This window comes from Nitrosomonas sp. Nm58, from assembly GCF_900107335.1.
GTDB lineage: Bacteria > Pseudomonadota > Gammaproteobacteria > Burkholderiales > Nitrosomonadaceae > Nitrosomonas.
Window position 1 is genome coordinate 1 of the sequence record NZ_FNPQ01000001.1, and the last position, 115,343, is coordinate 115,343.

The 115,343-nt window shown below is 50.1% G+C and carries 91 protein-coding genes and 2 pseudogenes (1 of these 93 running past the window's edge); 56 read left to right on the top strand and 37 right to left on the bottom strand.

Annotated features, from left to right (window positions below):
• Window positions 1-904 precede the first annotated feature (904 nt).
• The 6 genes from BLW34_RS00005 to BLW34_RS00030 form a co-directional block, all read right to left on the bottom strand.
• Window positions 905-1,507 carry a hypothetical protein gene (locus BLW34_RS00005; RefSeq protein ID WP_256203504.1) on the bottom strand — a complete coding sequence of 201 codons (603 nt, stop codon included), beginning with the start codon at window positions 1,505-1,507 and terminating at the stop codon, window positions 905-907.
• Window positions 1,508-1,774: 267 nt separating this feature from the next.
• A complete protein-coding gene (locus tag BLW34_RS00010; protein ID WP_090574133.1) occupies window positions 1,775-3,733 on the bottom strand; it encodes a Clp1/GlmU family protein in 1,959 nt (652 codons plus the stop codon).
• 371 nt (window positions 3,734-4,104) lie between these two features.
• Window positions 4,105-4,467, bottom strand: a complete 363-nt coding sequence (locus BLW34_RS15385; RefSeq protein WP_143037832.1) for a hypothetical protein — start codon at window positions 4,465-4,467, stop codon at window positions 4,105-4,107.
• Between the two features lie 58 nt (window positions 4,468-4,525).
• The gene (locus tag BLW34_RS00020) at window positions 4,526-4,651 is read right to left on the bottom strand and encodes a DUF3096 domain-containing protein (RefSeq protein WP_090574137.1); all 126 of its coding nucleotides are present in this window, start codon (window positions 4,649-4,651) and stop codon (window positions 4,526-4,528) included.
• A 160-nt stretch (window positions 4,652-4,811) separates the two neighbouring features.
• The gene (locus BLW34_RS00025) at window positions 4,812-5,060 is read right to left on the bottom strand and encodes a GlsB/YeaQ/YmgE family stress response membrane protein (RefSeq protein ID WP_090574139.1); all 249 of its coding nucleotides are present in this window, start codon (window positions 5,058-5,060) and stop codon (window positions 4,812-4,814) included.
• 427 nt (window positions 5,061-5,487) lie between these two features.
• The gene (locus tag BLW34_RS00030) at window positions 5,488-5,958 is read right to left on the bottom strand and encodes a BON domain-containing protein (protein WP_090574141.1); all 471 of its coding nucleotides are present in this window, start codon (window positions 5,956-5,958) and stop codon (window positions 5,488-5,490) included.
• Window positions 5,959-6,631: 673 nt separating this feature from the next.
• Between BLW34_RS00030 and BLW34_RS00035 the strand changes: the two genes are divergently transcribed.
• The 3 genes from BLW34_RS00035 to BLW34_RS00045 all read left to right on the top strand — a co-directional run bounded on the left by BLW34_RS00035 (window position 6,632) and on the right by BLW34_RS00045 (window position 8,564).
• Window positions 6,632-7,402 (top strand): alpha/beta hydrolase, encoded by a 771-nt coding sequence (locus BLW34_RS00035; protein WP_177165902.1) that lies wholly within the window; start codon window positions 6,632-6,634, stop codon window positions 7,400-7,402.
• A 114-nt stretch (window positions 7,403-7,516) separates the two neighbouring features.
• Entirely contained in the window at window positions 7,517-8,017 is a 501-nt protein-coding gene (locus BLW34_RS00040) for a macro domain-containing protein (RefSeq protein ID WP_218138694.1), read from the top strand.
• A 49-nt stretch (window positions 8,018-8,066) separates the two neighbouring features.
• Window positions 8,067-8,564: an NUDIX hydrolase gene (locus tag BLW34_RS00045; RefSeq protein WP_090574147.1), complete on the top strand. Its 498-nt coding sequence runs from the start codon at window positions 8,067-8,069 to the stop codon at window positions 8,562-8,564.
• Between the two features lie 396 nt (window positions 8,565-8,960).
• On the opposite strand, the gene BLW34_RS00050 is transcribed toward BLW34_RS00045, so the two are convergent.
• Window positions 8,961-10,733, bottom strand: coding sequence for a hypothetical protein (locus BLW34_RS00050; RefSeq protein WP_090574149.1), 1,773 nt, complete (start codon window positions 10,731-10,733; stop codon window positions 8,961-8,963).
• A 231-nt stretch (window positions 10,734-10,964) separates the two neighbouring features.
• On the opposite strand from BLW34_RS00050, the gene BLW34_RS00055 reads away from it, so the two are divergent.
• The 8 genes from BLW34_RS00055 (at window position 10,965) to BLW34_RS00090 (ending at window position 19,758) form a co-directional block, all read left to right on the top strand.
• Entirely contained in the window at window positions 10,965-11,165 is a 201-nt protein-coding gene (locus BLW34_RS00055; RefSeq protein ID WP_090574151.1) for a BglII/BstYI family type II restriction endonuclease, read from the top strand.
• Window position 11,166: 1 nt separating this feature from the next.
• The gene (locus tag BLW34_RS00060) at window positions 11,167-11,817 is read left to right on the top strand and encodes an MT-A70 family methyltransferase (protein WP_090574153.1); all 651 of its coding nucleotides are present in this window, start codon (window positions 11,167-11,169) and stop codon (window positions 11,815-11,817) included.
• 421 nt (window positions 11,818-12,238) lie between these two features.
• The gene (locus BLW34_RS00065) at window positions 12,239-12,691 is read left to right on the top strand and encodes a c-type cytochrome (protein WP_090539025.1); all 453 of its coding nucleotides are present in this window, start codon (window positions 12,239-12,241) and stop codon (window positions 12,689-12,691) included.
• Window positions 12,692-12,723: 32 nt separating this feature from the next.
• Window positions 12,724-14,070: a cbb3-type cytochrome c oxidase subunit I gene (locus tag BLW34_RS00070; protein ID WP_090574155.1), complete on the top strand. Its 1,347-nt coding sequence runs from the start codon at window positions 12,724-12,726 to the stop codon at window positions 14,068-14,070.
• 12 nt (window positions 14,071-14,082) lie between these two features.
• Window positions 14,083-14,907 (top strand): CbbQ/NirQ/NorQ/GpvN family protein, encoded by an 825-nt coding sequence (locus tag BLW34_RS00075; protein WP_090574157.1) that lies wholly within the window; start codon window positions 14,083-14,085, stop codon window positions 14,905-14,907.
• Window positions 14,908-14,910: 3 nt separating this feature from the next.
• Window positions 14,911-16,848, top strand: coding sequence for a nitric oxide reductase activation protein NorD (locus tag BLW34_RS00080; RefSeq protein WP_090574159.1), 1,938 nt, complete (start codon window positions 14,911-14,913; stop codon window positions 16,846-16,848).
• Window positions 16,849-17,038: 190 nt separating this feature from the next.
• Window positions 17,039-18,832 (top strand): DUF262 domain-containing protein, encoded by a 1,794-nt coding sequence (locus BLW34_RS00085; RefSeq protein WP_090574161.1) that lies wholly within the window; start codon window positions 17,039-17,041, stop codon window positions 18,830-18,832.
• A 425-nt stretch (window positions 18,833-19,257) separates the two neighbouring features.
• Entirely contained in the window at window positions 19,258-19,758 is a 501-nt protein-coding gene (locus BLW34_RS00090) for a VOC family protein (RefSeq protein WP_090574163.1), read from the top strand.
• 207 nt (window positions 19,759-19,965) lie between these two features.
• Here the strand turns inward: BLW34_RS00090 and BLW34_RS00095 are convergent, their stop codons facing one another.
• On the bottom strand, window positions 19,966-21,237 hold the full coding sequence (locus tag BLW34_RS00095; RefSeq protein WP_090574694.1) for a glycerate kinase type-2 family protein: 1,272 nt from the start codon (window positions 21,235-21,237) through the stop codon (window positions 19,966-19,968).
• A gap of 4 nt (window positions 21,238-21,241) precedes the next feature.
• Window positions 21,242-24,073 carry an excinuclease ABC subunit UvrA gene (gene uvrA / locus BLW34_RS00100; RefSeq protein ID WP_090574164.1) on the bottom strand — a complete coding sequence of 944 codons (2,832 nt, stop codon included), beginning with the start codon at window positions 24,071-24,073 and terminating at the stop codon, window positions 21,242-21,244.
• Between the two features lie 93 nt (window positions 24,074-24,166).
• On the opposite strand from uvrA, the gene BLW34_RS00105 reads away from it, so the two are divergent.
• From BLW34_RS00105 to BLW34_RS00140, 8 genes and pseudogenes are all read left to right on the top strand, one after another.
• Complete coding sequence (locus tag BLW34_RS00105; protein ID WP_090539217.1) at window positions 24,167-25,525, top strand: MFS transporter; 1,359 nt, start codon at window positions 24,167-24,169, stop codon at window positions 25,523-25,525.
• Complete coding sequence (gene ssb, locus BLW34_RS00110; protein ID WP_090574165.1) at window positions 25,526-25,990, top strand: single-stranded DNA-binding protein; 465 nt, start codon at window positions 25,526-25,528, stop codon at window positions 25,988-25,990.
• Between the two features lie 148 nt (window positions 25,991-26,138).
• On the top strand, window positions 26,139-29,243 hold the full coding sequence (locus BLW34_RS00115; protein ID WP_090574167.1) for a type I restriction endonuclease subunit R: 3,105 nt from the start codon (window positions 26,139-26,141) through the stop codon (window positions 29,241-29,243).
• The gene (locus tag BLW34_RS00120; RefSeq protein ID WP_090574169.1) at window positions 29,237-30,874 is read left to right on the top strand and encodes an HsdM family class I SAM-dependent methyltransferase; all 1,638 of its coding nucleotides are present in this window, start codon (window positions 29,237-29,239) and stop codon (window positions 30,872-30,874) included. The genes BLW34_RS00115 and BLW34_RS00120 overlap by 7 nt, the downstream gene beginning before the upstream one ends.
• On the top strand, window positions 30,867-32,069 hold the full coding sequence (locus BLW34_RS00125) for a restriction endonuclease subunit S (protein ID WP_090574171.1): 1,203 nt from the start codon (window positions 30,867-30,869) through the stop codon (window positions 32,067-32,069). The genes BLW34_RS00120 and BLW34_RS00125 overlap by 8 nt, the downstream gene beginning before the upstream one ends.
• Before the next feature lie 311 nt (window positions 32,070-32,380).
• Window positions 32,381-33,664, top strand: a complete 1,284-nt coding sequence (locus BLW34_RS00130; protein ID WP_090574173.1) for a DUF445 domain-containing protein — start codon at window positions 32,381-32,383, stop codon at window positions 33,662-33,664.
• 154 nt (window positions 33,665-33,818) lie between these two features.
• Window positions 33,819-34,457: pseudogene (locus BLW34_RS16685) on the top strand (DUF4433 domain-containing protein).
• 12 nt (window positions 34,458-34,469) lie between these two features.
• Window positions 34,470-35,516, top strand: a complete 1,047-nt coding sequence (locus tag BLW34_RS00140) for a type II toxin-antitoxin system antitoxin DNA ADP-ribosyl glycohydrolase DarG (protein ID WP_090574175.1) — start codon at window positions 34,470-34,472, stop codon at window positions 35,514-35,516.
• A 572-nt stretch (window positions 35,517-36,088) separates the two neighbouring features.
• On the opposite strand, the gene BLW34_RS00150 is transcribed toward BLW34_RS00140, so the two are convergent.
• On the bottom strand, window positions 36,089-37,339 hold the full coding sequence (locus BLW34_RS00150) for a PEP-CTERM sorting domain-containing protein (protein ID WP_090574177.1): 1,251 nt from the start codon (window positions 37,337-37,339) through the stop codon (window positions 36,089-36,091).
• Between the two features lie 183 nt (window positions 37,340-37,522).
• Here BLW34_RS00150 and BLW34_RS00155 point away from each other — a divergent pair, with 183 nt between their 5' ends.
• Together BLW34_RS00155 and BLW34_RS00160 are read left to right on the top strand one after the other, a co-directional pair.
• The gene (locus BLW34_RS00155) at window positions 37,523-38,362 is read left to right on the top strand and encodes a c-type cytochrome (RefSeq protein WP_090574179.1); all 840 of its coding nucleotides are present in this window, start codon (window positions 37,523-37,525) and stop codon (window positions 38,360-38,362) included.
• A gap of 54 nt (window positions 38,363-38,416) precedes the next feature.
• Entirely contained in the window at window positions 38,417-38,749 is a 333-nt protein-coding gene (locus tag BLW34_RS00160; protein WP_090574181.1) for a YnfA family protein, read from the top strand.
• 61 nt (window positions 38,750-38,810) lie between these two features.
• On the opposite strand, the gene BLW34_RS00165 is transcribed toward BLW34_RS00160, so the two are convergent.
• The 8 genes from BLW34_RS00165 to BLW34_RS00200 form a co-directional block, all read right to left on the bottom strand.
• Window positions 38,811-39,185 carry a hypothetical protein gene (locus BLW34_RS00165; RefSeq protein WP_090574183.1) on the bottom strand — a complete coding sequence of 125 codons (375 nt, stop codon included), beginning with the start codon at window positions 39,183-39,185 and terminating at the stop codon, window positions 38,811-38,813.
• 193 nt (window positions 39,186-39,378) lie between these two features.
• Window positions 39,379-39,732 (bottom strand): hypothetical protein, encoded by a 354-nt coding sequence (locus tag BLW34_RS00170; protein ID WP_090574185.1) that lies wholly within the window; start codon window positions 39,730-39,732, stop codon window positions 39,379-39,381.
• Between the two features lie 140 nt (window positions 39,733-39,872).
• Window positions 39,873-40,571 carry a Crp/Fnr family transcriptional regulator gene (locus tag BLW34_RS00175; protein ID WP_090574187.1) on the bottom strand — a complete coding sequence of 233 codons (699 nt, stop codon included), beginning with the start codon at window positions 40,569-40,571 and terminating at the stop codon, window positions 39,873-39,875.
• Window positions 40,572-40,599: 28 nt separating this feature from the next.
• On the bottom strand, window positions 40,600-41,262 hold the full coding sequence (gene msrA, locus BLW34_RS00180; RefSeq protein WP_256203505.1) for a peptide-methionine (S)-S-oxide reductase MsrA: 663 nt from the start codon (window positions 41,260-41,262) through the stop codon (window positions 40,600-40,602).
• 25 nt (window positions 41,263-41,287) lie between these two features.
• Entirely contained in the window at window positions 41,288-41,830 is a 543-nt protein-coding gene (gene msrB / locus BLW34_RS00185; protein WP_090574191.1) for a peptide-methionine (R)-S-oxide reductase MsrB, read from the bottom strand.
• 248 nt (window positions 41,831-42,078) lie between these two features.
• Window positions 42,079-42,594, bottom strand: a complete 516-nt coding sequence (locus BLW34_RS00190; protein WP_090574193.1) for a hypothetical protein — start codon at window positions 42,592-42,594, stop codon at window positions 42,079-42,081.
• A gap of 228 nt (window positions 42,595-42,822) precedes the next feature.
• On the bottom strand, window positions 42,823-43,371 hold the full coding sequence (locus BLW34_RS00195) for a YMGG-like glycine zipper-containing protein (protein WP_090574195.1): 549 nt from the start codon (window positions 43,369-43,371) through the stop codon (window positions 42,823-42,825).
• 25 nt (window positions 43,372-43,396) lie between these two features.
• Window positions 43,397-44,785: a mucin-associated surface protein gene (locus tag BLW34_RS00200; protein WP_090574197.1), complete on the bottom strand. Its 1,389-nt coding sequence runs from the start codon at window positions 44,783-44,785 to the stop codon at window positions 43,397-43,399.
• A gap of 532 nt (window positions 44,786-45,317) precedes the next feature.
• Here BLW34_RS00200 and BLW34_RS00205 point away from each other — a divergent pair.
• The 12 genes from BLW34_RS00205 to BLW34_RS00265 all read left to right on the top strand — a co-directional run bounded on the left by BLW34_RS00205 (window position 45,318) and on the right by BLW34_RS00265 (window position 65,409).
• A complete protein-coding gene (locus BLW34_RS00205; protein WP_090574198.1) occupies window positions 45,318-46,829 on the top strand; it encodes an efflux transporter outer membrane subunit in 1,512 nt (503 codons plus the stop codon).
• On the top strand, window positions 46,826-47,887 hold the full coding sequence (locus BLW34_RS00210; protein ID WP_090574200.1) for an HlyD family secretion protein: 1,062 nt from the start codon (window positions 46,826-46,828) through the stop codon (window positions 47,885-47,887). The genes BLW34_RS00205 and BLW34_RS00210 overlap by 4 nt, the downstream gene beginning before the upstream one ends.
• A gap of 17 nt (window positions 47,888-47,904) precedes the next feature.
• Window positions 47,905-50,652: a ribosome-associated ATPase/putative transporter RbbA gene (rbbA, locus tag BLW34_RS00215; protein WP_256203506.1), complete on the top strand. Its 2,748-nt coding sequence runs from the start codon at window positions 47,905-47,907 to the stop codon at window positions 50,650-50,652.
• Window positions 50,653-50,654: 2 nt separating this feature from the next.
• Entirely contained in the window at window positions 50,655-51,779 is a 1,125-nt protein-coding gene (locus BLW34_RS00220) for an ABC transporter permease (RefSeq protein ID WP_090574203.1), read from the top strand.
• A 130-nt stretch (window positions 51,780-51,909) separates the two neighbouring features.
• Entirely contained in the window at window positions 51,910-54,096 is a 2,187-nt protein-coding gene (locus tag BLW34_RS00225; protein ID WP_090574697.1) for a copper-transporting P-type ATPase, read from the top strand.
• A gap of 83 nt (window positions 54,097-54,179) precedes the next feature.
• Complete coding sequence (gene glgP / locus BLW34_RS00230) at window positions 54,180-56,750, top strand: alpha-glucan family phosphorylase (RefSeq protein ID WP_090574204.1); 2,571 nt, start codon at window positions 54,180-54,182, stop codon at window positions 56,748-56,750.
• Window positions 56,751-56,881: 131 nt separating this feature from the next.
• Window positions 56,882-57,985 (top strand): transaldolase, encoded by a 1,104-nt coding sequence (gene tal / locus BLW34_RS00235; RefSeq protein ID WP_090574205.1) that lies wholly within the window; start codon window positions 56,882-56,884, stop codon window positions 57,983-57,985.
• Window positions 57,986-58,142: 157 nt separating this feature from the next.
• Complete coding sequence (locus tag BLW34_RS00245) at window positions 58,143-59,531, top strand: hypothetical protein (protein WP_143037834.1); 1,389 nt, start codon at window positions 58,143-58,145, stop codon at window positions 59,529-59,531.
• An 85-nt stretch (window positions 59,532-59,616) separates the two neighbouring features.
• Window positions 59,617-60,138 (top strand): DUF3617 domain-containing protein, encoded by a 522-nt coding sequence (locus BLW34_RS00250; protein WP_090574208.1) that lies wholly within the window; start codon window positions 59,617-59,619, stop codon window positions 60,136-60,138.
• A 27-nt stretch (window positions 60,139-60,165) separates the two neighbouring features.
• Complete coding sequence (locus tag BLW34_RS00255; RefSeq protein WP_090574210.1) at window positions 60,166-63,672, top strand: DEAD/DEAH box helicase; 3,507 nt, start codon at window positions 60,166-60,168, stop codon at window positions 63,670-63,672.
• A 323-nt stretch (window positions 63,673-63,995) separates the two neighbouring features.
• Window positions 63,996-64,703 carry a hypothetical protein gene (locus BLW34_RS00260; RefSeq protein WP_090574212.1) on the top strand — a complete coding sequence of 236 codons (708 nt, stop codon included), beginning with the start codon at window positions 63,996-63,998 and terminating at the stop codon, window positions 64,701-64,703.
• Window positions 64,704-64,776: 73 nt separating this feature from the next.
• Complete coding sequence (locus BLW34_RS00265) at window positions 64,777-65,409, top strand: hypothetical protein (protein WP_090574214.1); 633 nt, start codon at window positions 64,777-64,779, stop codon at window positions 65,407-65,409.
• Between the two features lie 125 nt (window positions 65,410-65,534).
• Here BLW34_RS00265 and BLW34_RS17280 read toward each other — a convergent pair.
• Window positions 65,535-65,639: pseudogene (locus tag BLW34_RS17280) on the bottom strand (transcriptional regulator); the annotation flags it as partial.
• A 444-nt stretch (window positions 65,640-66,083) separates the two neighbouring features.
• Here BLW34_RS17280 and BLW34_RS00275 point away from each other — a divergent pair.
• The 4 genes from BLW34_RS00275 to BLW34_RS00290 all read left to right on the top strand — a co-directional run bounded on the left by BLW34_RS00275 (window position 66,084) and on the right by BLW34_RS00290 (window position 68,687).
• The gene (locus tag BLW34_RS00275; protein ID WP_218138699.1) at window positions 66,084-66,575 is read left to right on the top strand and encodes a Uma2 family endonuclease; all 492 of its coding nucleotides are present in this window, start codon (window positions 66,084-66,086) and stop codon (window positions 66,573-66,575) included.
• A 172-nt stretch (window positions 66,576-66,747) separates the two neighbouring features.
• Complete coding sequence (locus tag BLW34_RS00280; RefSeq protein ID WP_090574216.1) at window positions 66,748-67,335, top strand: uracil-DNA glycosylase family protein; 588 nt, start codon at window positions 66,748-66,750, stop codon at window positions 67,333-67,335.
• Window positions 67,328-67,597 carry a hypothetical protein gene (locus BLW34_RS00285; protein WP_090574218.1) on the top strand — a complete coding sequence of 90 codons (270 nt, stop codon included), beginning with the start codon at window positions 67,328-67,330 and terminating at the stop codon, window positions 67,595-67,597. The genes BLW34_RS00280 and BLW34_RS00285 overlap by 8 nt, the downstream gene beginning before the upstream one ends.
• Window positions 67,598-67,802: 205 nt before the next feature.
• Entirely contained in the window at window positions 67,803-68,687 is an 885-nt protein-coding gene (locus tag BLW34_RS00290) for an endo alpha-1,4 polygalactosaminidase (RefSeq protein ID WP_090574220.1), read from the top strand.
• Window positions 68,688-68,804: 117 nt separating this feature from the next.
• Here the strand turns inward: BLW34_RS00290 and BLW34_RS00295 are convergent, their stop codons facing one another.
• The 3 genes from BLW34_RS00295 to BLW34_RS00305 are packed head-to-tail and all read right to left on the bottom strand — an operon-like array spanning window position 68,805 to window position 71,338.
• Window positions 68,805-69,986, bottom strand: coding sequence for a L,D-transpeptidase family protein (locus BLW34_RS00295; protein WP_090574222.1), 1,182 nt, complete (start codon window positions 69,984-69,986; stop codon window positions 68,805-68,807).
• 11 nt (window positions 69,987-69,997) lie between these two features.
• On the bottom strand, window positions 69,998-71,107 hold the full coding sequence (locus BLW34_RS00300; protein ID WP_090574223.1) for a tellurite resistance/C4-dicarboxylate transporter family protein: 1,110 nt from the start codon (window positions 71,105-71,107) through the stop codon (window positions 69,998-70,000).
• A gap of 51 nt (window positions 71,108-71,158) precedes the next feature.
• A complete protein-coding gene (locus tag BLW34_RS00305; RefSeq protein ID WP_090574225.1) occupies window positions 71,159-71,338 on the bottom strand; it encodes a hypothetical protein in 180 nt (59 codons plus the stop codon).
• A gap of 329 nt (window positions 71,339-71,667) precedes the next feature.
• On the opposite strand from BLW34_RS00305, the gene BLW34_RS00310 reads away from it, so the two are divergent.
• From BLW34_RS00310 to BLW34_RS00320, 3 genes are all read left to right on the top strand, one after another.
• Entirely contained in the window at window positions 71,668-72,666 is a 999-nt protein-coding gene (locus BLW34_RS00310; protein ID WP_090574227.1) for an isoaspartyl peptidase/L-asparaginase family protein, read from the top strand.
• A 516-nt stretch (window positions 72,667-73,182) separates the two neighbouring features.
• Entirely contained in the window at window positions 73,183-73,452 is a 270-nt protein-coding gene (locus tag BLW34_RS00315) for a hypothetical protein (protein WP_177165903.1), read from the top strand.
• A gap of 34 nt (window positions 73,453-73,486) precedes the next feature.
• Window positions 73,487-74,266: a pentapeptide repeat-containing protein gene (locus BLW34_RS00320; RefSeq protein ID WP_218138701.1), complete on the top strand. Its 780-nt coding sequence runs from the start codon at window positions 73,487-73,489 to the stop codon at window positions 74,264-74,266.
• A gap of 382 nt (window positions 74,267-74,648) precedes the next feature.
• Here BLW34_RS00320 and BLW34_RS00325 read toward each other — a convergent pair whose 3' ends face one another.
• The 3 genes from BLW34_RS00325 to BLW34_RS00335 form a co-directional block, all read right to left on the bottom strand.
• Window positions 74,649-76,409: a tetratricopeptide repeat protein gene (locus BLW34_RS00325; protein ID WP_090574231.1), complete on the bottom strand. Its 1,761-nt coding sequence runs from the start codon at window positions 76,407-76,409 to the stop codon at window positions 74,649-74,651.
• Between the two features lie 65 nt (window positions 76,410-76,474).
• Entirely contained in the window at window positions 76,475-76,750 is a 276-nt protein-coding gene (locus BLW34_RS00330) for a DUF4242 domain-containing protein (protein WP_090574233.1), read from the bottom strand.
• Window positions 76,751-76,842: 92 nt separating this feature from the next.
• On the bottom strand, window positions 76,843-77,541 hold the full coding sequence (locus BLW34_RS00335) for a TetR/AcrR family transcriptional regulator (protein WP_256203507.1): 699 nt from the start codon (window positions 77,539-77,541) through the stop codon (window positions 76,843-76,845).
• Window positions 77,542-78,605: 1,064 nt separating this feature from the next.
• Between BLW34_RS00335 and BLW34_RS00345 the strand changes: the two genes are divergently transcribed.
• On the top strand, window positions 78,606-79,427 hold the full coding sequence (locus BLW34_RS00345) for a methane monooxygenase/ammonia monooxygenase subunit C (RefSeq protein WP_090574237.1): 822 nt from the start codon (window positions 78,606-78,608) through the stop codon (window positions 79,425-79,427).
• A gap of 185 nt (window positions 79,428-79,612) precedes the next feature.
• Here BLW34_RS00345 and BLW34_RS00350 read toward each other — a convergent pair whose 3' ends face one another.
• On the bottom strand, window positions 79,613-79,867 hold the full coding sequence (locus BLW34_RS00350; RefSeq protein WP_090574239.1) for a site-specific integrase: 255 nt from the start codon (window positions 79,865-79,867) through the stop codon (window positions 79,613-79,615).
• 142 nt (window positions 79,868-80,009) lie between these two features.
• Here BLW34_RS00350 and BLW34_RS00355 point away from each other — a divergent pair, with 142 nt between their 5' ends.
• Entirely contained in the window at window positions 80,010-80,564 is a 555-nt protein-coding gene (locus BLW34_RS00355; RefSeq protein ID WP_090574241.1) for a hypothetical protein, read from the top strand.
• A gap of 166 nt (window positions 80,565-80,730) precedes the next feature.
• Here the strand turns inward: BLW34_RS00355 and BLW34_RS00360 are convergent, their stop codons facing one another.
• Genes BLW34_RS00360 through treS form a run of 4 tightly spaced genes read right to left on the bottom strand, consistent with a single transcriptional unit; the run spans window position 80,731 to window position 92,223 of the window.
• A complete protein-coding gene (locus BLW34_RS00360) occupies window positions 80,731-85,851 on the bottom strand; it encodes a malto-oligosyltrehalose synthase (protein WP_090574243.1) in 5,121 nt (1,706 codons plus the stop codon).
• Entirely contained in the window at window positions 85,844-87,673 is a 1,830-nt protein-coding gene (treZ, locus tag BLW34_RS00365) for a malto-oligosyltrehalose trehalohydrolase (RefSeq protein WP_090574244.1), read from the bottom strand. Before treZ ends, BLW34_RS00360 begins: the two co-directional genes overlap by 8 nt.
• A 10-nt stretch (window positions 87,674-87,683) precedes the next feature.
• On the bottom strand, window positions 87,684-88,913 hold the full coding sequence (locus BLW34_RS00370) for a glucose-1-phosphate adenylyltransferase (RefSeq protein ID WP_090574246.1): 1,230 nt from the start codon (window positions 88,911-88,913) through the stop codon (window positions 87,684-87,686).
• Window positions 88,906-92,223, bottom strand: a complete 3,318-nt coding sequence (gene treS, locus BLW34_RS00375) for a maltose alpha-D-glucosyltransferase (RefSeq protein WP_090574248.1) — start codon at window positions 92,221-92,223, stop codon at window positions 88,906-88,908. Before treS ends, BLW34_RS00370 begins: the two co-directional genes overlap by 8 nt.
• 956 nt (window positions 92,224-93,179) lie before the next feature.
• Between treS and BLW34_RS00380 the strand changes: the two genes are divergently transcribed.
• The 5 genes from BLW34_RS00380 to BLW34_RS00395 all read left to right on the top strand — a co-directional run bounded on the left by BLW34_RS00380 (window position 93,180) and on the right by BLW34_RS00395 (window position 98,488).
• Window positions 93,180-94,379: an alginate export family protein gene (locus tag BLW34_RS00380; RefSeq protein ID WP_256203508.1), complete on the top strand. Its 1,200-nt coding sequence runs from the start codon at window positions 93,180-93,182 to the stop codon at window positions 94,377-94,379.
• 13 nt (window positions 94,380-94,392) lie between these two features.
• On the top strand, window positions 94,393-94,662 hold the full coding sequence (locus tag BLW34_RS16690) for an alginate export family protein (protein ID WP_256203523.1): 270 nt from the start codon (window positions 94,393-94,395) through the stop codon (window positions 94,660-94,662).
• A 1,023-nt stretch (window positions 94,663-95,685) separates the two neighbouring features.
• Window positions 95,686-95,988, top strand: coding sequence for a DUF4389 domain-containing protein (locus tag BLW34_RS00385; RefSeq protein WP_090538924.1), 303 nt, complete (start codon window positions 95,686-95,688; stop codon window positions 95,986-95,988).
• An 803-nt stretch (window positions 95,989-96,791) separates the two neighbouring features.
• Window positions 96,792-97,676 carry a lytic transglycosylase domain-containing protein gene (locus BLW34_RS17235; RefSeq protein ID WP_305728573.1) on the top strand — a complete coding sequence of 295 codons (885 nt, stop codon included), beginning with the start codon at window positions 96,792-96,794 and terminating at the stop codon, window positions 97,674-97,676.
• Between the two features lie 41 nt (window positions 97,677-97,717).
• A complete protein-coding gene (locus BLW34_RS00395) occupies window positions 97,718-98,488 on the top strand; it encodes a DUF3750 domain-containing protein (protein WP_090574250.1) in 771 nt (256 codons plus the stop codon).
• A gap of 80 nt (window positions 98,489-98,568) precedes the next feature.
• Here the strand turns inward: BLW34_RS00395 and clsB are convergent, their stop codons facing one another.
• The 3 genes from clsB to nadA all read right to left on the bottom strand — a co-directional run bounded on the left by clsB (window position 98,569) and on the right by nadA (window position 101,676).
• On the bottom strand, window positions 98,569-99,738 hold the full coding sequence (clsB, locus tag BLW34_RS00400; protein WP_090574252.1) for a cardiolipin synthase ClsB: 1,170 nt from the start codon (window positions 99,736-99,738) through the stop codon (window positions 98,569-98,571).
• Window positions 99,735-100,487 carry an endonuclease/exonuclease/phosphatase family protein gene (locus BLW34_RS00405; protein WP_090574254.1) on the bottom strand — a complete coding sequence of 251 codons (753 nt, stop codon included), beginning with the start codon at window positions 100,485-100,487 and terminating at the stop codon, window positions 99,735-99,737. Before BLW34_RS00405 ends, clsB begins: the two co-directional genes overlap by 4 nt.
• A gap of 88 nt (window positions 100,488-100,575) precedes the next feature.
• Window positions 100,576-101,676, bottom strand: coding sequence for a quinolinate synthase NadA (gene nadA / locus BLW34_RS00410; RefSeq protein ID WP_090538916.1), 1,101 nt, complete (start codon window positions 101,674-101,676; stop codon window positions 100,576-100,578).
• 347 nt (window positions 101,677-102,023) lie between these two features.
• Here nadA and lptC point away from each other — a divergent pair, with 347 nt between their 5' ends.
• From lptC to BLW34_RS00430, 4 genes are read left to right on the top strand one after another with little or no spacing between them, the layout of a single operon-like run.
• Entirely contained in the window at window positions 102,024-102,617 is a 594-nt protein-coding gene (lptC, locus tag BLW34_RS00415) for an LPS export ABC transporter periplasmic protein LptC (RefSeq protein ID WP_090574256.1), read from the top strand.
• A gap of 26 nt (window positions 102,618-102,643) precedes the next feature.
• The gene (gene lptA, locus BLW34_RS00420) at window positions 102,644-103,198 is read left to right on the top strand and encodes a lipopolysaccharide transport periplasmic protein LptA (protein ID WP_090574258.1); all 555 of its coding nucleotides are present in this window, start codon (window positions 102,644-102,646) and stop codon (window positions 103,196-103,198) included.
• 39 nt (window positions 103,199-103,237) lie between these two features.
• Window positions 103,238-103,960, top strand: a complete 723-nt coding sequence (gene lptB / locus BLW34_RS00425; protein WP_090574260.1) for an LPS export ABC transporter ATP-binding protein — start codon at window positions 103,238-103,240, stop codon at window positions 103,958-103,960.
• A gap of 54 nt (window positions 103,961-104,014) precedes the next feature.
• Window positions 104,015-105,478 (top strand): RNA polymerase factor sigma-54, encoded by a 1,464-nt coding sequence (locus BLW34_RS00430; RefSeq protein WP_090574261.1) that lies wholly within the window; start codon window positions 104,015-104,017, stop codon window positions 105,476-105,478.
• Window positions 105,479-105,764: 286 nt separating this feature from the next.
• Here the strand turns inward: BLW34_RS00430 and BLW34_RS15940 are convergent, their stop codons facing one another.
• Window positions 105,765-105,968: a hypothetical protein gene (locus BLW34_RS15940; RefSeq protein ID WP_090574262.1), complete on the bottom strand. Its 204-nt coding sequence runs from the start codon at window positions 105,966-105,968 to the stop codon at window positions 105,765-105,767.
• Between the two features lie 180 nt (window positions 105,969-106,148).
• Between BLW34_RS15940 and BLW34_RS00440 the strand changes: the two genes are divergently transcribed.
• The 3 genes from BLW34_RS00440 (at window position 106,149) to BLW34_RS00450 (ending at window position 109,327) form a co-directional block, all read left to right on the top strand.
• On the top strand, window positions 106,149-106,427 hold the full coding sequence (locus BLW34_RS00440; protein WP_090574264.1) for a hypothetical protein: 279 nt from the start codon (window positions 106,149-106,151) through the stop codon (window positions 106,425-106,427).
• 252 nt (window positions 106,428-106,679) lie between these two features.
• The gene (locus BLW34_RS00445; protein WP_090574267.1) at window positions 106,680-107,702 is read left to right on the top strand and encodes a ketopantoate reductase family protein; all 1,023 of its coding nucleotides are present in this window, start codon (window positions 106,680-106,682) and stop codon (window positions 107,700-107,702) included.
• A gap of 545 nt (window positions 107,703-108,247) precedes the next feature.
• Window positions 108,248-109,327 carry an AI-2E family transporter gene (locus tag BLW34_RS00450; RefSeq protein ID WP_090538899.1) on the top strand — a complete coding sequence of 360 codons (1,080 nt, stop codon included), beginning with the start codon at window positions 108,248-108,250 and terminating at the stop codon, window positions 109,325-109,327.
• Window positions 109,328-109,385: 58 nt separating this feature from the next.
• Here BLW34_RS00450 and BLW34_RS00455 read toward each other — a convergent pair whose 3' ends face one another.
• The 3 genes from BLW34_RS00455 to BLW34_RS00465 all read right to left on the bottom strand — a co-directional run bounded on the left by BLW34_RS00455 (window position 109,386) and on the right by BLW34_RS00465 (window position 111,709).
• Complete coding sequence (locus tag BLW34_RS00455) at window positions 109,386-110,081, bottom strand: hypothetical protein (RefSeq protein ID WP_090538897.1); 696 nt, start codon at window positions 110,079-110,081, stop codon at window positions 109,386-109,388.
• A 270-nt stretch (window positions 110,082-110,351) separates the two neighbouring features.
• The gene (locus BLW34_RS00460; RefSeq protein WP_218138702.1) at window positions 110,352-111,068 is read right to left on the bottom strand and encodes a carbonic anhydrase; all 717 of its coding nucleotides are present in this window, start codon (window positions 111,066-111,068) and stop codon (window positions 110,352-110,354) included.
• 209 nt (window positions 111,069-111,277) lie between these two features.
• Window positions 111,278-111,709 carry a hypothetical protein gene (locus BLW34_RS00465; protein ID WP_090574269.1) on the bottom strand — a complete coding sequence of 144 codons (432 nt, stop codon included), beginning with the start codon at window positions 111,707-111,709 and terminating at the stop codon, window positions 111,278-111,280.
• Between the two features lie 722 nt (window positions 111,710-112,431).
• Between BLW34_RS00465 and BLW34_RS00470 the strand changes: the two genes are divergently transcribed.
• Together BLW34_RS00470 and BLW34_RS00475 are read left to right on the top strand one after the other, a co-directional pair.
• Complete coding sequence (locus BLW34_RS00470; protein WP_090574271.1) at window positions 112,432-114,828, top strand: phosphoketolase family protein; 2,397 nt, start codon at window positions 112,432-112,434, stop codon at window positions 114,826-114,828.
• Between the two features lie 12 nt (window positions 114,829-114,840).
• Window positions 114,841-115,343 carry the 5' portion of an LOG family protein gene (locus BLW34_RS00475; RefSeq protein WP_090574273.1) on the top strand. 244 nt of this gene lie beyond the right edge of the window, so 503 of the gene's 747 nt are visible here — the first part of the coding sequence; the start codon lies at window positions 114,841-114,843; the stop codon falls past the right edge of the window.

A 115,343-nucleotide genomic window follows, 5' to 3' on the forward strand; every position in this document is an offset into this window, starting at 1 on the left:
CGCGGGTTGCAAAAAATTCAAGCAATATGTGCAGTCATGCGAAAATTATTGCACGCCATTTATGGCATGTTACACAACAGACAACCCTTTGACGGTAGCAAGTTCTTCGACATGGAGGCGGCATGATTTTTCCAAAAATGGTTGCGAAATAAGAGAGTATCTTCTCCCAGCGGGAGAAGGTATAGCTGCCGAATTTTGAAGTGTGATGAGTATATTCCAAAGGCCATCAATCCATTCACGTTGTTGCATGGCTACGGCCCCAGGTCAACAATCTTTTTTGGCTTTCGTGAGTAATATAACGTGAGTTCGACATAAAGATCACATCAGCGCGACTGGAAGAGCTTGTGAGGGTCTGATATTAAGTGAGGGTTTCTTCTCCCGGAATATGTAAGCCACCAGTCTGGCTATCAGATTAACAAAAAAATTAAATGGGCGGCGACGACGGGAAGGTTCGATTTGGGATTGCTGTGGTCCTTTGTTTTGCGACAGTAATACCCGGAGATTGCTCTTTCGATTACTGCAACGGATATCGCCGCTTATGATTCAACAAGCGCGCAAAGCGTGTCATCCATTCAGCAGTGTGAAGAATTTATCGGCTGAATGGCTGCCGATTGATATACATGAATAGATTGAGTATTGTATTAACCCGAATATTTCATAAATTGGCACGTGCCCTCACTTGTCTTTTGATTAATAAGAAAGATTTTGCTCAGTCGGGTGTATGAATCACTACACCCATCTTTCTCAAAACTTCCCTATTAATCAAAATCCTGCGTGATCATCACGCGAATTTATGAAATATTCGGGTTAATTGCTTGGAATCAATGTTCTCCCGACGCTTTCCATACTTGTCGGTAAAAATTAGGTTTTGTCTGGCCTTGCTGCAATGGGGTACGAGATGCTCCTATCTGTGAAGAAGCGGAGGAGAAACCAGATCAGTCCTTTTAAAAGTGAACAGGAATAACACCGTGTATGCATTATAAAAAGTGTCTGCAAGGAACGGAGAAGAAGATCCAACAAATCGGCCGGATGGCAACTCAAAAATATCGAAATGGTAACTTGCGTAGCCAGTCTGGTATTCTGCTTTATAGAAGGCTAATTCAGGCAATGAAATGGGTATCAAAGAACCTTGGATGGGTGGAATTCCAAAGAAAGTATTTCCCAGTTCAGTTCCCAGAGAATTTACCACTACATTGATACGGTAGGTAGCATTTTCCGTACCTTCCTGAGCCGTATAGCCTTGCTGCCCCAACCATCCGGCAATAATTCCCCGCAAAATATCCTTATCCGCACTTATTCCGGAAACATCAAGTTTTACAGTTGCACCCTGCGGAATAGGCAAAGACAACGCGGGCTGTTTAGGAAGACTACGCATTGCCGCTTCACTGATCAGCAGTTGTTCAGTTGCGGTTCTAAGCGAATTTGTTATTTTCTGGGTGGTTGAGCAAGCTGATAGCAATCCAACTAATGCCACGCCTAAGCAAAGCGCTTTAACTATTTTCTTCATTATAAATTTTCGCTCCTTGTCGTTATTTATTGGTTTTTTTCTGCTGAGGAATCAATGAACCGATTCATTGGAGCAGCTTCGATTGCTCTAGGCAGGCTAAAGGATAGCTCCGCGTATGTTCCTAGCTTGTTTTATAGAAAGATATCGAGAAATAGGCGGTAAATAAATACGTGGAAACACGTAGAAGAGCAAAGAAAACACAAGGTTAAATTTTATGCTCCAAAAAAGGCGTCAGAGTGGGCAGGATACTGGGAAAGGTATACTCGCTTAACTTGCCATGGATGGCGGCATGGCCACGCGCGAACAGGCGGCATGAATCTCGTCATAAGCCTCTTGTAGTTTGTCAGCGTAGCGCTGTGAAAAATGGAAGGGTATCAGTCGGCTAACTTTAGCCGCCATGGCGATTTCACCGCACGCGCGCGTGGTTAAATGGCCAGTCTGAGCTGCTTGCCCGGCATTGGCTTCCATAAAACGTGCTTCGCAGAGAAAGGTGTGGGCGTATTGGGCTAAAGCCTGTAGATGCTGGCGATTGTCCGGAGTGTCGGCAAGATCGGTCGCATAAACCAGTTTCTTGCCTGGTTTGATCAGGGTCAGGTCCGCTGCGACATCGGCGACACGCGCTACCGTTCCGTCAGGCAGGGTGATGATGGCTGTATCATTTTCGGCCAGCAGGTGGTTTTTCAATGTAGCCAGCCAGGGCCCTGGCTTTAAGCCACGTGCTTGTAAATAATCCTTGCGGATATTGATCTCCATGGTCGGTTCGAATGCATAGGCGAGCACCGGCGTGTGATGATCCAGTCGCTGTGCGCGAATACGGAAACCTGCATCTTGCAGGATCACGCCCGCTTTCAACTTGACCTCACCGAGCGGCACAGGCGCTCCCCGGCCTGCCTGCAGGCGAAAACGCAGCAGATGATCCGCATGTAATTCCCCTACCTCAAAGCAAGGCGCGCGCTCCGCTACTCGGTCCCACAGAATGCCTTGCAGGAATCCTTCGATGTGCTGGGCCAATCCTGGCGGTCCATACAAGCGGCAGAGCGGAAACGGGCCAATCCGCGAGCGCAGTAACATCATGAATCCGCCAATATGATCGATATGAGCATGACTGATAAAGACATCCGTTACCTGATGGGCAATGCGTGCCGGCAGGCGCACGCCCTCTCCCAGATCAAACAGCAGACTGCGCTTTTGTTGCAGCAAGCGCACGTGCAGCAGCGGATCACCCAGAATTCCATTGACCAGGCAGAAGTCGACTGGGCCGATCCGGCCCATGACACGCAATCCGCCATCTTGCACGGTTGATCCGGCGGTATCGGAGGGAGACTGGTATTCAAGCGGTTCCGCTGCAAACGGGACAGCTGTTTCCATCAAGCCGTTGATTGAACGTTGCGCATCCCGGAGCAATAAACCATCAAAAACTTGCGGTAGGTAGGGTAGCCTGACGGTTAATTGATTTCCTTGCAAACGTCTCACTTCGGCCATGACTTGTGTCTGATTGCGATATAACAGCGCAATCTGCCGGCCTGCCCAAGCGCTGACCTCGCCCAATGGCGGCGGCATGCCGATGATATTCAGTTGATTGAGATCGAGTGTATGTTCGATACCGTTCTTAAGAGAGTTATCCCAAAGCTGAGTACGCTGGCGGGCGCGGCTGCGTTTACCCGGGCGCTTGGCCGCCGTGCTGGCGTGGACGACATAGAGCTGGGTTGTCAAGGTACGCAATTCATCAAGCAGCGACGGGGCGCGATCAGCCACAGTCAAGGCAAGCACAGTATCCGCGGCCACCGCCTCGAATAAGCCCTGCAACAATTCGCTGCCGGCAACACCCCGTACTACGCCGGGAGTATCGATTAACAGCACCTCGTTATCCAACGAGGATGATTGCATGAGGCGCCGTACTGCTAAAACCAGCGGAAGGCGGAAACGGCCTGCATCGAGACTACAGGTAGCCTCATAACTGCCCATCTGCCAGCCATCCGCTTGCCACCTGCCGAGAGAAACGGCGCCTGGCAGGCCAAAGGCGGGCGAGCCAGGGTCGGCGCAGAGGCAGTAACAGCTTTGGCCAGTCTTATAAAGCTCATGCGCCAGTTGTGCTGCCAAGGTCGATTTGCCGACGCCGGGCGGACCATGCAGTAGCACCCGCCGGTTTTGCTTTAACACGGTATTGGTGATATCAACCGCGCAACAGGCTAAAACGGGCAAACTGGGTTTAGTATCGCCATGCATGCATTTTTGCTCCTCGTGCGCAAAATGTTTGATGATATTACACCTGATTTTTCGTCGTATTCTAATTCCAAGCGTTTATAAGCAGGGCAGTCTATTGGGCCTGGCCAGTAGATTTGCATGACTTCCCACGGTTAACCCGAATATTTCATAAATTCGCGTAATGATCACGCAGGATTTTGATTAATAGGGAAGTTTTGAGAAGGAGTGGCGTAGTGATTCATACACCCGACTGAGCAAAATCTTTCTTATTAATCAAAAGGCAAGTGAGGGCACGTGCCAATTTATGAAATATTCGGGTTAATACACAATGCCGGAAATAGCTTTACTTGTGTGATCTTCAATGCAAAATCCTTGCTCAGCGACTGACGGAGTCACGATACGTTATTCAGATGATGGATGTGCGGCAGGGGTAAAATCATGCCGGCGCAGCAGGTGGCTGAGGCAGTGGGGTTGCCGGTACAGTTTGTCAGCGCACCAAACCGCAGTATAAATTGTTGGTAGGCGGTGATGGCGTCCTCGTGGGTGAATTTCTGACCAGTCCCGTAGCGCATTGGGTTGGATCTTAGGCTTCTCCTATGGGCAACCTTTTTGATGGATTTGTATTTAAACCTGCAACCATGAGCGAGAGAATGTGTGAGCAGACTCTCCCGTTGCTTGGTGGTTATGAAGCAAGCCAATGACATCACAGCAAAAATTACATTCAAAGCACTACTCCCGCTTGTGATGCGGCTCATTGATCATCAGTGTTCTCTGCTTTGCTCTCCGGGATCGTTCCTTTAACGCAAGGTGATGTTAAATTAATCCCAAGATATCTACGACAATCAAATACACGGCCACTAAATAATTTAAAAATCTTGGTATCAGCAAAATTAATATACCGATCACGAGTGCTAATACAGGTTCGATAGCGATATTCATGAAGATTCCTTCCTCACCTCAAAAATATAGAAGCACTTTAGAGGTACGGTCGAACGTTGTCTGTACGGTATCGCACATAATGCTGTTGGGAGTGATTAAGCCAGATTGCCAACATACGTTGCGTCGATCAGGGACCCGATGCCCAGATTTGTTTATGAGCTCAGGATTGATTCTTAGACTTCATGAAAACGCCAGCTAAAAGTAGCAGTACTGCGGCGCCTGCTATAGCGGTCACTATTGAACCGATGAGCCCTAATAGACTGAACAAAAGACCGCCCACAGCGGCGCCGGCAATGCCAAAAATGATGTTGCCCAGTAGACCAGCGCCTCTTCCTTTCATAAATATTCCAGCCAGCCAACCAGCTACTGCGCCGATTATGAGAAAAATGAATAACCCAACAAAGTCCATTGGTTTCTCCTCTTGTTAATCCGACCACTGTTTAAATTTTAATGACAAAATTAAACACTGTTTATGTGGTACCGTACATAATGGAAGATATAGTCCACTCTCAACCTTTCTAAGGAGTTTGCACGGCAATAGGCGCGTTGCTTGTGGGCTTCTCTATGAAGAAATGAACTGCAAAGTATGTTTCCTCACGTATCCGCACGCGCCTAACGGCGATAAGTAAAATAGTTGGCGATTAGTAGATCATTTCAACAAAACATTCACTGTTCTCGGTGAGCTTGTCTAGCTGACAAGCAATTGATTAAAATATGAATTTTACAAGATTAGGTCAAGCGATGTATTTGCATATATTTTACTGAAGCGATCCACTAGCTTGCGAAGTTTCAAGCAATTCTGATTAAATTACCGCCTGTTTTCAGCAGACGATAGTTTAATTACCGGCTGTATTTACAGTCAGGTCGCTTTGTACTGATTTCACACCATCCTGGCTTTGGGCCATCTCTATTGCCTTGTCGATACTTTGCTGGGAATCAACCGTTCCGCTCAGCTGCACTACGCCATCAGCGGTCGTTACTTTGATTTGGGATACCTTCAGAGAGGGTTCGTTTAAAATTGCTGTCTTAATTTTTAGGGTAATAACCGAGTCATCGATGTACTGGCCACTTGCTTCAGTTTTCTCGATTATCGACTCTTTGACGTCGTCAAGTTTGCTTTCTGCTTTTTCTGTTCCTTGCTCAATCTTTTGTTCAGCATTCTCAACCGAGCGATCTAACTTTTCCCCCGTCTTTTCTGCTGGACCTTTCTGTTGACAGCTCGCTAGTCCGAGAACAGCAAATAAACTAATAATCATAGAAAGTCTTTTTGCTGAAATACCTAGCCTACGCTCATTTGTCGCTTTCATTTAGTTTCTCCTTAAATTGTTAATTGATTTCCGAAAGTGCGCATAACTTACGTAATGACCACTCAAGTGAGCGAAAAAGTGTCAGAGAAAGAAAATATCACTGCTTAAATTCACGGCACACTTTAAACCCTGCTCAAATTCTAGCAAACACATCAAGTGCAGTCTGTACGCTACCGCACAGACTGCAATGGGTTCCGTGGTTAAAATTTTTTTAGGGTTTTATGCGGCTCCGGCTTCAGCTCGAGGCGTGATGCTTGACCGACAAGGTATGCCTGTCTGTAGCCGTTGATAGTTCTTAGCCTATAAAGGAGTATGGATCATGCTCGTTATTAGCAATCGTAATTTAACCCGAATATTTCATAAATTGGCACGCGTCCTCACTTGCCTTTTGATTAATAGGAAAGATTTTGCTCAGTCGGGTGTATGAATCACTGCACCACTCCTTCTCAAAACTTCCCTATTAATCAAAATCCTGCGTGATCATCACGCGAATTTATGAAATATTCGGGTTAAAGCCGGAATTTGATAAAAATGGTTTTAGTAACGAAAATGCTTTTGGTGAACAGCTTAACAGCAAAGACCCAATGAAATTCGGCTGGCAAACCCTTATAAGGAAGGAGGGCAATGGAAGCTGGAACTGGTTCAAGAGCCTAGAACGCCTCGTCCCGATAATTTGCCCAGTAAAACACAGTTTGAAGCCGTTCTGAACCGATGCAAGCAGAACAAAAAGAATTGCTTGTTCTTTGTGCATGGATACAATAAACCATTCGCGGAAACCATCGAGCAAGGATGGCTTTTGCAGGAGCGCTACCAAATTGAAGTTGTTCTTTTTTCCTGGCCGTCCAATACCGGCGGCATCATAATAAAAGAATATAAGACAGTAAAACGGGTTGCCCAAGTGTCTACGGGCGCGTTGGATAATGCATTTGAAAAGTTGGCGTCATACTTGGCGATACCCTTTAATAAGGAGGCGCAGCTCGAATGTGATGTTTCTCTCAATTTCATGACATACAGCATGGGGAATTTCCTGTTTCAGAATTACGTGCAAAGTACGATATACGATGGCGAAACGCGGATGTTTACGAATGCCGTTCTTTGCCAGGAGGCAGATTGTGGCAATGAAGGGCACAGAAAGTGGGTGGAGAATATCCAGGTTGGGAAAAGGACTTATATTACCATCAATGAAAACGACAAAATTCTCGGCTGGTCGGACGCAAATTTACAAAAGGATCGGCTTGGCAGGACGGTAAGAGCACTCGACGCAACCAATGCGATATATGTTGATTTTACAGAAGGCGATAAGGTCGGCAAGATTCATCAATTGTGGGGTGAAGACACCAATGACACGGTAAGGAAGTTCTTTGACCATGTTCTGAATGGCCGGCGTGGCGAAGATGTCGAGGGACTTAGCTACGACTCGCGTGTCAATGCCTTCCGAATATAAAACATAAAACGCGTCATTCAATCGGGGTTTTGCGATGAGGCTAAGGCAATTTCCTGCGAGAGGAGGCGGCAATTTATGACAAAGCGTGAATTCTTCGGCGTCACCATTGAATGTGTGCAGGGGAACATTGCAGTTCAACCCGATATGGAGGCGATTGTCAACGCAGCCAATGCGATGCTGCAGACCGGGGGCGGCGTGGCAGGCGCAATCCATCGGGGGGCGGGCCCTGGTCTCGAGGAAGAATGCCGCAAGCTCGCACCTATCCAGCCCGGCCAGGCGGTCATCACTGGAGCGCATCATCTGCCGAACCGCCATGTTATCCACTGTCTTGGGCCGGTCTATGGTGTAGACGAGCCTTCTGATCAGTTGCTGTCCTTATGTTATCGTAATGCATTGCAACTAGCCGAGGACCATGGCATCAGATCCATCGCTTTTCCTGCAATCTCGACGGGCGCATTCGGCTACCCTCTGGAACCGGCTGTGCGGATCGCTCTCAAGGTAATCTTCGATAGGCTTCCCAATTTTCTGACCGTTAAGCATATTCGCTTTGTTTTGTTTAGCAATGCGGATCAACAGCTATACGAGCAAGTTCTCGGCGAGTTCGCAGAAGCATGATTCAGGGGTTGCAAAAGGCCGGAAATGAACAGTGTTGCAATGGTGACTTATGAGCGTTCATAGTGCAGGCATCATCCTGTACCGCTTTATTGAAAGCGAACTGCAAGTCATGCTGGTTCATCCTGGCGGGCCTTTCTGGGCAAAGAAGGACGATGGCGCGTGGTCAATACCTAAAGGCATCTACCAGGAAGATGAAGAACCGCTCGATGCGGCCAAGCGAGAGTTTCGAGAAGAGACAGGGGATGAGGTTGATGGAGCGTTTATCGACCTTGGGGAAGTCAAGCAGCCCAGTCGGAAAATTGTGCATGCATGGGCCTTAGCGCACGATTTCGACATTTCCAAGATCGTCAGTAACACGTTTAATCTTGAATGGCCACCCAAGAGCGGTGTAATTCAGCAGTTTCCCGAAGTCGATAAAGGGCAGTGGTTTGAGATTCATGAGGCCAGGAAAAAGATCCTGGCAGGGCAGCAAGCGTTTCTCGGAAAATTAATGGAACGGCTTGGTTACCCGCCAAAAAATGCAGGAGCGCCGCATGATTCTGAGTAACAAAGCACCCTGTTTTATTTGATCAGGTCAGTAACGAGATCTCAGTTATTTTATGATTAACTGGACGGCAAGAAGTGAGATCGTTTAAGGAATTGACGGTGATGTATGGAAATATTTGAACTCACCCAATTCGTATGTACATGTCGATTGATCGACTTCCGGATTATGTCCGTAGACTACCGACGCAATGGCATCGTAAAGTAATTTTGGGATGTCATATATTACTGGATTGGATGATTCAACCAATCTTGCCAATTTGAATTCATAAGCGTTGTTGTCCACAAATTCTTTAGCCCATTTTCTCGAGACGGATACCCGTTAGTCGCTATCGTAACGTGCAGCCGTTTCAACCTGCGCAATCGAGCTGCGCAGGTTGAAAACAGCTTGGGATTGCTTCTATGGTTTACTGGACACGATAGGGCGAGCGTTGAGGAAGCCCCAGATGAAGTCTGTTTGCATTACCAGCATGTTTGGCCGGTTGTTGTTATCGTTGTAGAACCAGAACGGATCAGGAATGCCATGATGACTGCGCGCGTAGCCAAAGTCGGTCAGATTGCGTTCGAACACCGAGAGCGCGAGGAAATTAGCTGAGCCATCGCTCTTCAGTGCCGCCCCCGCTCTTGCGTGACAGCTAATGCAGCTCGAACCATCCATAAAGCCTGCCTCGGTCACCGAATTACCCAATAGCGTCGATTGACCCATTGAGTTGACAAACTCCACTTGCGAGCCTTTGAGGCGGAAGTTACGCCAGGCGATATCCTCTGGGTCAGGTTCAACCTGACTGGTACTGCTACCGCTGCCGATATTTAATTGAGCGAGCAGTTTATCCCATTCCGGACGGATCATTTCCAACGGATAACCTTTGTCTGGATTGAACACGATACTGGGCGAGTTCAACTGATCGCTATGTTGATTGGGTTTGGCATAATTGTCTGCGGTACCAGCCGGGCGATTCTTGTCGCCGCTTGCATAGCCATAAGCATCATTGCAGCCGGTGACATCGCAGCGACCGGGCAGGCTAGTATGCTCGAAGGTAGTCCATACCCAATTGGGAATATCTTTAGAGGAAATATGGAACGCCACCAGGTGATGAATGCCTTCCAGATTGCAAGTTAGCGGTGATTTGCTGATACCCAGCGCCTGCAGATCGATCTGTGTCTGCAGCAATTTGCTGATGTACTGCTTGGGATCATCTGGCAACCCCAGAGCAACAGCAAGATCATGGTGCAGCCAGTTGCTCTTGATCATGATGGCATCCGGCGGCAAATCCACGCGGGACAACGCGCCCGGTTTTCCATCCAGGGAAGATTGATTGGCACGACGGTAGGGCGCTTCTGTTTGTAGATTTTTCTGATTGACCTTGAATATATCGATCACACCGTTGGCATTATATAAATTATTGGTGAACAAGTAATCATGGAATACCTTGTTGCGGATGGTGAGTTCGGCATTGGTCTGACGAATGACGCGGCCAGTACTTTCTGCATCGGCTGGATTAAATTTCTTGATGATGTCTGCTACCAGATCTTCGGTCTTACCCTCAACCGGCACCGCAGAACAGGAAGGTACCGGTGTGTCGGCAGTCTTCTTTATAGACTGGAGTTTGGCCATGCGACTCAGGGGATTAAGCGTGTCATGGAATGGCAGGCGGGTGTCACGCTGCAAGGCAGGATCACGCGCTAGCTTTTGCGCTTCTTCTGCCAAAGCATCTGTCAAACTTTTGAGTTTGGTGGCGTGCTGAGCCCCCGGATAAACTGGGCAATGATCAGAGTCGTTGTTCGCTGACCCAGGTTGGCAACAAGCATCTTTACCAGGTGCTTGGCCAGGCTGGCAAAGCGCATAAGGCTGCGCTGGCCAGTTGTCATTCTCGTCAGCCCAGTTTGACCAGAATTTAGCCTGAATCACATCGGCAAAAAGCTTCCAGGAAAACATATCCGGGCAGGTCATGGCAGCGTTGCTCAGTACCTTGCCGGTACTGCTATTGATGGCAACCAACTCACCGTTTTTAACGGTCATCGAACAGTATTCAGCATCCTTGATAGCAGCCTGAAAATACAAAATAGAATCGATGCCAGTGGGTTCGTAACTATCCGCATGAACAACAGGTAGCAGGCTGCTTAAGGCAATACCCATCAGAATATTAAGCAATAAACGAGAGCGTAGGATCATAGTGTTTCTTCCAATTAAGATAAAGGGATAAAAGCTTACTAGCGGATCGTAAAAGAAAACCTACACTGATCTCTCTTCGAGAATAGCGCTTTAAACAGACTTAATCTCAGCCACTCTCATCGAAGAATGTGTTAAGACGTATACGTTAAATAGATGGCTGCGCCAAAACGAAATTTTGCTAAAACTTACTGACTCGTCGTATCGAAACGCGCAAGCTCATTTTTTCAGGTTATGCGCTCTGTGCGATTGCTTTCGGAACCGCATTGTGACGATCTTCAAGATATTTTCAATGAACTTGGCAGAGGGGCATCCTATGGCGCTTCAACAACCCATCTGGGTAAGCTTCTTCCACGAATTGAAGGGGGCGGTGGAGGTGGATGTCCTGTGCTGGTTTTGGGTATTTCAAGATTATGCTATGTAGAAGATGAATAATATGAGTGCATCTGATGATCTCCTTGAAGAGGTGGGAAAAAGAAAATTTGCTACAGTGCTTGCTGATCCCCCTTGGCAATTTCAAAACCGCACAGGGAAAATGGCGCCTGAACATAAGCGACTATCCCGGTATCCGACCATGACCTTGCAGGAAATTAAAGATTTGCCTGTTGAGGCGATCGTAAAAGATACCGCGCATCTTTATTTGTGGGTGCCGAATGCGCTGTTGCCGGATGGGCTACAAGTGATGGAGCACTGGGGTTTTACCTACAAGACAAATTTAATCTGGTACAAGATCAGAAAAGATGGCGGACCCGATAGGCGAGGGGTTGGCTTTTACTTCCGCAATGTGACGGAAATGATTTTGTTTGGCGTAAGAGGGAAAAACGCCCGAACATTACAAGCCGGACGAAGCCAGGAAAATATCATTTCGTCCCAGAAGAGGGAGCATAGCCGGAAACCTGATGAACAGTATCAAATAATCGAATCATGCAGCCCAGGTCCGTATATTGAGTTTTTTGCGAGAGGACCTAGAGAGGGGTGGTTTGTATGGGGTAACCAAGCCGAGGAATATGCCCCTACCTGGGATACCTATTCAAATCATTCGCGGTCAAATGTGGTTTCTTTCAAGAAGCAAAGAAAACTGCCGTAATCCATTTAACGAAGCGGTCCGGCAAGCTTGTATGGTATTTGCGGCGCATTCTCCTAACCACACCGCAAACGTCGATGAAGAATCTAACGGCCCATATAACCAACAGACCGCCGATTTGAATATAAGCTAACGTCGGTGTGTGCCAGCCTCAGCTTTATTAATTTACTTCTGGAGGCCATGATTTCGTCTTTTGAGCGGATTCTTTCACGTTAAATTATGTGGAAAATGGGAGAGAATCCACTCATTTAAGCAATCATTTTTCTCCCGGCATCGATTTAGTAAACATTGCTTCTCATTGTAAGAAGCTTGCGTTAGAATCTGAGACGGTTTCTAGAGAAATCATTTATCCATATGATTATTATGGTCAAAATTGGATATAACTGATACGTAAATTTTAACCGTTTGTGAACAAGGGGGAGGTATGGCAGAGCATTTTACCAAGTCCGCAGCACGTAATATTTTCTATGGCGGTTCAATTTTCTTTCTGGTGGTTTTCACGCTTTTAACAGTTCACAGCCACTTCTATATCAAAAATGTTTCAACGGATGAATCCACTCTGACCGAGGCCGTTGTCAGAGGAAAGCATGTGTGGGAGCGTCATTCCTGTATTAATTGTCATGCGCTACTGGGTGAGGGTGCTTACTTTGCCCCGGAATTAGGAAATGTGTGGGTTCGCTACGGAGGGCGGGAAAGCGCGGAAGGCGCGCGCATGGGCTTAAAAGCCTGGATGCGCGCCCAGCCTACAGGCGTAGCGGGGCGGCGGCAAATGCCACAGTTTAATCTGACAGAACAGGAACTGGATGACTTAATTGATTTTCTTGAATGGACGAGTCGTATCGATACACTGGGCTGGCCCCCAAATGATGCTGGCTGATTGCATGTGCGATTTACTTAAGGAGATTCATGATGAAATATCAGACCCAGAAACTTGCTTATCCCTATTTTGTAGCTGCGCTGGCGTTATTCCTGATTCAGGTATTAGCCGGGGTGCTTGCTGGCACCATTTACGTTTTTCCGAATTTTCTGTCAGAAGCCGTTCCTTTTCATATTATTCGAATGATACATACCAACGCTCTTCTGGTATGGCTGCTGCTAGGCTATTTTGGAGCCAGTTATTTTCTGATACCAGAAGAAAGTGAATGTGAAATCCATAGCCCCAAGCTAGCCTCGCTGCAGCTTGGGATCTTTGTGTTTGCCGCCTTAGCTGCCGTTGTCGGTTATCTTTTCGGGATCCATGAGGGGCGCGAGTTACTGGAGCAGCCTTTTTGGATCAAGATTCTGATGGTTATTGCTTTTTTATTGTTTATTTACAATGTAACGATGACGGTTCTTAAAGGGCGAAAAACCGTCGTTTCCATTGTTTTGCTGCTGGGTCTCTGGGGCGCTGCACTATTTTTCCTCTTTGCTTTTTACAATCCGGACAATCTGGCCTTGGATAAGCTGTACTGGTGGTGGGTTGTGCACGTCTGGGTTGAAGGGGTATGGGAATTGATTATGGCAGCCATGCTGGCCTTCTTATTGATTAAACTAACCGGTGTAGATCGTGAAGTGATAGAAAAGTGGCTCTACGTCATCGTTGGTTTCTCTCTGTTTAGTGGTTTGCTGGGAACCGGCCACCACTATTACTGGATAGGTACGCCGGAATACTGGCACTGGATTGGCGCAGTATTCTCGATTCTGGAAGTTGTGCCTTTTTTCGCTATGATCCTGTGGGCTTTTTATCTCGTTTATCAAAGCGGGCGCAACCATCCCAATAAAGCGGCAACACTCTGGAGCCTGGGTTGCCCGGTCATGGCTTTTTTTGGGGCGGGGGTATTAGGCCTCATGCATAGTTTTCCATCGATCAATTTCTATACCCATGGCACTCAGTTGACGGCGGCGCATGGGCATCTGGCTTTTTATGGCGCCTATGTGATGTTGAATCTGGCTTTTTTTACCTATGCTTTGCCTGCTTTACGGGGATTGCAGCCATTCAACCAGATTCTGAATATGTGGAGTTTCTGGTTCATGACAGGCGCCATGGTATTCATGACGCTGACGCTTGCGTTCGCGGGTATCCTGCAGACCCATCTTCAGCGTGTGCTGGCGATGGGTTTTATGCAAATCCAGTCACAAATTGAATTGTTCTATTGGTTCCGGCTAGGGGCAGGTCTATGCTTTCTGATTGGAGCGGTACTCTTTATTTATTCAGCGCTGGGTCCCGTCCGGGAACAGGTGACGATTTCAAGGTATTCACAATCGCGCTCACAATAACAGTCATTGATCATGAGTCATTTCCAGCTTCAACAGGCATCACACGCACCAGCCGTGCTGCAAGAAGTCCCGTTTTATAAGCCAGTCGGTAATGAATGTACATTATTTGAAGTGGCTTATCGGCAGCAACTGCCGCTGCTGATCAAGGGACCAACGGGCTGTGGCAAAACACGGTTTATAGCCCATATGGCAGCTCGGCTGGGGCGTCCACTCCATACAGTTTCCTGTCACGATGACATGACCGCGGCTGATCTGACGGGGCGCTATCTTCTCAAAGGAGGCGAGACGGTATGGGTGGATGGCCCGTTGACACAAGCCGTGCGCACAGGCGGCATCTGTTATCTGGATGAAATCGTGGAGGCGCGCAAAGACGTCACCGTGGTGCTTCATCCATTGACAGATGATCGCCGGATTCTGCCGCTGGAGCGCACCGGTGAAATCTTGAAAGCACCTGACGGATTTATGCTGGTGGTATCCTATAATCCGGGTTATCAGAATATCCTGAAATCATTAAAGCCGAGTACGCGTCAGCGCTTTGTTTCCATCAGTTTTGATTTTGCCCCGCTTGAAGCAGAAGTCGAAATTGTATCCAGTGAAAGCGGCTTGCCTGTGGAACATTGCATACCCTTGGTGAATCTTGGGAAACGGTTACGGGCGCTGAAGGAGGTTGATCTGGAAGAAGTCGTGTCCACCCGTTTGCTCGTCTATTGTGCCATTCTGATTAAAAATGGATTGGATCCTTTCCAGGCGGCTGAAACTGCCCTGGTGGAACCGCTTTGTGATGATCTTGACGTCAAAGAAGGCTTGTTGGAACTGATACGTGCCACTTACGGCTAAAGTATGTGGGAATTCATCGAGCTGGAAGAGCAAATTGGCCGCTATTGGCACCACCTCGTCGGAAAGGCGGATAGCTACCCCTATTATCAAGAAGCCGCTGTCACGCTGGATTCGCTGCGTTCTGCGCTGAGTGTTTTTTTTAGAGGCCTGGGTGGCGCGCCTGGCATAGTTTTAGCAGCAGGGATGCCGCAATCATCAGGGCATCGCCTGAAACTGCGACAACGCCTGGGCATGGATCAGGAATGCCTGCCCCGGATAGAATGTAATGCCGATCGGATGTTACTCCCTGCAACCATTGCGTGTTTTCCATCAGCCGCATTAAACCGGCGGCTTTATTTCTGGCTGGCTGCTTATTTTTCCGTAGCTGAAGATTCCTTCGGTGAGACGCTGAATGATCCATTGCAAGCTGATCTCGCTTTTCTGCATAGCGCCTACTGGAACTGTTTAAAAGTAGTTGAGCGTTATCCCGGGCTCGCTCAGGATTATCAGCAACTCTGCAAGGCGCTGTGTGAGCAGCGACCACATCGACTGCTTTCCGGGCAAGAGCAGGCAATCGAAATCGTCATCCAGGCATTATTAGGGAAGCATGGTTCAAATTCTCTCAGTGAAGCATTCTTACAGGCCGTCATGCAGCCTGAGCCTGATTTCCAACGCTGGCAAGCCGCGAAGCACTACCATACTTTCCTGCCCGTTCTTTTGTGGGGAGAAATCCATTCAAGTAAAACTTCATCAAGTGCGATGGCAGAGTCCTCAGATCAGGATGACGGCGGCAGTAGTCATCAGGAAAATGAGGATCATCGCAAGAAAAAGGGCCGAAGAGAAAAATACGAGCAAAGCGAACGGGATGATCCGCTGTTGCTGAATCGCTTTGAGAAACTCATGAGCTGGTCCGAAATGGTCAATGTTAATCGCGCTGTGCAGGATGACGATGAAGATGCCGCCAAGGAGGTCGCCGAGACGATCGAAGAAATCACGCTGAGTCCACATCAGCGCCAGGCTGCGACCAAGCTCAAATTTGATCTTGATCTTGCGCCAGACGACGTCAATCCGGCTGTTCTGATTTCCGAATTGACTTATCCTGAATGGGATTATCGACGCAAAGATTATCATGCGCAACAATGCCGGGTTATTTTTCAGAATGCTGAGGAAGGAAATGAGTTATGGGTGCCTGATCTTGAAGCCAGGCGTCGTTTTCGTAAAATCCAGCGCCAATTTGAAACATTAAGGCCCCGTCGTGAGATTTTACGTAGCCAGCTGGACGGTGCTGAGTTGGATATGGATGCGCTGGTGCGTGCACACTGTGATTTCTTTGCTAATGGAAATGGTTCTGACCAAGTCTATCTAAAGGCGCGCCAGCAGGCTCGTGATCTGGCTGTAGCCATACTGGTGGATGTATCACTATCTACGGATAGCTGGATTAACGGTCGGCGTATTCTTGATATTGAGAAAGAGGCTTTGATCACACTGGCTTCCGGTCTGGCCATTTGTAGAGATGCCTTTGCGGTTTATACCTTCACTTCACGCAAAAGGCACTATGTACGGGTGGCTGCCGTGAAAGATTTTGATGAAGCCTTCAGTAGTCAGGTATTGCGGCGCATTGCCGCCTTGCGTCCCGGTTACTACACCCGTATGGGCACGGCTTTGCGCCATGTCCGGCAGCTACTCAACAAGCGAACTGAACGTAACCGTCTTATTCTCTTGTTAAGCGATGGTAAACCCAACGATCTGGATTATTATGAAGGCCGTTATGGTATTGAAGATACCCGACAGGCAATTCTGGAAGCCCGGAGAGCAGGTCTTGCAGTTTTCGGCATTACGATAGATCGCAAGGCGCAGGATTATTTCCCTTATCTATTCGGTAAGGGGGGTTACGCCATTGTGGGCCGACCTGATCGCCTTTCGCATGTTCTTCCTATTATTTACCAGCAATTGGTAGGGTGACCAGTTGATCCTATAAAAGCATTGGGGGCGCGAATCAAGAAAAATAAGAGCGACGACTGGGGTTATTGTTTGCAAGGATAAGAATTCTTAGTTCTGGACCTGACCCTGAGGCATGCAGCTAAAAAACTAAAGGACTTCCTAGATACAATCAGAAAAGAAGATTAAGAAAATATTATAAGGAATTTTTATAATGGCTTACGAAATCCCCATTACAATCAAAAAAGCAATAGATAACATAAAGAAACGCCATTATGTTTTACCTTCTATACAACGTGAATTTGTATGGAATACAGAGCAAATTGAAATGCTCTTCGACTCATTGATGCGTGATTATCCTATAAGCACCTTTTTGTTTTGGAAAGTTGATAAAGGCAAAATCAAAGATTTCCAATTTTATGAATTTCTAAAAAAATATCATGAAAAAGATTGTCGGCATAATAGAAAAGCAGACTTATCAGATGATGAGGATGTCATTGCGTTGCTTGACGGTCAGCAACGAATGACATCAATGTATGTGGCTCTGAGTGGCTCCTATGCCGAGAAGCTGCCTTATTATCGAAAAAACAGTGTGCACGCCTACCCTGAAAAAAAGCTTTATCTTAATCTTCTAAAGTCCTCAGATGAGCTGGAAATCGAGTACGACTTTAAATTCCTAACCGAAGAAGAAGCGCAACCAAAAGAAGATTATTTTTGGTTTGAATGCAGCAAAATTTTAGAAATTAATGACATGGGCAAATCATCCATGTATTTGATGAAACACAAACTTATGAATACTTCTGTCTACACGGAACAACAGTCTGAGTATGCGATAAACACCCTTAACCGGTTTTATAACATTGTTCATCAAAAAGGCACAATAAGCTACTATCTTGAAGAAGGAGAAGAGCTAGATAAAGTGCTGCAAATTTTCATTCGCATCAATAGTGGTGGCACTAAATTAAGCTACTCTGATTTGCTTCTTTCCATCGCTACTGCCCAATGGAAAGACCAAAATGCCCGTGAAGTAGTCCATGCTTTCGTCGATGAAATCAATCAGATTGGTGATGGTTTCGCTTTTGACAAAGATATTGTTTTAAAATCTTGTCTGGTACTCTCTGATTTTGATGTGAAGTTTAAAGTCGATAACTTCACCAAAGAAAATATGCGAGTTATCGAGAGCAATTGGGATAAGACATCAGGAGCAATGCGATCTGCAATAGAACTGGTCGCAAAGCTGGGCTACAATCGTGATAACTTATTGGCAACCAATACCATTATTCCCATAGCTTACTTTATTTATAAAAATGATTTCGAAATGCAGATTCTGCATGCTGCTCAACGGGAAAGTGATCGAAAAGCTATCAAGGAGTGGTTAGCGCGGGTTCTTCTGAAGGGTACGTTTGGAGGTCAACCAGATTCAATTTACCCAGCGATGCGTGACCTTGTAAAAAATAACTTGGGTAAGTTTCCACTAGAAGAAACAATTCAGCATTACAAAGGTAGGAGAAAATCGATCTCCTTTACAGAAGACGATATTGACGGATTATTAGAGTTGCAATATGGTCAGGCAAAAACCTACTGCGCTTTAACTCTCCTTTATTCAAGTCTCAACTACAACTTCAAGTATCATCAAGACCATATACATCCACAATCCTTTTTCAATAAGAAAAACCTGAAAAAGTTAGGTATTTCAGAAAATCAAATTAATACTTTTGTTGAAAAATTCAATACTCTGCCCAATTTACAACTCTTGCAAGCCACCCAAAATATTGAGAAAAAAGATAAACATTTCAAGGATTGGTTAATGCGAGCATTTTCTAGTCAATCTGAACGTGAGAGTTTTCTTATGCAAAATTATATTAAGCCTGATGATTCTTTGTTATTTGAAGAATTTATTACTTTTATTGCTGATCGCAGAAATACGCTTAAGAAACAATTAATGACTATGCTTAATGTACCCACGATAGTCATGGAAACAACTTTGGCTGAACACATCGGTACATAAGCACGTTTTAGTCGGATATCTATTTAAATAAAGCGAAGCATTGGGGTCAGATCGCGAATCAAGAAAAATAAGAGCGACGATTGGGGTTATTGTTCGTAAGAATAAGAATTCTTAGTTCTGGACTTGAACATCTCACTTAAATTTTTAAGCGCTTTACATCATCCAAGTTAGAAAAAATTCCAAGTGTGAGAGGTGGTTTACTCTAAACTCTAATTCTATCGACAGAAATGAAAGAATTATGGCAGCCTATCAAACAGGTGACCAGGTGACTACACGATAAAACAGATCTCAGACGAATTTGGGCTGCATTACACTACTGCCAGTCGAATCGTTAAGAAAGCAGAGAAAAGATAGATGTTATGTTTCAAGACTTAACCCCATTTTGTTCTAAGCTCTAATTATTTAACCTTATGAGGGGAAATGTCATGGCAACAATTAAACAGAAGATCGTTCCACATCTATGGTTCGACAAAGAAGCAAAGGAAGCAGCAAACTTCTACTGCTCTGTCTTTCCCGATTCAAGAATCACGAGTATCACTACGCTGCCCAACACGCCGTCGGGAGACTGCGATGTTGTTTCGTTTACTCTTTCCGGCCAGCCATTCATGGCGATCAGCGCTGGACCTTTGTTCAAGTTCAATGAGTCCATTTCCTTTATGGTCTATTGCGAGACACAAGAAGAATTGGACTACTACTGGGAAAAGCTTTCAGCTGTTCCGGAGGCTGAGCAGTGCGGCTGGCTCAAGGATAAGTATGGTCTCTCATGGCAGATCGTACCCACGATCATGGACAGAATAATGGAGGATCAAGATCCTGAACGATTGGCCCGAGTTACCCAAGCATTTCTCAAGATGAAGAAATTTGACCTCACTGCGCTGCAAAGAGCATACGATGGAGATAAGCGAGAAAAGCAAAATTTTTGCTAACAACCGGTTAACCGGTTGCAGGAGACGGCACTTTGCACCGCCGCTGGAGGGAGCGTTAGGCAGGAGAATGCGCATGAGTCTGCCTTCCGGCATATCGCCGCGGGACTATCTGCGACTGAGTAAGTTTTCGCCGCAGCACATCCACCCTGCTATCCATCGAAGAGGCATTGGATCGTATCTCAAGGAACAAAATAGATAAGCTACTTCTTACCAAACCAGAATCACCCGGTAGTCGTTCACATTGGTGCGGGTGGGGCCGGTGATGATCAAGTCATCGAGCCGTTCAAAGAAGGCATAGGCATCGTTGTCATTCAGCAGGGCAGTGGGATCGAGGCTGAGTGGTTGGGCGCGGGCAAGCGAGTCGGGAGTGAGGATGGCGCCGGCGTTTTGCTCGGTGCCGTCAATGCCATCGGTGTCACAGGCGAGTGCATAGACATCTTCCAGGCCATTCAGCGCGATGGCGAGCGACAGTAAAAATTCGGTATTGCGTCCTCCGCGGCCACGGCCTTTTACCGTCACGGTGGTTTCGCCACCGGAAATCAGCGCAACCGGTGGTTTAAATGGCGCATTGTAGTAACGGATTTCTCTAGCCAGCGCGGCGTAGACTTTGGCCACTTCGCGCGCTTCACCGGTGACGGTATCGCCCAGTATCAGCGGGGTGATGTGGTGCGCGCGAAAAAATTGTGCGGCAGCCGCGAGCGACTGGTGTGCAGTGGCAATGACGCGGTTTTTCACGTTTCTGAAAGCAGCATTCCCTGGCTTAGGGGTTTCGTCTTCGTCATGCTCGCTTCTTTTTTGCAGGATGGTCATCACAGAGGGTGCAACGTTGATCGCATATTGCTTGATCAGGGCGAGCGTGTCGGCGTATGTCGTCGGGTCAGGCGCACAAGGGCCTGAAGCCACATGAGTTGGGTTATCTCCCGTGACATCGGAAATAATCAGGCAATGGATCGGTGCATGGCAGGCGGCGGCCAGCCGGCCACCGAGAACGGCGGAGAGATGCTTGCGCACCGTGTTGATTTCCTGGATTGAGGCACCGCAAAGCAGCAGTTGGTGGGTGATAGTCTTGAGTTCCTCCATCGACATGCCGGCAATCGGCATCGACAGCAAGCTTGATCCGCCACCACTGAATAGACCGAGCAGCAGATCATCGGCGGTGAGCGCTTGCACCTTTTCCAGGATGGCTCGTGTGGCCAGTTCGCCGTGCTGATCGGGCAGCGGATGACCCGCTTCGACGACTTCAATTTTTCGGGTAGGCACACTGTGGCCATAACGCGTGATAACCCTGCCTTCCAGAGGCGCGTCCAAAGGCCAATGCATTTCCACTGCTTGGGCCATGGCTGCGGCCGCTTTGCCTGCGCCCACCACCAACGTGCGTCCTTTGGGTGGACTTGGGAGATGAGCAGGGACAATCTGCAACGGGTCGGCTGCGGCAAGCGCAGCCTGAAAACTGTTGAGCAGCAGTTCGCGTGGGTTCAAGCGTTTACCTTTGTGCTTGCGTAGCAAGCATCGGTTTCAAGTATTCACCCGTAACGCTGGCCGGGTTTTGTGCAATACTTTCTGGCGTGCCTTCAGCAATAATCTGGCCGCCGCCATAGCCTCCCTCGGGGCCAAGATCTATGATCCAGTCGGCTGTTTTAATCACATCGAGGTTATGTTCGATGACGACTACCGTATTGCCGTGGTCACGCAGCCGGTGCAGTACTTTCAGCAATAGATCGATATCCTGGAAATGGAGCCCGGTGGTGGGTTCATCCAGGATATATAGCGTGCGGCCAGTGTCGCGCTTGGACAGTTCCAGTGATAGTTTCACGCGCTGCGCTTCGCCGCCTGATAGAGTCGTAGCCGATTGTCCCAGGGTGATATAGCCCAATCCCACATCGAGCAAGGTTCGCAGCTTGCGCGCCACTACCGGCACGGTATCAAAAAAGGCAAAGGCGTTTTCCACGGTCATTTGCAGAATCTCGTTGATGTTTTTGCCTTTGTACTGAATTTCCAGCGTTTCGCGGTTGTAGCGCTTGCCGTGGCACACATCGCAGGAAACATAAATATCCGGCAGAAAGTGCATTTCCACCTTGATGACGCCATCACCCTGGCAAGCTTCGCAGCGTCCGCCTTTGACGTTGAACGAAAAGCGCCCGGGATTATAGCCGCGCTCCCGCGCCTGCGGAACACCGGCAAACAATTCGCGGATCGGGGTAAACAGGCCGGTATAAGTGGCCGGATTGGAACGTGGTGTGCGTCCAATCGGTGTTTGATCCATATTGATCACCTTGTCAAAAAAGGCCATGCCATCCAGTTCTTGATAAGGCGCGGGTTCCGTGTTGCTACCGTAGAGATGGCGCGCCACGGCGCAATATAGCGTGTCATTGATCAGCGTGGATTTGCCCGAGCCCGATACGCCAGTGACACAGACCAATAAGCCGACAGGGAGATTGAGTTCGACATTCTTCAGGTTGTTGCCCGATGCGCCCGTGATTTTCAGCATGCGCTCAGGATTGGGGGGAGTGCGGGCTAGTGGCGTCTGAATCGTTAATTTGCCGGCAAGATACTGGCCGGTCAGTGAGTCGGGGTTTTGCTGGATCGCTGCCGGGGTACCCTGAGCAATCACGCGGCCGCCATGTTCACCGGCGCCGGGGCCCATATCGACGACATGATCGGCCAGCAGAATGGCATCCTGATCATGTTCCACCACGATCACGCTATTGCCGAGATTGCGCAGATGCTGGAGGGTTTCCAGCAGGCGGCCATTGTCGCGCTGATGCAAGCCGATCGAAGGTTCATCGAGCACATACATGACGCCCGTCAGACCGGAGCCGATCTGGCTCGCCAGGCGGATGCGCTGAGATTCTCCGCCTGATAAGGTGTCGGCAGAGCGATCGAGTGACAGATAATCGAGTCCGACATTGTTGAGAAATTGCAGACGGCTGGCGATTTCCTGGATGATGCGCTCGGCGATCGCTTGCTTGTGTCCCGCCAGCGTCATCTGATCAAAAAACAGCTTGGCCTGCTTGAGCGGCCACGCGCTGATTTCATAGATGGTTTTTTCATCGACGTGCACATGGCGCGCTTCCCGGCATAAGCGCGTGCCTTCGCAATCAGGACAGGTGCACGAGTTGATGAATTTCGCCAGTTCCTCGCGCACGGTTTGTGAATCGGTTTCCTTGTAGCGGCGCGTCAGATTGGGAATCACGCCTTCAAAGGGATGCTTTTGCTGAGAAGCCCGGTTACTTTCATTCAGATAGGAGAATTGGATTTTCTCCTTGCCGGAGCCGTGCAGAATGATGTGCTGGATCTTTTCATCCAGCTGCTGGAAGGGCGCTTCCAGATCGAAATCATAATGCGTGGCCAGTGCTGTTAGCATCTGGAAGTAAAACTGATTGCGCCGGTCCCAATGCTTGATCGCACCGGAGGCCAGCGACAAATGTGGAAAGGCGACAATCCGTGCTGGGTCAAAGAAGGTAATCTGCCCCAGCCCATCGCATTTAGGGCAGGCGCCGACCGGGTTGTTGAAGGAAAACAGGCGCGGTTCCAGCTCGGACAGGGCATAGTTGCATACCGGGCAGCTGAATTTGGCAGAAAACAGATGTTCCTGGCCGGTATCCATTTCCACCGCCAGGGCGCGGCCATCGGCATGGCGCAGCGCGGTTTCGAACGATTCCGCCAATCGCTGCTTGGCGTCAGGCGAGACTTTCAGGCGGTCGATCACTACTTCGATGGTATGTTTCTTGTTTTTCTCCAGTTTCGGCAAATTATCGATTTCATAGGTCTCCCCATCAAGCCGCACGCGCACGAATCCCTGCGCACGCAGTTCATCGAACAAATCCAGTTGCTCGCCTTTGCGCCCAATGACACTAGGGGCGAGAATCATCAGCTTGGTGTCTTCCGGCAATTGCAGCACATGATCGACCATTTGCGAGACACTCTGTGCGGTCAGGATAATGCCGTGTTCCGGGCATTGCGGGTCGCCCGCGCGCGCAAACAGCAAGCGCAGGTAATCATGAATCTCGGTGACGGTGCCAACGGTTGAGCGCGGATTATGCGAAGTGGCTTTCTGTTCGATGGCAATGGCAGGAGAGAGCCCCTCGATCAGATCGACATCCGGTTTTTCCATCAATTGCAGGAATTGCCGGGCATAGGCCGAAAGCGACTCGACATAGCGTCGCTGCCCTTCTGCATACAGTGTGTCAAATGCCAGTGAGGATTTGCCGGAGCCGGATAAACCGGTAATGACGACGAGCTTGTTGCGTGGCAAATCGAGGTTGATATTTTTGAGATTATGCGTGCGGGCCCCGCGAATTTTGATCAGTTCCATCAGCTACCTAAGTATGGGTCAACCTGCTAATATACCCAATTTTCCAGTTTTCACACAATCTGGTTCCTATCTGCGATGTCAATACCTGAAAAAATGTCCCCTGTAGAAATGCGCGCTTCTGTCGGCCTGGCCGGCGTTTATGGATTGCGCATGTTTGGCTTATTCATTATTTTGCCCGTTTTCGCACTTTTTGCGGAACATCTTCCCGGTGGCGATAATTACACCCTGGTAGGAGTTGCACTGGGCGCCTATGGGTTGACTCAGGCAATTCTGCAAATTCCGTTTGGCTGGATGTCTGATCGTATCGGACGTAAGCCTGTCATTTATTTAGGTCTGGTGCTATTCGCCATCGGCAGTTTCGTGGCAGCCACCGCCATTGATATTTACTGGATCATTGCTGGTCGTATTATTCAGGGCGCGGGTGCGATTTCCGCAGCGGTCATGGCGCTCGCCGCTGATCTGACCCGTGAGGAGCATCGCACCAAAGCCATGGCCATGATCGGCATGACCATTGGCGCCACTTTTGCGCTTTCAATGATGCTTGCTCCGCTTTTGAATCAGTGGATCGGGGTGCCCGGTATTTTCATCATGACGGGCGTATTGGCGATTGCGGCGATAGCCGTGGTTAACAAGGCGATTCCGGATCCCGTGATCAGCCGTTTTCATTCCGATACCGAAGTCTCCACCGGACGCTTTGCCAATGTCGTGAGCAATCCGCAATTACTGCGCCTGAACTACGGCATTTTCGCATTGCATGCGGTCTTGATGGCGCTGTGGCTGGTTATGCCGCTATCGCTGCGCGATGCGGGGTTGGCGGCAGAGCAGCATTGGCAGATGTATCTGCCCGTGATGGTGTTATCGGTCGTGCTGATGGTGCCGGCCATCATCTATGGTGAAAAGAAGGCCAAGCTCAAGCCCGTATTCGTCGCTGCAGTCGCCCTGCTGCTGACAGGGCAGATTCTGCTGGCGCTGATGCATCAATCTTTATGGGGAACGGCTGTGGCGCTGCTAGTTTTTTTTACTGCCTTCAATTTGCTGGAAGCCAGCCTGCCTTCACTGATTTCCAAGATCGCACCTGTTGGCGCCAAAGGCACGGCCATTGGCGTATACAGCAGCACCCAGTTTCTGGGAGCGTTTGTCGGCGCCAGCGCGGGCGGCTACTTGTATCAGCATTATGGCGTGTATGCGATCGCCGCCTTCTGCGTCCTATTGCTGATTACCTGGTTATACCTGGCGGTCACCATGGAAGCGCCAGCCGCCGTCCGTTCCAAAATGTATCATGTCGAAGAGATGGATGCGAATCAGGCTAGCGGGCTGTCGCGCGAACTGGCAGCATTGCCCGGTGTATATGAAGCACTGGTATTGGCCAATGAGCAGGTGGCCTATCTGAAAGTTGATCTCAAAGGGTTTGATGAAGAGAGAGTCGTCCAATTATTAAAGGGGAGCGCATAAATGGCATCAGTCAATAAAGTTATCCTGGTCGGAAACCTGGGGCGGGACCCGGAAGTACGCTATATGCCCAGCGGTGACGCCATGGCCAATCTGAATATCGCCACGACCGACACCTGGAAAGACAAGGGGGGCGAAAAACAGGAGCGAACCGAATGGCATCGCGTGGTGATGTTTGGCAAACAGGCCGAGATTGCCGGCGAATATCTTAAAAAAGGCTCGCAAGTCTACATCGAAGGCCGTCTGCAAACACGCAAATGGACGGATAAATCCAACATTGAGCGTTATACCACCGAAATCGTCGCTGATCGCATGCAAATGCTGGGCAGCCGTGCGGGCGGAGGCAATTTCGAATCCGCCGACCGAGAAAGTGAATATAGCAACAGTGCGAGCTATGCTGACAAACCTGTTAGTCAGAGCAAGACGGGCAGCGGGTTTGACGATCTGGAAGACGATATTCCATTTTAGAATATACCTAAACTATCTTAGTCAATAAAAACCCAGAGAGCTTTTCCTTATCTGGGTTTTTTTATTGTTTACATTTTATAGAGATAAGTAATCACCTCCCCTCAGCCTAAAAAAATCGAGGGTGATTTAATTTCTTTTAAAAGATTGCATGAAGTTTACAGAAGATACGCGCGTCAAGATACCTACCATTTTGCATTTAGTTCGTCTGGGCTACCAATACCTGTCACTTAAAGACCAACATTGGGATCTAGAAACCAATATATTCCCTGAACTGTTTAGAGAAGCGACTGGCAAGATCAACCCTGGCCTGGAACAAGCCGATATTGATCGCTTGTTGGCAGATGTGAAACTGGCGCTAGATAACGAGGATCTGGGTAAAGCCTTTCAAGAGAAGCTTACCGACCGCTCGAGCGCCAAGCTGATCGACTTTGAGAGTTTCAACAACAATAGCTTCCATGTGGTGACAGAGCTTACTTACCAGAACGGTGATGAAGAGTTCAGGCCCGACATCATCCTGCTCATCAATGGCATGCCGTTGGTATTCATAGAAGTCAAAAAACCCAACAACCGCGAAGGGATATTGGCGGAGCGCGACCGGATCAACAAGCGTTTCCAAAATCCCAAGTTCAAGCGCTTCGTAAACATCACCCAATTTATGATCTTCTCCAACAACATGGAGTACGATGACGGTGAAGTGCAGCCCATTCAGGGCGCGTTTTATGCCAGCCCTTCCTACCACCCGCCCATATTTAACTACTTCCGTGAAGAAGAGGTCCTGAATCTGACGGCCTTGCTCAAGCCGTTATCGGATGAGACGGAATTGAAAGTACTCAAAGACAACAACCTTGAAGTCATCCGCAGCAATCCCGAGTTCATCACCAACAAAGACCCCAACCGTCCGACCAACCGCATTTGTACCTCATTGCTGAGCCGCGAGCGGCTGGCTTTCGTGCTGCGTTATGCCCTGGCCTACGTGTTTGAAACCGACGGCTTACAAAAGCACATCATGCGCTATCCGCAGTTGTTTGCCACCAAGGCCATCGAGCGCAAGCTAAACGACGGGAGTAGAAAAGGCATCATCTGGCACACGCAGGGCAGCGGCAAAACTGCACTTGCCTACTATAACGTGCGCTTTTTAACCGATTATTTCCAGCGACGGCAAGTCGTCCCCAAATTCTACTTCATCGTCGACCGGCTCGACCTGCTGATTCAGGCGCACCGCGAATTCACCAGCCGCGGCTTGACCGTGCACACGATTGATTCGCGCGAAGCATTCAGCCGGGACATCAAAGTTACGCAAGTCATTCACAATCACTCCGGCAAGCCCGAGATCACGGTCGTCAACATCCAGAAATTCAAAGACGACCCGGACGTCGTATCCACTAAAGATTACGACGTCGCTATTCAGCGCGTTTATTTTCTGGATGAAGTGCACCGCAGCCCCAATCCCAAGGGCAGCTTCCTGGCCAACCTGGATCAGTCGGATCGCAACGCGATCAAGATCGGCCTGACCGGTACGCCGCTCTTGGGTGATGACTACAACTCACGCGTCCTATTTGGCGACTATATCCACAAGTACTACTATAACGCGTCTATCGCCGACGGTTACACCTTGCGGCTGATCCGGGAAGAAATCGCCACCCATTATAAAATTGCCCTGCAACAGGCACTGGCAGAAGTAGAAATACAGCAAGGGGACATCGACCAAAAATTGGTCTATGCCCATCCCACCTTCGTCGAGTCGATGCTGGATTACATCATCACCGATTTCGAAAAAAGCCGTGGCGCGCTCAATGATGCCAGCATCGGCGGTATGGTGATCTGTGACAGTTCGGACCAAGCCAAGCAGATGTTTGAGCTATTCAACGCGAAGTATGCAAAAGGCCACTTTTCAGCAGTAGAATCGGTTAATGACGATGACACTCCCTATTCGAAGGCGGCACAGGCGCCCGGCAATTATCGAGTCCAGCGCAAACAGAGCAATCGAGTGACATCCGCGGCTTTGATTTTGCACGATGTCGGCACCAAGGAGGAGCGCAAAGACTGGGTAGAAGACTTCAAAGCCGGCAAAATCGACTTCCTGTTCGTCTACAACATGCTGCTTACCGGCTTTGATGTCAAGCGCCTGAAAAAGCTTTACCTGGGCCGGGTCATCCGCAAACACAACCTGCTGCAAGCCTTGACGCGGGTCAACCGTACCTACCAAGACTTCCGTTATGGCTATGTGGTCGATTTTGCCGACATTCGTCAGGAGTTCGATGCCACCAACAAGGCTTATTTTGACGAGCTGCAAGCCGAGCTTGGCGATGAGATGGCGCATTACTCCAAGCTGTTCAAATCGCAGGAGGAAATCGCCGCCGAAATCGAGCACATCAAGGACGTGCTGTTCCGTTTTAACACCGAAAATGCCGAAGTGTTTTCGCAGCAGATCAGCGCGCTACAACACCGGGAAACCGTACTGGCGCTGAAAAAGGCGCTGGCCGATGCCAAGAGCCTGTACAACCTGATTCGCCTGCAGGGCGAATACGCCTTTCTGGAACGGCTGGATTTCCAAAAACTCAATTGGCTGTATCGGGAAACTAGCAACCATCTCGATCTGCTCAATCTCAAAGAGGCCATCGAGCAAGGCACCGATACCGCCAATTTATTGAATGTGGCGCTGGAAGAGGTGATCTTCAAGTTCACCAAAATCGGCGAAGAAGAACTGGTGTTGGCCGACAAGCTGAAAAACACCCTGCGCCAGACCCGCGAAGCGCTGGCCAGCAACTTCGACCAGCAAGACCCCAAGTTCATCACTTTGAAAGAAGAGCTGGAGCGTCTGTTCAAGAAAAAGAATCTCAGCGAAGTCACTCAGGATGAGATGAACGCCAATATAGACGTGTTGAACAAGATTCATGAGCGAGTCAAAGAACTCAACCGCCAGAACCACCAACTGCGCCAGAAGTATCAAGGCGATGCTAAATACACCCGCATTCATAAACGCTTGCAGGAGTACGGCGGTATCCCGGAATCCGAGCGAAAAATCTTTGAAGCGCTCACCGCGGTGAAACAGGATGCCGATGAGCAAGTATTGCAAAACACCCAGATGCTCGACAATGAAAGTTATTTCGAGCGGGTCATGATGCCGTTGGTCATCCACCGCTTTATGACACAACAACAAATCAAACTCAATCCCGACGCCTCGCGTTATATCAATCATCTGGTCGTCGCGGAATACTTGAAAGAATTTAACACCGGAGCACGTACTTGGTAGAGCTGGAATTTCAACAAAAAACCAAAACCCTGATCGACAGCCTGAAAAGCATCTGCGCCAACTATGGCTTGGGCAACGATGGCAACGAATTCAAAATCATCACCCAGACTTTTTTGTATAAGTTTTTAAACGATAAATTCGCCTTCGAAGCCAAGAAAATCGACGCCTCCCTCGCCAAAGCGGAGAAATGGGAAGAAGCCCTGGTCGCCATGAGCGAAGACGATCTGGAAATGCTGCAATTGCAACTGGGCGCAGATACCGCGCGCTTGAAACCCACCCATTTCATCAGCCACCTGTTCAGCCAGCAGAACGCGCCGGATTTTGCCAAGCTGTTCGACGATACCTTGAGGGATATCGCGATCAGCAACAACGACGTATTCGCAGTCAAAACCGATGGCGGCACCAAGGTGGTGCTGTTCGACCGGCTCAGCCAATACATCGCCGACGAATCCAAACGCGATGCCTTCTGCCGCGCCATCATCAACAAACTGGGGGACTTCAGCTTCGAGCGTATCTTCAACCAAAAATTCGATTTCTACGCCACCCTCTTTGAATACCTGATCAAGGACTACAACAGCAACAGTGGCGGCAAGTACGCCGAATACTTCACGCCGCATGCGGTGGCCCGGATTATGGCCGAAATTCTGGTGCCCAAAGCACAGCAAGGCCAAATCAAAAACGTCAGTTGTTACGATCCGTCAGCCGGTTCCGGCACGCTGCTGATGAACGTCGCCCATGCCATCGGCGAAAACCGTTGCAGCATTTACACCCAGGATATTTCGCAAAAGTCCGCCAACCTGTTGCGTTTAAACCTGATCCTGAACAACCTGGTGCATTCCATCCCCAATGTGATCCAGGGCAACACCCTGCTGCACCCGTACCATAAGGACGGAGCCGAATTGAGGCGTTTTGATTACATCGTCTCCAATCCGCCCTTTAAACTGGATTTCAGCGATTACCGTGACGAGCTGGACACCAAGGCCAACAAGGAACGCTTCTTTGCCGGTATTCCCAAGATCAAAGCCAAGGCCACGGACAAAATGGAAATCTACCAGTTGTTCTTGCAGCACATCATCGCCTCGCTCAAGCCCGGCGGCAAAGCAGCGGTGGTGGTGCCGACCGGCTTTATCACCGCGCAAGCCGGCATCGACAAAGGCATTCGTCAACATCTGGTCAAATACAAAATGCTGGCCGGCGTGGTGTCGATGCCCAGCAACATCTTCGCCACCACCGGCACCAACGTGTCGATTCTGTTTATCGATGCCAGCAATCAAGGCGACGTGGTGCTGATCGATGCGTCCAATCTCGGCGAGAAAATCAAGGATGGTAAAAACCAGAGAACCGTGCTGACGATGGCAGAGGAGCAGCGCATCATCGATGTATTCAATGGCCAGCGGCAGGAAGAGGATTTTTCGGTGGTGGTCAATTATGAGCAAATCGAGGCCAAGAACTACTCGCTCAGTGCGGGTCAGTATTTTGATGTGAAGATTGACTATGTGGATATTATGCCGGAACAGTTTGCCGAGAAGATGAAAGGGTTTAGCGGCAATCTGGAAAGTTTGTTCAGCCAGTCGCGGGAGTTGGAGGTGGAAATCCAAAACCAGATCGCAGGGTTAAAGTTCAATGCCTAGAAATGTCGGATTAGCTTGTAATATTACGACTGGAAAGCTAGATGCCAATCAGGCTGTAAAAGGCGGAGAGTATCCATTTTTTACTTGTGCTCAATACCCAGATACTATCGATAGTTATGCTTTCGATGATGATGTCGTATTAGTTGCTGGAAATAACGCGCAAGGGAATTTCCATGTAAGTCGATTCAAGGGGAAGTTTAACGCTTATCAACGCACGTATGTACTTACTGCTAAAGCAGGATGCAACATTGATTATATTTATTATGCGTTGAAATTAGAATTGAAAAGACTTCGGGAGCGGTCACAAGGCTCACAAACCAAATTTCTGACTATGCCAATATTAACTGGCATACACCTGAAAGATTTGGGGTTTGATGAACAATCTAAAATCGCAAAAGTTTTGACATCAATAGACACCAAAATCAAACTCAACAACCGCATCAACGCTGAACTAGAAGCGATGGCGAAGACCTTGTATGACTACTGGTTTGTGCAGTTCGACTTTCCCTTCGACTTCGCTCAGGGCAAGCCCGATGCCAACGGCAAACCTTACAAAAGCTCCGGCGGCAGAATGGTCTACAACCCAACCCTAAAACGGGAAATCCCAGTGGGGTGGGAAGCAACTAATGTGCAAAAAGTAGCAAATCTGCTTGGCGGCGGAACGCCTACCAAAACAAAACCTGAATTTTGGAATGGTGATATACCATTTTTTACACCAAGTGACTCTGATTCGCGTGTTTACAGCTTAAAAACTGAAGATTACATAACACTAGAAGGTTTAGAAAACAGTAGTACCAAGCTATTTCCAAGAAACACAGTATTCATTACAGCTCGAGGTTCAGTAGGGCGGTTAGCATTAAATGCAGTTCCTATGACAATGAACCAATCCTGCTATGCTCTGCAAGCTAAAGAAGATATTAGCTATACCTATTTATTCTTCTTAACAAAAGAGCTTATTCAACATTTGGAAGTTAAAGCTTCAGGTTCTGTTTTTAATTCGATTGTATCCAATGACATCGAATACACAAACCTAGCTATACCAATCTCTGCTGAAGTAATTAAGGTTTATGCAAAAATTGCTGAGCCGCTATTCAAAAAAATAGAGATAAAAATAAAAGAAAATAGCCAGTTAGAACAATTGCGGGATTGGCTCCTTCCCATGCTAATGAACGGCCAGGTGACGGTGAAACAATGACTTTCGTGTTTCGGCTACTGCTGATCTTTAATGCCACATCGTTATTGGTCATTATTTTTTTAGTTCAAAAAGGGCAGAATTTGGGGAAATTCTTTAGCTCCCCCAATTTTCCCGTGGCAACCCCTAAATGTGATATGCCAAGCAATGGATAGGGAACTCGAATCGATACTGGTATAGAAGCATGCTCAGATGTGGTGTTTCAGTATGACCAGCGGCAGATATCGTATTCGACGGTGCATTCACGAATTTATAATAATGTAAATTTCTCAGTTTGATTTCAAACAAATTATGGTTTTACCGAGGAATATAGGATGAAAACAGTGTTGGTGTGCGGAGCTGGAGTAGATAAGAGCGAAGGGATCAATATGCCCCTTGCAGCTGAATTGGTGCCAAAAATTCGTGAATTCCTCAAGTCAACCGAAGTTGGACAGGAAATTGATATAACCCTTCGTCAGATCATTCCTAATCTTCGCTTTAGCTACGATAAATTTGTGAAAGAGGCTGTTGAAAAGCTTTCGAATGAATTTCGGGGGCAGGTTGCCGAGATTGTTGATCGGATCGGTCAGGAACTAAAAGAAGAAGAGCTTGATGGTAAAGATGCCAAACTCGGTAAATTGATTATTGCGCTGCTCGTCAAAATCCAAAAATTGCAAGATGATGTGAAACTTGATCAAGAAACTGAGGCTTTAATCAATGAAGTATTTGAAGGAGCCATACCCGTCGAAGACGACAATATCATTCAACTACCTAAGCTGACATTTACCGACGTTTTTAATAACGTTATGCGCGCAATCTTCGAACGAAGCTTGGAAGAGCCTAACCATCGGATTCTGAAACACGTTCGAGGTAACCTGATGGATTTTGAGCGTCTTTTAATGGATAGCTTTATTGGGTTTTATACCAATAACGAGCCGCAAATGAAGACGTACATGTACTTGTCATGGACATTGTGGGCCTACCTGAAACATTGCGAACAAAACATTGCCCATGACAACATACCGTTTTACTCAAATATTCCGAGCGGATGGGATTTAGTTACACTCAACTACACGTCTTTTGCTAGACGGATAAAAGGTGATAGAGCGCATTATTTTCATGGTGGATTGGATAGCTTTATCAGAATGCGTGATCGCCAGCTTGTGTCCGTTGATGGATACGCAAACCTTGATATACCTAAATTCTTTTCAGAAACCGTTCAAGCCAATACGACATTTAACAAAAACAAAAGGCCGAATTGCGTTGTGCCATCAATTGTACCGCCATTGAAAATGAAGCCCGTGCTGTCAAATACTTTTATTGAGGTATGGTATCGATCCAAACAAGCGTTTCAGGATGCAAAAAAGATCATCGTCGTTGGCTACTCGTTCAATTATGCTGATGAACATTTCAATGATCTGATACGTTGTAATAAGGACAAGCAAATTATTGTTGTCGATCCTTTTGCCGAAGGTGTTTTGGGAAACCTGCAGAATATTTTTTCTCATGGAAAAGAGGATTACGTTGTAAGTAAATTTCAAGAAAAGCAAAGCTGGACGAAAGATAGTCTTAGAATCGTCAAGGCAACTGCAACACAAATCGAGTGGGATTCTGTTTAAATTAAATTTCATATTTTGAGATTAACGGAATGGGCATGAGGTATCAGGCAAGATTTACCGGCTGGCAAAACCTTACTCTGGAAGACTTAATGGTGGCCTAACGCAAAGCCAAGGCGGATTATTTCTTGAAAATACTTCGTGAATGGAACCTTACATGACCATTCCTCCCGATCCTAAGATTTATCATATCGTTCATATTGACCGGCTTGCCTCAATCATCGCTGCGGGAGAGTTATTATGTGATGCCAAAATGGTGGTGCAAAATGACGCTGGTACGACGATTGGGATGAATAACATTAAACAGCGCCGTTTGCAAAAGACACTTACCAGCTACCCAAACTTACATGTGGGAGATTGTGTACCGTTTTACTTTTGTCCCCGGTCTATCATGTTGTATTTAATTCACCAAACCAATCATCCTGAACTGGCGTATCGTGGGGGACAAGGACCGATTTTGCATCTGTAGGCAGATTTGCACGCGAGCGTCGCATGGGCACAGCAACAACAACGCAAGTGGGCTTTCACGCTGTCAAACGCGGGTTCTTACTTTTTTGAAGATCGCCGTGAGCTTGCTCAGTTAAATGAGCTAGACTGGCAAGCTATTCAGGCTACTCAATGGCAGCGCTGTAAAGAAGGTAAGCAGGCGGAGTTTCTAATGGAAGGCAGTTTCCCTTGGCATTTGGTAGAATTAATTGGCGTCCATTCGCAACAGACGTATCAACAAGTGATGAATATTCTAAAAATGGCGCAATACCGCCCACCGGTGACAATTAAACCTGCGTGGTATTACTGAGGAGGCCGGAAAATGATTGAATTTACTCGTGGTGACATTTTGCAAGCGGATGTAGAAGCCATCGTTAATACTGTCAATTGTGTGGGTGTGATGGGGCGTGGCATTGCATTGCAGTTTAAGAAAGCCTGGCCGGAAAATTTCAAAGCCTACGCAACGGCTTGCAAGAATAACGAAGTTCAGCCAGGCAAGATGTTTGTGTTTGCTATCCAGCAGCCCGCCAACCCACGTTATATCATTAACTTTCCTACCAAGCGCCACTGGCGTGATGCTAGCCGCATGGAAGATATTGATTCTGGCCTTGAGGCGCTGGCAGCAACCATAAGGGAAAAGCACATTCAATCGATTGCCATTCCTCCGCTAGGGAGTGGGTTAGGCGGCCTGGATTGGAATCAGGTGAAGCAGAAAATTGAACAGGCCTTGAGCGCGTTGTCTGATGTGTATGTGCTGATCTATGAGCCTCAAGGCGCACCAGAAAACGACAGAATGGCGCGCACTTCAACTGTACCGAAAATGACGGCTGGCCGAGCGGTTTTAATCGAGCTCTTACAACGTTACTTGGCAGGCCTATTGGACCCAACCATTTCTTTGTTGGAAGTCCATAAATTGCTGTATTTTATGCAGGAGGCTGGTCAGCCGTTGCGTTTGAAATTTCAAAAAGCCCCTTACGGGCCTTATGCTGAAAATCTTCGGCATGTACTCAACGCAATCGAAGGGCATTTTATCTCAGGTTATGCCGACGGTGGAGATGCACCTGATAAGCCGTTGCAATTGATGCCGGGTGCCATTGGAGAAGCAAATGCCTTTTTGGAGAAACATCCCCAGACACGTGAGCGCTTTAACAAAGTCTCTCAGCTTGTAGAAGGGTTTGAATCCCCCTTTGGCTTAGAACTTTTGTCTACGGTGCATTGGCTCTGTAAATACCAGCAGGCTGCCACAATAGGGGATGTTGTTAAGGCAACTTACGCATGGAATCAGCGTAAATGCCAATTTACTCCAAGGCAAATCGAGCTGGCGGTAAATGTTTTAAGCCGCTATCACTGGTTGCCTGCTCAAAATTGATGAGTACTTTTGTCTAATATAATAGATTTGATTGTGAAGCAAGTTTTGTTCTTAACAAAATCTTCTTATTGTAATCTTCAAATTTTAGTGGGCTAAACCTGAGCTACAAGATAGCAAAGCGAGGGTGAAATTTCAGGGTGAGGTCGATGCGCTGATGATGCTGTGCTGGAATCAGGGCTGGGAAGCTTTCGTTTCCTTTATCGAATCTGCCGCTCTGGACGTGCATGCGGGATCTGGCTCGGGTTCGGGGAGGGAACAATGACTTTGTGATTGCCGCACCTTGAATATTGATGCCTTGCGAGCTTTCCAAAACCGCGCCAAGCGTTGGCCGCAAGATGGCGAAAAATTCAAACAAGTGTCAGAAGGCGCTGTATATAAAAAAGACTTGCGATTTGTTTGATATATACTCATCACACTTCAAAATTCGGTTTTTATCATCCCTCATCCAAACTTCTCCCAGCGGGAGAAGGTATAGCTACCGAATTTTGAAGTGCGATGAGTATACAATGAAATGCAATGACGCCATCGAGAACTTCCTCCTTATTTTACTAAAGCCAGCTTCGCCAATAAATCTACTGTGCGTCCCAATCACTGCGTTGAGCAATACTCGTTTCCCGCCTATCTACTTGATAGGTGCTACGCTCAAACTCTGTTTCACCGAAAGGCGTCAAGCTGGTGTTATCGAAACTCGCTACGTTCGTTTCTTCATCTTTGCGTTCGCTCCGCCTTATTCCAAGGAAACCGAGCAGGCCGATGCCAACAAGAGCGAGCATGTCAGGCTCGGGAACAGCGGCGGCTGACGCTGCCTCGATGACAGTGCCGCTCAGGTTGAGCGTCAGGTAGTTATCGAAGAGATAGCGGCTGGCGGATGCGCCAATATTTGCGTCCGACAAGCTGAGATGATAGGTTGCATTGAATGTTCCCGGATTGGAGGTGTCGATGAAGGCAAGGAAATCATTGTTATCTCCTGCTTCCAGGCCGAAAAATTGAGTGAGGTTAGTGGTCAGTACCGAGGTATGCCCAGCACCACTGATAAGATCCAGATCCAGTCCGGCACGTTCACCTAACAGATTAAACAGATTGAAGCTGAGTGAAGCAACGGGGTCTCCTGCATAGAGATGACCAAAGTTTAGATTGAGCTCTGTTACCACCGAGTCTGCGGCAAAAGAGGCTTGCGCGTGTTGCAGATAGTTGTATACCAGGCTGTAGCTGGTAGTAAGATCGGTCAGGTAAGAAGGGTCGTTATTGACATTTGAGCTGCTGATACTCGCCGTCAGCGTTTCGCCAGGTAGGCCCCCATGACTCCGATTCGCAATCAGTGAGGTATCAACCTGAGAATTTAAGCTGCCTGACCCAACCCAACTGTTAAGCGCTGTACTATTGGTGATGGTTTGTGAAGGGGAAAGCCAGGAACTGGATGTGCCATCGTTTGGGCCGTTGTGCTTGGATGCGGTATTCAGAGCGCCCGACACATTCAGCCCGTCGATTCCATGCCAGATAGTGCTCACCGTTGCGGTGCCTCCTGTAGGCGTACTGCCGTCAGCACGCAAGTAGGTGGAGCTGCTGCCGGGTGTTATGGTTGCGGTGACACTCATCAGCACGCCATAGCTCGAATTAAATTGGCTGATGACAGGGCTTGTGGATTGACTGGTATTCACAAAACTTGAGCTGGTGGTGCTATCCGAGACACTCAGATTGGCGCCGCTTAGCAGGATGTTGCCACCCGTTACGGTTGTGGTGAGAGGGATGGCTTGCACGCTAGCACTAAATGCTAAAGCCACGGCCAGTATCGTGGGCTTAAAGGGGGTTCTTAGAGGCACCATTTGTAAAATACTCCTGTTGGTTACACAATGTCAGCCATTGTGGCCAATTACCCATACTGCGCCTATCGTACCGAGGTACATCGTACTTTGGTCTAATCCGGGAGCAGCATGATCCGATGAGCGAATTAACGTAGGTGATAAGGTTAAGCAAGCATGAGGAATCTTTGGTATTGCGGATTTGTAATGGCCTCTATTGGGGTGATGATGGGATTATCTGGTCTGATAGCTGCCCAGGATAGTGCTGTCATCGAATTTAGAAATAAGGGGGAGATGGTCGGAACGCTGCGGCTGGATGAATTTGATAAGATTGCAACCGCAAGCCCTCTCAGGATTTTCGAGGCGCATGAGCAAAGAGCGCGTATTTATCAGGCTTATCCCGCCCGGCAACTTTTCGATCAAGTTTTTGGAGAGGAATGGAGAGCAGCAGAAGAGATCGTCTTTCTCTGCGAAGACAACTATCAGCCCAGCATTCCGGTGGCCAAGTTTCTTGCTTATGATGCCTATTTCGCTTTTGCCAGCGCAGACGATTCGCTGTTTATGCTGACTAATGTGTTGCAGAACAATGAAATGGTCAAACTAGGGCCGCTTTATTTGGTATGGGATAATCTGAAGTCATCTGAATTACGCGAAGAAGGGGCAGTAGACATGCCTTATCAAGTGATAGGGATTGAACTTGCCTCTTTTGCGGCTCGTTTCCCCAAGCTGTTTCCACCCGTCAAGGCATCTCAAGAAGTGCAACGGGGTTTTCTGCATTTTCGCAAATACTGTATCGCCTGTCATACGATCAATGGTCAGGGCGGCGGCAAGGCGCCTGAATTGAATTATCCGCTCAGCGTGACCGAGTATATCAAGCCGGAATACCTAAAGCGCTGGATGGATAATCCATCCAGTATCCGCTACAACACAGCCATGCCAGCCCTTGCAGCGGAGACCCCGGCGCGGGAAAAGGTGATGGAAGAAATCATTGCTTATCTGCAAGCGATGCGCACTGTCAAGCGTGCGCCGGGCAAAGCACCCGAGTAATCCGCCAGATCTAATTGACGTACTTTATATTTTTGAGAGGAGTCATATCCAGCCATGCATGAAATCAAGACCCTCTTGCTTTTTCTGGTAACGGCAGTCGCCGAGATTGCCGGCTGCTACTTGCCCTATCTCTGGCTCAAGGAGGGGAAGAGCGTATGGCTGCTTGTTCCGGCGGCCATCAGTCTTGCGTTATTTGCCTGGCTGCTTGCTTTACATCCCACTGCGGCGGGTCGCGTGTATGCCGCATACGGCGGCGTCTATGTTTTTGTGGCAATACTCTGGCTTTGGGGGGTGGATGGAATTAAACCTACGGCATGGGACTTGGCTGGATCCCTGGTTGCGTTAACGGGTATGGCTATTATTATGTTTGCACCCAGAGATACCTAGCTGTTTGTGCAGCCGCCCTGCTACAGTGAATAAACACGTGCCTGCTATCACCATTCAGTCCTCATTCCAACTGACCCGTTTCCATCCCGCGCAGGATGTTCAGGGCAAGCCCTTTGGCTTCCTGGAAACTTGACCGGTGGGTGACGATAATCGTAACGACACTCTTTTTGTCCCTGGTCCGTCGACAATGCACGGCAAGGTTATAGTCGTCGTTGACAAGCGCAACATCATCCGCACGTTTAAGGGTTTGCCCTGTGATTTCAGAAGCGATAGCGGTGTATGCCCGACTCAGACAGTCTTTTTTACCATGGTTTAACGGCAGCACAGCATAAAAAAGAGAGGGTGAGGCGCTTTCTGCCTGTTTGATTGGGGTCGTGAATAGAATGGCACAAATGACCAGTAAGGATCGCATCAATGTGGCGGCTTGCATAGGCATAACATTTTCTCCAGAAAAGCACTTCCAGCTTCCTCGAGTCCTGGTTGCTCTTTGTTGCAAGGAAGTACTGCGTCATATTATGCAATACTCCCTGTCTCCTGCGAGAGCAATTTCTGTCTGACTATGGCCTATTCGCACGGAATGCTTGCCCCTCCACGTGATCATTATCTAACGAGGGTTTTTTTGGCCAGGATCAGCGATTTTCTTCTTGATAGTTTGTCAGTAACCCCGCCACGATAATAATGAGCCCCATGGCAATATAAAAATTCCGGGCGACAGCTTCGTCAGCAAAACCCAGGATAAAGGGGATCGCCACCAGAACGGGGCCAACAATGCGCTCGATCCAGCCATGCAGGGTGAAAGCAAGCATCTTGAAAATGCCAAGGGAGAAATCCGAAGCCAGGGTAACCGTCAGATGAACCGCGGCCAATCCATATGCCAGCATGGCAGGTATTTGACTTAAATCTAATAGGGTGGGGGCCAGTAAGAATATGACAACTGTCAGAAAATCCAAATAGCCATGGTTGCGGGCTGAAATTATTTTCATTTGACTGCTCCTTTCATTGATGATGGGTAACAGTCCGCACTCTAATATAGCGTATTGACAGTGTCTGTTAGCCAGACAACAGTCGTTTAGCCCGAATATTTCATAAATTCGCGTTAGGGTGAGTATCGCTGCATCCGGGTTTAATCAAGTGATCCATTACTGATCAATGTGGTGTCGTTGATACAAATTTGCTCGCGTGTATAGTCCAGTATCCCTCGACTTCTGAAATCATTCATGATCGTGCTGACCACGGAACGGCTGGCGCCGACTAAATCCGCCAGCTCCTGTTGCGTGAGGAAAATTTCGAGGGCATATCCATGCGTGCATCGTGCTCCAAATAATTGGGCCAGTTCCAGCAGCATTGCGATAACCCGTTTCTCGACTGGCTGGGTAAGAATAGCCCTGAGCTTGCGCTCGATTTGTTGCTGACGGGTATAGATCGCCTCGAAAACGGACCATGACCACTCTGGCCAACGAGACATCAATTGCTTGAAATCCTCATGTCCGATCTGATAAAACACGACCTTTCTCAGGGCCTGTGCGCTTTCTTCCATCGATTGACTGACAGCATCCCGCTGCAGGCGGCCGATGATGTCTCCTCGCTGTAGCAGGGCAAGCGTCAGCTCGTTTCCTTGTATTGTGAGATGTGAGAGTTTAACGATACCTTCTTTAATCCAGAAGAAACCCGCGCAACGCTCTCCCTGACGATAAAGAAAATGTTTGCCAGGAATTTCGATTTCCTGAATAGAAGGGCATTCTTTCTGCCATTGCTCCAGCTTCCACTCGAGGAGCGGCTTGAGTAATCCAGCCTTTGTATTGCCCGGTTTTAACGAAGACATCGACTATTCCGGTTTCCTGCTAGCAAGTTTATCGCTTGTTTCCCCACAGTTGGGTAAGGCGTGCATCACGACCACATCTGCTACGATAGTATGAGTAGCGGACAGGATTTTTGAGGTAGTAATCCTGGTGATATTCCTCCGCTGGATAGAATGCTGTGGCAGGCAATATTTCGGTTACGATAGGTTGATTAAAACGGCTGGAAGCGACAAGTTCTGATTTAGAGGCTTCTGCCAGCTGTTGTTGGTGACTATCACGATAAAAAATGGCGCTACGATATTGCGAGCCGTGATCACAAAACTGAGCGTCTGGTGTCAAGGGATCGATCGTCGGCCAGTAAGCGGCAAGCAAGCTGGCGTAATTGGTTTTAGCCGGATCAAAATAGATCTGTACGGCTTCGATGTGACCGGTTTTGCCTTTGCTGACCTGCTCATAAGTAGGATTGGCTATTTTTCCGCCAATGTATCCCGAGATAGTGGCCACCACGCCCGGTACCTTATCAAAATCCGCTTCTGTACACCAGAAACACCCCCCTGCAAAGATTGCGATCTCCAGGGTGGTCTCTTCCGATGGGTTTCTGGATTGATAGTTAGCTCCGGCCAGAAGCTTAGGATCCGATTGCTGGCACCCAGCAAGCGCAATCACCGTCAAGAGTATCCCGATGCCTGATCTTCGGTAAGTTATGCAGCGCAATTTCGTCCACCACGTTATCACCTTGTTATCCCCTAAGCTCAGGGAGCGCTTCTTCTTTCGGGATAAACCGGAGCGCCAAGCCATTGTTGCACCAGCGCTCGCCGCGAGGTGGCGGGCCATCATTGAAAACATGCCCCTGATGTCCGCCGCAGCGTGCGCAGTGATATTCGGTGCGAGGCCAGATCAGCATGAAATCACGTTTTGTCCCTGTGTGGCCGGCAATGGGCTGGGTAAAACTGGGCCAGCCCGTACCACTCTCATATTTATGTTCGCTCTCGAATAACGGTAAATAGCAGGCAGCACAAATGTAAGTGCCATCGCGATGCTCTTTATTGAGCGGACTGCTTTCGGGGCGCTCGGTGTCTTCTTCGAATAGCACGCGATAAGCTTCCGGGGATACCAATGAACGCCACTCTTCGTGCGGCTTCTTGAGGGGTGTGACCGTAATGGGATCGATTTTGATTTTCGTGCTCCTTTCTTCTTCAGCGCTTAACTCACGCGAACAGGATGATATAAAAGGCAGCGTTGCCAATGCAATAAACCCTTCCAGCAAAGTGCGTCGTTTCATAATGAATTCTCATTTTTTTCAACTAAATCAGCAAAAATTTGATTGTGAGTGCACAGTATAGTTCATAACAAGTGCAATCCTTTCTTTGGGCCGGCTTGCTTCAGGGCCGCTTTCTAGGGAGAAGGCGCCTTACGGGGCGCGATAGGAAATATGAATATTTTATGGCAATCACCGGCAAAGTCCAGATAACCGGTGCAAGTGGTAAGCAGCCCCGCCCACAGGGCGGGGGCACGAAGAGTGAAGTGGGATTATTGACAGCCTGAGTCTGCAAAAATAACTTCCCAGTTCATGGAGTTACCGCGCTGATTCATGACCACATTGTATTCTTGACCATCGACCAACACGCAGGGGATCACTAATTCACCCGCAGCGAGATCTGCGCGTGCTATGGAAGGAGTAAATGGCACATCTGGCAAGCAGGCGCTCACATCATATTTGACATAGCTGTTTTCTGCAGCACCGGGTATTGGTAATCCTGCTGGCGCTTTAAGCGTTGCCACATAAAGATCATTGCCGGCTAATTTTACATCGACTGCACCAGGCAGAGGAATTTCTATGCCAGCCGAGCTTCCCGAACTAAAAACGCCATTATTATAAGTGCAGGATAGCTGTTCACTGGATGGATCTGGCAGGATAGTCAGACTAGTGCCCGTTGCCATGAAAACCGCGTGTCCTTTAGCGATGGTCATCTGATCGGCATGGCTCGAGAGGGAGAGTGCTGAACCTATTACTGCAAAACTTAATGATAAAAACAGATTTTTCATACGCTTCCTAAAAAGTTAAAAGGTTTTGAATTCAACTATCAAATTGCACACCTGGTGGTGTATGCGTAGGATTATTTTGCGATTCCTCCTTTTTTCATTTTATATAAACCTGACTTCAAACAAAGCGGCGATATCAGGGGATTACAGGCTTTTTCTCATTGTTTGAGCTGACATCATCATTCCTTAGCATTGCTTTTTGTGCACTGAAAGCAGTGTCATCGAATAAATTTAGTAGGGCGGTGAGGGGGGAGGACTACCTGGCGGCGGCGGTGGATAGCTTCCTGAAGGAGCGCGCTGGGGAGCAGATCCATCATAGCTACCGCCACTTGGGGATCCCTCATTGATGAATCGGCCTGGAGAGGGAATGCGATGACCATTCGCATACATACACTGCATATAAGCTGCATCATAGCGTTGCTGACCGATCTGGCCGGAAGATCGTGCGGCGCTGCTTCCAGTCAATCCTCCCGCTAATAATCCGCTGCCCGCACCAATGGCAGCGCCACGTCCGCCTCCAAATGCGGCGCCTGCGATGGCACCCAATGCAGTGGTAACAGCGGCACTTTCCATTCCACTCAATATGGATGCCTGCCGGGGCGTCTGACCACTGATTTGCTCGTTGGCAAATTGCCTACAGAGATAGTCGTCAGCTCTAAATTGATCAAAGGTTTTATTTGCAGCAGGTAAAACCATGACACTCGGACCCGTTGGTACGTGTACGCAGGCTGTTAGCAGAGCGAGAGGCAGCAAAATCGATAATTTGGCAATTCCAGGCATAACTAGATTTCCTTTAATGATGTGATTAAGAAGGCTGTGGAGGAACTTTTAGCCAGCCTCCTGGACACTTTCTGACATAAGGATAATACCCTTCTGGGTTTCGACAGTAGTACCAATAATTGGTTTTTGGCGCAGGAGTAGATCGTGAAACATGCTGTTGCTGGATATAAGCTGGTTTTCCAGGGGGGGCAATGATCATCGCAACCGGCAATACTGGCGTGGCCGCAACGACTGCAGGAAAACCACCCAATGGATAGTAACCTCCCAACCGGTTATAGGGGCCAAAGCCAGCACGGCCAAAAGGAACAGGGCTACTATAAAAACCCATCTCCCCAAAAGAACTGAAGCGGCTGTAGATGCCAAAACTCCTATCAGGAGCAAAACCACCCAACCCATAATAACCAAAGCTTCCGAAAGGAGGCGCATAAGGCATAAAGGGACTAAAAGGCCCAAATCCCAATCCCAGCCCCAGTCCGACACCTAGGCCGAGGCCAATATCAAATCCATCATGATGGTGGTGGTGGTGATGATGTCCATGAGGGTGGTCCCAATTATTGTGATGATGTTCAGAGTGATGATCAGGCCCGCTATTCTGAGCCGATTGAACATTATGGATATTAATATTCTGAGTAGGGGAGTCACCCTGAGCAGCGGCATGGCCTTGGGCGGACTGATCTCCCTGAACTGACCCACCTTCCTGGGTAGATTGAGCCATTTGGGTAGATTCGCCAGTCTGTACAGGCGAGCTATCTTGAGTGGTTTCATCGTTCTGGGCAGCTTGATTTGCGGGTGCCGATTCACCATCCTGAGAGGTTTGATCAACCTGGGCGGACTCGTCGGTCTCAGTTGCTTCAGCGGAGGGATTATCCTGAGCAAGCTCAGCTTCCCCGGAGGATTGATCCAGCCCGGCAGATTCATTCTCTGGCATGGGCAGGTTATCCTGATCAGATGCGCTCATCTCGACAGCCTGCTCATCTTGAATCGACACTTCTTCTTGGGTAAATTCTTCGCTTTGAGCAGGCTCAATATCCTGGCCTGAGCCATCCTCTACCGCAAAATCGTTCGGTTGCTCAAAATCATCCGCTTGATCAAAGTCTCCACCCTGACCAGGATCATCCGCTAATTCAAAATCTTCCTGTTGATCAAAGTCACTGTCCGGGTCAAAAGTATCGCTCTGATCGAAATCTCCACCTTGGTAAGCGTCATCACCTTGACCAAAAGCACCTTGGTCAAAATTGCCTCCAAGGTCTCCGCCCTGGTCAAAGTCACCACCATCGAAATCGCCGCCATAATCACCCCCGGAATCTCCACCCCCATCAAAACCACCCCCATCCCGATCAGCAGCCCATAGTGGACCTGCCGATACCAAGCCAATCAGAGCGATGGCCATACAAATCAATTTGAGTTTCTTCATATCAAGCTCTAGTTGGGTCTGATGGAGTTAACCCGAATAGTTCACAAATTGGCACGTGCCCTCACTTGTCTTTTGATTAATAAGAAAGATTTTGCTCAGTCGGGTGTATGAATCACTACACCCCTCTTTCTCAAAACTTCCCTGTTAATCAAAATCCTGCGTGATCATCACGTGAATTTATTAAATATTCGGGTTAAGCAAATGATTAAATTAAACAGCATGAGTGATTTCCATTGTGTCTGGTTTACTGGCTCAGCAATCCGCATGCATGGGCTATGCAGGGCATTGATCTTATCTTATCGAGCTGATCCTGAATGAATGCTGAATGCGTTATCTTCGCTATTGAGATGGAAACAAATCTCATACCTGGAAAGCAAAGCGTGCAATTTCTAGATTGTCCGGATCATACATGCTACATTGAGTACCAGAGCATTTGTCTGGAGGACACGCTCGATAGAGCCTCTTGTCCTGAATGACAAATTACTTTCAGTACGATGCGTAACTTCTCGTCCATGGTTAGAAAGGAATGAGCATGAGGGCATGGTCGAAGCTATGGAATATTTTCTGCTGTTATTCAAGGAAAATAACGCTGAGGAACAAGACGAGTTGGCTATTCATCATGGTTGGCTTAAGCGGATGTGCAGTAGGGCCGGATTACCGGCAGCCCGCACCCGCAATTCCTGATCATTGGCAAGCAGCGCAACGGGAGATCGATGAATGGCCCAGTCCAGTAGCACTGAAACCAATAGATCCAGAGACGCTCAGAAATTGGTGGAAGAATTTCGGGGATGCCCAACTGGACAGCCTGATGGATCGGGCTTTGTCAGATAATCTTGATGTCAAAATAGCCGTGGCGCGCATCGACCAGGCCCGTGCCGATCGCCGTGCCATTCGCGCGGAGCTTTTTCCCAGTGTTGACGCAGCGGCAGGTGCTCAGCGTCAAGATAATCCCTTCCCCGGCTTGGCACCCGACATCAAATTCAATTTGTTCGAGCTGGGTTTTGATGCCTTGTGGGAAATCGATCTGTTCGGTCGTTTACGGCGCCGATTGGAGGCGGCTTCCGCCGATCTGGCTGCCGTAAAGGAGCAATACAACCAAGCCCTGGTGACGTTAACCGCCGATCTGGCGCGTAGCTATATCGAATATCGCAGTTTTCAGAATCAATTGCGCATTACCCGCGCCAACCTGGCTGCCCAACAAACCACGCAGGAGCTAACGGAGACGCTCTTCAAGGAAGGGGTCGGAACCCGCTATGACGCTGTGCGGGCGCGCGCGCAAACTGAAAATACCCGAGCTCAGATTCCTGGTTTAGAAGGAAGTTTGATTGCAGCACTTCGGCAATTGGAAGTGCTGGTAGGACAACAACCGGGAACGCTTGTGATTGAGCTGGATGAGCCGGGCGCCGTACCGATGGCGCCCGGGCGAGCAATCCTGGTTTCGCCTGCAGAGACCCTTCGTCACCGTCCTGATCTGCGCATTGCCGAGCGCCGGCTCGCTGCTGCCACGGCCATGCAGGGGGCCGCGATCGCAGAGCTCTTTCCACGGCTATCGCTGTCAGCCTTTCTGGGTTTGCGCAACACGGAGCTCGATGCGTTGTTCAGATCGGCCGCTTTTTCCTATGGCGCTTCTGCTAGTCTTTTGCAGCCATTGATCAATTTCGGCCGCATTCGGGCTGGAATCGATCTGGCAGATGCGCGGCAACAGGAAGCTTATCTGGCATTTGAAAAGACCGTGCTGGAAGCGCTGCAGGAAATGGAGACTGCCATGACGCGCTATCTCAAGGAAGAAGCGCGGCGACAGGCATTGGCGCGCGCTGTGACGGATTTGCGCGAAGCGGTACGGCTATCACAGCTGCGTTTTCAGGTAGGCACCATATCATTTCTGGATGTGCTGGACACTCAGCGCACGCTTTACGCTGCCGAGATCGAGCTGGCTCGTTCCGAAGAGAAGGCTTCTATTGATCTGATCGCAGTCTATAAAGCGCTGGGCGGCGGTGCGGATGTTGTCGTGCCACAAGCGGAAACCACTTCGGAGGGGCTATGAGTAAACAGATCAAAACGGCGCTGATGGTTGTTTTTGCTGTCATCGTGGTAGTTACGGCATGGTGGGTGCTTCGCCCTGCTGGCCTGCCTGCCGGGATTGCCGCAGGTAACGGCCGTATCGAAGCAACTGAAATCGACATTGCCACCAAGACCGCCGGTCGTATCGTCGAGGTTCTGGCAAGAGAAGGTGATTTTGTGCAGGCCAACGCGATACTTGCACGTATGGATACACAAGTACTGCTCGCTCAGCAGGCTGAAGCAGAAGCGCAAGTTCGTCGTGCCGAGTATGCCTATCAAACGGCGCAAGTCATCGTGATACAGCGTGAAAGTGAACGAGCCGCTGCGCAGGCGGTGGTCGCCCAGCGCCATGCCGAGCTTGATGCTGCGCGCAAACGCCTGAGGCGCACGCAAACACTTGCGGGTGAAGGCGCTGCGGCCAAACAGGAACTGGATGATGATCGTGCCCGGGTACTGAGTGCACAGGCTGCTGTCAGAGCGGCGCAAGCCCAGGTTGCCGCGACAAACGCAGGGATCGAAGCAGCAAAATCGCAAGTGGTGGAATCGCAATCGGTCATTGCCGCCACCCAAGCGACGGTGACGCGCCTGCAGGCAGATATCGACGACAGTGAATTGAAGGCGCCACGTGATGGCCGCGTACAGTATCGCGTTGCTGAACCCGGTGAGGTACTGGATGCCGGCGGGCGGGTGCTGAATATGGTCGATCTTGCTGATGTTTATATGACTTTCTTTTTGCCTACTGAGGCTGCAGGCAAAGTAGCGCTCGGCAGCGATATCCGCCTCGTGCTGGATGCCGCGCCTAACTATGTGATTCCGGCGAAAGCCAGTTTTGTTGCCAGCGTCGCCCAGTTTACCCCGAAAACAGTGGAGACCGAGAGTGAACGCCTGAAACTGATGTTCCGCGTGCGTGCGAGAATCGATCCCGTACTGCTGAAACAGCATCTCGAAAAGATCAAGACCGGTGTGCCCGGCATGGCTTACGTCAAGCTTGATCCTGCGCTTGCCTGGCCTGCAGAACTTGAGGTCAGGTTGCCGCAATGAGTACCGGTGTTCTAGATATGGCAGCAGCGCCAGTGGTTCGCGTGCGGGATGTCAGTCTAAGCTATGGCAATAACCTTGCCCTCGATAGTCTCAATCTGGAGATTCCTGCCAACTGCATGGTGGGCCTGATCGGCCCCGACGGGGTAGGTAAATCCAGCCTGATGTCATTACTGACCGGTGCTAGGGCGATACAGCAAGGCCAGATCGAAGTATTGGGCGGTGACATTAGTGATGCTGCGCATCGTCGCACGGTGTGTCCACGCATTGCTTACATGCCACAGGGATTGGGCAAGAATCTCTATCACACCTTGTCGGTATTCGAGAACATCGATTTCTTCGGCCGTTTATTTGGTCATGAACAGGTCGAACGCCAGCAGCGTATTGATGAGCTGCTCGAAAATACCGGTCTTGCACCGTTCCGGGACCGGCCAGCAGGCAAGCTATCAGGCGGCATGAAACAGAAGCTAGGCTTGTGTTGCGCACTGATTCACGATCCTGACCTGCTGGTGCTGGATGAGCCGACCACCGGGGTTGATCCACTGTCGCGCGCCCAGTTCTGGGAGTTGATCGAGCGTTTGCGCAGGCGCCATAACGGCATGAGCGTGCTCGTCTCCACTGCCTACATGGATGAGGCGGAGCGCTTCGACTGGCTGGTGGCGATGGATGCGGGCAAGATCCTCGCCACCGGCACTGCGCTGGAACTGCGTGCACGCACCGGCGTTGACACGCTGGAGGCAGCGTTCATCCAACTGCTACCGGAGGAAAAACGCAAGGAACACAAGGCCGTGGTGATTCCGCCGCGAGACACTGAGGGTGTCCAGGAAATCGCCATCGAAGCGCATGATTTGACCATGCGTTTCGGTGATTTTGTTGCGGTCGATCGGGTCAATCTGCATATCGCGCGCGGTGAGATCTTCGGTTTTCTCGGCTCCAACGGTTGCGGCAAATCAACCACGATGAAGATGCTAACCGGCTTGCTGTCCCCGAGTGAAGGCGAAGCGCGGCTGTTCGGTCAGGTTCTTGACGCCGCTAACCTGGCGACGCGGAAGCGTGTAGGCTATATGTCGCAGGCGTTCTCGCTGTATTCTGAATTGACCGTGCGGCAAAACCTGGAGCTGCATGCAAAGCTGTTTCACTTGCCCGATACCGATATTCCTGCACGTGTTGCCGAGATGGCTGAGCGTTTCGTGCTCGGTGCAGTCATGGACAGGCTTCCTGACGCTATGCCGCTCGGCATGCGCCAGCGCTTGTCTCTGGCGGTGGCGGTCATTCACAGGCCGGACCTGCTGATCCTCGATGAGCCAACCTCCGGTGTCGACCCGATAGCGCGCGACATGTTCTGGCAGCTCATCATCAATCTTGCCCGTCGCGACCAGGTCACCATTTTCATTTCTACCCACTTCATGAATGAAGCCGAGCGCTGCGACCGCATCTCGCTGATGCACGCCGGCAAGGTGCTTGCCAGCGACACCCCCGCCGCGCTGATCAAGCGCAGTGGCTATGCCACATTGGAAGAAGCCTTTATCGATTACCTGAAGGAAGCGAGCGGGTGCGAGGACGAACCAGTGAGCGGGCCACTGACACCCGCCGCTGGCACCGCTGCTCCGGCGCATGGCCATGCCGCCAGAATCAGCACTCGCTTCAGTCTGTTGCGACTGTTCAGTTACACCCGGCGCGAGTCGCTCGAACTGCGCCGTGACCCGATTCGCGGCTCGATTGCGCTGCTCGGCACGGTGTTACTGCTGTTCATCATGGGCTATGGCATCAGCTTGGATGTGGAGAATCTGCGCTTTGCCGTGCTCGATCGTGATCAGACTGCGCTCAGCCAGAACTATGCACTTGACCTGGGCGGTTCACGTTACTTCATCGCACAGCCGCCCATTGCTGATTATGACGAGCTTGACTGGCGCATGCGCAGCGGAGAGCTGAGCCTGGCACTGGAGATTCCACCGAATTTTGCGCGCGATCTGGCACGTGGAGATAACGTCAGGATTGGCGCCTGGATCGACGGCGCGATGCCAAGCCGCGCCGAGAACGTGCGCGGCTATGTGCAGGCTATGCACCAGGGTTGGTTGATGGAACAGGCGCGCCGTCATGCCGCAGGTCATGTGCTTGCCGGATTGGTGACGATCGAGACGCGCTTTCGTTATAACCCCGACGTCAAGAGCCTACCGGCCATCGTGCCCGCAGTGATCCCCGAGCTGCTGATGCTGATTCTGACCATGCTCAGCGCGTTGAGCGTGGTGCGCGAGAAGGAGCTCGGATCCATCCTCAATCTGTATGTTACACCGGTGACCAAACTGGAATTTCTCCTCGGCAAGCAACTGCCCTACATCGTCATGGGAATGATCAACTTCTTCCTCCTGTGCGCCTTAGCCGTATTCGTATTTGGCGTGCCGCTCAAAGGTGATTTCCTGCTGCTGACCTCGGCTGCGCTGCTCTACGTTACGTCCGCCACCGGCCTGGGATTGCTGATCTCGGCCTTCACCGGCAGCCAGATTGCCGCCATCTTCGCCACGGCGCTCGGCACCATGATTCCGGCCTCACAGTTTTCCGGCATGATTGATCCGGTATCCTCGTTGGAGGGCGGGGCGCGCTTCATCGGCGAGATCTACCCGACGACTCATTTCCTGACCATCAGCCGCGGCACTTTCTCCAAGGCATTGGGTTTCGCTGATCTTAGCCCCTCGCTGCTGCCCCTCGCCATCTCCATTCCCGTGCTCCTGGGCCTGAGCATCGCGTTGCTGAAGAAACAGGAGCGTTAGCTTTGCATACACTGCGTAACATCTTCCATCTCGGGATCAAGGAATTGCGCAGTTTGGGGCGTGATACGCTGATGTTGATGCTGATCCTGTTCGCCTTCACCGGCCAAGTGTATCTGGCTGCGACCGGTCTTCCCAGCTCGTTGAATAAGGCACCCATCGCTATCGTCGACGAAGATCGCTCGCAATTGTCGACCCGCATCTTCAATGCTTTTTATCCGCCCTATTTCCTGGCGCCGGTGATCATCGATCAGTACGCGACCGACCCGGGCTTGGATGTGGGTCTGTATACTTTCGTGCTCGATATTCCATCTGATTTTCAGCGGGACGTGCTGGCCGGGCGCCGACCAACGGTCCAGCTCAACATCGACGCCACGCGCATGTCGCAGGCTTTCATCGGCAACAGTTATATCCAGAACATTATTACTGGCGAGGTCGCGGACTTCGTTCAGGGCCATCGCGCGATTATCACGCTGCCCGCGGAGCTCGAAGTACGTGTGCGCTTCAATCCCAATTTGGATCCAATGTGGTTCGGTGCGGTCATGCAGGTGATCAACAGCGTTACCATGCTGTCTATCATTCTCACTGGCGCGGCACTGATTCGCGAGCGTGAGCACGGTACCATCGAGCACCTGCTGGTGATGCCGCTGGTCCCGTTCGAAATTATGATGGCCAAGGTCTGGGCTATGGGGCTGGTCGTGGTGGTCATGGCGACAGCATCGATAGTCTTTGTGGTACAGGATCTGCTTCGGGTACCGATCGAAGGCTCGATCGGACTGTTCGTTGGCGGGATGATGCTGCACCTTTTCGCCACTACTTCGATGGGCATTTTTCTCGGTACGGTGGCACGCTCGATGCCGCAAATGGGCCTTTTGATGATCGTCTCTCTGCTGCCGCTGCAGATGCTGTCCGGCAGCATAACGCCGCGCGAGAGCATGCCAGAACTGGTGCAGAATATCATGTTGATGGCGCCGACTACCCATTTCGTTTCGCTCGCCCAGGCGATTCTCTACCGTGGAGCAGATTTCAGGATCGTCTGGCCAGAATTTCTCGCGCTGATTGCAATCGGCAGTATTTTTTTCTTGCTGGCACTGGCCCGCTTCCGTAAGGCCATCAGCTCAATGGCATGATCGGTGCTGATCACCGTGATAGCCAAAAAATCTAATCTCGCCGGTTAATTGAGTGATGGAGGTTGAACCAGTTTTTGAGTACGCTCTCAAACAGAGTGAGGGTGCTGAAGATTCATCACAAGGAGGTTATATGAATTCACAGAATGGCCACCATGAGCACAAGTCAGGTGAAACCCCGATGCAATCCATCCTGTCTGCTGATAGCGAAGCGATCTACACCTGTCCCATGCACCCCGAAATCCGGCAAAAAGCGCCGGGAAGCTGCCCGATCTGTGGCATGGCGCTGGAACCAGCCACGATGACGGGAGAAGAAGGTGAAAATCCGGAGCTGACCGATATGCGTAAAAGGTTCTGGGTCGGTTTAACGCTAACCCTGCCCGTCTTCATCCTGGAAATGGGCGCGCATTTTATGGATTGGCATCATGCCATTAATGGTCCGTTATCCAACTGGATACAACTGGTGCTGGCGACGCCCGTGGTGCTTTGGGCTGGGAAACCCTTCTTTGCGCGCGGCTGGAGTTCGTTGCAAACGCGCAAACTGAATATGTTCACCCTGATTGCCATGAGCACAGGGGTGGCCTGGCTATACAGTGTGGTGGCGACACTGGCACCCGGTATTTTCCCTGATGCCTTTCGACAGGCGGACGGAGCCGTGGCCGTTTATTTTGAGGCGGCTGCTGTGATTACGGTGCTGGTCTTGCTGGGACAGGTTCTGGAACTCAAGGCACGCGAGCAGACCGGCGGCGCAATCCGTGCCCTGCTCGATCTAGCGCCCAAAACGGCCCGGCGGATTGGCCCAGATGGAGAAGAAGATGTCCCCCTGGAACACATCCATGTGGGTGATCTGCTACGTGTCCGGCCTGGTGAGAAGGTCCCTTTGGACGGCGTCGTTACCGAAGGACGTAGCGCAGTGGATGAATCGATGGTGACGGGCGAATCTATGCCGGTAAAGAAGGAACCGAACAGCAAGGTGATCGGCGGCACGATGAATCAGACCGGCAGTTTTGTGATGCAAGCCGAGCACGTGGGTAAGGATACGATGCTCGCGCAAATTGTTCACATGGTGGCCGAAGCGCAGCGCAGCCGCGCCCCGATCCAAAGGCTGGCCGATGTCGTTTCTTCCTGGTTTGTGCCTGCAGTGATTTTCATTGCGCTGCTGGCTTTTATTCTCTGGGCGGTATACGGGCCTGCGCCTGCCTTCAGCTATGCACTCATTGCCGCGGTCAGCGTGCTGATTATCGCTTGTCCCTGCGCGTTGGGACTGGCCACGCCCATGTCGATCATGGTCGGTGTCGGCAAGGGCGCTCAAGTGGGGGTGCTCATTAAAAATGCCGAGGCGCTGGAGCGTATGGAAAAGGTCGATACGCTGGTGATTGATAAAACCGGCACGCTTACCGAAGGCAAACCGACAGTAACCGGGATTGTTGCCACAGCAGGATTCACTGAAGACGCGCTGCTGGCGCTGGCTGCTTCGCTGGAGCAGGGCAGCGAGCACCCGCTGGCGCATGCCATTGTCACCGCAGCGAAAGAAAAAGCGCTCGAGCTATCTTCAGCAGATGAATTTGACTCACCGACCGGTAAAGGCGTTATCGGAAAAGTAAAAGGGCAACAGGTTGTCCTTGGAAATATCTTGCTAATGGAAGAACACGCCATCAATATGTCGTCACTCACGATAGAAGCCGATGCCTTGCGTGCGGAGGGGGCGACGGTCATCTTTATTGCCGTGAACGGTCATCCTGCCGGACTTCTGGCGATAGTCGACCCAGTCAAGGCGACCACGGCGGCGGCAATCCAGGCGTTGCAGCAACAGGGGTTACATATTTTGATGTTGACTGGCGATAACCGCCGCACCGCCGAGGCGGTGGCCAAAAAACTGGCGATTACAGAAGTCGAATCGGAAGTTCTTCCTGAAGACAAAGGCAAAATTGTCAAAAAGCTGCGTGAAGCAGGGCGAATTGTCGCTATGGCTGGCGACGGCACCAACGATGCGCCGGCGCTGGCAGCGGCCGATGTGGGTATTGCCATGGGGACGGGTACGGATGTGGCCATGGAAAGCGCGGGAATCACACTGCTCAAAGGCGACCTCACCGGTATCGTTCGCGCCCGCAAACTGTCCATGGCAACCATGCGCAATATCCGGCAAAACTTGTTCTTCGCGTTTGTTTACAACGCTGCCGGGGTGCCCGTGGCGGCAGGGATGCTCTACCCGTTGTTCGGCATGCTGCTTTCTCCGATTATCGCCGCTGCCGCGATGTCACTCTCTTCGTTGAGTGTCATTGGGAATGCCTTGAGATTGCGGCTCACGACGCTGAAGTGACCGGCTGATTACGATGGGGTGCCATGAGATGAGCCGTGCGCGCATAACAATGTTATCGTTATAGGAAGGAGCGCGAAAAATACATGAAGATGCCACGCTTAATGCTGCATTATTTGCAGCACTTGCCCGCTGAATTGTTGCCACTGGTCGAGCAAGTCGCAGACTTGGCAACGGACTTGCGCTGGACCTGGAGTCATGCGGGGGATGCGCTATGGAAAATGATGGACCCGCAATTATGGGAGCAAAGTGAGAATCCATTTGTGGTGTTGCAAAATTTGTCTCATGAACGGCTGGAAGAACTAAATCGAAGCACGCAGTTTAAACAACAGCTCGATCGTTTGACCGAGGCGCGGAATAATTACTGCGAGTGCTGTGGCTGGTTCGGGGATGTGCATGCTGAGGCCAAACTCAAGGGAATCGCCTATTTCAGTATGGAATTCGGTTTGGGTGAGGCCTTACCATTGTACGCGGGGGGGCTGGGTGTATTGGCGGGCGATTACCTCAAGGCTGCCAGTGATCTGGCCGTACCCGTGACTGCGATTGGTCTGCTGTATCAGGAAGGTTATTTTCGCCAGGTATTGGATGGCAACGGCTGGCAGCAAGAGATTTATCCTTATAACGATTCTAGCACGCTGCCGCTACGTCCCGTGTTGACCCATAATGGCACCTGGTTATCCATACCCATCGAGTTGCCCGGGCGCACGGTGCGCTTGCATGTCTGGGAAGCGCAAGTGGGGCGGGTTAGTTTGTATTTACTCGATAGCAACAATCCTCTGAACAGTGCGCTTGATCGGGGCATTACCAGCAAACTCTATGGTGGCGGAGAGGAAATCCGGTTGGTGCAGGAGATCGTTCTGGGAATAGGGGGATGGCGGTTAATTGAAGCATTGGGTCTGGCAATCGACATCTGTCATTTGAATGAAGGCCATGCCGCTTTTGTTACGCTGGAGCGCGCCCGATGCTTCCGGGAAAAGCGGCAGGTGGATTTCTGGGAAGCGCTTTGGGCGACCCGGCCGGGCAACATCTTCACCACGCACACCCCGGTAGCAGCCGGTTTTGATACCTTTCCACGGGAATTGCTCGCAAAATACGGCTTGATTTACGCCAAAGATCTCGGTGTAGCGCCAGACGAATTAGTGGCGCTGGGCCGCCGTAATGGGCATGATGACAATGAGTCCTTCAATATGGCTTATCTGGCGGCACGAACATGCGGCATGATGAATGGCGTGAGCCGTCTGCATGGCAAAGTCAGTCAAGGTATTTTCCAGGATTTATACCCTCACTGGCCTGAGTGTGAAGTACCGGTCAGCTATGTAACCAATGGCGTGCATGTGCCATCGTGGGATTCTCCCTGGGCTGACGAGATTTGGACGCATTCTTGTGGCAAGGATCGCTGGCTTGGTACGGCAGAAACGCTTGCCGCGGAAATTAACAAATTGGATGACGCTACGCTCTGGACCCTTTGCGGTCAGGAGCGTGCTGACCTGGTGCGCCACGCGCGACAACGGTTGCGCTTGCAATTGGGTCAAGGGGGTGCAGAGACGGAGATCATTAATCAGGCTGACCGGATTCTGGATCCCAATGTGTTAACCCTCGGATTTGCGCGGCGCTTCACCGCTTACAAGCGTCCCAATCTGTTGCTGCATGATGTTGAACGCCTGATTCGGCTCCTCTCCCATCCGGAACGGCCAGTGCAACTCGTTGTCGCCGGCAAGGCCCACCCCGCCGACCATGAGGGAAAACACTTTATTCAGCAATGGGCGCAGTTTGCTGCGCAGCCTGTGATTCGTAACCATGTCGTATTTCTCGAAGATTACGACATTGCCCTGGCGCAGGAGCTAGTGCAAGGCGTGGATGTATGGATCAACACGCCACGCCGACCGTGGGAAGCCAGCGGCACCAGCGGCATGAAAATTCTGGTGAACGGCGGATTGAATCTTTCGGAACTGGATGGCTGGTGGGCGGAAGCCTACACCCCGGAAGTTGGCTGGGCGATAGGGGATGGCAAGGAACATAGCGAGCCCGGTTGGGATGGCGTGGAAGCCGAACAACTCTACCATCTTCTGGAGGAAGAGATTGTGCCGATGTTCTATGATCGCGATGCAAGAGGTATCCCCAGAGCCTGGGTCGCCCGCATGCGCGCCAGTATGGCCCGTCTCGCCCCGCAGTTCAGCAGCAATCGCATGGCGCGCGAATATGTCGAAAAGCTGTATCTTCCCGCCGCCATGACCTTTCAACAGCGAACCGCCCAGGGAAGCGTTGTGGCCAAAGAACTACGCCTATGGGATGAACGGTTAAGGCGAAACTGGCATCAAGTGCATTGGGGCAATCTGACTGTGTCCGCAGAAAAAGAGGGCTGGGTATTTGAAGTACAGATTTATCTGGGGGAGATTTTGCCCGAGTCTGTGCAGATCCAGCTTTATGCAGAGCCGGCAGGTGAGGGCGTGCCTGTTTGCGAGGCGATGCAGCGCGATGCCAGTATTCCAGGGGCTTTAAATGGCTATCTTTATAGAAGCCATTTACGTACCATGCGCCCTCACACCGATTTCACGCCACGCTGTGTAGCATACCATGCAGATGCCTGCATTCCCATTGAGAACAACCTGATCCAGTGGTGGTCAGGTACGGCAACGTTATCCAGGAATTCACCCTGATCGCGCGATTACAGAGGCATTCTGCCTGAGCCACGGCCATGGAGTTCGGCGCTGACTGTTTCTACCAGAGATGCTGTCAATCCATGGAACCCTATGGTCATGTGATGGCCTAAAAAGAAAGGAGGTGTGTTATGACTATTAATCCATTGCAGCAGATCAGGGCACTCGGCCAGAGCATCTGGCTCGACTACATCCAGCGCAGCATGCTGGAAAACGGTGAGATCGGCAGAATGATAGAGGAAGACGGATTGGCAGGGATGACTTCCAATCCGGCTATTTTTGAAAAGGCGATCAGCGAACATCATGACTACGATGAAGCGATTTCATCGCTTAAGCGCAGTGGGAGGCCACCCAAAGAGATTTTTGAGGCGTTAGCCCTGGACGATGTGGGCCGGGCAGCCGATTTGTTTCGGCGTCTCTACGATGAATCGAACGGCCATGATGGTTTTGTCAGTTTGGAGGTTTCACCCCATCTTGCTTACGATACTGAACAAACCATTAGCGAGGCTAAGCGGTTATGGGCAGCCCTCAACCGCCCTAACGTTTTGATCAAGGTGCCGGCAACCCAGGCAGGATTGGTTGCGATTGAGCATCTCATTGCTGAGGGGATCAACATCAACGTGACCATATTGTTCAGTGTGGAACGTTATCGACAGGTCGCCGATGCATTCATGACGGGGCTGGAAACCCGCGTGGCGCAGCATAAGCCTGTTGATCACATTGCTTCCGTCGCCAGCTTTTTCCTGAGTCGTATTGATATATTGGTGGATCAACGCCTGGATGAGCTTGTCAAAACGGAGGAGGGCAAATCTGCCGGTGCTTTACGTGGTCAGGCTGCCATCGCCTGCGCGTACCTTGCCTATCAGCACTACCAGCGCTGGGTTAACGATAACCGCTGGCAATCCTTGGCCAGCCAGGGTGCGCGAACCCAGCGGCTGCTCTGGGCGAGCACGGGCACTAAAGATCCTGCTTACAGCGATATCAAATATGTCGAACCTTTAATCATCAAGGATACCATCAATACGATGCCACCCCAGACACTGGCTGCTTATCGTGATCATGGTCACCCTGTATTATGGAGCGGGCAGGGATTGGATGAGGCCCGTGCCTTGCCAGGAAAACTCCATGAATTCGGCATTGACCTTGAGGCAGTCGGCGAACAGCTGGAAGCGGAAGGCGTACAAAAATTTAGTGCGCCTTTCGATAAATTGCTGGAACGGATAAACCACGGGTAACCTGTGTTTTGCCTGGCAAGTTGACGAGGATATCCGGTGTCATTTTCATTAATTTATACTCATCATACTTCATAATCCCTCATCCAGCCTTCTCCCAGCGGGAGAAGGTATTGATGCCGAATTTTGAAGTATGATGAGTATATTTCCGGAAAAGAACATGATGCCCAGTCGATTTGTCTGGATTCCAAGGGTTATCGCGATGATATCCCCGCTAATCTTTGCAATACTCTCTTCAGGTTGCACCAGCTTCGCTAAAGGGGTTGCGGAGGCAGTCATGGGCGGACAAGGCAAGAAAGAGGACGCCCGGAAATGTTATGTACGTGGCCGTCCGTTCGAGGGGTTGGAAACCAAGTTAAAGAGACAGCAGCAGGCAGCTCAAGTGAGCAAAGGTGATCATCCCGTGCTTAAGGTGCTTGTGGTGCATGGTATCGGTTCTCATCAGCCAGGTTACTCTACCCGCCTGGCCGAGAACCTGGCGCAGGTTCTCTCTCTCAATCGTGTCCAGGAGACGGTCAAGGAGATAACTATCACCCATCCGAAGTTTCCGGATCAGGAATTGGGATTGCTCCGCCTGACACGTTACTTGAATACCGATGAGGGCAGGGAAATTATTTTCGCAGAACTTACCTGGAATCCCATCGTAGCGAAGGAAAAACAAACCATTAACTTTGATAACTCAGGTGAATATTCCTTCCGGCGCGCGCCCATCAACAATATCATGAAGGTATTTGTCAATGACACCATCCCGGATGTGATGATGTTCAATGGCACCTCACGGCAACAGATCCATTTTTCTGTCGGCCAGTCTCTCTGCTGGCTCATGAGTGAAAGCTGGGCGTCACTTCAGACTAAGACTGCGCAATTCTGCGATGCAAGCGTTTCCACCAGCATTGACCGGCTGGATGATGAGTTTGTCTTTATCACACACAGTCTTGGCAGCCGGATTACCGTGGACGCGCTGCAATGGATAGCGAGTCTCGTCAGTGACATCACCAAGCCGGAAGCCGCTGTTGCCGGTAATTTACAGCCCCTGCAACATGCTGCAGTGACCCATCTTCCCACAAAAACAAGGAGCACTGTTATAGCACAAAAACGTCTCCTCCAGCAAAAGGAATTCACTGTTTTTATGCTTTCCAACCAGTTGCCGCTGCTGCAGTTGGGGCAACCCAAGCCGCAGGTTACCGGCCGGATCGCTGAGATTTGTGGCCCGGAGGCTGCCCATGAAACGGAAAGAATCTTCCGCAATACTCATCTCATTGCCTTAAGCGATCCTAACGATTTATTCAGCTACGCGCTTCCTCCCAGCTTTATCAATGAGTATGTGGATTCGCGTCTTTGTCCAACCTTGACCAACGCTATCCTAAACGTGTCTGATGTAACCGATATTTTCGTGGGACAGTTTGCCAATCCCCTAGCCGCTCATACCGAGTACGACAATGATCCGAGAGTGATCGGTCTTATCGCCAAAGGGATTGGCCATAGCGAAGTGGACCCTGAAGTTGCCGAGCGGTGTACTTGGCTGGAGTCAGTGCCGACTGGACAATAAAGAGCTGGCTAGCGGCAGAAAGAAAATAAAAAGTGTGGAAAGTGGCATGAAGCGGCGCTAGTATTAATCCTTTTAAGGAACCACTATGCGCAGCATCGGTTTATTCATATTGCTGTCAGCAGCCCTGTCGACAGCGAGCTGGGCGGAGAACATCGTCCGGCCGGGATTATGGGAGGTGACGACCCAGTCTGATTTATTGGCACTGGTGCCTCATATCCCTTCGGAGCAAATGCAGCAGCTTACCACTCTGGCCAGGCAGTATGGCTTGGAGATGCCTCAAATCCGCAATGGCGCGGCGACCTCCAAAGTCTGCATTACGCCGGAAATGGCCAAGCAGGAGGTACCCTCTTATTTCTACGAAAATCAGTCTGGCTGCACGGTCACAAATGCCACTCGAACGGGAAATCGTTATCAGATGGAGTTGATGTGCGATAACCCGCAATTCAAAGGAAAGGGTCATGCGGAAGGTGTTTTTATGACGCCTGAAAGCTTCTCGGGACAAACGGAATTTGAAAGCGTAGTGCAGGGTACGCCGATCTACGCTCATGCCGATACCACAGGTCGATGGATAGGCGAGCGCTGTGAAGTGGTGCAGCCTCTGCGATAAGGCATCGAAAATAGTAAGCGTTGAGCAATGACAGCACATAGAGGCTATGGCCAAACCTGGTGGGGAGCGCAGTGGCTTAATTCCCTCTCACAAATTGATTATGACAACCGCCTGCCACGTGGACGCAGTTATGCCAACAAAGGAGCGGTAACGAAAATTGAAATTCAGCATGGAAAAATTCATGCCCAGGTAAAAGGCTCGCGCCCACAACCTTATGACGTGGCAATCAAAGTCCCGGCCATGCCTCAGCAGCAGGCTAAAGCTTTACTTGATGCACTGGCGCTCGATCCGGTCATTATCTCGAAAATGCTCAATCGTGAGCTAGATCCCGCAGTTCTGGAACGTGCCAAAGCACTTAAGGTCGATATTTTCCCGGCGCGCTGGACCGATCTTTCCATGTCCTGCTCTTGTCCGGATTGGGCTGTGCCATGTAAACACCTGGCCGCGGTAATTTATCTGATCAGTCGAGAAATCGATGGCAATCCCTTTCTGGTATTTTCATTGAAGGGAGTCGATCTTACTAAGGAGCTGGCAGCACGTCATATTTCGATCGAGCGCGAGGCCAAGGCGACTTTGCCGACGGTAACGGCCTTGCTGGATCAGCCGTCGCAGCAGCAGGCAGCCCTGGTACAGGATAGTGCTGGCCTGGAGGATTACAGCGCACTCGATTATTCCATCTTGCCTGATCTTGCTGCTTCCCTGATGAGCGTATTGCCTGCGAATCCCGCTTTCTTTCAGCAAGGTGATTTTCGCATCATCTACGAAAAAGTGATGAAGCGCGTCATCAAGCAAGCTCGTCTTGCGCTTAAAACAGTTGCAGCGACGGCTGATATCAAGTCAGTAGCCATTACCCCGGCAGATAAACCGCGTGTTGTGCTTGATCACGCCTATCAACCCGCCCTTGCCGGATTAACAGTGCAGGCGCGCTGGATAGATTGGGTATTCACACTGCAGCAGCTTGCCGAGGCTGATTTGCCTGATCTCCAACCAGAGGTAGCCGCCATGTACCATGCTCGCATGGTTAGCCTGCATCTGCTGGCACAAGGCGCGGTCTTGCCTCAAGTGTTCGCAGTGGGCGAATCGGAAGCAGGCTTGCGCTGGTTACCAGCGATGTTGGATGAGGCCGTCAGGATCTTGGTCAATCGGCTGGCATCGCTGCTGCCGCCAGGATTGCTGGCTTATCGCAGCGGCAAGAAGGCGGTTAATCCCACTGGTGAAGCGCAAGTGCTTGCATTATGCAGCTTGTTTTTAGGTGAGTTGATCCGCTATTGGGGCGATGCTCGCAACCAGAAACCGTATGGCAACAAACTGCTCGACCTGTTTTTTGGTCGCGGCCATGCCCGGTTTGATGGACCGGGCGAAGGGGAAGTAGGCTCCGGCGTGCAATTGTGGTTGTCGCGCTTTCATGTTGGTCAGCAAACTTATGTGCCGGTATTGCAGCTGGAGGATAACGGAGCGGAATTCAGTCTGTCGCTGGGGGTGGTCGCACGCGATAATCCTTTGCAGGAGCCTGTGCCATTCGCTCGCTTGCTGACGGATAAAGCATGGCAGACAGATCGCTACGGCGTGCTGCAAACGGTATCACTAATCGCCGAGTTTTTTCCCGCCTTCAATCACTATATCAGCGCGGGTGCTACTGCTCCGGTCGCACTGAGTCCTGAAACTTTCCCCGCCTTTCTGTTCGATACGCTGCCGATAATCCGGCTGCTTGGTATCCGCGCATTGCTGCCCAAAGCGCTCGATTACCTCCTGCGGCCTCGGCTATCGATGAGGTTATCCAGCAAAAACACCGGCAGCACAGGTTTTCTCAATGCGAATGATATTTTTGGTTTTGACTGGACGGTGGCGATTGGCAATACCCAGCTCACCAAGGCCGAATTTGAGGAATTGGTCAAGACTGCCCATGGCGTCGTGCGCTTCAAGGGTGAATATGTCTATCTCGAGCCTGCCGACATTGAACGGTTGCGCCTGCAACTAGAAAAACCGCCTCGCATTACCCCGGCTGAGCTGTTACGCACCGCCCTGAGCGAGGAGTATCTTGGCACACCTATCAGTCTGGACGCAAAAGCGCGGGACATCATTCGTGAGTTGACTGAAATCAGCAATGTGCCGTTGCCCAGCGAGCTCAATGCAATCTTGCGGCCGTACCAGGAACGCGGCTATGCCTGGTTATATCGCAATATTCGGGCCGGATTTGGCAGCGTTATGGCCGATGACATGGGGCTGGGAAAAACACTCCAGGTAATTGTTACTTTACTGAAACTCAAAGAAGAAGGACGCCTGCATGAGGCAAAGGCGCTGGTGATTGTGCCGACCAGTTTGCTTACCAACTGGACCAAAGAAATTGCGCGATTTGCACCGACCCTGACGGTACACCTTTTTCATGGCGCGGAGCGGATGTTGGCAAAAGAGCGGGCGGATGTGCTACTCACTACCTACGGCAGGGTACGCACCGATCTAGCCAAGCTCAAGAAGCTTTCCTGGCGCATCGTCATTGTCGATGAAGCGCAGAACATCAAAAACTCCGTTGCTGCACAAACCAAGGCTGTGAAATCCATTCCTGCCCTTTCCTTCGTCGCCTTGACGGGCACACCGGTTGAAAACCGGCTAACTGAATACTGGAGCATTATGGATTTTGCCAATCGCGGCTTTCTGGGCAATCTCACTCATTTCACTAAAGAGTTTGCCGTACCCATACAAAACGACCATGATCAGCAAGTGGCGCAGCGTTTCAAACGCGTCACCAGTCCGTTCTTGCTGCGACGCCTTAAATCAGATAAAAGCATTATCAGTGATTTGCCCGACAAGATCGAACAGAATCAATATTGCGAGCTGACTAAGAAACAGGCGGCCTTGTATGAATCCGTCGTGCGTGAAGCGCTGCGGGTCATCCATGGCGAATCCGACACCTTCAAGCGTGAGGGGCTAATTCTGCAAATGATCATGGCCTTGAAGCAAATCTGCAATCATCCGGCGCAGTATCTCAAGAAAGGAGACAGCGACGCGAGCCTGTCCGGCAAAGCAGAACTGTTTCTCGATCTGCTCGATCCCATCTTGGCAGCCCATGAAAAAGCGCTGGTATTTACGCAATTTCGCGAAGCGGGAGATTTACTGGCGGCTTGGATCAAAACGCGGTATGGGCGGGAACCCCAGTTCCTGCATGGCGGTGTCGCACGAAAAACACGCGATACCATGGTGGAACGATTCCAGCATGATCGTACCGAGCGCGTTTTTTTGTTGTCGTTAAAAGCAGGTGGCACCGGTCTTAATCTGACCGCCGCCACCAATGTGATTCATTTCGATCTATGGTGGAATCCCGCTGTGGAAGCGCAAGCAACCGACCGGGCCTATCGCATCGGCCAGCAGCATAATGTCCAGGTCCATCGCCTGATTACCCGCGCTACCTTCGAGGAACGCATCAATGACATGATTCAATCCAAACGCGAGCTGGCTGACCTGACCGTCGGTATCGGCGAAAAATGGATGGGAAATCTAAGCAATGCCGAGCTTAAAGACGTGTTCAGTTTGGGATGAAAATGATCCTGTTTTTCTGCGTTGTTTTGCCTCAGACGTTGCGTCAGCACGAGAGGGGGCAGGGTCTAGATCCGCGGCACGTAGTAATCTATTAGCACAAATGAAACATCTATTCTAGACCTGGCCCCGGCAAGTGGACCTGGCCCCGGCAAGTGCTATTTATTTGTGGATCTAACAAAGTTTGTATGATGAAAGCTAAATCGATACAATTCTATAAAACATAAGGAGATAGCATGCAACTTACCGTGTTAGATTTCATTTTTGACGTAATATATTGCGTCATTTCGGAGGTCTAATTCTAGTTATGCGTCGGAATAATCACCGTGGATAGCAAGCACGCAATCGAACTCGGCGCAAAGATCATGGAGCTTCAAGCTCTTATGATCGCGTATGTAACAGATGGTCGCGCCTCAAATCAGCCATCTGCATATCGAGAGCTCTATGCGGAAGTTGCATTGGAGCTGGAAGATGCAAAGTACTCAAACCCAAACCCGCATAAGTCCCTTGAGGTTTTCTGGGCGTTCTGCAAGCTGCAGAAAATGGCTACCTACGCCGAGCGGCGTACCTATGTTGAAGAGCTGTACGGCGACATTCTTCTTGATTTGAAGCGCATCCAGAGGCACGCGCCATCTTCAAGAAACTGGAAGAAAGCGAACGAAGCTCTATCTGATGAACTAAGCCCGGTTCGGGCTCAGTGGCTTAAAGCAAAGAACTTCATATATGCGGCATCGCCAGACTATGAGAACTCAATCAAGGAGTCCATCAGCGCAGTTGAGTCCTGCCTAATGATTCTACTGAATGAGCCAAATGGAACCCTGGGTGAGATCATCAAGCGCGCGGACCTAGACCCTGACATTAAGCGCCTCATTAGCCAAGCGTATGGGTATACGAGTAACAAGGACTTCGTGCGCCATGGCGGTACAACTCCTTCAACTCTTACGCACGCGGAGGCAGAGTTCTTCTTGGAATTCGCTGCTTCTTGTATTGTCTATCTGGCAAGTTGGCTTAAGAATGCGAAGCCGAACGCATAACAATTCGCTGCAGGCTCGACGGCCTGACGGGCCGCGGCCTGAGCTCAAACGTTATACCTAAAAGGAGCATCAGTTGACCTGCGCTGAAATAGTCACACTGTTGAAGGACATCGTGCTTTCTGGTGCTGCAATTACTGGTGCGGTTGTGGCTGTGAAAGGCTTAGGTACTTGGCAGCGCCAATTGAAGGGGCAATCTGAATACGAGCTTTCGCGTCGAATATTGGTGTCTGTATTCAAATACAGAGATGCAATTAATGGCGTTCGGCATCCTGCGATGTGGGCGTACGAAATGCCTTCTCCGCCAGAGGAAGAAGCTACAAAAATGTCCTGGGAACAAATACGTTTCTACGGCACCTCGAAGGCTTACCAAGCAAGGTGGGACAAAGTTCAAGCTGAAAGAACAACGCTATATGCTGATTTACTTGAAGCGGAAGCTATTTGGGGCGCAGAACTAAAAGAACTGTTTAAAGGGGTGTTCGATCTTGAGCATGAATTATTTACACGAATTCGCCATTACGTTGAACTTATAAACCCCGATACCGATGCAGCCTCAAAAGAGGCGATAAGAAACATAGATAAGAATGCTCGCGACATTATGTACGACAATTTGAGCGAGGAGCCTGACGAATACAAGCGAGATATTATTTCGGCAGTTGAGAAAATTGAAAAGTATCTTAAGCCAAAGCTTAGTCATGAAAAGGTATAACAATCACATCCAGCCGACCCAAAAACCGCTGCGCGGTTTTTGGGTCGGCTGATGTGTGGCGTTAAGCACAAGAAAAATGGGGTCGCGTCTTGCAATTGAGCATAGTGTGGGAAATTAAAGAGAAATTACTCATGTGGGTGTGTCTGAGCTGGTTGTTTTATCAGAGATTCAGCGGGAATGCCTAGTTCTTGGTGTAGCTTTTGGATCATTTTAAGTGTCAGGGAGCGTTTGCACTCATTGTTGGGGACAGGTCTATATTTTATGATATTAGATATAGACCTGTCCCTTCTTACGCGCTTGAAAATTCGAGCGGGATGTTCAGGTCGCGAATCAAGAAAAATAAGCCCGCGTAGGGCGCAGTCGTTATTGCGCCGAATGAGAAATATCCGGTGCAATGCGCTTCGCTGATTGGTGGTACTGGGGAAAGAATGGATCGGCAATCTAAGCAATGGGATCAGATAGGAGCGCACTCAATTGATCTTAATATAATTGCTGGATAACGACTTTCCCGCAATGCACTTGTCTAATCGTTAAAAAAGCAGCAGCAGAGAGCAAGACAGCATGAGAGACCTTGTTTTCCTTTACGACCCAATCCTATCCATTGAATTTTCCAGTATGCTATAGAAATTAATCTATTTTTTGGATCTATCCAAAATTTAATTGGAGCAATGGCCATGGTTTACCCTGTTACTTCTGTGAGGATATCGGCTGAAGAATTCCTTGAATGGGAAGAAAAGCAGCCTGATAAACATGAGTTTATCGAAGGGGAAGTTTTTGCCATGGTGGGTGCGACACGACAACATGCCGCTGTAACAGGAAACATTTTTTCATGGTTGTTGCAGCATCTTCGGGGTACCCGTTGCCGTGTTTACGTAGCCGATATGAAATTAAGACTGGAAGCAGCCAATGCTTTTTTTTATCCGGATGTATTCGTTACTTGCTCAGAAGCCGACCACCAGGCAGAGCGTTATATGACAGAGCCTCGATTGATTGTAGAGGTTCTATCTGAATCTGCTGAAGCATATGATCGAGGAAATAAATTTGAGAAATACCGGCAGTTTCCTTCCAACGAAAAACAGAAATCTTCCGCAAGGACGGTGCGGGTAAGTGGGTGCTGTATGAATTTGGCAGGAATAATCCGGTCCATTTTGCCAGCCTGGAATTGACGATTGAGGGTGCTGCTTTATATGAGAATGCTGATGAGCATGGATCAGAGGGGGACACCCATTAATCTTGGGTGCTAAAAAGCAACGCCCCTGGGAGGAAGAATTTCACGTGAATCAATTACTATCGGTCAATGGCCGCTTAACATGGTATTAGCCATCAGACTCGCATGACATGACTTCCTTCACCTCGCTGATCAATGATGTGCGTGCCTGCACGCTTTGCGCTGAACATTTGCCGCTCGGTCCGCGTCCGGTCTTCCAGGTGCATGAGTCGGCTCGCATCTTGATTGCAGGGCAGGCGCCAGGCAAGAGGGTGCACGAAACGGGCATTCCGTTCAATGATCCAAGCGGTGACAGGCTGCGCGCCTGGTTGGGGATCTCGCGCGAAACGTTCTATGACCCCAGGCAAGTAGCCATCCTGCCGATGGGTTTCTGCTTTCCCGGAACAGGCCAATCCGGCGATTTGCCCCCGCGACCCGAATGCGCGCTAGCGTGGCGTGCGGCATTGCTGTCCTACTTAAAGAATCTCCAATTCACGCTGGTACTGGGACAGTACGCACAAGCCTATCATCTGCCAAACGAAAGAGCATCGCTGACCGAGACCGTTCGAGCATGGCGGAAGAACTGGCCTGATATTGTTCCCCTTCCTCATCCGAGCCCGCGCAATAATCTATGGCTCAAGCGCAATCCATGGTTCGAGGAAGAGCTCATTCCTGCCCTTCGAGCGCGCGTGTCGGAAGTACTCGAACGTCATGGTTAGTCCTGTCATTGGAGGGGCTTGGCGAGCCATTCCTGGCCGCTTTTCAAGTTATTTGAATGTCAATCAATTCCCCCCTGTAGTGTTGTTGCATCAGTTTGACAGCACGTTGCAAGGAGACTGGCTAGCGGATTATCCAGGTAAAGTTAAGCTAAGTCACGCTGACCCAAATTATGCCAAGGAGCAAAAATTGTATGCAAATGCATTATTGCTTTCCTATTTGTTATCCCTTATGGTCATCGTGCAACAGGGCTGGATGGGCTGATCCGTAACTTCTACTCTGCTGGAGGTGTCGGGTTGTTTTGCTGTTTACTTATTGATCTGGCCAGTGAAGTTTGAGAGCCCCGGCGGCTGTTGTGGCGTTTCTCACTTGCCAAATATATTGCTATTAATTGAGTAGCGAGGACATTATCTGGCTGTATCAATATTCCCAACCTTGCAAAACCTAAAGTTCAAAGGAGGAAGCCGCTATGAACAAACATTCTTCAATTATGAAAATTCGCAAATTTGGAGCAACATTGTTTGCCGCATCCTTGGTATTCTCATCCTATTCTGCAATGGGAGAGGAGGAATGGTGGCCGCCGACTCTCGATCTGGATCCGAAAGTTCAGCCACCGAAATGGGATTGGCAGCTCGCCGTGCCGATCAAGGTAAACCCAGATACGTCCATCAGGATCTACGACATTGATATGTTCGAGAACGAACACAGCGGCGCGGTCCAGATGCTGCATAGCAAGGGATACAAGGTTATCTGCTATCTCGACGTTGGCAGCTGGGAGGATTGGCGGGATGACGCAGCCGATTTCCCGAACAGTATTCTCGGCGCAAGGTACTCGGGGTTCCCCGATGAGCGGTGGCTGGACATCCGCGACGTTAATCCGCAAAAGTCAAAAACCGGCACCAAGCTTGCGGAAATCCTGACGAGGCGCTTTGATCGGGCCCACAGTATGGGCTGTGACGCCATCGAACCGGACAACATGGACGGCTATGATAAGACCGCTCACGAATCAAGCGGCTTCCCGCTCACCTACGAGGATCAGATCTACTTCAATCTTTGGGTTGCAGAGAGCGTTCACACCCGGGGGATGCTGGTCGGACTCAAGAACAACATCAACCAGGCGCATGATGAGAGAATATATAACACTTTCGACTTCGTGGTGAGCGAGCAGTGCTTCCAGTACAACGAGTGCGGCTTCTTCTCGGACTTTCTGAGACTCAATAAACCGGTTTTCGAGGCGGAGTACGGCCGCACGTTGAGCAACTTCTGTCCCAAGGCCAAGGCGCTCCGGATCAGCGCCATCAAGAAGCGCCCGAGCCTCAATGCCACCCGGCAAGACTGCAGCGCCTATTATTGATACACCTTATGCCTTGGCATGGGATCCAGTCGTTATCTCGAAAAATATTCAATCGTGAGCCTGATGGGTTTGTGCCAATGACGACGATTTGCCCACCCTGGGCAGCACTGAGAACGACTACGGTTCCTGCTCCGCCATTTCCAGCACTTCGGTTGCTGTCAGTTGCCCGCTCATGTCACCGTTCCAGGTGGCGTTGAGTGGCAGCGTATTCTGCGCGCGCGCGGTGCGGTCTAGATAGGTCTGCAGGGTCATATGCGGTTGTGTGACTGGTATGGCTATGGCGCGCGGGTTGCGAATCACTTCGTTGAACAGGGCCTGGTTGATCCGGACCTGGGGTGGCGCATTGCGTTTTTCCTTGGGCGTTGAGCGCGCGGCGCGCAACGATTTCTTGAGCAGCTTATCGTGATTGCGCTTGTCGTCTTCCAGGATGGGATAGGCTTGCAGGTACAGCGCCCGGCCGCGCCAGCCGAGCAGGCGGGGCTGATTCACCACTCGCACCGGCGTGCCAACCGGGACCTTGCCGTAGATGCGCGCGATGTCTTCGGGATACATGCGCAGACAGCCGTGGCTACCGCGCAGACCGATGCTCGGCGGCTTGTCGGTGCCGTGAATGGCGTAGTTCGGCCAGGCGAGTTTCAGCACATGGCTGCCCATCGGGTTGTCCGGGCCGGGCGGTACGACGGCGGGCAGCGGATCACCATTCTTCGCGTGTTCTTTGCGGATGGAAGGTGTCGGTATCCAGGTGGGATTTTCCTTCTTGGAGGCGATTTTGGTCGCACCTTCCGGTGTTTTCCATTCCACGCGTCCGATACCAAGCGGATGGGTAATGACCTTCTGCGGCTCGCCAGGCGCTGCCTTCGGAAAATAAAATAACCGCATCGCCGCGAGATTGATCACGATGCCTTTGCGCGGTGCGTCAGGCAGCACGAACTGGGTGGGAATCACGATTTCGGTGCCTGTTCCCGGTAGCCAGGGATCGACATCGGGGTTGGCGTTCACGATCTCTTCATAGCCCAGGTTGAATCGCCGGGCGATATCGGAGAGCGTGTCCTCTTCGTTGACGGTGATGACTCGCAGTGTGCCGACCACATCCTCGCGGACGGGGTCGAAGCTGAATTCATGGCTGGCCACCGCAATGGGTAACGGCTTGGCTGCTGGGGTGGGCAATGCCGATTGGCTGGTCAGAAACGACTGGCAGCCGCCCAGAAGAAAAAGGACGCTGAGCAAACTGCACACCAAACCATAACGCAACGACGATGAAAGTGTTTTACTCATCTGCAACTCAAAAAGATTAGACATGTGAACTCATCTTAATGTGGGGAGATCATAATCATATTAATTACAAAGCGTAGCATGCCAATCAATGTCAGAGACCAGACCAGCAGCGCAAACCAGCCCCAATATTGGGGAATTATCGCCAGCGATCCGAAGCTTGTCGCTTTTGCCAGGGAAAGTGTGCAGGCCGCGTACATCCCCATGGGGAAAACCCTGCTCCATGAAGGAGGATCGTAGGCATGATATTGCCTGCCAAACGCCAGTCTTGACCATGGAAGAGTTTTTATCCACATGGGCGCTGAAGCTGCGGTCTCCACGCGGGTGAATTTCCGGATATCCATGACCAGTAGATAGGGAGTCCACAATGTTCCCATACTCCATGCAATCACGGTCATCCACAAAACGGTTTGCCGGATGTCTTCCCATTCTGGCAGGGCAGGCATGCGCATGACGAGCTCGGAGCCCGCCAGAACAATGATTGCCGCTGCCCCCATGCAGATCCAGTAAGGCGCATCCCAATCTCCAGGTTCAAATCGCCTGAAAAACAGGCGATAGGTCAATATTGTTATGATCAGCAGATACAGAATATAACCTACAACCCAGAAACTTCCTGCCATAAAATAAGCATAGCTGGTATGGACTTCCATTGCATCCAGAAGATGAATTCCCAGCAGGGAGATCGATACGGTGCTGACGACAATCAGCAAGGTCGCGCCGTTCACGATTTCGTGCAGGGGTTTGCCTTGCATAGCGATAAAATCGAGCGCGATGAAATAGAGGCATCCGAACCAGCCAATCAGAGCAACCAGCCCTAACCCAATGGCCCATCCCATCGCCTGCTGGAAGGTGACAAGCTGTATGCCGATGGTATTGGTGCCAACCACGAACGTCAGAAAAAGTACTGCGCGCCGCAGGGTCCTCAAGTCCGCCATTAAATCTGGCCGAAAAAAAGCTATCCGCGCAGCCAGGATGGTGCACAAGATCAGATAAAAAACCAGATTCAGCGTGAAAAGCGCCTTCGCTATGCCGGGGAAAGTCATGGCTTCAAAAGCAATCGACATGATGCCGGTGGCCATTACCATGGCAAAATAGGCGGGATGAAAATCCTTTATGCCGTTGCTGAGGATGACGCTGCACCGTTTCATGATAGCGTCAATATAATTAATCTCTTCTCGCCAGTAGTAATATTGGAAATCTTACTGACTTGATTTTCTACTCTTTTCTTTCGTAACCGGATTTTGTAAGGTATAGCCATTCTCTTTCATCTTATACCCTCCATAAGCGCCCGCACCCGCCGCAACCAATGTCCAGCAACCGGATAGCAGGGGCAGTATCATCAGGAAAGCAATCATGCTCAGTATCTGTTTTTCCTTCATTCGTAAATTCCTGTAGCAAATGATATTTCAATGATTTTAATCAGCTTACTGAAAATCTTTTTACAGCATCATTATACAAAATTATGAGAAGATTACAGGCTATCCCGCGGGCTTACAATTGCTTTGCGGCGCTTGTTTAAAGCATCCATAATCTGAGAAAACTAAGAAAAAGAAGGCTGGTGGAGCGTTATTAAATTGATTACAAAAAAATTATTAGATGAATAATGCCGCGAGCTTAAGATGATGAGGCGCCACTATAAATTGCTTAAGCGTATTGAAGACCCAATCGATGCGCGTGTCCTTGGGAAAAAGCGGGTGCTAATCCGGTAATGGCGGATACTTTGCCAATTCGCTTGGTGATCCACGGTGGCGCCGGTGCGATTACGCGCAGCAGGCTGACAGTGGAACGCGAGCAAGCTTATACGCAGGCGCTTGCGCAATCGTTGGCTGCTGGCTATGCGGTGCTGGAAGCTGGCGGCAGCAGCGTTGATGCTGTGATTGCAGCGATTGGGGTGATGGAGGATTCACCCTTGTTCAATGCGGGCAGGGGCGCGGTGTTCAGCCATGCTGGTCGCAACGAACTGGAAGCGTCGATTATGGAGGGTTCCACGCTCATGGCAGGGGCTGTTGCCGCGGTTACGACGATCCGTAACCCGATTCGCGCTGCGCACGCCGTGATGACGAAAAGCGCGCATGTGATGCTGATCGGCGAGGGCGCCGAAGCCTTCGCTGCCGAGCAGGGTCTGGAGATCGTGGATCCATCCTATTTCTACACGCAATATCGCTGGGACCAGTTGCAAAAAGCAATCGCCAAAGAACGTGTGTTGCGCGATCACGATGATGGCCCGACTACATCGCTGCCGGATAGGGATGAAAAGCGTGGAACGGTCGGCGCCGTAGCATTGGATCGTTACGGCAATCTTGCCGCCGGCACCTCGACCGGCGGGCTTACCAATAAACGCTTCGGACGCGTGGGCGATTCGCCGCTCATCGGCGCCGGCACCTACGCAGACAACCGCTCGATTGCGGTATCCGCGACCGGTACCGGAGAAATGTTTATTCGGACTTTGGCTGCGTTCAACACAGCGGCGCAGGTGCGGCTGCAGCACGCGCCGATTGCCGAGGCGGCCGATAACGTGCTGGCAGAAATCGCCGCTATCGGTGGCGATGGTGGTTTGATTGTATTGGACGCAACAGGCAATTATGCGATGCGCTTCAATACCAGCGGCATGTATCGCGGCACCATCGGTAACGATGGCATCGCACGGCTGGGCATTTTCCCGGGGGCTGAAACGCCGGTTACGTGTCTCCCTGCATCTGCCCCATGAAAGCCGCATCAGCCTGGAATCAAAAGGGTTAAGCTTGGTGGAATCTGTCAAATGTAAGCTCTTGCTGCGAATTATCCTGGCAGTGCCTTTGCAGGTTATCCTGGAGGTTCCCTCGGGTTAAAAATAATCCTGACGGATTGATAGTTAACTATCTATTCGTGGAAATACTTCAAAGTTTGATCCCGTTGACTCATTGTGTGGTGACGCACTGTCTTCGTCATTCCTTTCTGAGTTGGCTTTTTCCCCTGGTCGTTATTCGCTTGAATGTACCAGAATCATCAGAGTGCTTTTTAACCCGAATATTTTATAAATTCGCGTGATGATCGCGCAGGATTTTGATTAATAGGGAAGTTTTGAGAAAGAGGGGTGTAGTGATTCATACGCCCGACTGAGCAAAATCTTTCTTATTAATCAAAAGACAAGTGAGGACACGTGCCAATTTATGAAATATTCGGGTTAATATGAGTGAGGCAAGATTCCTTTTTAGATCATTCCTTAGGATGTTTGACAATATAGGTGATCCTCGGTACATTCCTGCTAGTAGGCAAAGGGTGTTTGTATTTCCCTACTGCGAATGTAGCTGGGTTGGAGCTTCTCAAGCACGGCCGTGCGGCGCTGATCAGAATCAATATCAAGACCTCCGGCGGGCTCACGTTGCATGATCCTATGCCGAGACTCGAAGCGGTCAGTCTATGCGGTACTCCGAGAAGCGTTGCCAGGAGGCGCAGCCTTGAGCGCCTTGCGCGTGAGCCACAGATTAAACCTTTTTTTGAACAGCCTGCCTAAACCATGCGTTTCCAATGGAGTCACACTGATACTTATGTTCAGAAGAAAAATCGTTTCACTATCGATCATCGTGAAAAATCTACTGTGTCATCGCATGACCGGGTTGCGTAGCGCCCGGGTCCTTGCCCATCCATCTGATAAGCCTCGTATTCCGCACGCCGGGCGTCGTACCCCTCGGCCATTGACTATAGTTTCTAAAAGTTTTCTCTTGCTGCTTTTGCTCATCGGCGCTGAAGCATTTGCCCAAGGGGCGCGCAATGTGGATGGGTGCAGCATCCGGCGAGGCACGTTTTGTGTGGACATGAATCTGTATGGCGCCGATCTTCAAAGTGCGAATCTGGCAAATTCCCAGTTCACCCGTTCGGTGCTTTCCGGGGCGAATCTGACTGGGGCCAATCTGAATGAAGCGAATTTGTCGAGTGCTCAACTGCGTGGAGTCAATTTGAGCCAGGCCTCGCTGGTAAAAACGAATGCCCGGGGAGCGCGCTTCAATGACGCGCAGCTTGTTGGCGCAAATTTGCGAAGTGCCATTCTGCAGAATGCGGATCTGAGCGGTGCTAATTTGACAGGATCCGTGTTGACCAACGCGGATCTCACTAACGCCAAACTCGGCGGCGCTATGCTTAACAATGCCAACCTGCTGGGCGCTAATATGCGCGCAGCCAATTTGCGGGGAGCCTCCCTGGTTAATGCCAATTTACAGGGGGTAGATTTCACCGGCGTCGATCTAACCGATGCCGATCTGAGTGGGGCGAATCTCGATCAAGCTATTTTTACCATGGTGAAAACGAGCGGATGCAAGGGCTGCCCCTGATTCTATACTCGCGTTTGATTTTTTCGTATCAGCCGAGAGAACCAGCGTGGTTTTACAAGATTAGATTGATCGAGTCTAATCCAAACGATTATGCTAACGACGACTCAGTCATTTGAGAGACGCTACACTAGCCCGAATATTTCATAAATTGGCACGCACCCTCACTTGTCTTTTGATTAATAAGAAAGATTTTGCTCAGTCGGGTGTATGAATCACTACACCCCTCTTTCTCAAAACTTCCCTATTAATCAAAATCCTGCGTGATCATCACGCGAATTTATGAAATATTCGGGCTAGAAAGCCTCTGAGCCCCTGAACGAACCGCGAAGCGAGAGATTATCAGAGGCTTCCTTGGTAGAAGAATTGAAAATGTGGACAGGTTTTACCTCTTTACAGCTTGGCGTCCGAAGCGGGATGCATTGAGTTCCACATCGGCGCGCGCCCAAACCTTTTTGAAACGCGCTTCGATAAGCGCCGCCTGATCATCCTTCTTTTGTGCGCGTAACGCCTGCATCAAGCCATAAAGCGCCCAGCCGTTGTTGCGATTCCTCTTCAGGTCTTCCCAATAGACTGTTTCCGCTTCGTCCGGGCGCCCTGACTCCAGCAGAATAGCACCCAGTGCCAGCCGGGGTGGAAAGTGAAATTCCAATGGTTCCGTGTACACTAGGGCATCCTCAAGGCGAACCGCGCGTTCAAGGTGTGCAATGGCCTGGTCGAACTGTCCACGCGCGGCGGCGATTTCGCCTGCGAGCACTTCAGGCGCGACGCTTAGCACGGTGCGTGGGGTATTTTTCGACAATAGCGGACCGCCCAGCGATGAGTCTTTCATGATCTCGCGCAACGCCTCCAGCTCCTGCCCGGCTTGCTGCAATTGTCCTGTAGCGACAAATGCGAGGCCGCGTACATAATGCCAGCTTCCTTTCAGAAATGCGTTGGTAGACGGCGGCGCAGGTTCATCAAAGATCGCTTGCCAGTGCCCGAATCTCGCAAGTGCCCAGTATGGCTGCATGCGGAACAGCGCAGTTAGCGGCAAATCTTTTAGTGTGGCATCGTCTATTCTGCTGGCCGCCTCTCGTGCTGATTCGATTGCAATCCTGCTTTGGCCATCTATCGTCGCAGCGAACGACAGGAAATGGAGATTATGCGGATAATAGACCATCGGATAAATTCCCTGCGCGCGGCTCTGCGCGATGTAATTCTCGTCCGCAGCAATGGCAAGCTGATTGCTCTTCATCGCGTCGGCATATCGACCCACGCGCAGATAGATGTGCGAGGGCATATGTATCATGTGCCCTGCTGCGGGCATCAGCGTTAGCAACGTATCGGCCGCCTTTTCTGCTCGTTCCGGTGTATTCGTTGCTTCGACGAGGTGAATATACATATGCAGCGCGCCCGGATGCCGCGGATTGCGCTGTATCACTTTCTCAGTGAGCGCGACGATTTGAGTTGTTCCTTCTCGCGAATAACCATCACGCATCCAATAATCCCAAGGATGGACATTCATCATCGATTCGATATAGAGTGTCGCAATATCATCATCGTCCGGAAAACGCTGGTGCACATCCCGCATTGCATCCGCATAGGCTTTGTCGTTTGCTGCGCGCTGCTCAGGCTTTCCTGTATAGCGCTTCTCGAGCGCGCTGATAAGCGCCCGCTCCCGCGGTGACGCTTCAGTCGCGGTTGCTACAGCCTTTTGAATGAGTTCCAGAGCCTGCGCTTCATCCTTTGGATCCATGGGTGCGTTGATGTTGGGGCCGAGCACCAGTGCCTGGCCCCAATAAGCCATGGCCAGCGCGGGGTCAAGCCGTGCTGCTTCCCGGAATGCGCGGCGCGCTTCCGCATGGTTGAATCCATAAGCGAGATTCAAGCCTTGGTTGATGTACTGTTGCGCTAATTGGTTACGTGTACTGACCGGAAATGTATGAGAACCCAGGTTCTGCAAACTTGGCGCAAGCTGACCATCCGAGCCTGGGTTATCCGCTCTACCGGATGGCGCAGCATGCTTGTGGCCACCAGCAGATCCTGCAGCCGCTTCATATTTTTTGGTCGAAGCCGCCTCGCCAGTCTCTGCGAATGCGCTGGAAACACTTGCAACGGTCAGGGCCAGGCTGATGATCATTAAATGAATGACATGGAGTTGCATGAACGTTACCTCCTTAGTAAGTATTTTTTATGAGTATGGACATTTTATTTCTGCGCTCCCAGGAATTAGTTCTCCGCAGTAGTGGGGTCAATCACGGATTGGATTCGAGAAATACGATTAGCGGGAAATTCACCCTGTTCAGCATGCGCTCTGATGGTAGCCTCGTCGGGTGCGATGTAGAGGCAATAAACCTTGTTGTCCGTTACGTAGCTTTCCAGCCACTGAATTTGTGGGCCCATATGGTTCAGGATGCTACAGGATTTCTGCGAAATAGCCTGAAGATCCTGTGGCGTAAGAGCGCCGGCGCCAGGAATGTCGCGTTCGATGATATATTTCGGCATTTTTTATCTCCTATAGAATTAACCCGAATATTTCATAAATTCGCGTTAAGATTAAATATATGTGACCGGTCGTCTTTTATCAGCACAAAAAATCACGGCTTGAAAAAATCTTCCAGCAGATCCTTGCAACACTGAGTAACTGGGGCAGATGATTTTTCTATTTTCATTCTCAGTAAAGCTCCCTGCCAGGTATTTATCAGCAAATCCGCCATCTCTTCAGCTGATTTGTCCGATCTTACCGTACCCTGCTGCTGCGCTTTAGCCAGCCCGGATTGCAATAAATCCCGATAGCGCCCAACGGCGGATTGAAGAGATTTCCGGCAAATTTCGCTGGTATCGCCTATTTCCCCCATCAGATTGCCCAATAGACAGCCGCCCTTAAACTCATTTTTTTCAAGTTCCATGATGAGTTCATCGAAATAATGCCGTATCGCAGCCAGCGCGTTGGTTTCGGATTGTTGCAGATGCACCGCTAATTGTGCGATAAAGGGATCGACGTAGTGCTGGATAACTTCCGCACCAAAATTTTCTTTACTGCCAAAGTAATTATAAAAAGAGCCCTTGGGAATATTTGCCGCATCAAGGATTTCCTGTAGCCCCGTACCATGATAACCTTGCTCCATGAGCATGGCCACCCCCTGATTCAACAGGTTTTCTCGCTTGAGTTCTTTTTTCGTCACTTTAGGCATATTTTTATAATATGACCGGTCGTATTGGTATGTCAAGAAAAGAATGAGCACTTCCCCGTCCTGAAGGACGAAGCTTGCCGCGCAACTGATCAAAAAAATCATACGCTCTTATCCAAATAAGAATGTAGTCGATGGCTGTTATAGAACATGGATATGTAATTCAATATATCCTGCTGCTGAGAATAGCCTTGGCTTTCACGGCACATTTAGAGGCGTGCAAGGTGTAGGTGTTAAGATTATTAAGCAATCACGGGCGATACCCCATGCCGGCGATATCGATAAATTGGAAAAAACACCTTCTAATTCAGAAGTAATCCGATTGGCAGAATAGGAACAGGCCACGGTTATCGGTGATGTAAGAAACAGATTGTTGGATTCTGGTTCTACAACTTTGCGCGATCGTCCAGACTTGCCGCGAACTGTTCGTCTCCCATGAATCGCTGATACCTGTGCCGTGGAACGTTCATTGTCCAGCACGTTGTGTCATTCATTGCATGTCGAATCTCATTCGCCAACCCTGATTCCAGTTCATGACGGAATACTCGCGGTGAGCTTTCTCTGTCTACAAGTAAAACGGTTTTCTCTTCCCATATTATTCGTCATCGGATTGATGAGCTGGTTAGGCATACATCAAGCGACCCGGGGTTCTGGGACCGGGCGGCCAAGCTCACGAACAGTTTGGAATCGCTCTCCTGATGCCGTTATTTCGTGCCTCCTTTTTCGAGTTGATTAAGTTAATTCCTTTCGCAATATCAGGAAAAATTCCTTGGAGGAACTTAATTGATAAAAAAAAGTCTGTATTTATATTACTTCACAAAAATTTCACAAATTATTATTTGATATTTTTAGATAGGGCAATAGCGTTATTGACAACGATACTGTTTTGATCCCTAGAGCATGTAGATGCTAGCGTAGTGGCCATTGGGCTGTAGCCCTGGATGGTCATGAAGCCAAGGTAAGGTCTCACGACAAGGCATTGAAGTGCCTTTAATGGTGGAATCATAACTTGAAGAGGAGGAAAGAGGCCATGGATGCTTTGAAACCGGTACTTCCAAAGATTTTTCATTTCTGGAAAATTTTTGGTCGGGCCGGGGCTGTTGTTTTTGTTCTTAGTTTTTGAATTCCTTTTGGAATTTTGGATTATTTGCAAAAGAGGAGCTAATTGAATGAGTATTCCTGCACTTGGAAACAGGTCGGTAGATAAAGCAGCGAAGGCAGGCAGTCCTGCCTATGACATGTCGGAATGGTATGATTCCAGGTTTTACAAGCTGGGTCTTCTACCCATACTGGGAATAGCAATTTTCTGGGTCTGGTTTCAGCGGACCTACGCCTACTCCCATGGGATGGACTCCATGGAACCGGAGTTCGATCAAATCTGGATGGGCCTATGGCGTTTCCAAATGACACTCTGGCCGATCTTGGCGCTGACGGTCTGGGGTTGGGTATGGAAAACACGCGATACCCAGGAACAACTGGCGAACCTGCCGGTGAAAATGGAAATTAAGCGGTATTTTTATTTCATGATGTGGTTAGGTGTGTACTTGTTTGCTGTCTATTGGGGTTCGAGTTTCTTCACTGAACAGGATGCTTCCTGGCATCAGGTGATCATTCGCGATACCAGTTTCACGCCCAGCCACATTCCGCTGTTCTATGGCTCGTTCCCGATGTACATCATCATAGGCGTATCAACTTTCCTATATGCAAGGACGCGATTGCCGCTGTACAACAAGGGAATCTCGTTTCCTTTGGTGATGTCTATTGCCGGTCCGCTGATGAGCCTCCCGAACGTTGGCTTGAATGAATGGGGCCATGCCTTCTGGTTCATGGAGGAACTCTTTAGCGCACCGCTACATTGGGGCTTCGTGGTGCTGGCATGGGCCGCTTTGTTCTCTGGGGGTGTTGTCATCCAGGTCATTGCACGCTTTTCCAACCTCCTGGATGTGCAATGGAACGAACAAAGCCGAGCGATTCTGGATGATGTTGTTTAAATCCAGGTTGTAACGAGCATTGCATATACCCATCCTCTTTTAATAAGGGGATGGGTTTTTTGTTTACAAAGGGGCAGCCAAATAATGTCCAGGCAGAGACGGAAGAATCTTCAAGCAATAAGAATAGGGATAGGCTTTGTCTTTTGGGTGACAATGCAAAACTTAACTTTGTGTGTATTCACAGCCTAATACTTCCTTATATAAAATAGCAGCGCGCATAGCACCTGATTCTGTGTGGATGCAGCAACATTGCGTTTAACTGCGAGATAAATCAGAAACGATTCAACTTCCCTTTCTCCCATCGTATCGGGATGCTGCTTGTTGCAAAAGAAAATGAAACGCTTTGTCCAGGCAATATCAGATTGCTCCGTGCGGTAGCTGTAATACTTGAGCCTGAGTTTATGCCGCACCTGGTCCAAAAGCCGGGGTTTGCTCGTCATATTTGTGGATCTGACAAAGTTTGTTATGATGAAAGCTAATTCGGCGTAATTCTATAGAACAGAAGGAGATAGCATGCAGCTTGCCGTGTTAGATGTCATTTTTGACGTAATGTATTGCGTCATTTCGGAGTTCTAATTCTAGTTGGGCATCATAACCACGGGCCAGGCGCTTGGTGAGTTTCAAGCACGTGGTCACGCGTTGTATACTTGCTTTGTGTTTGCCGCCGCCGGGCTGGACAGCACAGCAGAACGCTTGCGACCGCACCTAACGGGGACGGCCAATCAGATGATGTTTGTGGGCAACACTGACCCCGGCCAAGGAAAGCCTCAAGCGCGAATCAGGATGCAAGATTTAGTTACGTTCTCAAGCAAGAATGGCCTATTTACAGACACGCTAGCCAAGTCACTCATTGTGTTGCTCTACTCGGAGTGGGATGAGCTATACAGGCATCTCATAGCTAAAGAAGTAGGAGTTAAAGCTTCGGTAGTTCGCTCGGATCTTATGGGAGACATCCGGCAGGTGCGCCACTGGATCGTGCACAACAAATCAATAGTCGGCACAAAGGTGCTACAAGTTCTTCCGTGGCAAGTATCGGCAGGATCGCAACTCGTCATTTCCGGGGAGTATTTCGTTCAGTTCATGGATCGGCTGAACGAGATGCGGGTGCATGTGGGTGATGCCCAACAAGGGGCTTGAGCCCGGGCGTTAGGTACACCGAGCAAGATCATGGCATTCAGGAAGCATAAGGATGTGGGATGGAACACCGGTGTGATCCCCGGACTCTTGATGGAGCGAGCATGTCAGTGTGGCGTTATTAAGCCTTGATGATAATGATCCATCCAGAACTCAATTTCCCTTAAGGTCAGAATTGCAGTAAAGCGACCGGAAATGAAATGAATAGCGTTGAAGCGGCCAGCGTAGGGATGTCGTTCGTTTGAGTAACTTCCACGATTTCCCCTGTCAATACATTCATACCCCGCATCCCTGCAGCAAGATTAGGCACTTCAACCGTTGTGGTGCCCCACACGGTGTTGCCCAAAGGCAGTTGACCTGACGCTGCAGGTATCAGCCGTGAAAACCAGCGCGGTGCGACAATTACCAGAGTAATCTCGTCTGCTTGGCGCGCGAAGGCGCACAGATGGTCCTTTCGCGATCCTGTCGTCATGAGCGGCAAGTAGGCGCCGTCCTGAAACACATTTGACCACCGCTTGCGGCTATGCAGCAAGCGCCACGTCAAATACAGCTTGGCGCGTCCATCCGTCATGTCATCAAGCAGTTGCCGTACTTGCTTTGCCAGCGCACCTTGAGGAACGGCAACAGATGCTTCCAGTTCCTTCAGCAGTTGCTGGCGCTGAGTGTAGTTCACCGGGCGGCGGTTGTCTGGGTCCACCAGGCTGAAATCCCATAGCTCGTTGCCTTGGTAGATGTCCGGTACGCCGGGCACGGTCAATTTGAGCAAGGTCTGTGAGAGCGAGCTGAACATTCCCCAGTAGGCCACACGCTGCTGGAAAGGAAGGAAGTCGGCCAGGAAAGTGTTTTTGTCAGATAGATTCAGTATCTTCCTGATAAAACTCAATAGACCCTCTTCATAGGGCATGCTCGGATTGATCCAACTGGTGTGCTGTTTGGCTTCGCGCACTGCCTTGAGCAGATAAGCCTCAATGCGTGCCAGCAAGGTCTCATGCTCTTCCGCAATCAACTCTGCAAACGGCCAGATGCCAATCAAGGTTTGGTAAATCAGGTATTCGTCATTGGCGCTGGGGATTTCCTCGCGATCAAGTAGTAATTTTTTACTTCGGTTGAGCCGTCGCCAACGCAGCGCCTGTAGATGCCAATGGCTGGGTATTTCAGACAATACATTGATGCGCGCACGCACGTCTTCGCTGCGCTTGCTGTCGTGCGTGGAGGTATTGAGCATGGAATAAGGCCAGCGTTCCAGCCGCTTGGCATTCTCGGCATGGAAGGCCTTTACCGAAATGCCGAAGAGGCGAGGGTCGCCGCCTACCTCGTCCAGGGAAATCAGGCGATGGTACAGATAGAACGCGGTATCTTCGTAGCCTTTGGCCATCACCGGGCCGGAAAGCTGCTGGAACTTCATGGCAAATGCAGTAATCGCGGCGGCATAGGGCGGGTCTCTATCGGCTGCGGCGTCCAGCAGGAGCACAGAGCCAAGAAAATCGAAAATGCTGACATCCAGCGCCTGGGTGAGCTTCTTGGACTGAGCCACGGCCCATTCTACATAGCGGCGATCAAGCACAGAAACCTGGCCGTCGCGCACGTAAGTACGGTAGACAGGCAGTCGAGCGATCACTTCGGCAAGGGCATGACGCAGGTTACTGGTGGTAAAGTCACGCGTATGCGGCCGCAATTCGCAAATTCGGCTTAATTGTCCCGCCATGACGTTCAGTTCGCTGGCCATGCTATATTTCATGATCTGGTGCTTGCTGCGGTAAACGAGTTCTTCAAAATCGGGCCGGGCGTGAGTAAACGAGCGATAGGTGCGCTCCAGCGTTGTTCTCGCGTGGAGATCAACGAACAGACTATTGACCAGATTGCAAAAGTCATAGCCGGTAGTGCCATGGATGGCCCAATCCTCGCGTAATGGTTCATGGCTGGCGAGGATTTTTTCTGCCACGATATAAATGGCTTTTTCTCCTTCCATTGAGGGTGAGCGCATCGCCACGCGCTCCTGCAGCCGCTGAAAATACTGCGTGGGATCATATAACCCATCCGGATGGTCAATGCGCAAGCCATCCACTTTGCCCTCGGCAACCCATTTCAGTACCAGCTGATGGGTAGCTTCAAAGACATGATTGTCTTCCACGCGCAGGGCAGCGAGATCATTGATGTCAAAAAAGCGGCGGTAATTGATTTCATCGGAAGCCACCCGCCAGTTAGCCACGCGCCAGGGCTGAGCTTCAAGCAGTTCATGCAGCAAAGCAAAAGAACCGGGATCGCCAGGACTACCGTTGTAGTCATTGACCGTATCCAGCACAGTCTGTCTGATGGATGGGGAAATACCAGCCAATGCCGCGAGGCGCCGTTTGAGCAACTCCTGGTCGCGGTGCCGCTCCAGGATCTTATCGGGCGTGGTCGCCTCCTGTGGCGGCAGATGATCAAACGCCGTAATCAGACTGGCGAGTCCCTGCAAATCCGGGTCATCCGGCCGCAGTTGCGCTTCCAGCAGGGATAGGCGATGCCGCAACAGGCGGGGATATTCGCGTGGAGCGATGGGCAGGCGGTGCTGGTAATACCATACACTGAAGCTCCCGCACGCCTTGTCAAAGTTGAGTTTTAATTCGCCATCTTCCAAGGTGTCGCCATAGGATCGTCCCAGGATGGGTAACAGCACCTTGCCACGCAACCCTTCTTTGAGAGGCTGCCAGTCGATATCAAAAAAAGGCGCATAAACCGAGGCGGGACCACTTTCCAGCACATCTAGCCACCATTGATTGTCTGCGCTCATCACGCCCATGTGGTTGGGTACCAGATCCAGGATCTGCCCCATACCATGCGCATGCAATGTGGTACAAAAAGCTTCGAATTCTTCCTGGGTGCCAATCTCCGGATTGAGCGCGTTGTGGTCGACGATATCGTAGCCATGGCTGCTGCCGGGGCGCGCCTTGAGGTAACTCGAGCAATAGGCATGGCTGATGCCCAGTGCTGCCAGATAAGGTACCAGTTGCGTTGCTTGCGTAAAGGTGAAGTTACGGTTGAGCTGCAGACGGTAGGTGGCAAGAGGAATGCGTAAGCGCCGTTTCAGCACGGGCGCAGTACGGGTGCGAGGACGCTCTTGCCGCATGGCTGCAGCCAACGCGAGTATCCGGCGGTCAGCCGCACAGGCTTCGAGATTGATAGGGAGCTTACGTCGCCAATTGGGATGCTGCGTGGTGGTGGAGGGAATATTGACTTGATCCAGTACATCCAGTATATCCTCGATTTGCACCATCAGGACCCGAGCTGGGCTGCGGGCCAGATAGCTATAGACCGCCTGGATCAATTCCGGTGTGGCGACTGGCAGTGACACTGGATCAACCGTCAGCCCTTCCGGCAACAATCCGGTCTGCTCCAGCATCAGCAAGAGATAAGCGCGTTCCTGGGAGCGCATGACCACCTGAGTCCGGCGAGCCTCATCAGAGCTGAATAGTCGGAGCTCCGTGCGCTGGATGATATCGCGTCCTTGCCAGTAGCCTGGCAGCGTCGGTAAATCATGCGTGGTCACTGCTGCAAGCGCTTGGGCGGAATAGTTCTCTGGTGCAGTGAAGCTGCCCATCGCTTCTTTTTCCATTATCAGCAATCGATACGAGAGGATGCCCAAAGGCGGTAAGGCAGCCTGTACTTCCTCCGGCACGGTTCCCAGATCTTCGCCGATAACCAGGCACTGGTTACGCTGGCTTTCCAGCGCCAGAATCCCGAGCAGATCCTCGAAAGGGTAACGTACATAAGCGCCTTCAGTAGGTGATACGCCAGCAGGCACCCAGTATTGACGCATCAATCCCATGACATGATCGAGACGCAATGCGCCTGCGTGCCGCATGTTATGCCGCAGCGTGGCAATGAAAGGCGCATAGGCTGCCTCACGCAGGCGATCCGGCACGAATGGCGGCAACCCCCAGTCCTGGCCGAGCTGGTTGCCGAGCTCTGGTGGCGCGCCTACTCCCACACCAATGGCATAAAGCGCCTGATTGGCCCAAGCTTCTGCACCACCGCCATCGACCGAGACCGACAGATCGAGATAGAGACCTGCGCCGAGTCCCAATTCCAGTGAGCGCCATCCCACGGCAGCAAGCTGTAAGTCAGCCTGCCATTGCAGGTAAGCAAAAAATTCGATGCGATCCCGATGTTGGGCCTCAAATTCATGTACTTCTGCTGCTTCAGGATGGCGGTAGGCCTTTGGCCAGACCGGCCAACCCCATACATTGGGATCCTGATTATGGAAATACTCTTGTAGTGCCTCGAACAGAGTATGGCGGTACAGCCGTTCACCCTCACGCGTCTGAAAGGCGCGAAATGCAGCGGCACGCTCGCTATCCGCTGCCAGGTGCCGCTCACAGAAATGGCGGTACAGCATTTCCAGTATGGGTAGCTTGAGCGCGGCGACACCCGCGTAATCGACCATCTCGGGCGCCCGTAATCCTTCCAGCCGGATCTGAAACTCGGGCGTACGTAATATGGCGCGCGCTGCATCGCATTCGTGAAAATCGTCGATGGCCTCCACATCGAGATAAAGGATATTGAAAAATAAGCGGCTGGAAGGACTGTACGGACTCGCGTGTTCCGGATTATGCGGAAACAAGGCGTGCATCGGGTTGACACCGATGATATCCGCGCCCTGTGCTGCCCATTGCTCCAGCAATAGCCGCAGATCGGTAAAGTCGCCCATTCCCCAATTACGCTCGGACCGCACTGCGTACAGTTGCACGGCTGGCCCCCAGATGCGGCCGGAATGAGTGATGGCTTCAGGCTGATAACAGGTAGCGGGGACAACGATGAATGTCTGCTTTGCACAGGGCTTGCCGGCACGCGATAGTGTCAGGCGGTGATAACCCGGCGCAAGGTGTCCGGGTATCGCTAGCTGCCAGGCAGTATGCACTATGCCATTGATTTTCCTGGTTCCAATTTGCGGCAGGGTTTGCGGTTGAAACTGGCCACTCAGGTTGCCACCGTCTTCCAGATCCAGACGCCATTCCCACTCTTCATCAGCGGAAGTGTCCTGTGTGACCAGCCGTACCCAAGCTGCCTGCTCTCGAACCACTGACACCGCTTCCAGCGCTCGCCGCCAGGGATGCAACTCGCGCTCCTTAATGGCGGCAGCGATTTTTTCCGGCGTGGACACATCGAACCCCATGGCAGCCAGCAGCATGCGCTGGGTGGCAGGGGAGGTGAGGTGCTGCTGCTGCCAGTTATCGGTGTAGGCGGGCAAGATGCCCGCCAGTTCGCTTAGATGGGTCAGTAACTCAAATTCGTTTTCAAGCTTACTCATGGTCCTCCCTTAGATACCAGGCTACGGTGAATGCAGGTAAGACACCCGATGAAAGCCGGTAATCAAGATCGACCTCGCTCCCATAGAACAATTTACCCTGCGGCGTGGCAGGCAGGTTGGCCGCTGTTTCTCCTAAATTGGCGTACACTGCCAGCTGCCTAGCGTCACTAAGCTGCCAACCGGCATGTAGCGCATGCGCTGCCAGCACTTCAAAACCACTGCCACGTATGTCGCGCACATGAGGAACGATCATCTGCTGCCGCAAAGCCAGCAGTTCCTGATATAACATGAGCCATGCACGGTGTGGCGGATGGTTCTGTGCCTGCCAATCCAGCTTGGCCAGCTCAAAAGTGCGGACTGCACAGGGATCGGGAATGGCTTCCCGTGCAGTCGAATCGCGAAAACGCGCGAAGCAGGTAAATTCCTTGCGCCGTCCCGCGGTCACGGCCTCAGCCAGTTCGCCGTTAAATCCACAAAAAAAAGGAAACGGCTCGCATGCACCCCATTCCTCACCCATAAACAGCAAGGGCACCGAGGGCGACAGCAGCAACAAAATGATGGCAGCACGCAAAGCTTGCGGTGCAGCTAATACCGTCAGGCGTTCACCCCACGCGCGATTGCCGATCTGATCATGATTTTGCAGAAAAGCGACAAAGGCCGTGGGCGGCAGCTGAGCGCTCGACTCACCGCGAGATTCGCCCCGACGGTAAGCAGAAATCTCACCCTGATAAGCAAATCCTTCGGTCAGGCAGCGTCCTAAATGGTGGATAGGTTGGTCCGCGTAATCTGCATAATAGCCATCACGCTCATGGGTCAACAGCACATGGTAGGCATGATGGACATCGTCATTCCATTGGGCATCGTAATGGATGGTTTGTCCGTTCTGTCTACGCATGAGGTAATGGGCGGCATTGTGGTCATTTTCCAGGATGAGGTGAATGTGGCGCTCCGCACCGAGTGTTGCGCGCACCGCCTGCGCCAGCGCTTCCAGAATATCAGGCTGGCTGTCATCGAGGATGGCGTGCACCGCATCCAGCCGCAGGCCGTCGAAGTGATATTCTTCCAGCCAGTAAAGTGCGTTATGAATGTAGAAATCGCGTACGATCTGCGAATTCTCACCATCGAAGTTGATCGCCGCGCCCCATGGAGTGTGGTGCCGTTCAGTGAAAAATTGCGGGGCATACAGATGAAGATAATTGCCCTCCGGCCCGAAGTGGTTGTAGACGACATCGAGTAACACCATCAATCCACGCTGATGCGCGCTTTGTATTAGGCGTTTGAGATCTTCTGGCGTACCGTAGACGCTGTCCGGCGCAAACAGCAAGGCGCCGTCGTAGCCCCAGTTGCGCTGTCCAGGAAAATCGGCCACGGGCATCAGTTCGATGGCGGTGACGCCGAGTCCAGCCAGATAGTCCAGTTTTTGCTCGATAGCCGCGAAAGTGCCCTGTGGGGTGAAGCTGCCAACGTGAATTTCATAAATCACCGCCTCTTCCCAGGGCCGGCCACGCCAGGCACCATCCTGCCAGTCGAACGCAGCGGGGTCGATCACCTCGCTGGCTCCGTGCACGTCGTCAGGGTTATAGCGTGAAGCAGGGTCGGGTACGCACAATCCATTGTCGATTTGATAGCGATAGCGGCTGCCCGCCCGCGCCTGCTCGCTTACCCACTGATACCAGCCTTGTCCTGCTGCCTGCATGGGCATCGGCGCTTCATTGTCGACCAGCAGCATGACCTGATGGGCTGCTGGCGCCCAGAGACGAAAACGTACCTTGCCCTCTTGGGTAAACTCAGCGCCGAAGGGCATGCAATGTTGTCGTTTCATACTCATTTCATTACAAATAATGACCGATATAGCCACTGTATTTCCCTTTTGGCACGACCACGATGCCTGAGTCTGTGACGGTGTAACGCGCGGCGTCAGCTTGTCGATCGTAACCGATTCGGCTGCCGGCTCCGATCAGGTTATAGCGGTCTATGATGGCGCGCTTAAGTCGTGCGCCCCGACGGATAACGGTGTAATCCATCACGATGCATTCATCGATCTCAACATCCTCTTCGATTAACACCTCTCGACGAATAACAGAGTTGTGGACGCTGGCACCCTTGATGAAGCTACCGTCACCGATGATACTGTTCTCGATCTCAGCACGGATGAATTTCGCCGAGGGACCCAGATATTCGCTGGAGGCGAATCGCCACTGTGGATTAAACAGATTGAATTTCGGCTCCAGCCCCAGCAAATCCTGATGGGCGAGGAAATAGGCATCAATCGTGCCGACATCTCGCCAATAGTGCGGCTCCTCATAATCACGCACACCAGGCACACGATTGTCGGAAAAATTGTAGGCAAATACCCGGTGACGCTGACACAAACGCGGTAACAGGTGATGGCCGAAATCTTTCTCACCGCGATGTTTACCTTCCTCCAAGGCGGCGAACAAGGTATCGGTACTGAACAGATAATTACCCATCGAAGCATAGGCTCGAGCCGGATCTTCCGGCATGGAGAGCGGATATTGAGGCTTTTCATGGAACTGGCGTATTTGCCCGTCGCGAGTGCTCTCGATCACGCCAAAAGCGCTGGCCTGCGCAAGCAGTACTGGCAACGCTGCCACGGTCACGTCGGCATTATTCTCCAGGTGAAACTGGGCCATCTGCTGCACGTCCATGCGGTAAATATGATCGGCGCCGAACACCGCTACCAGATCCGGGGCGTGCTGGCGAATCAGATTGAGGTTCTGATATACCGCATCTGCCGTGCCCTGAAACCACTCGGGGCCCTCGCGCATTTGCGGTGGCACCACGGTGACAAATTGTTCGGGAAAAATGGGTGTCAGCCCCCAGGAACGGCGAATATGCTCGATCAGCGACTGCGATTTGTACTGCACCAGCAAATAGATCGCAAAGATATGAGAGTTCACCAGGTTGGACAGCACGAAATCAACGATGCGGTAGCGGCCTCCAAAAGGCACCGAAGGTTTGGAACGTTCGCAGGTAAGCGGGTAAAGGCGTTTACCTTCGCCACCTGCCATCACCATTGCAAGTATTTTCGGATTAGGCATGGGTATCACCTCCAGAAGAGAGCATGGCTTGCCCGATCAAGTTGAGCAGAATCAGCATTGCAGATTCCAGCCAGGTAGACTGTTCAGCCAGGGATTTATCTAGCTCATCCAGTATTTTCTCCAGCAGGAACAGCTCAAGCAGTTTTTGTTCCTGTGCTGGTTCGGCTGGATAAGCACAGCATCCCGCTATCGCTGCCCGGTAGCCAGATAGAAAAGCATCGGTAGCTGTCTGTTCCCACTGATGCGCATAGATTTCCAGCAAGTCACGGTGATCAATACGTTCAGCAAGATGCCGGCTGAGTGCTTGCCGCGCTGCGGCAGACAGTGAGTAACACATTCCCGCAAGGTCTTTGAGGGGAGATTGCTTGGTACGCCGTGCTTCTAAAGATTGTTCAGGGTCGCCTTCGAAATCAGTGATCGTGAAATCGTTATGAGTGAGTAATATCTGGTCAAGGTGATAATGACCATGGATGCGGATTTTATATAAAGGAGGTTCATCCGGCAGTGCATAGGCAATGCGATCCAGTATACGCGGCCGCTGACTGAGCAAGCGTTCACAAATCCCGCGTGACGGTTCAGGGAGGTGTAATAATGCCTGTTCCAGTTTGTCGAAAACAGTGGCAAGATTTATCCGTAACTGCGCCGCCTGAGCGGTAATTTCGCTGACCGGCTGAATCTCAGGATCAAAGGCGGCATTGCCTGTGGTCTTGGCCAATGCCTGATGCAATTCTGCCGTGCGCCGGCCCAGCGTTTCCATCTGCACCAGGTAGACTGCATGCACCTCGGTCTCACGGGCGTGCTCGGGTTCATCCACGCACGACTTGAAGTGGCGGCCTAAATAGTCTTGCGTGCAGTTCCAGAAGGTCCCCTGGTTCGGTACAAACCGGTGCAGTACTGCAATTGCGGTGACGGTATCATGGGCATGATATTCCAGACTGCCAGCCAACGGGGTTACACTCGGGCACGGCGATATTTCGGTCAGAAACCGCCCCATCTCCAGTTCTGGATTGATGCCTTCTTGCACGCGCCGGTAGACCTTGAGAATAGCCTGGTCGCCATAAACGATAGAGGTATTGCTTTGTTCCACTGCCAAACGAATGATCTCCACTGCTTCCGGTAATTCCGGGATCGCTGAGGTTCTGGAAAACACCATCTCACCCGAGGCAAAGGGGAGATGCATCTCTGTCACGATGGCATCCAGCAAGAAGCGACAAAAGGCATCTTCGCCCAAGGCATCATAGAGTATGCCTTCACGCGCGCGTTGCCTGACCTTGGCCAGCATCCACGGCGACAAGGCATGATAGTGCTGATCGGCAGCTTCCCCGAGCATCAGGCCTAGCGGTAGAAAATAGTTCTGTGTTGCACCCGAATCGAGCAGGAGTTTGACCAGCAATGGCAACCATCCTTTGCCTTCAGTGGTTTTCCAGGTTTGATTCAAGTCTAATTCCAGCTTTGTGATGTGTTGTCCTGCTCCTGCGAACCAGCGCTGAGTAACAAGAAAGGGCGGTAATATTTCGGTTTCCAGCTGTGTGCGGGGCTTGCGGGCAAGAACGTCCGTTACCTCACCTGCAGGCTTGGCCATCAATGCACTCAGCAATCCTTCAGGTAGGATCAGTACCGGCAATAATTCACGGGGGAGTTTGTCCAGGTGCCAGACAGGGGCTTCCACATCGGTGGCCAGATGGAACCAGTAAAAACTGTAACTGGGTAAGCTCAGTAAATAAGGCAGCTCACCAATGGCAGGGAAGGTGGTGCGCCCCATTAATTCGACGGGAACGCGGCCTTTGTACGCAGCGAGATTCAGCTCAACTGGCTGAGCGCTGTTGGCGAGATTGGCCACACATAAAATGCTCTCGTCCTGGTATTCGCGCAGATAGGCGAGTATCTTGCGATTGCCCGGATGCAAAAATTTGATGGAGCCACAGCCGAAGGCTTTCTGTGCTTTGCGCGTGGTAATCAGACGCCGCATCCAGTTAAGTAATGAACTCGCGTTGCGGTTTTGCGCTTCCACATTGACAGCTTCATAGCCATAGAGCGGATCCATGATGGGCGGCAGATATAGCCGTTGCGGATCGGCCCGGGAAAATCCTGCATTGCGATCGGGACTCCATTGCATCGGCGTGCGCACGCCATTGCGGTCGCCGAGATAGATGTTGTCACCCATGCCGATTTCATCACCATAATAAATAATGGGGGCACCCGGCATGGACAGCAGCAGGCTGTACATCAGCTCAATCTTGGCCCGGCTGCCTTCCATCAGCGGCGCCAGCCGGCGCCGGATGCCTAAGTTGAGCCGCGCGCGCGGATCGGATGCATAAGTGAGGTACATGTAATCGCGCTCGCGATCGGTGACCATCTCCAGGGTCAATTCATCGTGATTACGCAGAAACACGGCCCATTGGCAATTCTCTGGAATCTCCGGGGTTTGTGCCAGTATTTCGATGATGGGATGGCGATCTTCCTGGGCCACTGCCATAAAAATGCGCGGCATCAGCGGAAAATGAAAAGCCATGTGACATTCATCGCCATCGCCGAAATATTCGCGCACATCCTCCGGCCATTGATTAGCCTCAGCGAGGAAGATGCGGTTGGTATAATGCTGATCCAGTTCGGCACGCAAATGCTTGATGATAGCGTGGGTTTCGGGAAGATTTTCATTGCTGGTGCCGTCGCGCTCGCACAGGTAGGGAATGGCATCCAACCGCATGCCATCTACCCCCATGTCGAACCAGAAGCGCATGGCCCGCAGCACGGCTTCGACGACATGCGGATTAGCAAAATTGAGATCCGGTTGATGTGAAAAGAAGCGGTGCCAGTAATACGCTTTTGCGACTTCATCCCATGCCCAGTTGGATTTCTCTGTATCAGTGAAAATGATGCGTGTTTCCTCGTATTTCTTGACGGTCTGACTCCAGACGTAATAGTTGCGTTTGGCGGAAGCTGGGGGAGCCGCGCGCGCTGCCTGAAACCAGGGATGCTGGTCCGAGGTATGGTTGATGACCAGTTCGGTAATGACTTTGAGGTCGCGTTGGTGGGCTTCGTGCAGAAAGGTGCGAAAGTCGGCCAGTGTGCCGTAATTGGAATGAATGCCGCGGTAGTCCGAGATGTCGTAACCATCATCACGCAAGGGTGAGGGGTAAAACGGCAACAACCAGAGCGTATTGATCCCCAGCTCTTTCAAGTAGTCCAGCTTGGAGGTCAATCCGGCAAAATCGCCGATGCCATCGCCATTGCTGTCACAGTAAGCGCGCACATGTAATTGATAAATGATGGCATCTTTATACCAGAGAATATCTTCTGTGATACTCATAGATCCTTCCTATTGCCAGTCAATCGACGCATTAGAGCGGTAGCGCTCTAATAGAGATTATTTTTGCAGTTGATTTGCCGAAGTATCCATTTCTTGCCCAGCTTGTTGCCATCTGGCGCTAGCCTGGGCAGTTAATGAAACTTCATCGCACACCTTTCAGCGCGGGCTTAATTGGAAACTTTTTATCAAATTTTGCCTGCGTCAAGCGTTGAAAGTGCTGAAAGCTGAAAGTCGTGATTGTCTAATTTCCCGGAGATTTTCCTCTCCTGCTAGCCAACCCAGATAACGACCTATTCAGAATTAGATAGCTATGAGGAAAATAAAACCTTGGAAATAATGGTTAATGCAAGCATTTCCTGTTATTACCGTACCGAGTAATGATGGCGTGGTCAAGTCATTTATAGAGAATGTAGGGAGCAACCAAACTATTTTCAGGGGGATCACAAGGGAATCGGGGCCGCCTCTCCGCACACTCGGATTAACCTGAAAATAGTTCATAGGCATATTCCGGCAAGGCATCACAAAATTTTTACTTTCCGAGAGTTACACTGTTTCCAACAAAATATCCCGGCACGCAAGATAAAGGAAATCTTGCATATTATTTTTATTTGAGATAAGCAGTTGATTTGCCTGCATTAATTAATCTATGGCCTTGTGGGCAAATTTTATGCGTAGGAAAGCTACCTTTTAGAGGGGGGAGCAAAATGCAGAGCAGTAGAACCGTCAAATATCAGCAATATAGCGATGGTATGTCGCATTACAGAATAGTCATGACGAGACAAGCATTTCTCATCTTCACCTTGCTAAATTCTCAATTATTTTCTGATTCTTCATAGGCTGACATTAATTCCGTTAGCTTGTGCGCATTAACTGTTGATTGCAGTTTTAGAATTAATCAAATCCATGAATAACCAATATTTCTTGGATTTCTCGATTTTAAAGGAGGGGGTAAGGTAATGATGCGAAAAAGATATACAAATAACTTGCTTGCGATCTCATCCATTATTGGATGTTTCATAGGCAGTAACATCACACTCGCTGCGGAAGCGAAAAATACCGAGGCAGTGAAAGCTGAAAAATCATCAATTCTTGTCAGAAACAATACTGCACCCAATGGCGCGCCATTCAGTACGGAAGAAACCGTGGGACGTACCCGGTTTGATTTTGACAGATTAACCTATCTTATGGAAAACGATAAAACGCCGCTTGCTTCCATGGCGCCAGATTGGCTTAATTTGGCCATTGAGCACCGGACGCGCTACGATGTGTATGATCATGGTTTCACCAGAGCTATTCCGGGTTTTAACGATCAGATTCATCAGCGGACAAGATTTCTGTTCGAGGTTCGGAATATTATCGATCCTTTCCGGTTTACGCTTGAGCTGACCGATTTCCGTGCGCCACTGGCGAATTTCGGACAAGATCACTCGCCGGCTTTTGCCAACCATTTTGATTTCTCCCAACTTCACCTCGATCTATTGTCCAAAGATTTTCTGGGAACGGGATATGGCGCAAAATTTGAAGTCGGGCGCCTGATTCTGGAATATGGGGAATCACGCTTGGTCGGGGGACATCGATGGGGGCCTTTTACACCCACTTTTGATGGAATACGATTTTCGTTAGGCAACGATAAAGAGAAATGGGGTTTTCATGTATTTGGCACCCGCCCTGTCAATCGGGAAGTGACGCATTTGGATTGGAATACTCCCGAAACTTATTTTTCAGGCGCACATATTACCAACCGTGATTTGCGCTGGGCTAATGTAGACGTATATTGGTTTCAACTAAATGAAAGTAATAATGTCAGGCAACGTAATTTATCTACTCCCGGTTTCAGGTTGTTTGCTAAACCTGTCAAAGGCAATTTCGATTATGAAATTGAGTCCATGTATCAGTTTGGGGACACCCAAGACATCGATATTTTCGCGCATCGCCATCACGGAGAAATAGGATATAGCTTCGAAACGGCAATGCCTTTCAGGTTGATCTACCTGTTTGATTATGCATCAGGAGATCCTGACCCAAGGAAGAATTTTGATATTCTGTATGCAAAACGCCGCGTAGAGTATGGCCCTACCGGAATGTTTGGACCATTTTTCCCTTCCAATCTTTTCTCACCCGCAGGCTTTCCGTGCGGTGCTTTTACCCGTTCCTAATGTCAGACTCATGATGTCACACCGTGCGTATTGGTTAGCTGATAAACATGGCGCATATGTAGGCAGCGGCCTGCAAGACCGAACCGGTCGGTCAGGTAGCTTCTTGGGGAATATGCTGGATATCAGCGTAGGATGGGATCCCCAGTGGAGCTTTTTAAAACGCGTGAGCTTTGATATAGGGTATAGCCATATATTCAAAGGTGATTACTTTGACAAAGTTCCGAACGGTCCTGAAAAAGCTGATACCAATTATGGGTATACCATGGCTACCCTGAAATTCTAGGAATAAGGCATGATTGGCGAATCGCCCATGTACGGCGGGAGATTTGCCATCAGTTCAGTAAGTTTAGCCTCTCGTAGGCATGAAATACAGATGAAGTTTGGGCATTGTCAGAGCCGCATTTCCTGGGCGAGAAGGGGTATGGCATAGCTGCGTGCTCTGCCAAAACTTCAACATCCTTTTCTTGCAGTCATTTAAAACTGCTTCTCAAGTTATTCATACCTTCAATTGTGGCAGCCGTGGCATTTTTTGTGACAGTAAATCTGGCCATGAATTCGCCTTCCAGAAATGCGCCTATAGCTATTGCGCTATATCCATATGTTGTTATTAATTCTTCTAGAGACACTTTTGTTATAACCAGTCAATGCTTCAAGTCAAACGGTGCCCGCTGAAATCAGAGTATGGACTCCTTTTGGGAGCGATGAGTATATAGTTTTACTTGAATAGCGCACTTGAGTTGATCATGTCGTGGTAGATTAAGCGCTTGCCGCCAATTTCATCAGGCATCGGTTCTCAGATCCGGATTCAAATTGACTTTATTAACCCGAATATTTCATAAATTGGCATGTGTCCTCACTTGCCTTTTGATTAATAAGAAAGATTTTGCTCAGTCGGGTGTATGAATCACTACACCCCTCCTTCTCAAAACTTCCCTATTAATCAAAATCCTGCGTGATCATCACGCGAATTTATGAAATATTCGGGTTAATCGCAGGTACTACGCGTAGTAGATTTCCCATAACCGATAATGAACAGAACGCGCAGAGTAAGGTATCACCGGCGGTCTCGTTGGCAGCTCCGTTAGAACACTGGATCAGATCCTCAAACACCAGCCTGCGGCGGTGTGATATGTTACGCCAAGACTGATGCTGATTGTGAACAAAATAGAGGATCTGTGATGAGTAAATATTCTATCCGGCGTTATAGCAAATGCATAATCGGTGCAATGATAGAATGAGTATGATCGTGATAAAAAAACAAGATTAGGAATCCTGGATAGCGTGGATGCTTTTATGAGGAAATTTTATGAAAGATGAAATCAAACAACGATTACAAAAAACTGAGACATGGATACACGGACTTTATATGCTGTTTTTTGTCTTCGTTTATGGCCTTGCTGAATTTCTGATTGTTCTGGTAATGCTGTTTCAGTTCTTTTCCATCGTGCTGTCTGGCAATATCAATGCTCAGTTACTCAAGTTCGGCCAGAATCTGGCAGCATACGTTTATCAAATCATTATTTTTCTTACGTTTAATAGTGAGCAACGGCCTTTTCCATTTAGCGCTTGGCCTGGTGAAATCAGCAATCATGATGAAAATAAAAAGTAATCTTGACTGATCGCGATGCGGAAATAAATTGAGCTCAGGAAGTACAAGATAAGGAATTGATTATAATGACTATTGATCTAGTCATTGAAGTGACCGGTGTTTGCAGCATGATTCATACACCCCATTTATTGCAATGATTTGGCTGGAGCAATCAGTAAAAAAATCAACAAAGCAGATCGGCGTCTGAAGCAGAGGGGGGAGCAACGGATCAAACCAATCTAGCTTTGTTGCATAGTAATGCTAAAGGGTAACAAATAAACAGACAATACTGCATATGCATACAATTTTATCTCTTAACATTGTTAGTCTCGCCAGCCAAGGTCTGCGTGAATTATTGTAGAGGATACTTCAAAGTTAGACCGTCGATTTACAAAATTTCCCGTTTTTTTTAAGCATTGTGCTTAGATCAAATTAAGGTTTTTGCTTATTTTAATTTTCTTCAAGAAAGAATAACTTTTGATCGGGCAGGTGAGGTTTAGCCCGAATATTTCATAAATTCGCGTGATGATCATGCAGGATTTTGATTAATAGGGAAGTTTTGAGAAGGAGGGGTGTAGTGATTCATACACCCGACTGAGCAAAATCTTTCTTATTAATCAAAAGGCAAGTGAGGGCACGTGCCAATTTATGAACTATTCGGGTTAAGATCACCAACGCCGGTAGTAGTTATTCAGGCGTCAAGCTTATTGCTGTAAATTTAATTTGGCGGCTAGATCTTTAGCTGGCCGAACTAATAATTCGTTGAAACCCTTTTTTAACATGGCATGATTCACTGATAACAAAGCGAGAAAATGCAGTTGTATTTGCGGAAACTGATATTATTGATGACCCTGATGTTCTGGGCGGGCGCTGCGGTGGCGAACAGCGACTTACCCCAGGTGCTGTCGGATTCAATGATGACTGGGAGCGACCCTGGAGAACTGGTGGCGCTGGCAGTCAAGTATGAACATGCTGAAGGTTTCCCGCAGGATAGAGAAAGAGCTGCCGAACTTTACTGCCAGGCAGCCAGGTTAGGATCACCCGATGCATTGTACGCTCTGGGATGGATGTATGCTAACGGGCGTGGGGTGGAGCGAGATGACAGTATCGCGGTCCAGTTATTCTTGATGGCGGCAGAGCAGGGACATGCTTATGCTCAAAAAATGATTCGTTATACACCGGCTATCTTGCCATCGCGCTTACCCGCTTGCCTGCAGTCAGATATCGAAGATGAGTATGAAAAAGCTGTTTTCTATCCAGATGACCAAGTCTCTAAACTGGTACACAAGCTGGCTCCTGATTATCAGATTGATCCCAGACTGGTGCTTGCTGTTATCTCGGTAGAGTCAGGGTTCAATACCCAAGCAGTTTCACCCAAAAATGCGCGGGGACTGATGCAGCTGATTCCTGAAACCGCACAACGATTTCGGGTAAAAGATCCTCTTGATCCTGAAGAAAATATTAAGGGTGGAATGGCCTATTTGCGCTGGCTGCTGGCATTTTTTAAAGGGGATGTCACTCTGGTGGCGGCTGCTTATAATGCTGGAGAAGGCGCCGTTGAAAAATACCGGGGTATCCCTCCCTATCAGGAAACGGTCAGTTATGTAGAAAAAATAAGAATGCGCTACAAAAAGTCCACGCATCCTTATCAATCTGATATCGTTAACCGAACGTCAGTAATCGTATCGTCCAATAGTGTTGAGAACTGAATCAACGATCTCAGAAACATTTTCTTTTTTATACGTTTTAGATGAAATTAAAGACTGTCGTCAAGCTTCTTTTGTTCGCTGTTTTTGCAACGGCTTTATTGATTCATTTTGTCACGGAGCATGTCAGTGCAGGCTGGCGGACCGCCAGTCGCGAATCAGTCGGGCTGGCTCCCGATCCTGAACAAACTCCGGAAGCGATCATACAGGTTTATGGTGCGCGTGCTTATGGTTGGCGCGGCTATTTCGGTGTTCATACTTGGATTGCGGTCAAACCATCACTCGCCAGAACATACACCGTGTATGAAGTCATTGGCTGGTATTTGCGCCGAGGCGGCTCAGTATTGACGATTCATCAGCATGAACCTGACAGGCGTTGGTTCGGCAGCATGCCAATCCTGCTGGTTGAAAAGCGCGGAGAGAGTGTGGATGCATTGATTGCCCGTATCGAAGAAGCCGCACATAGCTATCCTTATGCAAGGGAATACACCATGTGGCCTGGCCCAAACTCGAATACCTTTACTGCCTGGGTTTCGCGTGCTGTGCCAGAACTCGGGCTCGATCTGCCCCCTACGGCAATTGGCAAGGATTACCTTGGCAGTAGCCTGGTTGCGGCCGCACCCAGCGGAAGGGGCTGGCAATGGTCCTTGTATGGACTGCTGGGTGTCATCGTCAGTGAAGTTGAAGGGGTCGAAATCAATTTGCTTGGACTGACGTTCGGCATTTCTCCCAGTCCCGCTGCGATTAAGCTGCCATTGATTGGGCGTATTGACCTGAGCGCACTGAACAGGCTGGCTGTTTCAGTTCCGGAATAGCCTTGTTGTAGTCGGAAGGCGCACCTGAAACAGCCTAATTCCGCTAACAGTATCCGCCTAACAATGGCTTGAGTGCTGCTTTAGACGCGTGTGCTTTCCTGGCCGTTACCTAGCATCCCTTGCAAAATTCGAACAATGTAGTAACTGATCCAATTCAAGGATCGGTTTATCCAGGACTGCTTTCCCCAATATTTCCTTGATACCGGTCTGGAGTCTTCCATGGCCTGTTGCAGACTGGCTCTGAGTTCCAGCGCAAATACCTGATCAACAATCATGACATTGGCTTCGCGCGCCATGAACAGGCTGAAGGGATCAATATTGGAAGAGCCGACTGTTGACCAATAGTGATCTATGACAGCTACCTTGGCATGGAGATAACTCTTCTGGTATTCATAAATCTTGATGCCTGCATCGAGTAAATTGGCATATAAGGCGCGTGTGGCATGATGCTGTATGCGATATTCAATTTTTCCCTGGAGCAGGAGGATGACCGATACGCCGCGGCGGGCTGCATGAATGAGGGCACGACGAAAATTTCTGCCAGGAAGAAAATAAGCGTTGGCGATAATGATCTCATTGTAGGCGGTGGCAATTGCCTTGAGATAAGCGCGTTCAATATCACGCCGATGACGAAGATTGTCGCGGATAACAAATGCTGCGCGCTGGTTACCAACCGGTGTTGCGGTAGGCTCCGGCTCGAGATGAGCAGTCCAGCGTTTCTTGAAATGCGCCCAGGCGACTAGCATCCATAAACGCTTGGCTGCAGAATGAATGGTAGGGAGCAGAGGTCCTTCTATTTTTATCGCATGATCAAAACGTGGTGAGGATTCTCCAAGTTTGTAGTAATCATCGATAATGTTGATCCCCCCAATAAAAGCAATACTGCCATCAATGACGGCGAGTTTACGATGCAAGCGGCGTAACCGATGGCGTCTGAAGCGGAAAGAAAAAACCTCTTGCCGGTATAGCAGAACTTGAACGCCCGCAGTGAGCAAGCTCTGAATGGCTTTTTTGGGAAAATCAAGCGAGCCATATCCGTCTATCAGCAGATGAACGGCAACACCACGTTGGGCGGCTCGCTTTAATGCATTGGCAATGCTGATGCCTGTTAAGTCGTATTTGAAAATATAAGTCTCAAGATGAATTTCCTGCCTGGCCTCATCAATTGCAGTTTCCAGCGCTGGGAAATATTCCGTACCATTGTGCAACAGTGTAATCCGGTTTCCATCGATAAACTCGAGGCGTTTCATGCACGTACGATATTGGCGGATAAAGCTGCATGATCAGAGATTCTCAACCAAGTGCGACTTTGGTGGACGCATACGTTTTTTACCCGGAAGCCTCGTACGTAGATCCGATCAAGACGCAATAATGGGAAAATGGAAGGGTAGCTGCGGGCGGTTTTACCGTGGGTCTGCTCAAATACCTCGGTTAATTCAAGATGTTTCACCAGGATACGACTGGCTGTTCCGTGCCAGTCATTGAAATCTCCTGCAATCACGAGTGGCGCATCGGGTGGAACGAGTTGTTTGATACGTTTCTCCATCGCCTGGAGCTGTCTGCGCTGGCCACGCCTGAATAATCCCAGGTGAACACAAATGCAGTGCAGGTTTTCCTGCCAGCCAGGGATACTGATTTCACAGTGAAGCAAACCGCGATTCTCAAACCGATGCGACGAAATATCCTCGTTTTCCCAGTTTATAATAGGAAAGCGGCTGAGAATGGCGTTGCCATGATGGCCTGCGTCATATACCGCATTTTTGCCGTAAGCAAAATCTTTCCATACCGAATCCGCCAAAAACTCATATTGGGAACGGTTTGGCCAGTTCTCAAAGCGGGAAGCATGCTTGCTATGTTCCCCAACCACTTCCTGTAAAAAGATGATATCCGTATCGAGCGCGCGCAAGTGATCGCGCAGCTCGTGCAGTACCAGGCGATGATTGAAATAGGAGAAGCCTTTGTGGATATTGTAGGTAGCAATATGCAGTTTATCGATCATAGACAGCCTTAAGAAATGACATAATCAGAAAGCCAAAATTCTCTTTCTATTACTCCTCCTGAGACATTTACTGTATTGGGCGCCATCGCTACCGGGAAACCGCCAGCATTTTTTCAAGTGCCAGCTTGGCAAGCTTGGCTTCGTGCGGCGGGACTCTGATTGGGTTGACTACATTACCTGTCGCCAGATTTTCCAGCGACCATGCCAGATGCTGAGGATCAATCCGTGCCATGGTCGAACACATGCACACCATCGGTGACATGAACTGGACGATTTTTCCTTGGGATTTGAATTCTTCCGCAATACGCCCAACCAGATTCAATTCGGTGCCCACCAGCCAACGTGTTCCTGCTTCGGCTTCACGGATGGTGTTGATGATGTATTCAGTAGAGCCGACATAATCAGAAGCTTTGCAAACTTCAAAACTGCATTCCGGGTGTGAAATCACCAAACCTTCAGGATACTGATTACGGAATCGCAGAATATGTTGCGGCTGGAACATCTGATGCACAGAACAATGGCCTTTCCATAACAAGATCTTGGCTTTTCTGATTTGCTCCTCGGTTAATCCTCCCATGGGCTCATCAAAATCCCAGACAGGCATTTGCTCCAGTGAGAGACCCAACTTATAACCACTCCAGCGTCCCAGATGTTGGTCAGGAAAAAATAGCACTTTTTCGCGTTGTGCAAACGACCACTGCAGAATTTTAGTGGCGTTGCTGGAAGTGCAAACAATCCCACCATGTTCTCCACAAAAAGCTTTTAGATCAGCACTCGAATTGATGTAGGTCACAGGCGTAATCGCTTCTTCGGGATCAAGTATTTCAGCCAGTTCACGCCAGACTCTTTCTACTTTGGAGAGATTGGCCATATCAGCCATCGAACAACCCGCTGCCAGATCGGGTAGAATAGCGATCTGCTCCGGGCTTGAAAGGATATCTGCCACTTCTGCCATGAAATGTACGCCACAAAAAACCAGATAATCAGCATCCGTTTGTGCGGCAAGATAAGACAGCTTTAAAGAATCTCCCGTTAGATCGGCATGCCGATAGACATCCGCTCGTTGATAATGGTGCGCCAGGATAACAGCACGTTTTCCCAGTTTTTCTTTGGCAGCAATAATCCGTTGCGCACAGGTTTCATCCTGTAGAAGCTCATAATTTTCAAAATCAATGGCGTTTGCGTGCATGGTTATTTCAAAATTTGATGAGGAAATACATTACCATAATCATATTGTGACAGGGATTCAAGTTTAAAGAGGGCAATGTAAAAAATTCTACATGAAGTCTTGGATGCTTTTTCCATTTAAAGAATGTCACCTTGCGATAAAAATATTAAAAGCGTTTTTGATTGCCTGATTGCTTGATTGATTAGAGTGTGACTTTGCTATAATGATCCAAGCAAATAAATCATAAGAACTTGTTAAGCTTTTTTGTAGTTAACGAATATAAATTGTTACTTCCAAACGATTCTCCAGTTATTTTTTTCATTAACGGGTTAGGGAAAATATCATGGGAAACAAAGTAGTATCGTGAGATGATTCATCGTCTGCCCCCAGGTCCGGCTGTTCTTCTGATTATACTTATATTGTTAACGTTCTTGCTGAATCAAACGATTCAACAGCCAAGGATTCGTGAAGATAATGGTTTAAATAACAACCCTGACTATATTATTGAGAATCTCTCGGGTGTCGAGGTGGTTCATGATAAAGCGATTCAGCATATTTTTTCCGCAGACGTGATGACTCATTTTCCAGAAGGAGATATCACCTATCTTGAGCCGGTTGATTTTCTCATTATCCAACCTGATAAGCCGGTGACACGGATAAACGCTGATCGCGCAGAACTAACTGCCGGTAAGAATGATATCTATCTCAAGGGAGATGTCGTCGTCTCGAGAGAGAAAGAGGCAGATAAGATAACGATGAGCACCCAATTTCTACATCTCATCCCTGACGCTGACATTGCAAAAACTGACCAGCCTGTGACGATAGCGAGGATGAATACCATCGTGAATGCGGTAGGGATGGAGTTAAACAACCGAACGGGACGTATCGAGCTGAAATCAAGGGTAAAAGCGAGAGATGATAAAAAGCCCGGGAGCGCTGATCGACCTTCGAACAAGAAGTAGCGAGTCAAACTAAATCATCATAAAAAATGAATGTATTCTTTTTCGCCTTACTAGTCATTGGCACGCTGTTTGCGGATGCCACTCTCGCAGAACGTGCTGACCGTGATAAACCGATTCATCTGGAAGCAGATAGCGCCACAGTCGAAGATTACAAACGCAGGGATAATTTTCGCACGAGTATTTTTACGGGTAACGTCATTCTTACTCAAGGGACGCTCATCATTCGCGCGGATAAGGTCATTATGAAAGAGGATCTCAAAGGTTTCCGGTATGCGACTGGCTACGGCAATCTTGTCAGTTTCCGGCAGAAACGCGATGGTGTTGACGAATATATTGAGGGTTGGAGCCAGCGTGTCGAATATGATGATAAAACCAACAAAATCGAGTTATTTGGCAAGGCGCGGTTGAAGCGGGGAACGGATGAGGTGCAGGGTGATTATATTTCTTATAATGTTACGCGCGATTTCTTCCAGGTTACGGGACACAAGGAGAAAAATGCCAAGGAAGATTCAAGAAGCAGAGTGCAGGTGATTATTCAACCCAAAACAAAGTCACCCCAAACAATAGACACTGAAGAATAATCTTTTCTGTGTAACTGGAGAGATTATTCAGAAAATACCATGAGCGTACTGAAAGCCGATAATTTAAAGAAAAGTTATAAATCCCGCGCTGTCGTCCGGAATGTGTCCTTTTCTGTCGGAAGTGGGGAGGTGGTAGGTTTGCTCGGTCCTAATGGAGCAGGTAAAACCACTTGTTTTTATATGGTCGTAGGATTGATTCCGTTAGACGATGGTGAAATATATTTGAACGAACGTAGCTTGAGCAAAATGCCGATTCACCAGCGTGCGCGCCTGGGTTTGAGTTATTTGCCTCAGGAAGCTTCCGTTTTTCGACGTCTTTCAGTTGAAGATAATATCCTGGCGGTACTGGAGTTACAGAGGTTTAACGATGCTGAAATTCAGCAACGGCTGGATAATTTGCTGCACGATTTGCATATCAGTCATTTGCGGGAAAGCCTGGGCATTAGTTTATCGGGTGGTGAGCGGCGGCGGGTGGAGATTGCGCGTGCTTTAGCATCCAAACCAAGTTTTATTCTTCTGGATGAACCCTTTGCAGGCGTAGACCCAATCGCAGTCATGGATATCCAGAAAGTGATTGGCTTTCTCAAAGAACGTGGCATCGGTGTGCTGATCACTGACCATAATGTGAGAGAAACATTAGGAATTTGTGATCGCGCCTATATTATCAGCGAGGGGACCGTGCTTGCCAGCGGAAGACCCAATGACATCATCGATAATGAGCGTGTCAGGGAAGTTTATCTGGGAGAACATTTTCGGCTTTGAACATGAGAATTGAATCTATGAAGATAGCTCAGTGATTGCTGCTTTTTCAGAACCATGAAGCCCACTCTTCAGCTTAAATTAACTCCCGGTCTTGCGCTGACGCCACAGCTGCAACAGTCAATTAGATTACTGCAACTTTCTACACTTGAGCTGAATCAGGAAATAGAGCGTATTACACAAAATAATCCTCTGCTGGAACTAGGCGATAGTGCTGATTATGAGCAAATTCGTGATCAAGATTACCCGGTTGCATTATCCCCAGATATCCCGAATTCACAAATCGAATCAAATGATGTGGCATATTCTGAGAAAAATGATCGTGATTCGATGCTGCCCTCAAATGAGGATGCCGATGGGTTTAATGGCTATGAAACCTTTTACGGTAATCGCGAGAGCGATGAAGAGGGAGGCGATTTTGCACAACAAGCGATCACTCCTCCCAATTTGCGTGAGCATCTTGCAACGCAGATCAGCCTAACCCAGATCAGCGAGCGTAACCGTCATATCGTTGGGATATTAATCGATAGTCTGGATGATGATGGTTATCTGAGACAAGATCTGCAGGAGCTATTAGAGATGCTGCCGGTGGAGCTGGGTATTCATCTGGAAGACTTGCAGGCTGCGCTGAAATACTTGCAGCAACTGGATCCCCCCGGAGTAGGTGCGCGCAATCTGCAAGAGTGCCTGGTTTTGCAGCTACAGGCGCTTCGTGAAGAAACGCCCTATCGTCAGCAGGCGCTTTTGCTCATTAGGCATGATCTTGAGATACTCGCTTCAAAAGACTACAAACAAATTAAAAAGTTATTGCATTGTGATGATGATTGCCTGCGTTCGGTGCAGCAACTGATCACTCAGTTGAATCCCAGGCCTGGCGAGGCATTCGATTCAGCGATCTCGCGCTATGTCATCCCTGATGTGATGGTGAGCAAGCTGGATGGTACGTGGACAGTAAGACTTAATCCTGAATCGATTCCTCATCTCAGTATTAATCAACTTTATGCTGATATATTGAAGCGCGATCGAAACAATTCGACTCAAATATTGATGAATCAGCTTAGTGAAGCCAAGTGGCTGCTTAAGAACATTCAACAGCGTTCTGAAACCATACTTAGAGTGTCCTCTGTCATTGTTGAGCACCAACAGGCTTTCTTCGAGCATGGCGCAATTGCCATGCGTCCGCTCATCATGCGGAAAATTGCAGAGGCTCTGAATTTGCATGAATCCACCGTGTCACGTGTTACTACACAAAAGTTTATGCATACCCCCCACGGCATATTTGAGCTCAAGTATTTTTTTGGCAGCCATGTTGCAACCAATACCGGAGAAACCTGCTCTGCGATTGCTATTCGTACCTTAATCAAACAATTGATACAAGGCGAGGATCAGAAGAAGCCGCTTACTGATAGCCGGATTTCAGAAATTCTGGGAGAGCAGGGAATTATTGTTGCGCGCCGTACTGTTGCAAAATACCGCGAATCGATGCAAATTCCCCCAGTTAGCCTTCGTAAAATGCTTTGATCGCATCAAAAATAAGTATCAGTTGCAGCTAAAATACATGGCTTGTTCATGTTAGCCCGGCAATTTCAGGCTGGCTGGATATTCCCAGAAAATCCTGTGCTCTTTGAATCAGCCGGATTAAGATAAAACCTTCCTCTGCTCAAGAAGAGCCTCAAACCCTTGGTAATCCATAGCGAGCCAAACTGATTCTAGGGGAATTATCACCAGTTCCTTTGATAAGACCTCTGCACAACCCTGAAAATTTTGCTGTGGTGGCGTGGCGGGAGAGAAATTCCAGATGATATTTTTACGCGTTTTTTTTAGCAGAAAAGTGAAGCTTTACTTCTTTTTCAAGGGAGTTTTTCCCCCTTATGCTGCATTGGACTGCTCCCCTTCTGGAGGGCTCATCCACGAAAATTTTATTGGCAGCTTTTTTCAGATTCATGCCGATGCTTTTCAGCACGACTCGGGTATTGATTTTTACCGTGCTGAAGTAGCTGGCGCGCGCCATTCCAAAGAAATTTGCTGTCTACTCATTACCAATAAGCAAGGAGGGTAATTATGAATCGGCAATCTGGATCATTGGGCCAAGCAGCTACTGCTGTGCGCAGCTCGTTGCTGGCGTTCTGTCTATTGCCGCCATAAACAGGTGGCGTGCGGGACTCCCCGGCGATATGATGCGGGAGTTAGATTGAATTTTTTCATCACCGATAAAGCTAATCGTGATTATATCGTGACCGGTGTTGCGGATATCGAGGAAGACATCATCACTCATTATTTGCCTGCCGAGCTTTTCATGCCACGAGGGTTGATCCCTGATGAGGAACAAAACATGGCGTTCAGTTTGAAGCCCGGCGGTGATCTTTTCCAGCCAGTATTGGATTCCAGACTGATCAGCCGGAGCAACGAGGGTATGTTTGAGCCAATGGTTAAGCTTTTAAAATCATTGGCTACCCAATTTAGATCATAAAATGTAGACCTGTCCTTCCTTTGCGCCTACGTGCTTGCACGTATTTGTTTGTCTGCAATTTTTGGATATCTTGCTAGAAAGTAATCAGGAGCGTACGCGAAGACTCGCATTAGCCCCCGGAATAATTGAGTCTGACTCTGAGGATTAGGAGTCTCTCTTGAGATATGGACAATTAAAATAAGCTGCTGATTCTTTTATCGATAAATGGAGACACAAATTACTTTGAATAATTTTTCGGATCGGGATCTATAGATGATCAATTTACTCAGCAAACCCATTCATATTCTGGGCATTGGCGGTATTGGTAGCGTCCTGGGCTGGGCCCTGGCGCGGGAAGGTTATTCCGTGATAATGGTTGACAACCATCCTGGCAAAGTGGCCGAAGGTAGAAAGAATGGTGTAACGATTGTCGGACAGGGAACGCAAGCGATACCTTTCATGACTTTCGATGATTGGAGCGCGCCAAAAGAAGGTTTTATTCTGCTCTGCACCAAAACCTATGATAATCCAGAAGTGCTCGCACGCCTGCCTGACGACGCCTTCCTGGTGCCGATTCAGAATGGCTTCGATCCGGGGTTGGAGCGGCGCAATCATGCGTGCGAAGGCATCGCCTCATTTGTGTCAGAATGCTTGCGCGATCGTCCCGTAACTCGAATGACCCGACCGGGTAGCCTGCATATTGGCGCACGCCGATCGGTCACTGCTGCTGAGTGGGATGAAATCGTGTCATTGGCTAAAGCACTGGCAAAGGCAGAGTTATTTCCCGTCGAATTGGTTGCAGATATTCGCCCCTACAAAGCGACCAAACTTATGTACAATGCCGCCATTTCACCGCTTGCGGCCGTGGCTGGTGTAGATAATGGCGCATTATTGACCGACTTGTTAGCTAAAAAGCTCTTTTTTAGCATGCTGCGCGAAAATTATGCCATTCTCAAGCATGCGCACATTCAACTTGCTCGCATCGGACCATTTCATCCCGACACCGTTTCTTTAATTCTAAGCATTACCGCTTTGAGCACATTTCTGGCCAGATTTTTTCAATCATCGCTACGCGGCACCTATTGCTCGATGGCGCCGGATATGTACGTTCAATGCTGCCGTACGGAAATCGAGGCTTACAACGGTTATCTGATTCGACTGGCGGGAGACTTTCCCTGTCCGTTAAACCGCGCCGTGTTGGCACTCGTTGAAAAAGTGAGCCGGGAAGGTCTGAAACCGCAGCGTCAATATCTTCAGTATCTGGCAGATAATTTACCGGAAGGCGCTCTGTCTTGATTCTAATCTGTGAGTGTGTATGAATTAGGACTGCGGCCTCACCCGATACGCGAGGCCGCCCGCGATGCCATAGCGTGGTATCGTTCACAGGGTTGGCTATAATCCACAAAGATCAATACAGATCAATGACGCAGCGCGATGGCGCAAATTTGTTCCTGCTCAGACTAACTTGTAAAGGTCTGCGATCTCTTCTAATTTGCTTCAAAGGCAAAAAATGCCTCCAGCTTTTGAACTATGGCATGGCTTAAGCCAAAAAAGGATTTTTTTGATTATTTGTCTATAAGGTTTACTGCTACGTGTTCGCACGTATTTTTTTAGCCAGCATATTTCAATAATCTATTGAAGCATCAGAGCTTAATAAAAAATGGCGTTTATTTTCCCTATCCATTGCCACGGAAAGTGAAATGATGGAACAGTACGCCGACGGTTGTCACCGAATGCCATCAATGTCGCTAATCTGTCATGCCTCTGAGACGTTTTCGGGTGATGGGGAGTGAAACCGGCGCATCGGGCGCAAGCTCAAAACAATGCACAAGGAGCTCCCAATGTCTTCAAATATCGTACCTCCCCCGCACGACGATTTGTTCAGCAAAACCGTGGAAACGGCCATACGCCTGGGTGTGCTGGCGATCGTGCTGATCTGGTGTTTTCAAATATTGCAGCCGTTTATTATCCCGGTGGTGTGGGGAATCATTATCGCAGTAGCGATCCATCCTCTCTATCTCAAGCTAATCAATCTGCTGGCTGGTCACCGCGTCATTGCAGCGACGCTGCTGATCACCGTGTTGTTGGCGCTATTAATGGTACCCACCGTCACGTTGACAAAGCTGCTGGTGGAAAATGTGGTAGAACTGGCGGAGCAATTTCACCAGGGGCAGTTTGCTATTCCGCCACCGCCGGAGACTGTCAAGAATTGGCCGCTCATTGGGGAGCCGGTCGCGAAAATATGGAACCTTGCTTCAACGAATTTGACCGATGCCCTGAAACTGCTGCAACCCCAATTCAAGGCGGTAGGCGCCTGGCTACTCAACGCCGCTGCCAGCGCGGGCCTGGGCATGATCATGTTCATTGCTGCGTTCGTGATTGCCGGTGTCTTGCTGGCGCATTCCGCCAACAGCTATCAGCTTGCTCATGGCATAGCCCGGCGCTTGGTGGGCGAGCGCGGCGATGACTTCGCCAACCTGGCCGAAGCCACCATTCGCAGCGTCGCCCGTGGCGTGTTGGGCGTTGCCGTTATCCAGTCGTTGCTGGCAGGTCTCGGTTTTATCTTTGCCGGCGTGCCCGGCGCCGGAATATGGGCGTTATTGTGCCTGATCCTGGCGGTGGTGCAGATCGGGGTGGGACTCATTGTCATTCCAGCCATAATCTATGTATTCGCAACCGGTGATACGCCTACCGCGGTGCTATTCCTGATCTGGAGCACGTTGATTATGGTGCTGGATAACGTGCTAAAGCCATTGCTGTTGGGACGCGGTGTCGGCGTGCCCATGGTGGTGATCTTTTTAGGCGCGATCGGCGGTATGCTGTTATCCGGTATCGTCGGGCTGTTCGTCGGTGCTATTGTGTTGGCGTTGAGCTACAAGCTGTTTCAGGCCTGGTTGAATATGGAATCATTATCCCAGTAGACCTGCGCATCAAAGCCGCGCAGTGTCGTTTTGCAGGCTGTTATGACTTAACGCGAATTTATGAAATATTCGGGTTAACCGCTGGGGGAGCTGCGTTCGGCTTGCTCCTGAGATTTGTCAGCAAAATATACGAGCTGACCAGCAGCACCCACAGTGGAAACGCCAGCGGCGTCCAGTAAAAATATCCGATGCTCAGTAACAACAGCAGCGCCATGGCATACCCGAGAAACGCGATCCATTGCGGGAAAATCTTGGTACGAACAGCGACTGTGCAGATTGAGATCATAAATACCCCTGCCATTTTCATCGCATAGACGTTAACGATCTGATATACCACAGTGCGACCAAACGTGTAAATGCCAGATTCGACGAGCTTGTCGGGCGTGGCAGCGCTGTAGCTGATCATGATACCTGCCGCCACTGCTCCCGAAGCAAACAGCATGGCCAGAAACAGCAGGCCGCTGCCGAGGAACACGGTGGCAAAAAAGCGGTCTTCGTAGGCACCAATCCGGTCCCGCAGCACGCCGATGAACCATAAAAAGGCGATGCCTGCGAACGGCAGCAGATACAGCGCCAGCTTGACGGTCTTCGTGCCACTCGCCAGCCACGCTCCGGCATCGTGCGGATCGGCCGGGACCGAAAGCCGGACGAGCACCAGGCTCGTGATATACAACACCGAAAATACAATACCAGCAACAGCGGCCGCGCGTGGTGTCTTCAAGCGATTGTGAGTCAGGTTTTTTTCTTGTGTCATGCTTTACTCCTGGAAACGGATCACAGCAGTTACCTTCGCCAGGCGAGGAGAGATCCAATGTTCAATAAGTGCTCTATTCGCTCAGTTGATTCGGTTTCCGGCGTAGCCCGCTTGTTCCATCTGGTAAAAAGATCATCCATCAGTCCGTTATGGCGGAAAATCATTCGGCATCGCCTGGTTACTGGATACAACCTGTGATGACATACAGGATGGCGCTCACGATGGTTTTTGTGATGCTTATCTTGCGAAGACCATTTTGCAGGCAGCTTCTTATTCGAGAAAGCGAATGCGCCCCGTTACCAACTCGTAAACGCCTCCAACCAGCGTGACACGCTTTTCTCGCAATGCGCGTTCGCCTTCCGGTAGAGTCGACAGCCGCTGCATGGACCAACGGACATTCATCTCTACGGCGGCACTTAACAATCTATCGTGATCCAGCTTCAGATCAAGTTTCTTTAGTCCAGGTTTGATTAATTGAATCAGCGCCTCGATATGCTCAAGTTCTTTGGTCTTGTGCAGTATTTTCTCCACGGTGGCGGTAACAGCGCCGCAACCTTCATGGCCAAGTATGACAACCAGCGGTGTTTTGAGATGTGCCACGGCATATTGCAAGGAGCCAATCACGTCTTCTGCGATGATGTTGCCAGCTAGTCGAATTGTGAAAAGATCTCCGAATCCCACATCAAAGACGAGTTCGGGTGGTACGCGCGAATCGCTGCAACCCAGAACAGTGGCAAAAGGTTTTTGCGATTCAACTAGCTGACTGCGCCAGGAAGCTTTTTCATGTAAATGAAGCGACTTATCTTCCATGAAGCGTCGGTTCCCGTTCTTCAATCGTGCTAGCGCCTCGTCTGCATTTCGCGGATAAGACTCCATGTCAACTGATCTTGAGGAGGGTGCTTTGGTTGCGATGCTTAAAGCTATCCCCAGACCTAATCCGCAAGTACCGGCTAGCCATTCCCTTCGTGTGATTTTCAGATTTGCCATGATATGTCCTGGTTACGTATATTGCTTGGCCCTTGCTGGATCACAGATTAGAGTCAGCTTACGCTAGGACAGATAAGCCATTGATTTTCCTCACACGGCTAAGGTAACCGCCTCTAGACAGTAACTTTCACTTTAAATACTTGGACTCATGCGCGCTTAGTTGGGTACAGACGATTTTAATCGTCTGTACTATCTTAGTGGATAGCAGTTTAATTCCCTGTCGGAAATCCTTTAGCGGCCATGCAGGAAGCAAACGCCTGGTTGTAAGCATCCTGGGCCGCTGTGTCCTGACGACGCTGCTGGCGTTGCTTGGCCGCACCCGCAGCGGCCCCCATCTTCGCTTTTTCTTCCATCTGGCTATGGGTGTATTCCTCGGCGACACTTTCGGGCACGTTGCCGTACTGGTCAGCCTTGCTTTTGCCCTTGGCGGCTCCGGCCATGGCGCCAGCCGCCGCACCCTTCGCCCGTCCGCCCGCCTGTGGCTGGGTAGCGCCGGGATTATAGCCAGTTTGTTGCTGGGCAATGCTCTGGCACTCGGATTGGGCTTGCTGAAGCAAAGGATCACCTTGAGCTAACACCCAACTGCCAAAAACTGCACCGAAAACGCCGATGGCCAAGCGAATGGATATTGAATTGAACATGGTTTATCTCCTAGAAAAGGATCAGTTTGAGGAGGATAGGCAGTATAAACGCCTTGAATTGTTAACCCGAATAGCTCATAAATTGGCACGTGCCCTCACTTGCCTTTTGATTAATAAGAAAGATTTTGCTCAGTCGGGTGTATGAATCACTACACCCCTCCTTCTCAAAACTTCCCTATTAATCAAAATCCTGCGTGATCATCACGCGAATTTATGAAATATTCGGGTTAAGCGATGACGCTTCCCTAGATTATCGAAATACACTGGCTAAAAAAATACGTGCAAACACCTAGAATTTAAACTTTTTTTGACAAGCGTTCAGATTAACCCGAATTTTTCATAAATTCGCGTTAACTATCTGAGCAGAGCAGAAAGTATCGGCGTTGCACTCCACTCTCACATAAAACACACATTCAGCGTCATCGCCAAAATTTTTAACTTTCTCAGCCTGCTGGCCGCCCAGGTACTGTTCAGATTTAACGGGTTCTTCGAGTCAAACTGGATCCAAACTGTTGTGCATTTTTCTCCTTGGCTGTCATTTGCCGGATAGACAAAAATATATCCTATTTTTGATAGGTTACGTCGCTTGAACCCATAAAAGGATGGATGGATCGCTCGTCTCAAATAGGTCTGAGTCTACGTGTTTGCACGTATATCTTTAGTAAGGGTATTTCAATAATCTATTTTGTTATATCCCTTGATAGAAAGAAGGAGTGCTGAAAATGACCAACGCCGAACAAAGATCTACCCCTGCCAGCAATCCGCTCAGTGCCGAAGAATTGCGCGCGATGAACGGCTGGTGGCGCGCTTGCAATTACCTCTCGGTGGGCATGATCTACCTGCGTGACAATCCGCTGCTCAAGGAGCCGCTCAAGATCGAGCATGTCAAGCATCGGCTGCTCGGACATTGGGGTGCGAGTCCGGCGCTGTCGTTCGTCTGGGCGCACCTCAATCGGGTCATCAAGCGCGACGATCTCGATGTGATTTTCATGGCTGGCCCGGGTCACGGAGCGCCCGGTGTGATTGGGCCGACCTATCTCGAAGGCACCTATTCCGAGGTCTATCCCGACAAGAGCGAAGACGCGGAGGGAATGCGCAAGTTCTTCAAGCAGTTTTCCTTTCCTGGCCAAATCGGTTCGCACGTCACCCCGGAAACGCCCGGCTCCATTCACGAGGGCGGCGAGCTGGGCTATAGCCTGTCGCATGCCTATGGCGCCTGCCTGGACAACCCTGACCTGATTGTCGCCTGTGTGGTGGGCGATGGCGAGGCCGAGACCGGGCCGCTCGCCACCGCCTGGCACTCGAATAAATTTATCAATCCGATCCGCGACGGTGCGGTGCTGCCAATTCTGAACCTCAACGGCTACAAGATCGCTAATCCGACCATCCTTGCGCGCATCAGTCACGACCGGCTGGCCGCGCTTTTCCACGGCTATGGCTATACACCCTATTTTGTCGAGGGGGACGATCCCGATGCGATGCACCAGACCATGGCGCAGACACTGGATACGGTCATCGCTGAGATCCGCGCCATCCAGAAGACAGCGCGCGCGAGCGGCAAGGCCGAGCTGCCGAGCTGGCCGATGATCGTGTTGCGCACGCCCAAGGGCTGGACCGGGCCGAAGGAGATCAATGGCCATAAGGCTGAAGGTTCCTGGCGCTCCCATCAGGTACCCTTCTCGGATGTCCGCACCAATCCCGCGCACCTGAAGCTGCTGGAAAACTGGATGAGCAGTTATCAGCCCGAGGAATTGTTTGATGCGAGCGGCCGGCTCATTCCGGAACTGCGCGCGCTTGCCCCGCAGGGACAGCGGCGCATGAGCGCCAACCTGCACACCAACGGCGGCCTGCTGCGCAAGGATCTCAAACTGCCGGATTTCCGCAACTATGCGGTGGAGGTCGCACAGGCCGGTAAGGTGTTGTACGAAAATACCAAGCCGCTGGGTGAATTCCTGCGCGATGTGATGCGCAACAACATGACCAACTTCCGCGTGTTCGGTCCCGATGAGACGGCGTCCAACCGCCTGCAGTCGATCTACGAGGTGAGCAAGAAGGTCTGGATGGCGGAATTATTGCCCGAGGACGCGGATGGCGGCGAATTGTCCCGCGATGGACGGGTGATGGAAATGCTCTCCGAGCACACCTTGATCGGCTGGCTGGAAGGTTATCTGCTCTCCGGACGGCACGGCTTTTTCCATACCTATGAAGCCTTCGCCCATGTGATCGACTCCATGTTCAATCAGCACGCCAAGTGGCTGGATATCTCCAAGAACCATGTGCCCTGGCGTGCCCCGGTGGCATCGGAGAACATTTTGCTGTCTTCCACGGTGTGGCGTCAGGATCACAACGGTTTTTCGCACCAGGACCCGGGTTTCATCGATCTGGTCACCAACAAGAGCCCGAGCGTCACCCGCATCTATCTGCCGCCCGACGCCAATACCTTGCTGGTGATCGCGGATCAATGCTTGCGCTCGACGGACTGCATCAATGTCATCGTCGCCGATAAACAGAAGCACCTGCAGTTCACCACCATCGACGAGGCGATCGTGCACTGCGCCAAGGGTATCGGCATCTGGCGCCGTGCCAGCAACGATGAGGGTGTCGAGCCGGATGCGATAATGGCCTCCTGCGGCGACGTGGCGACCCAGGAGGCGCTTGCGGCAACAGCCTTGCTGCGCGAGCACTTGCCTGATCTGAAGGTGCGCTTCGTCAACGTGGTGGACCTCTATAAAATGCAGCCGGTGGCGGAACACCCGTGCGGCTCAACGGACCGCGAATTCGATAGTCTGTTCACGACCAACAAACCGGTGATTTTCAATTTTCATGGCTATCCCTGGCTGATTCACAAGCTTGCCTATCGCTTCAAGAATCACGAAAACCTTCACGTGCGTGGTTACAAAGAACGCGGCAACATCAATACGCCGCTGGAGCTCGCGATCTTGAATCAGACCGACCGCTTTACGCTGGTGATCGATGTCATCGACCGGGTGCCCGGGCTTGCCGCGAGAGCCGCGCATCTGAAGGAGCAGATGAAGAACGAGATCATCCAGAATCTCGCCTATGCGCATGAGCATGGCACCGATCGCGATGAATTCACCAATTGGGTGTGGCCGTATTGAGAAGGGGCCCATATGAGCGAGCAACCATCTTCACCTATCCCGCGGCAAACAACCGTAAGCCTGGCTGACGAGGAAGCGGTCAAGCGCATCCTCGTTGAAACGATATTCGGCCTGTGGGCGTCGGTAAACAATCTAACCCGTCTGCGTCCGTCCAAGCGCGAACGCTACCGGGTCACAATTTTTGGCTCGGCGCGCACCCAACCCGGACACTGGGTATATCAAGAGGTTAAGCGCATGGCCGAGGCGCTGGCAGCCATGGGTTGCGACATCGTGACGGGCGGAGGGCCGGGCTTGATGCAGGCCGCCAACGAGGGCGCGGAGGCGGCTAACGCGCCGGAACGGGCGCAGAGCATCGGCATCCGCGTGAAGCTGCCGTTTGAGCAGGAGGTCAATCCATTCGTTGAGCAGGCTTTTGAACATCAGACGTTTTTTACTCGTCTGCATCACTTTGTGCTGTTGTCTGATGCTTTTATTGTCGCGCCAGGTGGCATCGGCACGGTGCTTGAGTCCACGAT

What these genes read in the sequence shown, in the direction of transcription:
- BLW34_RS00005 (WP_256203504.1), bottom strand. Translation starts at nt 1,507, where the DNA reads ATGAAGAAAATAGTTAAAGCGCTTTGCTTAGGCGTGGCATTAGTTGGA.
- BLW34_RS00010 (WP_090574133.1), bottom strand. Translation starts at nt 3,733, where the DNA reads ATGCATGGCGATACTAAACCCAGTTTGCCCGTTTTAGCCTGTTGCGCG.
- BLW34_RS15385 (WP_143037832.1), bottom strand. Translation starts at nt 4,467, where the DNA reads ATGAGCCGCATCACAAGCGGGAGTAGTGCTTTGAATGTAATTTTTGCT.
- BLW34_RS00020 (WP_090574137.1), bottom strand. Translation starts at nt 4,651, where the DNA reads ATGAATATCGCTATCGAACCTGTATTAGCACTCGTGATCGGTATATTA.
- BLW34_RS00025 (WP_090574139.1), bottom strand. Translation starts at nt 5,060, where the DNA reads ATGGACTTTGTTGGGTTATTCATTTTTCTCATAATCGGCGCAGTAGCT.
- BLW34_RS00030 (WP_090574141.1), bottom strand. Translation starts at nt 5,958, where the DNA reads ATGAAAGCGACAAATGAGCGTAGGCTAGGTATTTCAGCAAAAAGACTT.
- BLW34_RS00045 (WP_090574147.1), top strand. Translation starts at nt 8,067, where the DNA reads ATGAGCGTTCATAGTGCAGGCATCATCCTGTACCGCTTTATTGAAAGC.
- BLW34_RS00050 (WP_090574149.1), bottom strand. Translation starts at nt 10,733, where the DNA reads ATGATCCTACGCTCTCGTTTATTGCTTAATATTCTGATGGGTATTGCC.
- BLW34_RS00055 (WP_090574151.1), top strand. Translation starts at nt 10,965, where the DNA reads ATGCGCTCTGTGCGATTGCTTTCGGAACCGCATTGTGACGATCTTCAA.
- BLW34_RS00060 (WP_090574153.1), top strand. Translation starts at nt 11,167, where the DNA reads ATGAGTGCATCTGATGATCTCCTTGAAGAGGTGGGAAAAAGAAAATTT.
- BLW34_RS00065 (WP_090539025.1), top strand. Translation starts at nt 12,239, where the DNA reads ATGGCAGAGCATTTTACCAAGTCCGCAGCACGTAATATTTTCTATGGC.
- BLW34_RS00070 (WP_090574155.1), top strand. Translation starts at nt 12,724, where the DNA reads ATGAAATATCAGACCCAGAAACTTGCTTATCCCTATTTTGTAGCTGCG.
- BLW34_RS00075 (WP_090574157.1), top strand. Translation starts at nt 14,083, where the DNA reads ATGAGTCATTTCCAGCTTCAACAGGCATCACACGCACCAGCCGTGCTG.
- BLW34_RS00080 (WP_090574159.1), top strand. Translation starts at nt 14,911, where the DNA reads ATGTGGGAATTCATCGAGCTGGAAGAGCAAATTGGCCGCTATTGGCAC.
- BLW34_RS00085 (WP_090574161.1), top strand. Translation starts at nt 17,039, where the DNA reads ATGGCTTACGAAATCCCCATTACAATCAAAAAAGCAATAGATAACATA.
- BLW34_RS00090 (WP_090574163.1), top strand. Translation starts at nt 19,258, where the DNA reads ATGGCAACAATTAAACAGAAGATCGTTCCACATCTATGGTTCGACAAA.
- uvrA (WP_090574164.1), bottom strand. Translation starts at nt 24,073, where the DNA reads ATGGAACTGATCAAAATTCGCGGGGCCCGCACGCATAATCTCAAAAAT.
- BLW34_RS00105 (WP_090539217.1), top strand. Translation starts at nt 24,167, where the DNA reads ATGTCCCCTGTAGAAATGCGCGCTTCTGTCGGCCTGGCCGGCGTTTAT.
- ssb (WP_090574165.1), top strand. Translation starts at nt 25,526, where the DNA reads ATGGCATCAGTCAATAAAGTTATCCTGGTCGGAAACCTGGGGCGGGAC.
- BLW34_RS00115 (WP_090574167.1), top strand. Translation starts at nt 26,139, where the DNA reads ATGAAGTTTACAGAAGATACGCGCGTCAAGATACCTACCATTTTGCAT.
- BLW34_RS00125 (WP_090574171.1), top strand. Translation starts at nt 30,867, where the DNA reads ATGCCTAGAAATGTCGGATTAGCTTGTAATATTACGACTGGAAAGCTA.
- BLW34_RS00130 (WP_090574173.1), top strand. Translation starts at nt 32,381, where the DNA reads ATGAAAACAGTGTTGGTGTGCGGAGCTGGAGTAGATAAGAGCGAAGGG.
- BLW34_RS00140 (WP_090574175.1), top strand. Translation starts at nt 34,470, where the DNA reads ATGATTGAATTTACTCGTGGTGACATTTTGCAAGCGGATGTAGAAGCC.
- BLW34_RS00150 (WP_090574177.1), bottom strand. Translation starts at nt 37,339, where the DNA reads ATGGTGCCTCTAAGAACCCCCTTTAAGCCCACGATACTGGCCGTGGCT.
- BLW34_RS00155 (WP_090574179.1), top strand. Translation starts at nt 37,523, where the DNA reads ATGGCCTCTATTGGGGTGATGATGGGATTATCTGGTCTGATAGCTGCC.
- BLW34_RS00160 (WP_090574181.1), top strand. Translation starts at nt 38,417, where the DNA reads ATGCATGAAATCAAGACCCTCTTGCTTTTTCTGGTAACGGCAGTCGCC.
- BLW34_RS00165 (WP_090574183.1), bottom strand. Translation starts at nt 39,185, where the DNA reads ATGCCTATGCAAGCCGCCACATTGATGCGATCCTTACTGGTCATTTGT.
- BLW34_RS00170 (WP_090574185.1), bottom strand. Translation starts at nt 39,732, where the DNA reads ATGAAAATAATTTCAGCCCGCAACCATGGCTATTTGGATTTTCTGACA.
- BLW34_RS00175 (WP_090574187.1), bottom strand. Translation starts at nt 40,571, where the DNA reads ATGTCTTCGTTAAAACCGGGCAATACAAAGGCTGGATTACTCAAGCCG.
- msrB (WP_090574191.1), bottom strand. Translation starts at nt 41,830, where the DNA reads ATGAAACGACGCACTTTGCTGGAAGGGTTTATTGCATTGGCAACGCTG.
- BLW34_RS00190 (WP_090574193.1), bottom strand. Translation starts at nt 42,594, where the DNA reads ATGAAAAATCTGTTTTTATCATTAAGTTTTGCAGTAATAGGTTCAGCA.
- BLW34_RS00195 (WP_090574195.1), bottom strand. Translation starts at nt 43,371, where the DNA reads ATGCCTGGAATTGCCAAATTATCGATTTTGCTGCCTCTCGCTCTGCTA.
- BLW34_RS00200 (WP_090574197.1), bottom strand. Translation starts at nt 44,785, where the DNA reads ATGAAGAAACTCAAATTGATTTGTATGGCCATCGCTCTGATTGGCTTG.
- BLW34_RS00205 (WP_090574198.1), top strand. Translation starts at nt 45,318, where the DNA reads ATGAGGGCATGGTCGAAGCTATGGAATATTTTCTGCTGTTATTCAAGG.
- BLW34_RS00210 (WP_090574200.1), top strand. Translation starts at nt 46,826, where the DNA reads ATGAGTAAACAGATCAAAACGGCGCTGATGGTTGTTTTTGCTGTCATC.
- rbbA (WP_256203506.1), top strand. Translation starts at nt 47,905, where the DNA reads ATGGCAGCAGCGCCAGTGGTTCGCGTGCGGGATGTCAGTCTAAGCTAT.
- BLW34_RS00225 (WP_090574697.1), top strand. Translation starts at nt 51,910, where the DNA reads ATGAATTCACAGAATGGCCACCATGAGCACAAGTCAGGTGAAACCCCG.
- glgP (WP_090574204.1), top strand. Translation starts at nt 54,180, where the DNA reads ATGAAGATGCCACGCTTAATGCTGCATTATTTGCAGCACTTGCCCGCT.
- tal (WP_090574205.1), top strand. Translation starts at nt 56,882, where the DNA reads ATGACTATTAATCCATTGCAGCAGATCAGGGCACTCGGCCAGAGCATC.
- BLW34_RS00245 (WP_143037834.1), top strand. Translation starts at nt 58,143, where the DNA reads ATGATGCCCAGTCGATTTGTCTGGATTCCAAGGGTTATCGCGATGATA.
- BLW34_RS00250 (WP_090574208.1), top strand. Translation starts at nt 59,617, where the DNA reads ATGCGCAGCATCGGTTTATTCATATTGCTGTCAGCAGCCCTGTCGACA.
- BLW34_RS00255 (WP_090574210.1), top strand. Translation starts at nt 60,166, where the DNA reads ATGACAGCACATAGAGGCTATGGCCAAACCTGGTGGGGAGCGCAGTGG.
- BLW34_RS00275 (WP_218138699.1), top strand. Translation starts at nt 66,084, where the DNA reads ATGGTTTACCCTGTTACTTCTGTGAGGATATCGGCTGAAGAATTCCTT.
- BLW34_RS00280 (WP_090574216.1), top strand. Translation starts at nt 66,748, where the DNA reads ATGACTTCCTTCACCTCGCTGATCAATGATGTGCGTGCCTGCACGCTT.
- BLW34_RS00285 (WP_090574218.1), top strand. Translation starts at nt 67,328, where the DNA reads ATGGTTAGTCCTGTCATTGGAGGGGCTTGGCGAGCCATTCCTGGCCGC.
- BLW34_RS00290 (WP_090574220.1), top strand. Translation starts at nt 67,803, where the DNA reads ATGAACAAACATTCTTCAATTATGAAAATTCGCAAATTTGGAGCAACA.
- BLW34_RS00295 (WP_090574222.1), bottom strand. Translation starts at nt 69,986, where the DNA reads ATGTCTAATCTTTTTGAGTTGCAGATGAGTAAAACACTTTCATCGTCG.
- BLW34_RS00300 (WP_090574223.1), bottom strand. Translation starts at nt 71,107, where the DNA reads ATGAAACGGTGCAGCGTCATCCTCAGCAACGGCATAAAGGATTTTCAT.
- BLW34_RS00305 (WP_090574225.1), bottom strand. Translation starts at nt 71,338, where the DNA reads ATGAAGGAAAAACAGATACTGAGCATGATTGCTTTCCTGATGATACTG.
- BLW34_RS00310 (WP_090574227.1), top strand. Translation starts at nt 71,668, where the DNA reads ATGGCGGATACTTTGCCAATTCGCTTGGTGATCCACGGTGGCGCCGGT.
- BLW34_RS00320 (WP_218138701.1), top strand. Translation starts at nt 73,487, where the DNA reads ATGTTCAGAAGAAAAATCGTTTCACTATCGATCATCGTGAAAAATCTA.
- BLW34_RS00325 (WP_090574231.1), bottom strand. Translation starts at nt 76,409, where the DNA reads ATGCAACTCCATGTCATTCATTTAATGATCATCAGCCTGGCCCTGACC.
- BLW34_RS00330 (WP_090574233.1), bottom strand. Translation starts at nt 76,750, where the DNA reads ATGCCGAAATATATCATCGAACGCGACATTCCTGGCGCCGGCGCTCTT.
- BLW34_RS00335 (WP_256203507.1), bottom strand. Translation starts at nt 77,541, where the DNA reads ATGATTTTTTTGATCAGTTGCGCGGCAAGCTTCGTCCTTCAGGACGGG.
- BLW34_RS00345 (WP_090574237.1), top strand. Translation starts at nt 78,606, where the DNA reads ATGAGTATTCCTGCACTTGGAAACAGGTCGGTAGATAAAGCAGCGAAG.
- BLW34_RS00350 (WP_090574239.1), bottom strand. Translation starts at nt 79,867, where the DNA reads ATGACGAGCAAACCCCGGCTTTTGGACCAGGTGCGGCATAAACTCAGG.
- BLW34_RS00360 (WP_090574243.1), bottom strand. Translation starts at nt 85,851, where the DNA reads ATGAGTAAGCTTGAAAACGAATTTGAGTTACTGACCCATCTAAGCGAA.
- treZ (WP_090574244.1), bottom strand. Translation starts at nt 87,673, where the DNA reads ATGAAACGACAACATTGCATGCCCTTCGGCGCTGAGTTTACCCAAGAG.
- BLW34_RS00370 (WP_090574246.1), bottom strand. Translation starts at nt 88,913, where the DNA reads ATGCCTAATCCGAAAATACTTGCAATGGTGATGGCAGGTGGCGAAGGT.
- treS (WP_090574248.1), bottom strand. Translation starts at nt 92,223, where the DNA reads ATGAGTATCACAGAAGATATTCTCTGGTATAAAGATGCCATCATTTAT.
- BLW34_RS00380 (WP_256203508.1), top strand. Translation starts at nt 93,180, where the DNA reads ATGATGCGAAAAAGATATACAAATAACTTGCTTGCGATCTCATCCATT.
- BLW34_RS16690 (WP_256203523.1), top strand. Translation starts at nt 94,393, where the DNA reads ATGTCACACCGTGCGTATTGGTTAGCTGATAAACATGGCGCATATGTA.
- BLW34_RS00385 (WP_090538924.1), top strand. Translation starts at nt 95,686, where the DNA reads ATGAAAGATGAAATCAAACAACGATTACAAAAAACTGAGACATGGATA.
- BLW34_RS00395 (WP_090574250.1), top strand. Translation starts at nt 97,718, where the DNA reads ATGAAATTAAAGACTGTCGTCAAGCTTCTTTTGTTCGCTGTTTTTGCA.
- clsB (WP_090574252.1), bottom strand. Translation starts at nt 99,738, where the DNA reads ATGAAACGCCTCGAGTTTATCGATGGAAACCGGATTACACTGTTGCAC.
- BLW34_RS00405 (WP_090574254.1), bottom strand. Translation starts at nt 100,487, where the DNA reads ATGATCGATAAACTGCATATTGCTACCTACAATATCCACAAAGGCTTC.
- nadA (WP_090538916.1), bottom strand. Translation starts at nt 101,676, where the DNA reads ATGCACGCAAACGCCATTGATTTTGAAAATTATGAGCTTCTACAGGAT.
- lptC (WP_090574256.1), top strand. Translation starts at nt 102,024, where the DNA reads ATGATTCATCGTCTGCCCCCAGGTCCGGCTGTTCTTCTGATTATACTT.
- lptA (WP_090574258.1), top strand. Translation starts at nt 102,644, where the DNA reads ATGAATGTATTCTTTTTCGCCTTACTAGTCATTGGCACGCTGTTTGCG.
- lptB (WP_090574260.1), top strand. Translation starts at nt 103,238, where the DNA reads ATGAGCGTACTGAAAGCCGATAATTTAAAGAAAAGTTATAAATCCCGC.
- BLW34_RS00430 (WP_090574261.1), top strand. Translation starts at nt 104,015, where the DNA reads ATGAAGCCCACTCTTCAGCTTAAATTAACTCCCGGTCTTGCGCTGACG.
- BLW34_RS15940 (WP_090574262.1), bottom strand. Translation starts at nt 105,968, where the DNA reads ATGGCGCGCGCCAGCTACTTCAGCACGGTAAAAATCAATACCCGAGTC.
- BLW34_RS00445 (WP_090574267.1), top strand. Translation starts at nt 106,680, where the DNA reads ATGATCAATTTACTCAGCAAACCCATTCATATTCTGGGCATTGGCGGT.
- BLW34_RS00450 (WP_090538899.1), top strand. Translation starts at nt 108,248, where the DNA reads ATGTCTTCAAATATCGTACCTCCCCCGCACGACGATTTGTTCAGCAAA.
- BLW34_RS00455 (WP_090538897.1), bottom strand. Translation starts at nt 110,081, where the DNA reads ATGACACAAGAAAAAAACCTGACTCACAATCGCTTGAAGACACCACGC.
- BLW34_RS00460 (WP_218138702.1), bottom strand. Translation starts at nt 111,068, where the DNA reads ATGGCAAATCTGAAAATCACACGAAGGGAATGGCTAGCCGGTACTTGC.
- BLW34_RS00465 (WP_090574269.1), bottom strand. Translation starts at nt 111,709, where the DNA reads ATGTTCAATTCAATATCCATTCGCTTGGCCATCGGCGTTTTCGGTGCA.
- BLW34_RS00470 (WP_090574271.1), top strand. Translation starts at nt 112,432, where the DNA reads ATGACCAACGCCGAACAAAGATCTACCCCTGCCAGCAATCCGCTCAGT.